Annotated in this window: 97 protein-coding genes, 1 tRNA gene and 1 pseudogene; 48 read left to right on the forward strand and 51 right to left on the reverse strand. The window is 59.1% G+C overall.

What is annotated here, in order from left to right; translation table 11 throughout:
- Window positions 1–112 precede the first annotated feature (112 nt).
- The 4 genes from ABRP95_RS05315 to ABRP95_RS05330 form a co-directional block, all read right to left on the reverse strand.
- On the reverse strand, window positions 113–436 hold the full coding sequence (locus ABRP95_RS05315; RefSeq protein WP_005279956.1) for a putative quinol monooxygenase: 324 nt from the start codon (window positions 434–436) through the stop codon (window positions 113–115).
- Between the two features lie 99 nt (window positions 437–535).
- Window positions 536–1114 carry a hypothetical protein gene (locus ABRP95_RS05320; protein WP_284770636.1) on the reverse strand — a complete coding sequence of 193 codons (579 nt, stop codon included), beginning with the start codon at window positions 1112–1114 and terminating at the stop codon, window positions 536–538.
- Between the two features lie 136 nt (window positions 1115–1250).
- Window positions 1251–2984, reverse strand: coding sequence for an alpha/beta-hydrolase family protein (locus ABRP95_RS05325; protein WP_349839065.1), 1734 nt, complete (start codon window positions 2982–2984; stop codon window positions 1251–1253).
- The gene (locus ABRP95_RS05330; protein ID WP_349839066.1) at window positions 2951–4759 is read right to left on the reverse strand and encodes an ABC-F family ATP-binding cassette domain-containing protein; all 1809 of its coding nucleotides are present in this window, start codon (window positions 4757–4759) and stop codon (window positions 2951–2953) included. Before ABRP95_RS05330 ends, ABRP95_RS05325 begins: the two co-directional genes overlap by 34 nt.
- 91 nt (window positions 4760–4850) lie before the next feature.
- On the opposite strand from ABRP95_RS05330, the gene ABRP95_RS05335 reads away from it, so the two are divergent.
- Window positions 4851–6158: a hypothetical protein gene (locus ABRP95_RS05335; protein ID WP_349839067.1), complete on the forward strand. Its 1308-nt coding sequence runs from the start codon at window positions 4851–4853 to the stop codon at window positions 6156–6158.
- A gap of 54 nt (window positions 6159–6212) precedes the next feature.
- Here the strand turns inward: ABRP95_RS05335 and ABRP95_RS05340 are convergent, their stop codons facing one another.
- The 4 genes from ABRP95_RS05340 to ABRP95_RS05355 all read right to left on the reverse strand — a co-directional run bounded on the left by ABRP95_RS05340 (window position 6213) and on the right by ABRP95_RS05355 (window position 10431).
- Window positions 6213–7193, reverse strand: coding sequence for a 4-(cytidine 5'-diphospho)-2-C-methyl-D-erythritol kinase (locus tag ABRP95_RS05340; protein WP_284819445.1), 981 nt, complete (start codon window positions 7191–7193; stop codon window positions 6213–6215).
- A complete protein-coding gene (gene rsmA, locus ABRP95_RS05345; RefSeq protein WP_284783727.1) occupies window positions 7190–8053 on the reverse strand; it encodes a 16S rRNA (adenine(1518)-N(6)/adenine(1519)-N(6))-dimethyltransferase RsmA in 864 nt (287 codons plus the stop codon). Before rsmA ends, ABRP95_RS05340 begins: the two co-directional genes overlap by 4 nt.
- A 93-nt stretch (window positions 8054–8146) precedes the next feature.
- Window positions 8147–9322, reverse strand: coding sequence for a resuscitation-promoting factor (locus tag ABRP95_RS05350; RefSeq protein WP_349839068.1), 1176 nt, complete (start codon window positions 9320–9322; stop codon window positions 8147–8149).
- A 269-nt stretch (window positions 9323–9591) separates the two neighbouring features.
- The gene (locus ABRP95_RS05355; protein ID WP_349839069.1) at window positions 9592–10431 is read right to left on the reverse strand and encodes a TatD family hydrolase; all 840 of its coding nucleotides are present in this window, start codon (window positions 10429–10431) and stop codon (window positions 9592–9594) included.
- Window positions 10432–10456: 25 nt separating this feature from the next.
- Between ABRP95_RS05355 and ABRP95_RS05360 the strand changes: the two genes are divergently transcribed.
- Both ABRP95_RS05360 and ABRP95_RS05365 read left to right on the forward strand, forming a co-directional pair.
- The gene (locus ABRP95_RS05360) at window positions 10457–10951 is read left to right on the forward strand and encodes a GNAT family N-acetyltransferase (protein WP_296088367.1); all 495 of its coding nucleotides are present in this window, start codon (window positions 10457–10459) and stop codon (window positions 10949–10951) included.
- A 10-nt stretch (window positions 10952–10961) separates the two neighbouring features.
- Window positions 10962–11462 carry a GNAT family N-acetyltransferase gene (locus ABRP95_RS05365; protein WP_284770627.1) on the forward strand — a complete coding sequence of 167 codons (501 nt, stop codon included), beginning with the start codon at window positions 10962–10964 and terminating at the stop codon, window positions 11460–11462.
- A 93-nt stretch (window positions 11463–11555) separates the two neighbouring features.
- On the opposite strand, the gene metG is transcribed toward ABRP95_RS05365, so the two are convergent.
- The 3 genes from metG to rsmI form a co-directional block, all read right to left on the reverse strand.
- The gene (gene metG, locus ABRP95_RS05370) at window positions 11556–13388 is read right to left on the reverse strand and encodes a methionine--tRNA ligase (RefSeq protein WP_284785416.1); all 1833 of its coding nucleotides are present in this window, start codon (window positions 13386–13388) and stop codon (window positions 11556–11558) included.
- 134 nt (window positions 13389–13522) lie between these two features.
- Window positions 13523–15379, reverse strand: coding sequence for a BCCT family transporter (locus tag ABRP95_RS05375; protein ID WP_284853818.1), 1857 nt, complete (start codon window positions 15377–15379; stop codon window positions 13523–13525).
- A 282-nt stretch (window positions 15380–15661) separates the two neighbouring features.
- Window positions 15662–16510: a 16S rRNA (cytidine(1402)-2'-O)-methyltransferase gene (rsmI, locus tag ABRP95_RS05380; RefSeq protein ID WP_284783467.1), complete on the reverse strand. Its 849-nt coding sequence runs from the start codon at window positions 16508–16510 to the stop codon at window positions 15662–15664.
- 24 nt (window positions 16511–16534) lie between these two features.
- On the opposite strand from rsmI, the gene pmt reads away from it, so the two are divergent.
- Entirely contained in the window at window positions 16535–18160 is a 1626-nt protein-coding gene (gene pmt / locus ABRP95_RS05385) for a protein O-mannosyltransferase (protein WP_502880358.1), read from the forward strand.
- A 20-nt stretch (window positions 18161–18180) separates the two neighbouring features.
- On the opposite strand, the gene ABRP95_RS05390 is transcribed toward pmt, so the two are convergent.
- Window positions 18181–18882 (reverse strand): zf-HC2 domain-containing protein, encoded by a 702-nt coding sequence (locus ABRP95_RS05390; RefSeq protein WP_349839070.1) that lies wholly within the window; start codon window positions 18880–18882, stop codon window positions 18181–18183.
- A complete protein-coding gene (locus ABRP95_RS05395) occupies window positions 18869–19282 on the reverse strand; it encodes a DoxX family protein (RefSeq protein WP_005279936.1) in 414 nt (137 codons plus the stop codon). The genes ABRP95_RS05390 and ABRP95_RS05395 overlap by 14 nt, the downstream gene beginning before the upstream one ends.
- A gap of 171 nt (window positions 19283–19453) precedes the next feature.
- On the opposite strand from ABRP95_RS05395, the gene ABRP95_RS05400 reads away from it, so the two are divergent.
- Window positions 19454–20113, forward strand: a complete 660-nt coding sequence (locus ABRP95_RS05400) for a DNA-3-methyladenine glycosylase I (RefSeq protein WP_349839071.1) — start codon at window positions 19454–19456, stop codon at window positions 20111–20113.
- Here ABRP95_RS05400 and sepX read toward each other — a convergent pair whose 3' ends face one another.
- From sepX to ABRP95_RS05420, 4 genes are all read right to left on the reverse strand, one after another.
- Window positions 20114–21553: a divisome protein SepX/GlpR gene (sepX, locus tag ABRP95_RS05405; protein ID WP_502880359.1), complete on the reverse strand. Its 1440-nt coding sequence runs from the start codon at window positions 21551–21553 to the stop codon at window positions 20114–20116.
- Window positions 21554–21698: 145 nt separating this feature from the next.
- Window positions 21699–22409, reverse strand: a complete 711-nt coding sequence (locus tag ABRP95_RS05410) for a GNAT family N-acetyltransferase (RefSeq protein WP_349839073.1) — start codon at window positions 22407–22409, stop codon at window positions 21699–21701.
- A complete protein-coding gene (gene glp / locus ABRP95_RS05415; protein ID WP_284783457.1) occupies window positions 22409–23743 on the reverse strand; it encodes a molybdotransferase-like divisome protein Glp in 1335 nt (444 codons plus the stop codon). The genes ABRP95_RS05410 and glp overlap by 1 nt, the downstream gene beginning before the upstream one ends.
- Window positions 23744–23818: 75 nt before the next feature.
- Window positions 23819–24745 carry a UTP--glucose-1-phosphate uridylyltransferase gene (locus ABRP95_RS05420; protein ID WP_349839074.1) on the reverse strand — a complete coding sequence of 309 codons (927 nt, stop codon included), beginning with the start codon at window positions 24743–24745 and terminating at the stop codon, window positions 23819–23821.
- A 68-nt stretch (window positions 24746–24813) separates the two neighbouring features.
- Between ABRP95_RS05420 and ABRP95_RS05425 the strand changes: the two genes are divergently transcribed.
- From ABRP95_RS05425 to mscL, 3 genes are all read left to right on the forward strand, one after another.
- Complete coding sequence (locus ABRP95_RS05425) at window positions 24814–25395, forward strand: 5-formyltetrahydrofolate cyclo-ligase (protein WP_284783454.1); 582 nt, start codon at window positions 24814–24816, stop codon at window positions 25393–25395.
- A gap of 41 nt (window positions 25396–25436) precedes the next feature.
- Window positions 25437–26159, forward strand: a complete 723-nt coding sequence (locus ABRP95_RS05430; RefSeq protein WP_296088334.1) for an SAF domain-containing protein — start codon at window positions 25437–25439, stop codon at window positions 26157–26159.
- A gap of 155 nt (window positions 26160–26314) precedes the next feature.
- Window positions 26315–26812, forward strand: coding sequence for a large-conductance mechanosensitive channel protein MscL (gene mscL, locus ABRP95_RS05435; protein ID WP_284783451.1), 498 nt, complete (start codon window positions 26315–26317; stop codon window positions 26810–26812).
- A 111-nt stretch (window positions 26813–26923) separates the two neighbouring features.
- Here mscL and ABRP95_RS05440 read toward each other — a convergent pair whose 3' ends face one another.
- From ABRP95_RS05440 to ABRP95_RS05450, 3 genes are all read right to left on the reverse strand, one after another.
- Entirely contained in the window at window positions 26924–27154 is a 231-nt protein-coding gene (locus ABRP95_RS05440; protein ID WP_284851804.1) for a hypothetical protein, read from the reverse strand.
- Window positions 27155–27182: 28 nt separating this feature from the next.
- Window positions 27183–27791, reverse strand: a complete 609-nt coding sequence (locus ABRP95_RS05445) for a MogA/MoaB family molybdenum cofactor biosynthesis protein (protein ID WP_284770613.1) — start codon at window positions 27789–27791, stop codon at window positions 27183–27185.
- Window positions 27792–27852: 61 nt separating this feature from the next.
- Window positions 27853–29355: a S1C family serine protease gene (locus ABRP95_RS05450; RefSeq protein WP_284770612.1), complete on the reverse strand. Its 1503-nt coding sequence runs from the start codon at window positions 29353–29355 to the stop codon at window positions 27853–27855.
- Between the two features lie 315 nt (window positions 29356–29670).
- On the opposite strand from ABRP95_RS05450, the gene ABRP95_RS05455 reads away from it, so the two are divergent.
- Complete coding sequence (locus ABRP95_RS05455; RefSeq protein ID WP_502880360.1) at window positions 29671–31044, forward strand: MFS transporter; 1374 nt, start codon at window positions 29671–29673, stop codon at window positions 31042–31044.
- A 173-nt stretch (window positions 31045–31217) separates the two neighbouring features.
- On the opposite strand, the gene rpmF is transcribed toward ABRP95_RS05455, so the two are convergent.
- Both rpmF and ABRP95_RS05465 read right to left on the reverse strand, forming a co-directional pair.
- Window positions 31218–31391 (reverse strand): 50S ribosomal protein L32, encoded by a 174-nt coding sequence (rpmF, locus tag ABRP95_RS05460; RefSeq protein ID WP_005279913.1) that lies wholly within the window; start codon window positions 31389–31391, stop codon window positions 31218–31220.
- Window positions 31392–31406: 15 nt separating this feature from the next.
- On the reverse strand, window positions 31407–31676 hold the full coding sequence (locus ABRP95_RS05465; RefSeq protein WP_005279912.1) for a type B 50S ribosomal protein L31: 270 nt from the start codon (window positions 31674–31676) through the stop codon (window positions 31407–31409).
- Between the two features lie 513 nt (window positions 31677–32189).
- On the opposite strand from ABRP95_RS05465, the gene rpmB reads away from it, so the two are divergent.
- From rpmB to ABRP95_RS05495, 6 genes are all read left to right on the forward strand, one after another.
- Window positions 32190–32426 (forward strand): 50S ribosomal protein L28, encoded by a 237-nt coding sequence (rpmB, locus tag ABRP95_RS05470; protein WP_005279911.1) that lies wholly within the window; start codon window positions 32190–32192, stop codon window positions 32424–32426.
- Window positions 32427–32428: 2 nt separating this feature from the next.
- Complete coding sequence (rpmG, locus tag ABRP95_RS05475; protein WP_023025964.1) at window positions 32429–32593, forward strand: 50S ribosomal protein L33; 165 nt, start codon at window positions 32429–32431, stop codon at window positions 32591–32593.
- Window positions 32594–32596: 3 nt separating this feature from the next.
- On the forward strand, window positions 32597–32902 hold the full coding sequence (rpsN, locus tag ABRP95_RS05480; RefSeq protein ID WP_005279906.1) for a 30S ribosomal protein S14: 306 nt from the start codon (window positions 32597–32599) through the stop codon (window positions 32900–32902).
- A gap of 15 nt (window positions 32903–32917) precedes the next feature.
- Entirely contained in the window at window positions 32918–33172 is a 255-nt protein-coding gene (gene rpsR / locus ABRP95_RS05485; protein ID WP_005279904.1) for a 30S ribosomal protein S18, read from the forward strand.
- Window positions 33173–33508: 336 nt separating this feature from the next.
- Window positions 33509–34291 (forward strand): putative nucleotidyltransferase substrate binding domain-containing protein, encoded by a 783-nt coding sequence (locus ABRP95_RS05490; RefSeq protein WP_349839075.1) that lies wholly within the window; start codon window positions 33509–33511, stop codon window positions 34289–34291.
- A 112-nt stretch (window positions 34292–34403) separates the two neighbouring features.
- Window positions 34404–35123: a TetR/AcrR family transcriptional regulator gene (locus tag ABRP95_RS05495; protein WP_284770610.1), complete on the forward strand. Its 720-nt coding sequence runs from the start codon at window positions 34404–34406 to the stop codon at window positions 35121–35123.
- An 80-nt stretch (window positions 35124–35203) separates the two neighbouring features.
- Here the strand turns inward: ABRP95_RS05495 and ABRP95_RS05500 are convergent, their stop codons facing one another.
- Genes ABRP95_RS05500 through ABRP95_RS05520 form a run of 5 tightly spaced genes read right to left on the reverse strand, consistent with a single transcriptional unit; the run spans window position 35204 to window position 40841 of the window.
- On the reverse strand, window positions 35204–35818 hold the full coding sequence (locus tag ABRP95_RS05500) for a hypothetical protein (RefSeq protein WP_284783445.1): 615 nt from the start codon (window positions 35816–35818) through the stop codon (window positions 35204–35206).
- A 32-nt stretch (window positions 35819–35850) separates the two neighbouring features.
- Window positions 35851–36831, reverse strand: a complete 981-nt coding sequence (locus ABRP95_RS05505) for a hypothetical protein (RefSeq protein WP_284783443.1) — start codon at window positions 36829–36831, stop codon at window positions 35851–35853.
- A gap of 31 nt (window positions 36832–36862) precedes the next feature.
- Entirely contained in the window at window positions 36863–38395 is a 1533-nt protein-coding gene (purH, locus tag ABRP95_RS05510) for a bifunctional phosphoribosylaminoimidazolecarboxamide formyltransferase/IMP cyclohydrolase (protein ID WP_284783442.1), read from the reverse strand.
- Between the two features lie 27 nt (window positions 38396–38422).
- Complete coding sequence (gene purN, locus ABRP95_RS05515; RefSeq protein ID WP_284783469.1) at window positions 38423–39031, reverse strand: phosphoribosylglycinamide formyltransferase; 609 nt, start codon at window positions 39029–39031, stop codon at window positions 38423–38425.
- 22 nt (window positions 39032–39053) lie between these two features.
- Window positions 39054–40841 (reverse strand): cell division protein PerM, encoded by a 1788-nt coding sequence (locus ABRP95_RS05520; protein ID WP_349839076.1) that lies wholly within the window; start codon window positions 40839–40841, stop codon window positions 39054–39056.
- 517 nt (window positions 40842–41358) lie between these two features.
- Here ABRP95_RS05520 and ABRP95_RS05525 point away from each other — a divergent pair.
- The 3 genes from ABRP95_RS05525 to ABRP95_RS05535 all read left to right on the forward strand — a co-directional run bounded on the left by ABRP95_RS05525 (window position 41359) and on the right by ABRP95_RS05535 (window position 45185).
- Window positions 41359–42114: a M23 family metallopeptidase gene (locus ABRP95_RS05525; RefSeq protein ID WP_284770605.1), complete on the forward strand. Its 756-nt coding sequence runs from the start codon at window positions 41359–41361 to the stop codon at window positions 42112–42114.
- Between the two features lie 247 nt (window positions 42115–42361).
- Window positions 42362–44002: a histidine-type phosphatase gene (locus ABRP95_RS05530; RefSeq protein WP_349839077.1), complete on the forward strand. Its 1641-nt coding sequence runs from the start codon at window positions 42362–42364 to the stop codon at window positions 44000–44002.
- A 424-nt stretch (window positions 44003–44426) separates the two neighbouring features.
- Entirely contained in the window at window positions 44427–45185 is a 759-nt protein-coding gene (locus ABRP95_RS05535; protein WP_284770603.1) for a M23 family metallopeptidase, read from the forward strand.
- On the opposite strand, the gene pcrA is transcribed toward ABRP95_RS05535, so the two are convergent.
- Entirely contained in the window at window positions 45182–47713 is a 2532-nt protein-coding gene (pcrA, locus tag ABRP95_RS05540) for a DNA helicase PcrA (RefSeq protein ID WP_284770602.1), read from the reverse strand. The two genes, ABRP95_RS05535 and pcrA, sit on opposite strands and share 4 nt — an antisense overlap.
- A 118-nt stretch (window positions 47714–47831) precedes the next feature.
- Here pcrA and ABRP95_RS05545 point away from each other — a divergent pair, with 118 nt between their 5' ends.
- The 3 genes from ABRP95_RS05545 (at window position 47832) to pgi (ending at window position 51303) form a co-directional block, all read left to right on the forward strand.
- On the forward strand, window positions 47832–48155 hold the full coding sequence (locus tag ABRP95_RS05545; protein ID WP_005279891.1) for a chorismate mutase: 324 nt from the start codon (window positions 47832–47834) through the stop codon (window positions 48153–48155).
- Between the two features lie 65 nt (window positions 48156–48220).
- Complete coding sequence (locus tag ABRP95_RS05550) at window positions 48221–49567, forward strand: Na+/H+ antiporter family protein (RefSeq protein ID WP_284770601.1); 1347 nt, start codon at window positions 48221–48223, stop codon at window positions 49565–49567.
- A 98-nt stretch (window positions 49568–49665) separates the two neighbouring features.
- The gene (gene pgi, locus ABRP95_RS05555; protein ID WP_284770600.1) at window positions 49666–51303 is read left to right on the forward strand and encodes a glucose-6-phosphate isomerase; all 1638 of its coding nucleotides are present in this window, start codon (window positions 49666–49668) and stop codon (window positions 51301–51303) included.
- Between the two features lie 204 nt (window positions 51304–51507).
- On the opposite strand, the gene ABRP95_RS05560 is transcribed toward pgi, so the two are convergent.
- From ABRP95_RS05560 to ABRP95_RS05570, 3 genes are all read right to left on the reverse strand, one after another.
- Window positions 51508–51933, reverse strand: coding sequence for a YccF domain-containing protein (locus tag ABRP95_RS05560; RefSeq protein WP_284770599.1), 426 nt, complete (start codon window positions 51931–51933; stop codon window positions 51508–51510).
- Window positions 51934–51968: 35 nt separating this feature from the next.
- Window positions 51969–52775 (reverse strand): DNA-formamidopyrimidine glycosylase family protein, encoded by an 807-nt coding sequence (locus tag ABRP95_RS05565; protein ID WP_284770598.1) that lies wholly within the window; start codon window positions 52773–52775, stop codon window positions 51969–51971.
- Between the two features lie 70 nt (window positions 52776–52845).
- Window positions 52846–57765, reverse strand: coding sequence for an Lhr family ATP-dependent helicase (locus ABRP95_RS05570; RefSeq protein WP_349839078.1), 4920 nt, complete (start codon window positions 57763–57765; stop codon window positions 52846–52848).
- Between the two features lie 35 nt (window positions 57766–57800).
- On the opposite strand from ABRP95_RS05570, the gene ABRP95_RS05575 reads away from it, so the two are divergent.
- Window positions 57801–58559, forward strand: coding sequence for a 3'(2'),5'-bisphosphate nucleotidase CysQ (locus ABRP95_RS05575; protein ID WP_284770596.1), 759 nt, complete (start codon window positions 57801–57803; stop codon window positions 58557–58559).
- Here the strand turns inward: ABRP95_RS05575 and ABRP95_RS05580 are convergent.
- Entirely contained in the window at window positions 58556–59224 is a 669-nt protein-coding gene (locus ABRP95_RS05580) for a TetR/AcrR family transcriptional regulator (protein ID WP_349839079.1), read from the reverse strand. The two genes, ABRP95_RS05575 and ABRP95_RS05580, sit on opposite strands and share 4 nt — an antisense overlap.
- Before the next feature lie 107 nt (window positions 59225–59331).
- On the opposite strand from ABRP95_RS05580, the gene ABRP95_RS05585 reads away from it, so the two are divergent.
- The 11 genes and pseudogenes from ABRP95_RS05585 to ABRP95_RS05635 all read left to right on the forward strand — a co-directional run bounded on the left by ABRP95_RS05585 (window position 59332) and on the right by ABRP95_RS05635 (window position 70382).
- Window positions 59332–60225 carry a Rossmann-fold NAD(P)-binding domain-containing protein gene (locus ABRP95_RS05585; RefSeq protein ID WP_349839080.1) on the forward strand — a complete coding sequence of 298 codons (894 nt, stop codon included), beginning with the start codon at window positions 59332–59334 and terminating at the stop codon, window positions 60223–60225.
- Between the two features lie 48 nt (window positions 60226–60273).
- The gene (locus ABRP95_RS05590) at window positions 60274–61101 is read left to right on the forward strand and encodes a thymidylate synthase (RefSeq protein WP_284770593.1); all 828 of its coding nucleotides are present in this window, start codon (window positions 60274–60276) and stop codon (window positions 61099–61101) included.
- Window positions 61101–61631 (forward strand): dihydrofolate reductase, encoded by a 531-nt coding sequence (locus ABRP95_RS05595; protein WP_284770592.1) that lies wholly within the window; start codon window positions 61101–61103, stop codon window positions 61629–61631. Before ABRP95_RS05590 ends, ABRP95_RS05595 begins: the two co-directional genes overlap by 1 nt.
- Complete coding sequence (locus tag ABRP95_RS05600) at window positions 61631–61912, forward strand: glutaredoxin domain-containing protein (protein ID WP_284770591.1); 282 nt, start codon at window positions 61631–61633, stop codon at window positions 61910–61912. Before ABRP95_RS05595 ends, ABRP95_RS05600 begins: the two co-directional genes overlap by 1 nt.
- 114 nt (window positions 61913–62026) lie before the next feature.
- Window positions 62027–62102, forward strand: a tRNA-Arg gene (locus ABRP95_RS05605).
- Window positions 62103–62411: 309 nt separating this feature from the next.
- Window positions 62412–63515, forward strand: coding sequence for a hypothetical protein (locus ABRP95_RS05610; RefSeq protein WP_284770590.1), 1104 nt, complete (start codon window positions 62412–62414; stop codon window positions 63513–63515).
- A 524-nt stretch (window positions 63516–64039) separates the two neighbouring features.
- A complete protein-coding gene (locus ABRP95_RS05615; RefSeq protein ID WP_284785647.1) occupies window positions 64040–64675 on the forward strand; it encodes an MptD family putative ECF transporter S component in 636 nt (211 codons plus the stop codon).
- Between the two features lie 50 nt (window positions 64676–64725).
- The gene (locus tag ABRP95_RS05620; protein WP_284770638.1) at window positions 64726–65397 is read left to right on the forward strand and encodes an energy-coupling factor transporter transmembrane component T family protein; all 672 of its coding nucleotides are present in this window, start codon (window positions 64726–64728) and stop codon (window positions 65395–65397) included.
- Window positions 65394–66861 (forward strand): annotated as a pseudogene (locus ABRP95_RS05625) (ABC transporter ATP-binding protein). The gene ABRP95_RS05620 and the pseudogene ABRP95_RS05625 overlap by 4 nt, the downstream one beginning before the upstream one ends.
- A gap of 7 nt (window positions 66862–66868) precedes the next feature.
- Window positions 66869–68617 carry an ABC transporter ATP-binding protein gene (locus tag ABRP95_RS05630; RefSeq protein ID WP_284770586.1) on the forward strand — a complete coding sequence of 583 codons (1749 nt, stop codon included), beginning with the start codon at window positions 66869–66871 and terminating at the stop codon, window positions 68615–68617.
- Window positions 68610–70382: an ABC transporter ATP-binding protein gene (locus ABRP95_RS05635; RefSeq protein WP_284770585.1), complete on the forward strand. Its 1773-nt coding sequence runs from the start codon at window positions 68610–68612 to the stop codon at window positions 70380–70382. The genes ABRP95_RS05630 and ABRP95_RS05635 overlap by 8 nt, the downstream gene beginning before the upstream one ends.
- Here the strand turns inward: ABRP95_RS05635 and ABRP95_RS05640 are convergent.
- The 3 genes from ABRP95_RS05640 to ABRP95_RS05650 form a co-directional block, all read right to left on the reverse strand.
- A complete protein-coding gene (locus ABRP95_RS05640; RefSeq protein ID WP_349839081.1) occupies window positions 70363–71307 on the reverse strand; it encodes an MFS transporter in 945 nt (314 codons plus the stop codon). The genes ABRP95_RS05635 and ABRP95_RS05640 overlap by 20 nt on opposite strands.
- Before the next feature lie 62 nt (window positions 71308–71369).
- On the reverse strand, window positions 71370–71816 hold the full coding sequence (locus tag ABRP95_RS05645; RefSeq protein WP_284770583.1) for a DUF2871 domain-containing protein: 447 nt from the start codon (window positions 71814–71816) through the stop codon (window positions 71370–71372).
- Between the two features lie 200 nt (window positions 71817–72016).
- Entirely contained in the window at window positions 72017–72247 is a 231-nt protein-coding gene (locus tag ABRP95_RS05650; RefSeq protein WP_284770582.1) for a hypothetical protein, read from the reverse strand.
- Between the two features lie 724 nt (window positions 72248–72971).
- On the opposite strand from ABRP95_RS05650, the gene ABRP95_RS05655 reads away from it, so the two are divergent.
- Complete coding sequence (locus ABRP95_RS05655; protein WP_284770581.1) at window positions 72972–73274, forward strand: malonyl-CoA-ACP transacylase; 303 nt, start codon at window positions 72972–72974, stop codon at window positions 73272–73274.
- Between the two features lie 701 nt (window positions 73275–73975).
- Here ABRP95_RS05655 and ABRP95_RS05660 read toward each other — a convergent pair.
- Complete coding sequence (locus ABRP95_RS05660; protein WP_023025886.1) at window positions 73976–74314, reverse strand: P-II family nitrogen regulator; 339 nt, start codon at window positions 74312–74314, stop codon at window positions 73976–73978.
- A gap of 27 nt (window positions 74315–74341) precedes the next feature.
- A complete protein-coding gene (locus ABRP95_RS05665) occupies window positions 74342–75664 on the reverse strand; it encodes an ammonium transporter (protein WP_284770580.1) in 1323 nt (440 codons plus the stop codon).
- Between the two features lie 309 nt (window positions 75665–75973).
- Here ABRP95_RS05665 and ABRP95_RS05670 point away from each other — a divergent pair, with 309 nt between their 5' ends.
- The 5 genes from ABRP95_RS05670 (at window position 75974) to ABRP95_RS05690 (ending at window position 81160) form a co-directional block, all read left to right on the forward strand.
- Entirely contained in the window at window positions 75974–77005 is a 1032-nt protein-coding gene (locus ABRP95_RS05670) for an ABC transporter substrate-binding protein (RefSeq protein WP_284770579.1), read from the forward strand.
- A 6-nt stretch (window positions 77006–77011) separates the two neighbouring features.
- Complete coding sequence (locus ABRP95_RS05675; protein WP_284770578.1) at window positions 77012–78631, forward strand: ABC transporter permease; 1620 nt, start codon at window positions 77012–77014, stop codon at window positions 78629–78631.
- Window positions 78631–79659 carry an ABC transporter ATP-binding protein gene (locus tag ABRP95_RS05680; protein WP_284770577.1) on the forward strand — a complete coding sequence of 343 codons (1029 nt, stop codon included), beginning with the start codon at window positions 78631–78633 and terminating at the stop codon, window positions 79657–79659. Before ABRP95_RS05675 ends, ABRP95_RS05680 begins: the two co-directional genes overlap by 1 nt.
- Window positions 79660–79747: 88 nt before the next feature.
- Complete coding sequence (locus ABRP95_RS05685; protein ID WP_284770576.1) at window positions 79748–80176, forward strand: OsmC family protein; 429 nt, start codon at window positions 79748–79750, stop codon at window positions 80174–80176.
- Window positions 80177–80254: 78 nt separating this feature from the next.
- Window positions 80255–81160 carry a DUF1906 domain-containing protein gene (locus ABRP95_RS05690; protein ID WP_284770637.1) on the forward strand — a complete coding sequence of 302 codons (906 nt, stop codon included), beginning with the start codon at window positions 80255–80257 and terminating at the stop codon, window positions 81158–81160.
- Window positions 81161–81162: 2 nt separating this feature from the next.
- Here ABRP95_RS05690 and ABRP95_RS05695 read toward each other — a convergent pair whose 3' ends face one another.
- The 6 genes from ABRP95_RS05695 to ABRP95_RS05720 all read right to left on the reverse strand — a co-directional run bounded on the left by ABRP95_RS05695 (window position 81163) and on the right by ABRP95_RS05720 (window position 87264).
- Window positions 81163–82092, reverse strand: coding sequence for a hypothetical protein (locus ABRP95_RS05695; RefSeq protein WP_349839082.1), 930 nt, complete (start codon window positions 82090–82092; stop codon window positions 81163–81165).
- Between the two features lie 39 nt (window positions 82093–82131).
- On the reverse strand, window positions 82132–83775 hold the full coding sequence (locus ABRP95_RS05700) for a monocarboxylic acid transporter (RefSeq protein ID WP_349839083.1): 1644 nt from the start codon (window positions 83773–83775) through the stop codon (window positions 82132–82134).
- Window positions 83776–84123: a DUF485 domain-containing protein gene (locus tag ABRP95_RS05705; RefSeq protein ID WP_284770573.1), complete on the reverse strand. Its 348-nt coding sequence runs from the start codon at window positions 84121–84123 to the stop codon at window positions 83776–83778.
- Window positions 84124–84517: 394 nt separating this feature from the next.
- On the reverse strand, window positions 84518–85381 hold the full coding sequence (locus ABRP95_RS05710; protein ID WP_284796822.1) for an aldo/keto reductase: 864 nt from the start codon (window positions 85379–85381) through the stop codon (window positions 84518–84520).
- 109 nt (window positions 85382–85490) lie between these two features.
- Window positions 85491–85850, reverse strand: coding sequence for an FKBP-type peptidyl-prolyl cis-trans isomerase (locus tag ABRP95_RS05715; RefSeq protein WP_005279843.1), 360 nt, complete (start codon window positions 85848–85850; stop codon window positions 85491–85493).
- A gap of 121 nt (window positions 85851–85971) precedes the next feature.
- Window positions 85972–87264, reverse strand: a complete 1293-nt coding sequence (locus ABRP95_RS05720; protein ID WP_284796821.1) for a citrate synthase — start codon at window positions 87262–87264, stop codon at window positions 85972–85974.
- 157 nt (window positions 87265–87421) lie between these two features.
- On the opposite strand from ABRP95_RS05720, the gene serC reads away from it, so the two are divergent.
- From serC to ABRP95_RS05735, 3 genes are all read left to right on the forward strand, one after another.
- Window positions 87422–88540 (forward strand): phosphoserine transaminase, encoded by a 1119-nt coding sequence (gene serC, locus ABRP95_RS05725; protein WP_349839084.1) that lies wholly within the window; start codon window positions 87422–87424, stop codon window positions 88538–88540.
- A 106-nt stretch (window positions 88541–88646) separates the two neighbouring features.
- Window positions 88647–89495 (forward strand): septation protein SepH, encoded by an 849-nt coding sequence (gene sepH, locus ABRP95_RS05730; RefSeq protein WP_284770569.1) that lies wholly within the window; start codon window positions 88647–88649, stop codon window positions 89493–89495.
- Window positions 89496–89498: 3 nt separating this feature from the next.
- Window positions 89499–90329, forward strand: a complete 831-nt coding sequence (locus ABRP95_RS05735; protein ID WP_284770568.1) for a DUF6928 family protein — start codon at window positions 89499–89501, stop codon at window positions 90327–90329.
- Here ABRP95_RS05735 and ABRP95_RS05740 read toward each other — a convergent pair.
- Genes ABRP95_RS05740 through ABRP95_RS05750 form a run of 3 tightly spaced genes read right to left on the reverse strand, consistent with a single transcriptional unit; the run spans window position 90290 to window position 93229 of the window.
- Window positions 90290–91096 (reverse strand): TrmH family RNA methyltransferase, encoded by an 807-nt coding sequence (locus tag ABRP95_RS05740; protein WP_284770567.1) that lies wholly within the window; start codon window positions 91094–91096, stop codon window positions 90290–90292. The two genes, ABRP95_RS05735 and ABRP95_RS05740, sit on opposite strands and share 40 nt — an antisense overlap.
- Window positions 91097–91106: 10 nt before the next feature.
- On the reverse strand, window positions 91107–92510 hold the full coding sequence (locus ABRP95_RS05745; RefSeq protein ID WP_349839085.1) for an NCS2 family permease: 1404 nt from the start codon (window positions 92508–92510) through the stop codon (window positions 91107–91109).
- Window positions 92511–92560: 50 nt separating this feature from the next.
- Complete coding sequence (locus tag ABRP95_RS05750; protein WP_284853783.1) at window positions 92561–93229, reverse strand: DUF3027 domain-containing protein; 669 nt, start codon at window positions 93227–93229, stop codon at window positions 92561–92563.
- A gap of 5 nt (window positions 93230–93234) precedes the next feature.
- On the opposite strand from ABRP95_RS05750, the gene ABRP95_RS05755 reads away from it, so the two are divergent.
- On the forward strand, window positions 93235–94041 hold the full coding sequence (locus ABRP95_RS05755) for a glutaminyl-peptide cyclotransferase (RefSeq protein ID WP_485875047.1): 807 nt from the start codon (window positions 93235–93237) through the stop codon (window positions 94039–94041).
- 6 nt (window positions 94042–94047) lie between these two features.
- Window positions 94048–94581 carry a DUF2771 domain-containing protein gene (locus ABRP95_RS05760; RefSeq protein WP_349839087.1) on the forward strand — a complete coding sequence of 178 codons (534 nt, stop codon included), beginning with the start codon at window positions 94048–94050 and terminating at the stop codon, window positions 94579–94581.
- Here the strand turns inward: ABRP95_RS05760 and ABRP95_RS05765 are convergent.
- Window positions 94578–94958 carry a cold-shock protein gene (locus ABRP95_RS05765; protein ID WP_005279828.1) on the reverse strand — a complete coding sequence of 127 codons (381 nt, stop codon included), beginning with the start codon at window positions 94956–94958 and terminating at the stop codon, window positions 94578–94580. The genes ABRP95_RS05760 and ABRP95_RS05765 overlap by 4 nt on opposite strands.
- A gap of 295 nt (window positions 94959–95253) precedes the next feature.
- On the opposite strand from ABRP95_RS05765, the gene ABRP95_RS05770 reads away from it, so the two are divergent.
- Window positions 95254–95874 carry a resuscitation-promoting factor Rpf1 domain-containing protein gene (locus ABRP95_RS05770; protein ID WP_284770562.1) on the forward strand — a complete coding sequence of 207 codons (621 nt, stop codon included), beginning with the start codon at window positions 95254–95256 and terminating at the stop codon, window positions 95872–95874.
- Between the two features lie 47 nt (window positions 95875–95921).
- Here the strand turns inward: ABRP95_RS05770 and ABRP95_RS05775 are convergent, their stop codons facing one another.
- Window positions 95922–96107, reverse strand: coding sequence for a hypothetical protein (locus ABRP95_RS05775; protein ID WP_005279826.1), 186 nt, complete (start codon window positions 96105–96107; stop codon window positions 95922–95924).
- 65 nt (window positions 96108–96172) lie between these two features.
- Between ABRP95_RS05775 and ABRP95_RS05780 the strand changes: the two genes are divergently transcribed.
- Genes ABRP95_RS05780 through ABRP95_RS05790 form a run of 3 tightly spaced genes read left to right on the forward strand, consistent with a single transcriptional unit; the run spans window position 96173 to window position 100451 of the window.
- Window positions 96173–98200 carry a helicase-associated domain-containing protein gene (locus ABRP95_RS05780; protein ID WP_349839088.1) on the forward strand — a complete coding sequence of 676 codons (2028 nt, stop codon included), beginning with the start codon at window positions 96173–96175 and terminating at the stop codon, window positions 98198–98200.
- On the forward strand, window positions 98197–99822 hold the full coding sequence (locus tag ABRP95_RS05785; RefSeq protein ID WP_349839089.1) for a DNA repair helicase XPB: 1626 nt from the start codon (window positions 98197–98199) through the stop codon (window positions 99820–99822). The genes ABRP95_RS05780 and ABRP95_RS05785 overlap by 4 nt, the downstream gene beginning before the upstream one ends.
- On the forward strand, window positions 99819–100451 hold the full coding sequence (locus ABRP95_RS05790) for a DUF3239 domain-containing protein (protein ID WP_284770559.1): 633 nt from the start codon (window positions 99819–99821) through the stop codon (window positions 100449–100451). Before ABRP95_RS05785 ends, ABRP95_RS05790 begins: the two co-directional genes overlap by 4 nt.
- A gap of 59 nt (window positions 100452–100510) precedes the next feature.
- Here the strand turns inward: ABRP95_RS05790 and ABRP95_RS05795 are convergent, their stop codons facing one another.
- From ABRP95_RS05795 to ABRP95_RS05805, 3 genes are all read right to left on the reverse strand, one after another.
- Window positions 100511–100774 carry a type II toxin-antitoxin system RelE family toxin gene (locus tag ABRP95_RS05795; RefSeq protein WP_284783513.1) on the reverse strand — a complete coding sequence of 88 codons (264 nt, stop codon included), beginning with the start codon at window positions 100772–100774 and terminating at the stop codon, window positions 100511–100513.
- Entirely contained in the window at window positions 100758–100994 is a 237-nt protein-coding gene (gene relB, locus ABRP95_RS05800; RefSeq protein WP_284630014.1) for a type II toxin-antitoxin system RelB family antitoxin, read from the reverse strand. Before relB ends, ABRP95_RS05795 begins: the two co-directional genes overlap by 17 nt.
- Before the next feature lie 136 nt (window positions 100995–101130).
- On the reverse strand, window positions 101131–102312 hold the full coding sequence (locus ABRP95_RS05805) for a hypothetical protein (RefSeq protein ID WP_284771367.1): 1182 nt from the start codon (window positions 102310–102312) through the stop codon (window positions 101131–101133).
- Window positions 102313–102493: the final 181 nt, after the last annotated feature.

Consider the following 102493-nt stretch of genomic DNA (forward strand, 5'->3'; position numbering starts at 1 on the left):
GATGCAATATCGGAATCAGACCCTTGAACCCCTCACCGCCTAGAATTAAACCAGTCCAACTTTCGGGGGCCAGTTCAACCATGAGTGCGGGCTTTAGTACTAGGCAGCGAGATTAATCGACGGCGAACTCGCCCATCTTGTCCCAACCGGTGCGGCCATCGATGTGGACGTTGATGATGTCTGGGGTCTCTACGAGGTACTTGGGGAATTCGTCGCAGGCGCGCTTGAAGTGCTCGCCCTGAACGTGCTCTACGTCCTTGCCATCTGCGTAGGACTCGAGCAGCAGGAAGCGCTGAGAATCTTCCGGATCGCGGTACCACTTGAAGTCGATGCAACCCGGCTCGGCGTTGCAAGCCTCGGTGTACCAGTTGATCTCATCAAGGAAAGTATCGGCGTATTCAGGCTTTACGTGGAACTGTACGTTAATCAAAATCATGCCCCCGATTCTATCAATATTGTTCCCACTGCGTCATGGCTGCTCTGCCATGCGCGCGGGCCTCAGGAGAATCGGGGGCAGGTATCGCGGGAATAAGAACTAGTTAAGGAAGTATTCCGCGATGTAGATGAACTCGCCATCAAAGGCAGTAGCGACGCCGTAACCGTACTCGGGTCCGGGGGTTACCTCGAGGCCCCGGTTGAACCAGTTGAGGCGCTCCTGGGCTTGTTCTTCAGACAGACGGTAGACGTTGCCTTGACCCTCATCGGTGTGGGTCACGCCGCTTGCCACGTCGCCGTAGTACGTAAGCTCACCGCCTGCACCCTGGTTTGCCCATTCCTGTGCGATAGCGGTTGCGGTCTCATCTGGGTGGTGACCAGCCTGGGCTAGGTGATCGGCGGTGGCTACCTGCAAGTCAGCGGCAACCTGCGGGGCCTCGAAGGCCTGTGGCTCCGGAGCGGCTTCAGTCGTAGGCGCTTCTTCCGCTGCTACTTCCGGTTCAGCTTCAGGTGCGGCCTTTAGAAAGCTGGGCAAAGTAACGTTGTACTTTTCAGCAAGGGTGGAAACCTGCTGAACCTGCGGGGCCGCGGTAAGCTCCGCAGAAGCCACTGCCGTGGTACCAGACAGGGCGAGTACGGTGGTCAGGACTGCTGCGGTGGCGCTTCGAATCGGCTTCATGTTTTTCAGCTTGTCATAACTTTTCAGAGGGCGAAAGCATATCGCCGGTTCCGCCCCACTTCGATATGGCTTTGTTATACAAGCGGTGCTCTGCGTGCTCTGGGTTACCTCGCGGGGTTAAGAAGCCCTAGGAAGCCTAATAAATACCAACATCGAGTTCATTGAATTGCCGCTGCAGCTCCTCCGAATCAATGGAACGGGCAAGATCGGGCCCGGCGATGGCCGCAAATCCATCGAGGACAGAGTTCCCGTAATTATGGCCCACACCATCGGGAACATCCTTGGCTCCGGGTAGATCCGCAGCAACTTGCAGGTAGGTAATAATAGGCATCCACTGCATCACGCGCTCACGCGAATAGGGGCTGTCTTCTTTCATCCAATCCGGCTCTTTGAAGGCCAATCCGGGCGACCACCAGCTCACAGGATCGGAAGGGTGCTGAATATATAGCATGCGGGTCCTGCCCCACTCCTCTTCCGGAACGCGTCCCCAGCGGCGGACTTGGTCCACCTCGTTGGCAAAACGGACCACGAGCCCGCCGGCGTAGACCGGCGAGATTTCTGTCGACCCGGGATCACGGCGCTCCACAAACTGCGAGCGCAACTGGTTAAAGTGCGGCGGGCCTGTTAATAAGATGCCATCGACGGAGTTGGCGATATCGCGCACGCCAGAAAAGGCAGCCTCGATACCGGTTGTGCCTAAGGACTCGCCGTAGAGGTAGAGCTTGGGCCGGTCATCTTCGGGCAGCGAATTCCACCAGTCCACGACGGGGTTGATGAACTCTTCCCCGGCGCGCTCTACTTGGCCGCCGCCGCCAAGGAAGTGGAAAACGGACGGCATGGCGGAATACTGCGCTGCGGCAATGGCGGTATCCCCTCCATAGAGCAGTTCGAAGGCTTGCGCGGAATAAGACGATACCCAGCCGGTACCGGTGGTCATGGTCAATAGGAGGGCCTTGCGGTCTTGGGCGTGGGTGCGCTCGAGTTCATCGATAAGCAATTGCGCCCGCCCTTCATTGGAATCGCGGTTGCCTAGGCCGGCGTAGGCACGGATGGGCTCCTTGGCGGGTTTACCAGTCACCTGTTCAAGCTCGGCCTTATGCGCACCGGAACTTAGGAACCGGGAGCCTTGCAGGCCTACGCCGTTCCAGTCGACATCAGAAGTTGGCGATCCGGAGCGCTCGCTCAGGGTAGGGCGCTGAGCATCCGGATCAGGGTCGGCATTCTGGGCAGTAAAAACCCTATCGCCCAAGCCCACGATGGCACCGGGAATGATGTTTTCAATGGTGTAGATAGCGATGACCGCAACGATGAGTACTGCCCCGAGGCGGCGGTATGTGGAGCGGAACCGCTGCGGGAAGCGCCGCGCTAACCAGCGCACCAGAAAGATAATGGAGCGCAGGATGAGCAGGAAAGCGGTAAATACCACCAAGGCCAAAGGCACGACCAGCAGGTAGCTGGACATGGACGGCGCGGGCACGGAATATACGCGTGCGAGCTCGTGCTGCCACCGCACGGCAATAATCACGAAACCGACCAGCCAGGCGATGAACGCGCCCGTGGCGATGCGCGCGAGCAGCCGGTAGCGCTTAGGCTCCCACGCGGAGGCGGCAAGCCATGGGTACTTATCCGCCCATTTGCTCACGACGAAGCGATACCACACCAGCTTCACACCGATGCCCACCACGTAACCGAAACCGGCAGCAAGGCCCGAAATCAGGCCTTGATAGGGCCAATCGCGGGGCAAAATGGACGGAGTAAGGCCCAGCGTAGACAAAATGGCGGCGCCGATAACGCCCCACGGATCGAGGTGGCGGGCAATATCAGCGATGCGAGCTTCTACTGTTCGAGCTTCTCCCCTAACTCCAGCCATTCCATCTCCAAATCCTCATAGGCGCTGCGATTGTCCTTTAATTCCGTATCGAGTCGAGTCATCGCTTCGGTATCGACTTCTTCTGCCGCCGCAGCCAATTTCTCATTGATCTGCGCGGCGGATTTTTCCAGCTTCTGCATCTTCCGCTCGAGTGCGTTCATCTTCTTGGTGATTTCGCGCTCTTGCTGGGAAGAAAGCTTCTTCTCCTGCTTCGGTGTCGCCGCCTCCGACTTCTTTTCTCCCAGGTTTATAACCCCAGTGTTTTTGCCGGCCTCGATTTCTTCACGCTTGCGCAGATACTCGTCGATGCCGCCGGGAAGGTTCGTCAGGTTGCCATCGCCAAAGAGCGCGTACGTATTATCCGCAATGCGCTCGATGAGATAGCGATCGTGCGAAATGACTACCAAGGTACCCGGCCAGGAATCGAGTAGAGATTCCAATTCCTGAAGCGTATCGATGTCCAGGTCATTGGTGGGCTCGTCTAGCAGCAAAACATTGGGTTCTGCCATGAGCACGCGGGTGAGCTGGAGGCGGCGGCGCTCGCCACCGGAGAGGTCACCGACCGGGGTGCGCTGGCGCTTGGCTGAAAAGCCAAGGCGCTCGGCCAGCTGGGAGGCGCTGAGCTCTTTTTTGCCTAGCTGCACGTAGGTGGCAACGTCCTCGACGGCATCGAGAAGCCGGCGTTGCGGATCCAAGTCATCGAGTTCCTGGCGCAACCATCCCAAGCGCACCGTTTGGCCCTCGATGCGCTTTCCGGCTGCGAGCTCGTATTCGCCCGCCAGCGTGCGCAGCAACGTGGTCTTTCCAGACCCATTCACGCCGACGAGACCGATGCGCTCGCCCGGAGCCAAGCGCCAGGTGAGGTGGTCAACCAAGGTGCGGCCATCCGGGGACTTAATCGTGGCATCTTCTAGCTCGATGACCACGCGGCCCTGGCGCTGCTTGGAAAAGGACATGAGCTCGACCTTGTTGCGCGGCTCGGGGACATCAGAAATTAGCGCTTCCGCAGCCTCAATCCGGTAGCGCGGTTTCGAGGTACGCGCCGGTGCCCCGCGGCGCAGCCACGCCAATTCCTTGCGGGCCAGGTTTTTGCGGCGTTGCTCCATCGCATCGGCCTGGCGGGCGCGCTCGGCGCGGGCAAACGTCCAGTCGTTGTATCCGCCCTCGTACGCATCGACCGTGCCGTCGTGGACCTCCCATGTCCAGGTGGCAATGGTATCGAGGAACCAGCGGTCGTGGGTGACCACGATCACGGCGAGGTTGCGCTTGAGCAGGTGGTCAGCCAGCCACTGCACGCCTTCCACGTCCAGGTGGTTCGTGGGCTCATCGAGCACCACGAGGTCTAAATCCTGCACCAGCGCGGCGGCAAGGTTCACGCGGCGGCGCTCACCGCCGGACAGGGAGCTCACGGGAGTATCTAGCCCCAGGTCCACGATGCCAAGGCCGCCGAGCACGTCGCGCACCTTGGCGTTGGAGGCCCATTCGTAGGTCTCGAGCTCGAAGGGTTCAATGATCGCCTGCGCGATGGTGAGCTCTTCGGGCAGATCAAAGCGCTGCGTCACCACGGCCATGCGCAGATCCGAGGTGTGGGATACACGGCCGGAATCCGGCGGCTCAATACCGGTGAGCACTTCCAGCAAGGTGGTCTTGCCGCCGCCGTTAACGCCCACGATGCCGATGCGATCCCCGGTTTGTACGCCGAGTGATACCCCATCAAGGAGAGTTTTTAAGCCATAGGATTTCGTGACTTGCTCGAGGTTAATCAGGTTTGCCATAACAGGAACTCATCTTAATACCTCCCTACCGTCACCCCCGCATCCCCAAACATGTTGCTACCGAATTTCACTTGCAATACTCTGCGTGTGTATGAAGAAGCACACACTTACCCTCTGCACTATCCTCTCTGCCTCAGCTCTCACCATCGCTTCCTGCTCGGCGCCGGAAGAAGACACCGACGCCCAAAACACCAACGAAGCCACCACCGCGGAAAGCCACGAACACGATCATGATCACGAGGGCCACTCCCACGACGGTATGGAGGCCGAAGAAGGACAGACCGAGGTAGCCCAGCTTCCCACGCGCATCGTCTTCTCCCACGCTGATGGTCTGACCACCTACGATGCCAAATCCGGCGATATTCTCGATGAAGAGGAGATGAATTCGTTCCTCCGCCTCAATGACGCCGGCAATGACCGCCACGTCATGGTGACCAAGGGCGATAACTTCCTCACCTACGACACCGGCCGCATCACCAAGGCTCACGGCGACCACAACCACTACTACACCGCGGATCCAGAGCTGGGCGATGACAAGATTAAGGCGCCCCACGCTGGCCACGTGGTCCACCACGATGGTTTTACCGCCCTATTTTCTGATGGCGATGGCGTAGCCAAGATTTATAAGACCGAGGACATCGGTTCCAAGGACGCCAAGCCCGTCAACACCGTCAAAACCGGCGAGGGGCACCACGGCGTGGCCGTCCCGCTTGAGGATGGCTCCGTGGTCATCACCAAGGGCACCGAAGACGAGCGCCACACCATCCAGCACCTGGACAAGGACGGCAAGGTCTTGGATGAAACCACCGAGTGCCCCGGCGTCCACGGCGAAGCAGCCGCTGGAAATGGCAAGCTCTTCTTCGGCTGCGAAGACGGCCCCGTAGTCTTTGACGGCTCCAAGTTCCACAAGGTAGACGTCTCCGACTATGCCGGTGCCGATGGCTACCAGCGCTCCGGAAACTCCGCGGGATCCGAAGAATCCAATGTCATCTTGGCGGATAACAAGACCGAGAAGGACGCCGATTTCGAGCGCCCCACCTCGGTAACCTTGATCAATACTGAGGACTACTCCGCCAAAAAGGTGGACTTGGACGGCTCCTACTGGTTCCGCTCCCTGGCACGCGGCCCTATGGGCGAGGCCCTGGTGCTCACCACCGACGGCAAGCTCAATGTCATTGACCCAGACTCCGGGGAAATCACCAAGCAGATCGACGCAATTTCCAAGTGGAAGGAAAACGAGGAGTGGCAGCAGCCAGGCCCAATCCTGAAGGCCGCCAATGGCTATGCCTACATCACGGATGCACAGAAGAAGGAGCTCGTCGTCATCGACCTCCTGCGCGGTAAGGAAACCGACCGCTACGAGCTGGACTTCGAGCCCACCGAAATGGCCGTGCTCTAAGTCTCCAGCGCTCTAATGCTCGTGCTTGGCGATGCCCATCCCCATCGCCCCAAGCTAGAGCACTTCCGCACCCGCAGCCGGGCCCTGGGCTACAACGCCCTTGGTGCCCGGTATTTCTATGCTGACCTGTGCTGCAACTTCTTCCGCTTCTTCGCGGGTGGCGCATAAGAACGCGCAGGTGGGCCCGCTGCCGGAGACGATGCCGTTGAGCGCGCCCGCATCCATGCCCGCCTCCAAGGTCTTGCGGAGATCTGGGCGCAGGGATAGCGCGGCGGGCTGCAGGTCATTGTGCAGGTGCGCTGCCACGCGCTGGGCATCGCCGGAAATGAGCGCTTGGGAAATCTCCGTCGTATCAAGCGCCGGCGCAGTTACCCGCCCCGCATCGCGCAATTCATCGAGCTTGCGGAACACACTAGGTGTGGATAGGCCGCGATCGGAGGCAATCAGCGCCCAGTGATAGGTACCCCTAGTCATCATGGAAGTCAACTGCTCCCCGCGCCCGGTACCAAGCGCCGTGCCGCCCAGCAGGGTAAACGGCACGTCGGAGCCAAGAGCGGCGCCCAAGGCATCCAGAATGTGCTCTCCTACCGAATCGATTCCGTAATAACGACCGTAGCAGCGCTCCGCAAGGCGCAGCGCCGCCGCTGCATCCGCGGAACCGCCTGCCATGCCGCCGGCGGTGGGAATTGCCTTGTGAATCTCAAGGCCCACCTCCGGAATCTTGATGCCGCCGCGGGTGACATACAGGTGTTGCATGATGCGGTCCACCGCAGTCCACGCCAAGTTCGTGTCATCCTCTGGCACGCCCGCCACGTGCGGACCGGATACCTTGAGGTACTGCACGCGGGGTTTATCTACTTCGGCGTTGCCTAAATCAGTCAGCGTTACCGTATCGTGCAGGCTCAGGGACTGAAAGACCGTGACCAGCTCGTGAAAGCCATCCTCCCGCGGTTCCGCCACGCCAAGGTACACATTGACCTTGGCGTGCGCATGCGCTGTATAGGTTATCGGCTCGTTTCCGTGTGGTGCGCTCACTGTAGTCCTGCCAATCGTACAAAGTCTGCAATAGCGAGCTTCTCCCCGCGCTGCTTCGGATCGATTCCGGCCGCGCGCAGCGCCTCTTCGGCGGCCGCACCGGAACCATAGTGGCCCGATAGTGCGGCGCGGAGGGTCTTGCGGCGTTGGGCAAAGGCGGCATCGACAAGCGGCCAAACCGCAGCGCGCGCGGCATCGTCGACCGGCCAGGACGGGGTATCGAAGACATCGATGCGCACCAAGCCGGAGGCGATATTGGGCGCGGGCCAAAAGACATTCTTGCCAATGGTCCCAGCCTGGCTCACCGTGCCATAAAACCCGGCCTTCACGGAAGGCACGCCGTAGATCTTGCTGCCGGGCTCCGCGGCGAGGCGCTGCGCCACCTCCAGCTGCACCATGACGAGCACGCGGCGGATGGAAGGAAACGTCTCCAAAAAGTGCAAAAGCACCGGCACCGCCACGTTATAGGGCAGGTTGGCCACCAACGCCGTAGGAGCCGCGACATCCTCACTGGTCACGCGCAGCGCGTCTTTTTCCACCACACGCAGGCGCTCAGCGTAGTCGGCGGCGCGCTCTCCCACCGTTTCCGGCAGCTGCGCCGCCAAGCGCGGATCGATTTCCACCGCGGTGAGATCCTCAACGGTCTCCACCAGCCCTAGGGTCAGTGACCCCAACCCGGGGCCGACCTCCACGACGCGGTCTGTGGGATCCAGACCCGCTGCCGCGATGATGCGACGAATGGTATTGGGATCGTGGAGGAAATTCTGTCCCAGTTTCTTTGTGGGCGTGATATCCAGTTTCTCCGCTAAAGCTCGGATTTCTACTGGGCCTAAAAGCGCGGCGCCCGGGGATTCAGTCATGTTCTCTAACCTAGTAGAAGAATGCAGAAAGTCGCACCCCGCGCCGTAGTGACGCGGGGTGCGGTGCAAAATGCGCGGTGCTGCGCGTGCTTTTTAGCGCAGGCCCAACTTGGCGGTACATGCAGGCCATGCGCCCCAGCCCTGGGAGGCTTGTACCTTTTGTGCCACGGCAATCTGCTGCTCGCGGGTGGCCTGCCAAGCCTCAGGTGCGTATTCGGTGCCGCCGAAGCCAGCCCAAGTGGACGGTGCGAATTGCAGGCCGCCGGAGAAACCATTGCCGGTATTGATGGACCAGTTACCGGTGGATTCGCACTGCGCGATGGAATCCCACACGGAGCCATCAGCCACGGCGGGGGCAGCCGCGCCCGAGTTACCGCCTTGCGGCTCCGGCTCCGCCTGCTTGGTGCCGCGGGCAATGGTCGCAGGCTTTGGCCCTACAACGACCTCATCCTTGATGACTTCTTCGGATTCCTTCTTGCCGTTCTTCAGGACCACCTTGCGGGTGATTTCGCGCTTGCCCTTTTCGCCTTGCTCGCGCACCTCTTCAGCGCCAACTTCCAGCTCAGGGTCATCCACGAAATGCGGCTCGGCCTCGAATTCCTCAGTGACATCCTCGGTCTGAATGTCTATCCGCTCAACCTTGATAGACATGCCCTCGGTGACCTTTTCTTCCTTGGCTGGGAAAACGCGGTCATCCTCATCGAGCTTGATACCGCGCTCCTTGAGCACATCGTCCACGGTCTTGGCGGCAATCTTGGTGTAGGTATTCTTGCCCCCATCGTTGATCTTGATGATCTTGGGGGAAACGACCTCTAGATCCATGCCATCTTTTAGCTGGGTATCTTTATCCACGTCATCCTCGCCAGACTTCACGGCAGCTCCCGGGTTTACGCCCTGCAGGTTATTGAGCAGATCAGACACGGTGAGATCAGTAGTAGAAAGCTGCTGCTGTTCACCATCGATGGATACGGCAACCGGCTTGGCGGTGCGCACGGAGATCTCATCGCCATCGGCCACGGACTCAGATGGTGCGGGCGAGACGATGTCTTCTTCGCCCACCTGGACGCCGGCCGCCTGCAGGGCGCCGTCCACGTCCTTGGCAAAGGTGGCCAGCTCTACCTTGTCACCGTTGACTTCTACGACTAGGTCTTTCTGCGCAGCAACCGCCACGACACCGCCTACGACGAGGGTGCTCAAGACGCCACCCGTTGCCAGGCGCAGCGGCAGGGAACGTGAATTATTGATGCGCTTAATGTGGTGAGGTGCCATGTGTAGTTAATCTCCGGTGGTGCTGTCTATCCAGTATCACAATTATTGCCGCGGGCTAGGGAAACCAGCGGCGGTGCCGCGACTACTCCACTGTGAACCAGCGCGGCGGGAAGGTAGAGGCGTTAAGCCTCAACGAACAATCAATAACAATACGATAACGAGTAAGGAAAGTCGAGAAGCGCTGCGCCACAGCTATAACTGGCGAAAACAGTTGTCACATCCAGCACCCATGCCACCAGCGACCAGCGTATTTAATTTTGTGACAATCCTCACTCGCCTGTCGTCTTAATTCCATACACCCGGTCAAAAGTCTCATTGACCTCCGCCGCCAATGCCTGAGTGGTCTGGTGACGCGCCCGAGCAATGCAGTCATAGGTGTGCCCAATCAGGGAAGGCTCATTGCGCTGCCCGCGGAACGGCTCCGGGGTCATAAACGGCGCATCAGTCTCCACCAGCAACTGCCCCGCCGGAGCCAGAGCTGCCGCCTGGCGCAACTGCGCATTGCGCTTAAAGGTGACATTGCCAGCAAAGGACAACACGTAACCGCGCTCTAATGCTTCTTCTGCCACCCGCAGCGGTGAGGAGAAGCAGTGAAGCATGACGGTTTCAGGCGTGGGGGCATCAGCAAGAATGCGCAGCAAATCCTTATCCGCCTCGCGGTTATGGATCATAAGGGTCTTGCCGGTGCGCACCGCCAGATCGATATGCCAGCGCAGAGATTCTTCTTGTTGGACCAAGCTCGCGGTGGTCTCCGGTTCGTGGTGGACCCAATAGGCGTCCATGCCGGTCTCGCCCACCGCCACGCACCGCGGATCCGCCACCATGTCCTCCAAAGCGGCTTTGGTGGGCGCGTCTAGCTCATTCGCCCGCACCGGGTGGATGGCACAGGCGGCATACACATTGGGAAACGCGTGCGCGGTCGCAAGCGCCGCTTCGGACTCGCGGCGGTCATCGCCTACCGTCACCAGGCGGGATACCCCGGCGGCGCGGGCGCGGTTGACCAGCACCCCATCGGTATCTTTATGCGAGAAAAGGTGCGTATGCGCATCACTGAGCCCGCTGAGCCCTGGGGCTGGAATGGGAGTAGGACGTCGCTTCTTTTTAGACATACCCGCAATTGTAATATTGGCAGCTATGTTGATCAGACCAGCGGACCTGAGCGATGTCCCCGCCATGACCGATACCCTCAACTGGGCCATCGAGCACACCGATGTCATCTTTAACTCCACCCCAGTCACCGTGGCTGAACGCGAAGAACACCTGCGCCACATCCAGGACATGGAGTGTCCTTTCCTCATTGCCGAAACCGATGCGGGCGAATACTTGGGCTGGGCGCTCTATCACCCCTACCGCAATCCCCGCATCTGGCAGGGCTGCTATGAAACCACGATCTACCTTTCCCCCAATGCCCAGGGCCAAGGCGTGGGCACCGCCCTTATGGGCGAGCTGGTAGAACGCGCCCGGGCGGATGAGAAGGTGCATTCGCTGCTCGCCTTGATCGTGTCTACTAATACGGCATCATTAAAGTTGCATGAAAAGTTCGGGTTTGAAAACGTGGGAACTCTCAAAGAGGTAACCTACAAATTCGATCACTGGCTTAGCCTCACCCACTTAGAACTTCTGGTGTAAAGGACTTTTGATGCATATTCGCCCCGCTGAGCTTGCCGATGCCCCCTCGATTTCCGCCATCTACAACGCCGCCTCCGCCGCTAAACCAGCCAATAACCTCATCACCTGGCAAGAAGAGGTTTCTGACCGCGAGGATTGGCTAAAAGACATGGCCAAGGCGGGCTCGCCTGTGCTCGTTGCCGTAGACGATGATGAAATCATCGGCTGGGCCGCCTACTTTCAATTCGTCACGCCCGCCATCTACTACGGCACCGTCGAAGATTCCGTATACATCTCCCCCGCAGCCCAGGGCAAGGGCGTAGGCTCCGAGCTTCTCGATGCCCTCATGGACATCGCTGCCGACGATCCCTATATCGAAACCATGATTACCTACATCGTGGATAGCAATGCCGGTTCCATCGCACTGCACAAGAAGTTTGGGTTTAAAGAAACCGGCCGTATGCCCAATATCCACACCAAGGACGGCGTGCGCCTAGGTTTGGTTCATCTGCAGCGCGATTTCCAGCACTAGGCAGAACCTTAAAGGCATAACAAAAGCGCGGTGGCCTTCCCTTTCATTGGGACTGGCCACCGCGCTTTGTATATCTAGCGGGGTGCTACCGCGCTAGTTCACCACCGGCGCCCATTCCGGGCCGGTTTCGCCGAGCTCTGGATCCAGCTTGGAAATAAGCGGCTTCGGCTTTGCCAAGGTAGTACCCGGTGCCACCTGGATGCGCTCCCACTTGGCCTGCTGCTGGGTGTAGTCACCCATAATGACAGGATATTCGTGGTTTTCTGGGGGAAGCCCCGCACCTACGAGCTCAACCGGGATATCATCCTTGACCTCGCGCACCTCAGGCTGCGCGGCCCATTCGCCCGTGCGGCCCAGAGTCTCGTGCACCTTTTGCGCGGTAAATGGCAGGAATGGGGTGAGCATGACATTGCAGTCAGACACAACCTGCAGGGCGGTCCACAAGACGGTGGCTAGGCGCTCACGCTGGGTTTCATCCTTGGCCAGCTTCCATGGCTCTTGGGAGGCGATATAGGCATTCGCCTCGCCCACCACGTGCATGATGGAGACAATGGCCTGCTTGAACTTGGATTGCTCCAGCAGGTTACCGGCGGTGTTAAAGGTCTCCTCCGCCAGCTGCAAAATGGCCTCGTCGCGCTCCTCCAGGGCCGCTGGAACCGGAACCTCGCCAAAGTTCTTGTGCGCCATGGATACGGTGCGGTTAACCAAGTTGCCCCAGCCATTGGCAAGTTCGTTATTGACGCGGCGCACGAATTCATCCCACGTAAAGTCCGCGTCGTTGTTTTCCGGGCCAGCCACGGCAATGAAGTAACGCAGCGGATCCGGACCGAACTCCGCCAGGAAGTCCTTAACGTAGATCACCACGCCCTTGGACGAGGAGAACTTGGAGCCGGACATAGTCAAGTATTCCGAGGACACGATTTCCGTTGGCAGGTCCAACTCACCGTACTGGTGCAGCTCGCCGCCCTTGGAGCCCTTGCCGGCATAGCCCAGCAATTCCGCCGGCCAGATCTGCGAGTGGAAGGTGATATTGTCCTTGCCCTGGAAGTAATAGTGGCGGGTTTCTGGGTCCTGCCAGAATTCCTTCCACGCCTCCGGCTGGCCGGTGCGGTGTGCCCACTCGATGGAGGCGGACAGATAGCCCACGACGGCGTCGAACCACACATACAGCTTCTTCGCGTTATTGTCCTGCCAGCCGTCCACCGGAATGGGAATGCCCCAGTCAATATCGCGAGTCATGGTGCGCGGGCGCATATCCTCCAGCAGGTTCAGGGAGAACTTCAACACGTTCGGGCGCCAATCCTCGCGGGTGGAAAGCCACTTTTGCAGCTCATCCTTAAGAGATGGCAAATCCAGCAGGAAGTGCTCGGTCTCCACGAACTGCGGCGTTTCGCCGTTAATCTTGGATACCGGGTCTATGAGGTCTACCGGGTCCAGCTGGTTACCGCAGTTATCGCACTGGTCACCGCGGGCGCCATCCGCGCCGCAAATGGGGCACGTGCCCTCGATATAGCGGTCCGGCAGCGTGCGGCCGGTGGACGGAGAGATTGCCCCCTTGGTGGTCTCCTTCAGCATGTAGCCGTTCTCATTGAGACCCTTGAACAGCTCCTGCACCACCGAGTAGTGATTACGGGTGGTGGTACGGGTAAAAAGGTCATACGACAAGCCGAGGTTAGCCAGATCGTTGACGATCTGACGGTTATAGCGATCCGCGAGTTCGCGAACGGATACGCCTTCCTTATCGGCCTGGACCAGCAACGGGGTGCCGTGCTCATCCGTACCGGAGACCATGAGTACGTTGCGGCCACGCATTCGCTGGAAGCGAGCGAATACGTCAGAGGGAACGCCAAAGCCAGCCACGTGACCGATGTGGCGCGGGCCATTGGCATATGGCCAGGCAACATTTACTACTAAAGACTCAGTCATGGAGTCCAGTTTATCGAAGCACCTGCATGAACACACGTTGAGGGCACATTACCTCTCCGACCGAAAAACGCCCGCCTCCCTCCCAACTCTGGGAAAGCGGCGGGCGCTGCTACCGAAGGCGGTAGATGGTCTATCTACTTGCGCTTCATCGGGTTCTTCAAACGCTCGTTGCGGCGCTTCTTGAGCACCTGCGTGCGCTGGTAGTCGCGGTGCAAGCGCCGCTCGCGGGCCATCTTGCGCTGGAACTGCTGCGCCTCACGGTACTCGAGGTAGATGATGTCCTGGCTCAAGTCCTTGTAGATGGCGAACATCAAGCCAATGACGATAAACAAGAACGGCAGCGCCGCCACGATGGTGACGTTCTGCAGGTTGGACAGCGCGTCCTCATTGACCAAAAGCAGGGTGAGGCCAACGGCTGCGGTCAGGGCACCCCACATGGCGGAGAGCCACGGCTTCGCGGTTGCGGCACCGTTTTGGGTCATCGAACCCATCACGGTGGAAGCGGAGTCCGCGGAGGTGATGAAGAAGGTGGACAGCAAGATGACGGCGACGACGCCGGCAATGAAGCCACCAGGCAGGTTGTGCAGGAGATTAAACAGCTCTACCTCGGCGGATTCGCCGGTGATGGATTCGCCGTTTTGCTCCATGTGGATTGCGGTGCCGCCGAAGATGGCGAACCACAGTGTGGAAACGCCGGCTGGGATGAGCAGGACGCCTAGGCAGAACTCGCGGACGGAACGACCGCGGGAAATGCGCGCCAAGAACATGCCCACGAACGGGGACCAGGAGACCCACCATGCCCAGTAGAAGATGGTGTAGCCAGACAGCCACTCGCCGGCGGTGCCGTTTTCGGATTCTGCGGTACGGCCGATCATCTCGGTGAAGTAGTTGAAGTAGTTACCGATGGATCCTGGAACCTGGTTCAGGATGGTCACCGTTGGGCCCAAGATGAAGACGAAGATGGCCAGCACCGCAGCCAAGACCATGTTGGCATTGGACACGTACTGAATGCCCTTGCCCACACCGGACAGTGCGGACAGTAAGAAGGCCAGGGTCAGGACCAAGACAATACCGATAACCACGGACTGGGTTGGGTTATCGATGATGCCGGATGCCTCCAGGCCAGCCTGGATCTGCAGCGCGCCAAGGCCCAGGGAGCAGGCGGTGCCGAAGACGGTGGCGAAGATGGACAGGATGTCAATGAATTTGCCCAATCCGCCGTTGGCCCGGCGCTCGCCGATGAGCGGGACGAAGGCCTGGCTCAGCAGCTGCTTGCGGCCGATGCGGTAGGTGGAGTACGCGATGGCCAAACCAACGATGGCGTACACAGCCCAGGGGTGCAGCGTCCAGTGGAACATGGCATAGGCCATGGACGATCCCACGTTTTCCGTTCCCCGGCCGGGAGTGCCGTCGCGGTAGTTCGCGAGCGGCTCGGAAGCGCCGTAGAACATCAGGCCGATGCCCATACCGGCAGCGAACATCATGGCAATCCACGAAGGCGTGGAAAATTCCGGTTCCTCATTAATATGGCCCAACCTGATGGAGCCAAACTTGGAGGAAGCGATGAAGATAACGAAGGCCACGAAGACGGTGCCAAAGAGCACGTAGGCCCAACCGAACTTATCGACGACCCACGTCAGGGCCGCGGAAGAAAAGTCCGCGAAGTTATCCGGTGCGGCAAGGCCCCAGATAACGATGGCGGCAACGAGCACACCCGCAATCCCCATGATGGTCCAGTCAATCGGGATATTATCGCGGTCTGCGGCGATTTCGATTTCCGGATCGTCATACTCTTCGGGGTGGAACCCCTCAGAGTTGATCATGTCCTGGATCTGGCTCGTCGCCGTCTGCTCGTCCAGTGCCTCTTCTACCGTTTGATAATCCTCAATCGGCTGATCACTCGAAGCAGTAGAGGTGGTCCCAGCAGGCGCTTCACCGGACCCCTTTCCTTCTTCGGGCACACCAGTGCCGTTATTTTCAGTATTAGTCATGCTCTCTACAGTGGCGGCGCGACCCCAATTTTTCAAACCGTTTTGTTAACAAAACCCCAGCTTACGCACATTTTTGGGCATTTCCTTAAGGCTTCCTGCACGCCCATAGGCTGCATATCCCCACGTAGACAGCTTTTGGGCGTCACACGCCCGAGAAATATAACGATTCGATAACATATATAAAAGCATGAAACCACCTGTTAGCACGACTAATTGTGACGTTTTATACGCTGCATAGAAATAACCTGCGGACAGCTCAACAAGTGTTCAATTAGCGGACCGTCAGCGGGCATCCAACGCGGCATCGTATAACTCCCGATTCGACACCCCAGTCCCCTTGGCGGCCTGCTTGCACGCGTCCTTCAAGCGCATGCCGGCCGCGGCCAACTCCAAGGCCTGCGGGACAAGGTCAGCGGCGGTCACGGCAGCGCCGGTTCCGCCTTCGATGACCACGGTAATTTCGCCCTTGACTCCCTCGCTCGCCCATTCGGCCAGCTCAGCTAACGAGCCGCGGCGCACTTCCTCGTACGTCTTGGTCAGCTCGCGGCAGACCGCGGCGAGTCGATCGCCGCCGAGAACCTGGGCGGCATCGGCAAGCGTCTCGGCGATGCGGTGGGGCGATTCAAAAAACACGATGGCGCGTTTTTCATTGCGCAGCGATTCCAGCCATGCCTTTCGCGGACCGGGCTTGCGCGGAGGGAATGCATCGAAGAGGAAGTGGCCCACGCCCAGGCCAGACAAGGCAAGCGCCGTGGGCACCGCTGAGGGGCCCGGGAAACACGTCACGGGAATATCTCTTTCGGCGGCCGCGGCCACCAGTGACAGGCCCGGATCGGAGATGATCGGCATGCCGGCGTCGGTGACCACGAGGACGGTGCCGTGCTGGGCGGCATCGATAAGCTGCTGCGCACGCGCCTGTTCATTGTGGTCGAAGTTGGATACCACGGATCCGGACATCTCGATACCCAGGGCCTGCGCCAGGTTGCGCACGCGGCGGGTATCTTCGGCAGCGATGACATCCGCATGCGCCAATGCCTGCATCAGGCGCGCCGAAGCATCACCGACATTTCCCAAGGGCGTGGCGGCAAGGATAACGCCGCGCGGAAGTGGTTCCAGACCTAAAGCTGACATGCCTCTAGCATTCCACATTCCCCTATGCGCCCGCGCGCAGGCTCGTCGCCTAAACTCTTCTTCGTGACTATTGCTACCGCTGCCCCCGCTAGCTCACCGCGCACCCCACATAACCGCGTGATGCCACCGGCACCGCGTACCTACACGTGGGGCAAGGCCGATTGGATAAGCACAGGCATCATCGCCGTTCTCGCGCTGATTACCCGGTTCGTGGGGCTTACCGCACCGGTGTCCCAGGGCACACCCGTCTTCGATGAAAAGCACTATGTGCCCCAAGCCTGGGACATGGTCAAAAGCTGGGATAACTTAGTCATCGGCGGCATCGAGACCAACCCAGGCTTTGGGCTCGTGGTTCACCCGCCGCTGGGCAAGCAGATTATCGCCCTTTCGGAATGGGTCTTTGGTTATACCCCGCTGGGCTGGCGCTTGATGACGGCCCTCTTCGGCGTCGGCACCGTCCTGATGACCATGGCGCTGGCTCGCCGGTTGTCCTTTTCCTGGCAGGTGGCTACCTTTGCCGGCATTTTAGCCGTGTGTGATGGCGTCCTCTTGGTCTCCGCGAAATTCGGCATGCTGGATATCTTCCAGGTCTTTTTTATCGTCGCCGCTGCGTGGGCGCTTGCCCGCGATCATCAACAAATGCGCGAGCGCCTCCACCAAGCCCTGTTGAACGACGGGATGGGCACCTCCCCATTCGGACCGCGCTTTGGCTTCCGGTGGTGGCGCTTTACCGCCGGCGTCTTCCTAGGACTATCGCTCGCCGTGAAGTGGTCTGGGCTGTACTACATCATGTTTTTCGGGCTGCTCTGCGTCTTTAGTGATCTCGCACTGCGCCGCAAGTATGGCATTCGCCGCTATATCGTGGGCACGCTCATCCGCGATACTCCCGCGGCCCTCGCTTCTCTGGTGGCCGTGCCCGTGCTCATTTATGTGTGGAGCTGGCGCGCGTGGTTTGCCTCAGAGACCGCGGTCTACCGGCACGCCAAGGTGGATGGAACCATCGGGGAAGACTCGTGGCTCATGCACTTACCGGAGCCGGTGGCCGGCTGGTTTTATTACCACTTATCCGTATTGGATTTTCACGCCAGCTTGACCTCTTCTGGTGGCCACCACCACCCTTGGGATTCAAAGCCGTGGGCATGGCTGGCTGGGGCTCGGCCCATTTTGTACTACTCCAGTACGGACCTGGAGTGCAGCGGCGGTGGCGAATGCCGCAAGATGCTCTACCTCTTTGGCACCCCGGCTATCTGGTGGCTGGTGGTCCCCGCAGTCCTTTGGGGACCGTGGTCGCTTATCATCCGCCGCAACCGCGCCTTCCTCATTCCCCTCGTGGGCTTCGCGGCCGGGTTCCTCCCGTGGCTAGCTGCCTTTGACCGGCAGATGTACTTCTTTTATGCCACCGCATTTATCCCGTTTGTCATTGTGCTTCTTGCCCTCACTCTGGGCCAAATGGTCGGGCGCGGTAAGCCCATAAGGTGGCGCTGGATAACGCGAATCGTTGGTGGGACGATGCGGCGGGGAACGCTTGCCGCCGCCTGCTACCTGGCGCTGGTGGTCGCGATGTTCTTCTACTTCGCGCCCATCTTATACGGCTTCATCATCCCGGAATCTTGGTACCAGTCCATGATGTGGCTGCCCAGCTGGAAATAGGTGGCAGGAACCCGTGCGCCTTAGTGTGGCTGCGCGTTCAGGGATTTCCACCACGCGCGCACCAGGTAGCCCTTCTCGGCCGCCCACGCCCAGGCCAGGCTCATGGTCGAGAGCGCGGTGGCAATAAGCAAATAGACCTGTTCCATAGTGACGGTACCGAGAGCAATATCGCGCACGCCAAAGCCAAAAAGAAACGCAAACATCGTGGCGGATACCGGGAAAAGCCCGGTCACAGACGCTGGGCGCCACGCGCTCCACAGCAGGCCACACGCCATGCCAAAGCGCACGGCCGCACCTTCCATCAGCAAATTGGCACGGTCTGGATCTGCCGTGGGGTCCAGCACCGAAGTCTCGGTGCCCAGCGGCACTAGGCCGGAGGCGCGTACCACCTGCACGATGGCCCACACCGCAAAGACAAGCCCCATGACCACCAAGGCAATGCGTGCCACCGTGAGGTTTGCCTGCCTGGCGCTCGAGGCCCGCTTCCACTCCGGTTCCACCCCTGCGAGGATTACCTCTGATAGGTCGGTCGGCGGCGCCATGCCGGAATCCGCCGGTTCCACGAAGCTTAAGGAACGCGATAGCGCCGCTGCCTTATCGCGAAAGGCCCGGCACTCCGCGCAGTGTTCTAGGTGGGCGTCGATGACGTCAGCGGAAAGCTCCGCGTCTTCCCCATCCAGCTGGGCAGAAATCGCCGCTTGCACTTGGCTATGCGTCAACATTGCTTAACGCCCTATCCAAGCTCGCCCGGCCAGAACCAAAAATAACGATCATTATGAGGGACATGCACAGCACCAGGGGGTACTCGATGCCACCGTCGCCAGCAAAGAGGCCATTGCCCCAGTGCACGAAGTACAGCGCGCCCACCATGTCCACGGCCAGCGCCGCAGCGGCAAAAGTGGTCAACAGACCAATGACGAGGAAGGCGCCGCCTACCATTTCCCCGATTGCGGCGGCATAACCGGCAATCTGTGGCTGCGGGATGCCGAGGGCAGAGAACTGCCCCACAGTCTCATCCATTCCGTCCATGAACATCTTGTCCACGCCGTGCGCGATAAAAATGAGTCCGAGGACCAACCGAAAAAGCAACAACGCGGCATCGCGAACGGCAGGTCTATTCATGGTCAATAGACTACATCGAATGCCCACCCCAACGCGAAGACGCCACTGCCCCACCCGCTGAGCTCGCAATTTCACCAACTAGCTAGGTACACACTGCGCCCCACCCGCCATCGCTGCTTCAATGGAAAAGACAAGGAAAATAGGCACTACACAGCAACAGGAGAACCTCCCATGGATACTGAAACCACTACCGAAGAACGAACCCCGCTAGCGTACGACGAAAACGGTATAGCCCGCACGCCGTGGGCCGTGACATCGTCGCTGTTGACGGATTATTACGACACCGAATGGGGCCTTCCCATTAGGGATGAGGCCGGACTGTTTGAGCGCCTGAGCTTGGAGTCCTTCCAGTCTGGGTTGTCCTGGGCCGTGGTATTAAAAAAGCGCCCCGCCTTCCGCGAGGCCTTTTGCCACTTTGATCCAGAAAAGGTCGCGGAATTCGGCGAGGCCGAGGTGGAGCACTTGCTTGCCGATGCCACCATTATTCGCAACGAGCCCAAGATCCGCGCCACCATTAATAATGCAAAGGCCACCATTAAACTGCGCGAAGACGGTGGCTTAACGGATTTCATTTGGAGCTTTCAGCCCACAGAAAATATCTATCCCGAAGTCATGGAGGATATCCCGAAGAAGAGCCCGGAGTCGCAGGCCATGTCGCGGGAATTGAAGAAGGCCGGTTTTAAGTTCGTGGGGCCAGTGACCTGCTTTGCGCTCATGGAGGCTATCGGGATGGTCGATACCCATCTCTTGGGCTCTCACCGCCGGGCTACCTCCGGCGTATGGCCGGAGGAAACCGAAAAGCTCCACGGAAGCGAGAATGCAGCCGGCTAATTAACCCGCGCGTCGAGCGGCCAGGTCATCGCGGCGACCTACCCCGCGAGGACCGGCGTGCGGGCCATCAAAGTCACCGTCCTCATCATCGCTGTAGCTTAAGGGAAGGTGCTCAAAGTCGGGACTTTCATCGTCGATTTCGACGACGACCGCACCCGGACGGCGCAGGTTGCGGGGGATCTTTAGCGCCTCATCGTCGGTATTGTGAACGCCCAACCGCGCCCGGCGCAGGTGCTTTACCCGGCGGCGCAAAAGTGCTTGTTCTTGGCGGACTTGCGCACGTAGCGCCACCAGATAGGTACCGGTCAGGACGCCCACGATTGCTGCGAGCCACCAGGTCCATCCGCCGGCTACAATCCCCAAGGCCACGGTGAGGACCACGGCGATGGCTAGGCCAATGAGCGTGCGCTGTCGGCGTTGATAGCGAGTGGCGGACTTTTCCTTATCCGCCACTGGGTCCCAGCCGCCGCGGCCAAGGCGGCGCTGAGCAAATGCCACCTCGTCCTCAGAAAGATCAGTATTCAGCGCCGCGTCCTCAGCGCCATGTGCACCGTACTCATCTACTTCGGCCGATTCCTCTAGTACACCATCGTGCTCTGTCTCTGCGGTATCCGGTTCTTCTGCATCAATGACTGGGGCGGGATCTACCGCACCCGGATACATCAGGTCTACCGGGGAGGTATAGGTCTCGTCGTAGTCGTACGCGTCCTCAGCAATGTCCGCTGCCACCGGCGCAGTGAAAGACTCGGTGGAATTGGCAACCACACCGCCGCGGCGGCGCTTGCGCTTTGCACCACCTTCTTCCCCGTCGGCGCGCTCATCAGCAAGCAAAACATCATCGGCATCATCTGTATCCGCATCTGGATCGTCAGAAGCGCTTGACGTGCGCGCGCTATCGGCGGCGGTGGTGGTATCAGCAGTGTCAGCAGACGCGACCGGAGTCGCCGATTCCTCAATGACTTCACCCTCGATGGTCTCTGCAGCGTCTTCAACTGGGGCGGAGTGTTCATCGTGCGCGTCCGCCCTGTCCTCGTCGGTGGCAGAGCGGAATGCGCGGCCACCTACGCCAAAGGGTTGTGCCCGGGCACGGCGGGCCGCCCCGGCGATGGTCCGCGACTGTGCGCGGGAAGCGCGGTCCTCTGCTTCATCCTCGATCAGCACGTCATCGACGTCTACCTCGCGGTCCGGGTCCTCGGCAGCAGCGGATACAACCTCGTAGTCTTGGTCTTCATCCGCAGCACTGCGGTGGACATCATCAGCCCGCAAGCGCGGACGGCGGCGGCCGGCGACATTGCCGGAATCGCCGGAAAAGAGCACGCGGGTATCCTCAAAGGCCTCTCCGGTGTGGCTCATCGGGCGATTGCTCCTGCCCAAGAGCCACGGCGCGAGCACGAAGAGCCACACCACGATGATTGCAATAACTGGCACAGCTGTGGACACGACTTAAGGACCTTCCCTTGGAGTGCAAATGATTACTCCACTCTAATCGCCACAACCGCACTTTAGGGGCCACAGAAGCCGCAAATTACAATGTTGTTACTTATGTGAAAATTGAGAAAGCGTTACCCCGAATTACGCATGCTTTTCACACCAAACGTCCAGCTTGGCGCAGCCGCTCAACCGACGTGGATGAATAGTCTTCCTTAACCAGGGCCACGAAATGGTGATCCCGCCAAGCACCATCGATATGCAGGTTGCGGCGCAAATACCCCTCGGAGCGAAATCCATTGGCCCCTAGCACACGCCCGGAAGCGGGATTTTGCTCCAAGTAGGTGGCAGTCACGCGGTGCAGGCCCACTCGTCCAAAGGCATGATCCACTCCCAAGGCGGTAGCCGCGGTGGCAACGCCGGCACCCTGCACGGCGGAATACACCCAATAGCCAATCCAACAGTCCCGGATGCTGCCGTGCTGGATATTGCCAAGAGTTACCTGGCCGGCGAACTTTCCCTCGAGCTCAATGGCCAAGGGGATCACCTGCGCATCGCGCGCGGAGTTGCGCAGGAAAATGAGGTAATTCCACCAGGCCTGCGAGCTGTGGGCTTCTGCCCAGGTGGTCGCTTGGGTGGGCTCGACCGGCCGGAGAAAGGGTTCGTCCTCAATGCGCTGGCGCCGCCACTCGGGACCATCCGAGCGCAGCAAGGGTCTCAGCCGCATTCGCCCGCCAGACGGCAGTGTCCCCGAGGAAGGAAGCTGCACCGTCGGCGTCGCTTCCGGCCAACCGGGATGCAGATCATCAGTGGGCCCGGTGACTGGATGGCGCAGCTTGGCTGAGGCGGTACCGAAAGGGTCAAGCATTAGCTGCGCTGGGTCAGAAATAAGACGTCAACAACATCGCCCGGGCGGATCTCGGTGACTTCCTCCGGCACGCGGATCATGGCATTAGCCTCTGACAGTCCGGCCAGAAGGTGCGCCGGCGCGCCGGTCGCACCGCCAAGGCCCTCGACCAAGTAATCGGCGGTCTCGGCATCGCGCATCAAGCGGGCACGGATGAAACCACGGCGTCCGGGGCGGGAATCAATGTGGTTGAGCGCGCGGGCACGCACCACCCGGCGGTGGGCGTTGCGCTTGCCCAAGGCCAGGCGAATCAAGGGTCGAATATAGATTTCGAAAATAACCAGCGACGATACTGGGTTCGAGGGAAGGAGGAAGGTGGGGATGCGTTCATCTCCTACCAGCCCAAAACCTTGCACGGATCCTGGGTGCATAGCCACGCGGGAGGTATCGATATCGCCGATTTCCGCCAAAATCTCGCGGATTTGCTCGGCACCGGCGCCACCAACGGCACCGGTAATAACGAGGGCCTCGCTGCGCGTGATGTGGGTTTCTAGCACTTCCCGGATACGGCGCGGTTCTCCTTCGGCAATGCCCACGCGGACCACGTCCGCCCCCGCTTCTTTTGCAGCGGCAGCCAAGGAATACGAGTTCACATCAAAGACTTGGCCTAGGCCCGGTTCCTTGTCCACATCAACGAGCTCGCGGCCAAAGGACACGATGGTCACGCGCGGGCGCGGATAAACCAACACCTTGGAGCGGCCCACGGCGGCCAGCAGGCCAATCTGTGCTGGGCCAAGGACGGTGCCAGAGGATACGGCGACATCGCCGGGCTGAATATCATCGCCCACGCGGCGGACGAAGTCGCCCGAGCGCACCGTCCGGTGCGCCGTGATGCGCTTGCGGCCACGGTCGGTCCACTCGAGGGGAAGGACGGCATCGGCAAGCGTGGGCAAGGGAGCACCCGTATAGACCCGCACGGCTTGCTTGGGCTGCAGGCGCAGCGGCTGCTTCGAACCGGCCGGAACCTCGCCCACGACGGGCAGGGAACGCTCGACCTCTGGCGGGGCGGGCTGCGTGGCGGCGTCATCGGCCTGCTCAGCCGACTCCTCCCCCTCGCTGCCGTCTTGATCCTGATTCTTCGGGCGCCGGACCTTCAGCCCGCGCTCGCCGCCGATATCAACGGCGCGTACCGCATAACCATCGATGGCCGCCTGGGGAAAGCCCGGTAAGGGCTGATTGGCCTGCACCTGCTCGGCGCACATTAACCCCAGCGCATTAGAAATGCTCATCCGCACCGGCTCCGGGGTCGTCGCCGCATCAGTAACCAGCGCCAACTGGTCATCAACTGAACGCATACGGTCTCTGCCCGCCCTTTCTTCTTGCCCTCTTACCTTGCTTCCCTCAACGCACGTGCGCGCGGTGCAAGGTAATTAGTTAAGGCCTTGTTCCGCCTCGAAATCGGACATGATTTGTTTAATAGCTTTATACAGCGCCGGGCCGTATTTTTCATCGCGCAGGCCAAAGTCCACGTTAGCCGGGATATAACCAACGGGGTTGCCTAAATCGTGGCGCTTGCCCTCGTGGACCACCACGTGGACGGGCTCGCCTTCTTCAATGAGCAGCTCGATGGCATCGGTAAGCTGCAATTCCCCGCCCTTGCCCGGTTCGATCCGGCGCAGCGCATCAAAGATCTTGCGGTCCAAAAGGTAGCGCCCCGTAGCAACCAGGTTGGACGGTGCGTCCTCTGGGTCCGGCTTTTCTACCATGCCGACGACCTTTTTCACACCCGGCGCGTCAGTATCTTCTACGTCAAAAACGCCGTAGTTAAACGTCTGCTCTTGTGGTACTGCAAACGCGCACAGCACGCTGCCGCCAAGCTCAGCACGAACGCGCGCCATATCTGCCATGACGGTAGCCGGCAGCACGATGTCATCCGGCAGCATGACGGCAAAAGAGTCCTCGTCCTCTGCCAGGACTTCTTCCGCCAGCCCCACGGCATGGCCCAAGCCCAAGGGCTTTTCTTGCTCTACCGCGATGGGCTCAATGAGCTGGTGGGCGCGGTTGACCTTGGCCACCTGCTCATCCTTGCCGCGGGAATCTAAGGTTTCTACCAGATCCGGAAATTCCGCAAAATGGCGCATTACTTCTTGCTTTTCGGGTGCGGTAATGACCGCAAGGCGGCGCGCGCCCACAGAGGCTGCCTCCTCAGCAATCAATTCGATGCCGGGAGTATCCACAACGGGCAGCAATTCTTTGGGGACGGTTTTCGTGGCGGGCAGAAAGCGGGTGCCCATGCCAGCCGCAGGAACTACAACCGTGGTGATTCCGGTGGCGGAATCTTCGAGTTCATTAGCCATGGATCTTAGGGTACAACGGCGCACTATTTTCCTGTGTAGCGCTACGCCACGGACGCTATTATTTATTTATGCCTTCTTCCAGCGATATCAAAGCTCAACTGCGCACCCGCCTGCTTCGCGCGCGCCGCGGCCTCACCGCCGATAAGCGCGCGGAATGGACCACTGCCTTGCGCGAGCAGTTAGAACCCGAGCTTGCCGGTGTATCGAGCGTCGCTGCCTATTGGCCACTGGGCTCAGAGCCGGGCGGGGCGGATTTCATCCCGTGGCTTTCCCGCCGCGTCGACCGCGTATTATTGCCCATCACCTGCGGTAACGGCGTCTTGAACTGGGCAGAATACAAGGGCCCGCACAGCATGCAGCCCGGCCAATTGGGTATTTCTGAGCCGGCCGGCCCGCGTTTTGATAGCCGCGTGCTGTGCGGTTGCGATCTGATTTTGGCCCCTGCCATGGCCATCGATGCCGCCGGAAACCGCCTGGGCAAAGGCGGCGGGTACTACGACCGCGCGCTTTCCATGGTGCCGCGCAACCACCCCGCGGTACTCGCCATGGTCTACCCCACCGAGTTCCTTGACTCTATCCCAGCCGGGTCGCACGATCGCCGCGTCGAGGCCGTGGTTACCGCCGCAGGAATCCACCGCTTTTCTTCCTAAACCGAGGGAACCGCGCAGGCGGTAGCGCAGTCCAATTATGCATGGCTCATTCTCCGTCCCCGCGAATCTCTCAATTCCTTCGCACCCTGCGCACCCCTGGCCACCGCCGCGGCGTGCTCGTGCGGCGCGTCATCGCGCTGGTCCTGCTCATTGCCGCACTGGTTTCCGCGATTTCCAGGGCGAAGGAACTGCCGCAGGTGCTGGTCTTTAGCCACGATCTGCCCGCCGGTGCGGAGCTTTCCGCCTCCGATGTCTCCCTCGAGCGCCTGCCTTCTTCTTCCATTCCTAGCAGCGCGCTTGCCGATGCCCCCTCCGATCTCGCCGGCCGCATCATCACCGCCGCCGCGGGCAGGGGTGAGGTGGTCACCAGCCAGAGACTCCTAGGCCAAGAGTTGGTGTCTAGCCTCGTCACGGAATCGGGGTCTGCCGGTTCTAAGGAAGGAAGTTCCGGCCGCATGATCCCTGTAAAACTTGCCGATCCTGACATCATTCCCCACCTGCAGCACGGCGATACCGTCGATATCGTCACGGCAAGCGATGCCACCGATTCCCAGCCCGCGACCGCCCGCGTCATCGCCTCCGGCGCCCGGGTGGTCTCCACCACCACTGCGGAGGGCGAGGTTTCTTCTGCCACCGTCTTGCTCGCACTTCCTAATGAGCATGCCAATGACGTAGCCGCTGCCTCATTGAACCAACCGCTGACCGTAGTCATCGTGGGCGATCGCGCTCAGCCTCAAGCCGTTGATGCAGATGCCTCACCATAAATGCCTGCACAAAGGTTGACCACTACATCCGTCAAGTGAGTTGTGGCATTCACGTGTCCGTCAAGTTGTGAGTACTTTTAGCTTGAACTAAACTTCCCGCTTGCTCATGGTTCACACCCATCGTTATCTATTCCCAGAAAGGTTCTCCGTCTCCCATGCTCAAGGGCTTTAAAGACTTCATTATGCGCGGCAACGTGGTCGAGCTTGCCACCGCAGTCATCATCGGTTCCGCATTCACGGCGATTGTTACCTCCGTAACGGATTCCATTATTCAGCCGATCATTAACTCCTTTGGCTCCGCCGAAGTCGATGGTTTGGGCTTCCAAATCACCGATAATAAGTCCACCCTCGTAGACTTTGGCGCCGTCATTACCGCAGCGATTAACTTCCTGATCATCGCCGCAGTGGTCTACTTCCTCATCGTGATGCCGCTAAACAAGCTCACTGAAGCATCCAAGCGCCGCCAGGGTGTCGACCCAGAGGCACCGGCACCAACCTCGGAAGAACTCTTGGCAGAAATCCGCGATCTCTTGCAGGCCCAGAACGCGGGAGCTGTCTCCGCCGCAGATAAGGCACTTGGGGATGCCACTGCGGTCGAGGACACCGATGGCTCCACTGCTTCTGAGGGCAAGCACAGCCGCCACGACGACTAATTCTTGCTAAGAAGCAGTTAAGCCCGTGTCCACCTTCGCAATGAAGGAGGCCACGGGCTTTTGTAATGACTGCTTGAGCATTTTTGGCTCGCGACAAGGATAAGCAGACTATTAGCCGTGGTGCGGCGGCTGGTTTTCGCGGTAAAATTCTTCGCCGCGCTCGGCTGGCTGAGCGCCATCGCCTTCCGCTGCGGCATCCTCGAGAGTGACGATGCGCTGGGCATCGGTGCCTTCCCCACTAGCTAAGTCCTGCCCTACCGGGCGATCCGCGCTGCGGTCATATTCCGGCGCATCTGATCGCCGGAATACGCGCCTGCGCTGGCGGCGTGGTTGAGAGGTCATGGCAGTATCTCCACCCCTTTCCTTCGCGTTATTGCACGCTGGATTCTTGCAATTGATCCACAAGGTGGTGGACCAGCGGGGTCAACGTGGCCATGCCATCACGCACGGCAGCGCGCGACGGCGCAAGGTTGACCACGACGGTGGAACCAGAAACGCCCGAAATGCCGCGGGATGCGCACGCATCGACCGCGCCGCAAGCCTGACCGGAAGAGCGCAAGGCTTGGGCCACGCCTGGCACCATCTTGTCGATGACCCCAGTGGTAGCCTCTGGGGTCTTATCGCGCGGGCTCACTCCGGTGCCGCCGACGGTGAGAACGAGGTCTACACCGCCGACGACGCCAGTTTCAATGGCCTGCCGGATCTTGGATTTCTTCGAGCGCACGACCACCGAACCATCGATGCGGAAATCCGCCTCTGCCAAAAGCTCAGTAACCAGTTTGGAGGTACTATCTGAATTTTCGCCGGGGTGATCCGTGACGATCACAACGAGCGCGCGACGCGGCGCCGCCACCCGGTCTTCTTTCTCGCTGGCCAAAAGGTAGGCATCATCCGGCTCCGCCACATCCCGCAAAGCGTCTGTGGAAGCCGAATCCTCCAATCGGGTGGAGTCGGTCAAGTCTTGCTGGGAGTCTGCCATTTTTCTCCTTCAAAGAAACGTCGGGGGCGCAATGCGGACACGGCGCGGGCTGCATTTTAATCTACTCGCCTGTCAGGGTTACCTCTACCTGACGAGTGTCATCCGAATGTCCATCGGATACTTCCAAGGTGACGGTCGCACCGAAGTCCTGGGAACGCGCGGCAGCGATAAGCGCATCGGCGTTTTCAATCAGCCGGTCATTGACGCGGGTGACGATATCGCCCTGCTTCAAACCTGCTTGATCCGCTGGTCCCCCTGGCTCGACCTCTGCAATGCGCGCGCCATTTCCGTCATCGCGCGCCAGGACCTTAACCCCCAAGGTGGGGTGGGTTACGTGGCCTTTATTGATGAGCTCATCAGCCATGCGCTTGGCAAAGTTGGAAGGAATGGCAAACCCGAGGCCGATAGATCCGCCCTCACCCGAGGTTTTATCGGACAACGACGCAATCATCGAGTTCATACCAACGATATTGCCCTCCATGTCCACCAAGGGACCACCGGAATTGCCGGGGTTGACGGCGGCGTCGGTCTGGATGGCATCGATAAGCGAGGACTCGCCACCCTGCTGAGACGCGCGCACCGGGCGGTTCTTCGCGGATACGATGCCGGAGGTCACCGTGGCATTAAGCCCGAGGGGCGAGCCGACGGCGACTACCTCTTGGCCTACCGCTACCGCATCAGAGTCACCGAATTGGAGGTGTGGCAAGTCGTGCACGTCCTTAATCTTGATAATAGCAACATCCGTATTGGCATCGGAAGCCACGAGATCGGCTTCGTGCTTGCTGCCATCGTTCAAGGTCACCTGCATAATGCCGCCCTGCTCTGCACCGGCGATGACGTGGTGGTTGGTCAACACATAACCATCAGGAGAAATGATGGAACCGGAACCTTCAGCAGCCGAGGTCCGAGTAGCGGTCTGAATGGATACCACGGCCGGCAAAACCTTGGCAGAAACCGCTTCCACCGAGCCTTCCTCCGGCTCCTTGCCCATGCTGTTGGCGGCCGGTTTACTATTGAGCGCCTCATTGACCACGGACGTGCCGCTGCTGGATTGATTCTTTCCCATGACCACGCCGGTAATGGAGCCTGCAGCGATTGCCGCTACCGCAGCGATTGCCATCGCGGCACCCAGCCCGATCTTCTTTTCCTGCTTTGGCTGCGGCGGCAATGGCGTTACCCCAGGCACGGGCAGCTGGCCGGGTTGATTATTCGCAGGCCCCTGCTGGGAATACTCGCCTTGCTGGGTAGCGAAGCTAGAAGTTTCATGCTGCCCGTGGGTAGCACCCGGCTGAGCGCCGCCAAAGAGGCGATTGCTGGGCGGGGTGTGCTGCGCGTGCTGCGGCGCCTCGTTACCGTGTGGGGAGGCTTGTGCCTCCTGCTCGTTGATGCGCGGCTGGTTCCAGCCTTGGGAATAGGTTCCGTTGGAATACGCGGATCCAGTATCCTGTTGCCCTCCGCGCGGCTGGTTATACGGCGCCTGCCCATTGTTCGCGCCGTTGGGTTCCTGCGGGACACCGTGCGACTGACCATTATTGCCGCGGTTGTCATCATTCCTCATGTTCATAGGAACACTATGCCTCGCTTCACTTGGTCACAACTTAAACTACTCTGCCAACCTACTAGAAGTTCCTGTGAAGTTACTGTAGGCAATAAGCTGGTCAAACTCACCACACCTGTCGCCTCCCCTGCGTTCGCACTCGACTCCACCATCACCCCGTTAGACATCCTCCCACCCCGCGGCGCACCGCTGTGAACAGAATCACCGAAGAATAAAATCGATCCATAGTTATGTTAGCTTACTTTTATATTTAACTTAAGGTTAGCCTTACTTTACCCTTAAGTTCAATCTTTTTTATCTTTCCAACCCAAGGAGTATGCAGTGCTGACATGGCTCAAATCTCCCCGCCCACGCCCTCAATTACCTAAAGAGGACGTTGATAAGAAATTCCCCCGCCTTCGTTTCCAAGTCTTCATGGGAATCTTCCTGGGTTACGCGGGCTTTTACCTCATCCGCAACAACATCTCCACGATCGCGCCGCTGCTGCTGGAAGATAACGGGAGCATCGACAAGCCTGCAATCGGCATCATTAGTAACGCCGTGTTGATTTCTTATGGCTTATCCAAATTCTTTTCCGCCATGCTCGCGGACCAGTCCAATGCGCGCTACTTCCTGCCCATCGGACTGAGTCTATCCGCACTGATGAACCTGATAGTCGGCTTCGTCCCGTGGGTCTCAGCATCCGTCGGCGTCTTTGCCACCGTCATGTTCCTCAATGGTTGGTTCCAAGGCATGGGGCACCCACCATGCGGCCGCGTCATCGTGCAATGGTTCTCCACATCCGAGCGCGGTTGGAAAGGATCGCTGTGGAATACCTCGCACAATGTGGGCGCAGGCGTACTACCGCTGCTGGTAGGCGTCGGCTTGGCAATGACCGGCAATCAATGGCAGGTAGCCTTTTGGCTCCCCGCCGTCGCGGCGCTGATCATCGCAGCCTTAGCCTTCCTGCTCATCCGCGATAATCCGCCTTCAGAAGGACTGCCGACGGTCGATGAATGGCGCGATGATCCTGCCAAGGTTGCAGACATCAAGCGGCAAGAAGGCGATGGAATTTCTACCAAGGACCTGATTTTCAAATACGTCCTGCGCAACCACATCATTGTGCTCCTGGCCATTGCCAATGTATTTGTTTACGCACTGCGCTACGGCGTGCTCAACTGGATTACGACGTACCTCGCCGAAGTCCACCACATGAACATCAATTCCGGTTTGATCGCCTTCGGCGCCTTCGAGCTCGCAGGCCTCCTGGGCACCATTCTCTGCGGTTGGATGTCCGATAAGCTCTTCCACGGCAACCGCTCTAAGGTCATCTTGATCTTTATCTTGGCTACGGGCTTGTCCATCGCCGGCTACTGGCTGGCACCAGTGGGCACCCCGTTCGCGGTTATGGTTACCTTCATCGCACTCATCGGTGCCTTCATCTACGGTCCGGTTGGCCTCATCGGTTTGCAGGCCCTCGACCTCTCCCCGCGCAATGTGGCAAGTACCGCTTCCGGTTTTACGGGGCTTTTCGGCTACCTGCTCGGTGCCACGCTCGCCTCGACCGGTGTGGGCTACCTGGTCAAGTACGCCGGTTGGAATGTCACCTTCATGGTCTTCCTGCTCTTTACCATCCTCGTTTTGGCCATCTTCCTCTTTATTAATAAGGAAGAAGTCCGCCTCACCGAGGAGCGCAAGGCCGCCCTCGAGGCATAGGCCTTCGGCTTAGGAGAACGCACTGTGGCTGCGCGTTCCCCGCACCACCTGCCGCCCACCCCGGGCCTGCAGGTGCTTTTTGATGCCCCCTAGAATCTAAGCGGGTCTAAAACATCGCAACCCCCTCGCAGTCACTAATAAGCAACCGGGAGGGGGCGAGGATGAAAGCAGGCTTAGAACTGCTCTACGTCAACCAGGCCGAGCTTAGCGGCCTTGACCAGACGGCGCGGGATGCGCACGGTCTGACCGTCAATGGTGACTTCCTGGAGGGCGACGTTGTCAGCCTTCCACTGGGAACGACGTGCGTGGGTATTCGCACGGGACTTCTTAAACTTAGGAGTTGCCATTTTCTCTTCTTCTCCTTACGCGTTCTTCTTCTTGCGGCGAGCCATGGCACCGAAGCGCTGGTTGAAGCGCTCGACACGGCCAGCGGTATCCATAACGCGCTGTGCACCAGTCCAGAACGGGTGGGACTCAGCAGTAACGTCAACGACGATGAGCGGGTACTCGTTGCCGTCTTCCCACTCAACGGTGCGAGAAGAGGTAGCGGTGGACTTGGTCAAAAAGGAGTGACCGGTACCAGCATCACGGAAGACCACTGGGTGGTAATCTGGGTGGATGTCTTTCTTCATATATATTCCCTCAGGGTTGGACTACGGGTCGGTTCCGCACACTGAATAATGACGGTACGGATCGTGCCCGAGTTGGGATGTACAGTTACAGCTCGCCCGGCGCCACAAAGCGCGCCGACCGATAACCTGAATTATCCTACATTCCACGGCCATATATACGAAATTGCTCGCCTGTGGCAACCACAGTCGCCACAGGCACACATATGCGCCCCATTCGTTATAGTAAGGCCTCGAACCTCCCCAATGCTTTGGGCGCTGTCGCTTGATCATCGGCAGAAAGCCGACACCTTTATACGTAGGGGCATCGCAGCAGCGATTAGGTATATCGCGAGTAAGGCTGTAAGATTTGCTCTTGCTGTTGTCAAAATATACGTATTACGCCCCGTCTACTGGTTTTTGACGACGATGCCGCACCTGCTCACACCTCACTTTTTGAGCACTGCCACCCTCACACGGCAGTCGGCACGTAGTCGTTTATAGCCACGATGTGGGCGGCTAGGAGAAAGAAGACCCATGTCGGCTATTTGCCAGGTAACGGGCCGCAAGCCGGAATTCGGCAAGCAGGTCTCGCACTCGCACCGCCGCACTTCGCGCCGTTGGAACCCCAACGTGCAGCGTCGTCGCTACTACCTGCCCTCTGAGGGCCGTACCATTACTCTGAATGTTTCCACCAAGGGTATGAAGATCATTGACCGCGACGGCATCGAGTCCGTTGTTGCCAAGATCCGCGCACGTGGGGAGAAGATTTAAGTATGGCACGTAACGATATTCGCCCAATCATCAAGCTGAAGTCCACTGCGGGCACCGGTTACACCTACGTGACCCGTAAGAACAAGCGCAATAACCCGGATCGCATCTCCCTGAAGAAGTTCGATCCGATCGCCCGCAAGCACGTCGAATTCCGCGAGGAGCGATAATTCATGGCTAAGAAGTCCAAGATCGCTAAGAACGAGCAGCGCAAGGAAATCGTCGCCCGCTACGCGGAGCGTCGCGCTGAGCTCAAGAAGATCATCAAGAACCCGAACACCCCGGATGAGGAGCGTTTGGAGGCTCAGTTCGAGCTGAACCGCCAGCCTCGTGACGCTTCCCCAGCCCGCGTTCGTAACCGCGACGCAGCCGATGGCCGCCCACGCGGTTACCTCCGCAAGTTCGGCCTGTCCCGTGTCCGTATGCGCGGCATGGCTCACCGTGGTGAGCTGCCGGGCGTTCGCAAGTCCAGCTGGTAAAGGGGTAATTGCACAATGGCTAATAAGCGCAATAACCAAAAGAAGTTCCGTATGGAGCAGAGCCGTCGCCCGAAGAAGAACCCTTTGAAGGCTGAGGGCATTGAGAAGGTGGACTACAAGGACACCAAGACTCTGCGTCTATTCATCTCGGATCGCCACAAGATCCGTTCCCGTCGCGTCACCGGCTTGACCCCGCAGCAGCAGCGTCAGGTTGCTACCGCAGTCAAGAACGCACGCGAAATGGCTCTCCTGCCGTTCACCACCCGCTAAACAGTAGCTGGGTATCAACAGCGCACTTTTGCCGCTGGCAAGTGTGACACGGTAAAAGATCCATAAACTTTCGCCGCCCCGCCTTTCGAGGTGAGGCGGCGAAAGTCGTTTTAGTAGCCTAAATTCGCGCTACACCGCACACACGCCATACCTCCGCGAGAGCACCAGCAGCAAAGCTCCGCGACGGACTCCCACAGCACCCTTACTCGGCGGCACCCGCCGCACGCTCCCCCGAGCGCTACTGCGATATCGCATAAGTGTTACATTTATAGCAATCCTGCGCCGCACAATTTTTAGATGCGCACCGCTTTGCAATGAGTGAAAGGCAGTGACTGTATGGGCCTGCATCAATCCCTTCTCGATCTTTCGGAGCTTGCTCCCCATTGCCAATCCCGGGCAACCGCTCGCGGCTTATTGGCGGAAGCACAAGATGTCTTGCGCAATGCGGTAGCGCACCAGGACGATGAGATTGAATTAGCCAACTGGTTTTCGCGACTACTGACAGATATCGTGCGCGCGCCAGGCGTGGATGCGGATATCCGGTTAACCGGTGCGGCGGCGCGCGGGGATCAGCTACCCAGCATGCCCATCGAGTGGATGGGAGAAGACAGCGACTTGGAGTCCGTCTTTCGCGATGTCGGGCTAGAGGTACATCAAGCGGCCGATTCCATGGCAGCGCGCGTCGATGCCGGCCTGCCTTTAGGCCGCGGCGGCGAGCAAGCTTTGCTGGAGGAGGCGTTGTCCCAGCGTCCGCCGTTGCTTCAGCGCGTCGGCGGTTTGCCCGATCGCAGCGCGGCCGTGGACATTAAGTCCATGTTGTTGTCCCCCATCGCCGCCATTGCACGGTGGGCGGCACCGGGCCCGCGCCCCACGGTCGATCGCCTTGCCATTGGCCAAGAGCGCGGGATGCTCACCGCGGAGGACGCAGAGACCTTGGATCTTGCGTGGCGCACAGGGTATTCGGTAGAAATGCGGCGCTGGTTCGACAACGTGCACGGCCGCGAATCCACGCTGCAGGATCTCCCGCCGCTGGAGCGCACGGCTTATGGCACGGCCTGCCGCATGGTATCTGCGACCTTCGAGTCCATCTCCCAACGCACCGCGGATGGCGCACATTAGAATCGCCACAAAGTTTTTGTGGCTACGCATGCGGTCCGCGCCGGCGGGCTGCAGGGCTGTAGAGTTGTTGAGTAAAAGCATTTTCTGCTGAGAGAAAGGAGGCGTCCGCCGCATGTCAGGAAACGTAGGTAGGCCGCGTAAACATAGCCCCCGCCGCAGAGGCAATAGCGCCCGGGAAGAGATTTTGGACGCCTCCTCAGAGTTATTTACCACCCAGGGCTTTGCCACGACGTCGACCCACCAGATCGCGGACGCGGTGGGCATCCGGCAGGCATCGCTGTACTACCACTTTCCCTCCAAGACGGAGATTTTCCTCGCGCTGCTAAATTCCACCATTGAGCCCTCGCTGGAGTTAGCCGATGAGCTGGTGGATTCTGATGCCGAGCCCGAGCAGCGCCTGTGGTCGTTGGTCGCCGCGGAATCGCGCCTGTTGCTCACCAGCGGTTGGAACGTCGGCCGGTTGTACCAGTTGCCGGTGGCCAATTCGCCGGAGTTTTCGGAGTATCACAGCTCCCGCGAGCGGCTGCAGAACCACTTCCGCACCACCGCCGCTGCCATTGTGGGCGATGCGGATCCGCGCATCGAGTTGCCCTTCCACATCGCGCTGTCGGTCATCGAGATGCGCCCCAATGATGGCACGCCTCCCTATGCCGCGGCCCAGTCGGTTCCGGAGACTGCCGCCATGCTTGCTGATGCCGCCCTTGCCGTCCTCGGCGCCACCGTTCCTGAGGACGCCGAAGCGATGACACTTGAGCTGCTGAAGAACCGCAATGACTCGATTTCTGCGGCTGCGGCGGCAGCAGCGGACCGCAATAAGAAAAAGTCCCGTTAACCTCGTTATGGCGCGTTAACCTCTCCCCTGAGGTTAACGCTAACCATTTCCTTGTGGCGTCGTTAACCACTTACCAGTGATTAACGTTGCCAGGATTGAGTAAAGTCCGCGGTGGCGGCCAGTCCGCCGCCTTCGCGCACGCTAATCCCGCTGGGGGTTACAACGATGGTCGATGGTGTGGCATCCACGTAGTAATTGCCGCCGTCTTGGCCAATGATTGACCCAGTAAATTCGCCACCAAAGATGGTCGAGCGGTACGTCAGGACGTTTCCCTGATTTTCACAGATAATGGCCCTGCCGTCTGGGCCTTTGCCGGCAAAGACGACGCGTTCATAACGGTGGCAATTGGCATAAGTATTGGCATCGGTCCAGCCGTATTCACCCAAGCCGTCGATGAGTTCATTTCCGCCGCCGTTATTGTTTTTTGGTGGCTGTGCCTGCTCCTGTTCGGTTTCGGTCACCGTCACCACGGGTGGTTCTTTCTCTTGAGTTTCCGGAGACTTTGTCGCCGACGAGGATTCTTCTGCTGCAGTATCCGTCGTGCTTTCGACGGTGGTCATGCCGCCATCGCCGGAAAAGTCGGGTTGATCCTCATCCGTGCCATTGCTGCATGCACTCAAAACGATGCCCGCGGTCGCTACCGCGCCGAGGTGCAGTCCCCAACGCAAACGTGGTGTTAGATGAAAGTGCGGCATGATAAGTCCTTTCTCACAAGCCAGGGATGGAGCTAACAAGCTGGGGTGGGCCAAGCAACGTCGGCCTTGGAGAGATCAAGCGCCATGCCCGAAAGTAATGGTTGGGCGGAGGCGTACTGACCATCCGGGGCCGAGGCGATGAGTGCTACCGCCACCTCGCGGCCGCCGATGGTGGCAAGACCCATCTGCCGCACATCATAGCCGCCGGCGGTATCTGGGCCCCAGCCGCCTTTGAGGGCGGCCCCCTCTAGGTTGCGCAGGCCATAGCTTTGGGCGGGGTCGGGCGTAGACATCGCGGTGAGGATGGGCTCGGCACCGTTGACGCAGCGCAGCTTTGCCATGAACGCAGCCTGGTCGCCCACGCTCCACTGCGTTTGTCCAAAGGCGCTAAATTCCGGGCGGGTGACCTGGCTTTGTACCTGGGTGGTGGCATCGCCGGCATCGGCAAGCACTTGTTGCGCGGCCTGGGCGGCTTGTGCGCTGCCGCCCAGCGCGTCCCAGGCGGATTGAGCCGCCTCATTATTGGAATAGGTAATCGCAGACGTCACCACGTCGGGGCCGATGAGCCCTGCGCGATGGGCCGCGATGAGCACCGGCACCTTGGAGGTGGACCAGGCGGTTTCGGGCGCGGTGCGCCCGGCGGCAACGGTGGTGGTGCCATCCGATACCGCGATGCCTACATTGCCGTAGTTGGCGGCGATGCGGTCGAGCTCGCGCTGCAGGTCACCAGCCACAGCCGCCCCGTCGGCACCGGCTGAGTTCGCGGCATCTGACTGGGCATCGGCTGGCGCACCCTCGGCCTTCTCTGCGGCATCGCGAGGGCTATCCGCCGTATCCGCCGCGCTCTCCGTAGAGCGCGACGTTGTCTGCTTGGCGATGCCCGGCTCTGACTCCGTCTCCTGCTCGCCCTGCCCGCACGCGCTAAGACACAGCGCCCCGGCCAAAAGTAGGCCACCAAACGCCATGCGCCTCGGTGCAGTACGCCTCGGTGCGGTGCGGGTTGGTGCGAGCATGGCCAGGATCCTTAGGGTTCAGGCGCTAACGCTAGTGAGCGAAGTGGCGCGTTCCAGTGAGATACATCGTAACACCAGCGGCCTTAGCTGCCTCGATAACTTCTTCATCGCGGATGGAGCCGCCGGGCTGAACAACGGCTTTCACGCCGGCATCGAGAAGCACCTGCAAACCATCGGCAAAGGGGAAGAAGGCGTCGGAGGCGGCGAAGGAGCCTTGGGTGCGGTTGGTGGCATCGGCAAGCGTATTGGCGCGCTCGACCGCAAGCTTGGCGGAATCCACGCGGTTGACCTGGCCCATGCCCACGCCCACGGTCGCATTGTCTTTGGCCAGCAGAATCGCATTGGACTTGACCGCGCGCACCGTGCGCCAGGCGAATTCGAGCTGAGCCAAGTCCTCGTCGCTCAGGGCCTCGCCCGCTGCTAGGGTCCAGTTTTCGGGCTTATCGCCCTCGGCCTGGTAGGTATCCGGCTCTTGGCGCAGCACGCCGCCGGAGATGTACTTGCGCTCCTCGCCCTGTGCTTCTGGCTCGGCCAAAAGCACGCGCAGGTTTTTCTTGGACTGCAGAATCTCCAGCGCCTTTTCCTCATAGGCGGGTGCGACGATGACCTCGGTAAAAATACCCTTGACCTGCTCGGCCATCTCCTCGCTAACCTCGCGGTTGACGGCGATGACGCCGCCGAATGCGGACATCGGGTCGCAGGCATGCGCCGCTCGGTGGGCCGTAGCGATGGACTCGTCCGATACGGCGATGCCGCACGGGTTGGTGTGCTTGATAATAGCCACGCAGGGGCGCTCATGATCCCAGGCCGCGCGCCAGGCAGCATCGGCGTCCTGGTAGTTGTTGTAGCTCATCTCTTTGCCGTTGAGCTGCTTGGCATTGGCCAAGCCCTTGGTGCCAATCCGGGTGACGGTGGCGGCCTGGTGGGAGTTCTCGCCGTAGCGCAGCGAGGTGGTCTCCTCGCCGTCGCTGAGCTGGTCCACGAACCACGCGGAGACCACCGCATCATAATTAGCGGTGTGAAGGAAGGCATCGCGGGCGAGACCACGGCGCTGGTCAAGGCTAAAGCCCCCCTCTTCAACGGCCTGGGTTACCTCGCCATAGCGCGCCGGATCCACGACCACGGCAACGGACGGGTGATTCTTGGCCGCCGCGCGCACCATGGAAGGTCCACCGATGTCGATCTGCTCCACGCAGCCATCGAAGTCCGCGCCGGAGGCTACGGTTTCCTGGAAGGGGTACAGGTTGACCACGACGAGCTGGAAGGGCTCTACCTCAAGCTCGTTGAGCTGCGCCAGGTGGTCTTCCTTGCGAGTATCGGCCAGGATCCCGGCGTGCACGCGCGGGTGGAGCGTCTTGACGCGGCCTTCCAAGCACTCGGGGAAGCGGGTGAGCTTTTCAACCGGGGTGACCTCGATTCCCAGGTCTGCAATCTTCTTGGCGGTGGAGCCGGTAGAGACAATCTCTACGCCTGCCTTATCAAGTGCGCGGGCCAGATCCTCCAGCCCTGTCTTGTCGTACACGCTAATGAGTGCGCGCTTTACCTGCTTGCGGTCTTCGCTCATGAGGAGGATTAAGCCTTTCGAAAAGTCTTAGTCTGCGAGTTGAATAAAAAGTTCCTCGCCGCGGGGCTGCGCCGCGCGCAGCACATCGACGATGAGTTCGCGCTCTACCTTTTTAATGCGTTCGTGGAGGCTGGCCTCATCATCGTCTGCCCGCACGGCCACCGGCCGCTGCGCAATGATGGAACCGGTATCCACGCCCGCGTCCACGAAATGGACGGTAGAGCCTGTGACCTTCACGCCATACTCCAACGCATCGCGCACCCCGTGCGCGCCCTTAAACGCAGGCAATAACGCCGGGTGGGTATTGATGGTGCGGCCTTCGAAGCGGCGGAGGAAGCCCTCCCCCAAAATCTTCATAAAACCTGCAGAAACAACAATGTCTGGCTGCGCAGCACCTACTGCATCAGCCAGACATGTATTCCATTCGGCACGGTCGGCGCCCATTTCCACGATCTCAGTATCGATATCGCGTTCTCGGGCGCGGTCAATACCTCGACACGGCTTATCCGCTACCACCTTCACCACACGGTAGTGCTCATCTTGGGCATCCAAGATGGCTTGCAAAAGCGAGCCCGTCCCAGAAACAAGCACGACAACTCGTAGGCGGTCAGTAGCATCAGTAGCGCGTGGTGGCATCGGTGAAGTCACGCGCTATAGCCTAGTCCCTCTTCCCGCTTTCAGTAGAATCTGCCGCTTCCGATTGGGGTGCTTCGCCGCCTTCTACCGCACCAGCGCCGTGCTCGTCTGCGTCCTCTTCCACGATCTCACCTTCCAGGATCTCGGGGTCTTCAGCTGCTTCGTGCTCGCTGCTTTCCGATGCCCCCTCTTTCCCACCATCGCCCGCGGCGTCCTCCGCATCAGCGCCGTCGTCGCCGTCTTCGACGACCTCCCCTTCGATGACCTCGTCCTCGGCGGTGTCTGCGGTGTCCGTGGATTCTGCGGCAGCGTCATCGTAGTCGGCTGCGTCGTCCGCGTCATTCGCCGCTGACTCGGAGTCCTCACCGTCACTCGATTCCGATTCGTCCTCGTCCTTGTCCGTGTCGCTCTCGCCCACATCGGCATCAGCATCGTCGCCATCAGCCTCATCGGCCTCGGCCTTGTCTGCATCAGGCTGCTCTGCATCAGCGGTGTTCTCGGAAGCGGTATCTTCTGCAGACTCTGCAGCGTCTTCTGAATCCTCTTCGGCGGACTCCGCCGCCGAAGACTCCACCTCGGCTGCGCGGGCGTCGCGCCAGTTCATGAGCGCAAAGGCCGCCGCGACGGCCAAGCCCACCAGGGCGATCCACAGTGCGGCGAGGCCGGCAGCGGTCCACAGGTGCGGGCCAGCGTGGCCGTAGTAGCCCAGCGTGCCGCTGACGAGGTAGCACGCGAAGAACATGATGACCGCGGTAGCCACTGTGGCTGCGAGCGCCTTCTGGAAGGATGGGCGCTTCTTGTACAACGACATTGTCGCAGCGATGAGGGGAACCACCATAAACACAACCGCCCACCCCGGCGAGGAGGCCGGGATGCCACCAGTAATCGGTAGCGGCGGCAACGGAACTAGGTGTGTACTAAAGAGGCTGACCTGTGCCTCCCCTGCCGAAAACTCCGAGCCCACCAGCACTGCCCCGGTACTGACGATGGCATTGGGGATATACAGCAGGCTCAACAAAATAAGGGTGAAAATGCCCAGCCCAGAGATGGACGGATATTCATCCATCATTTCCCCTTGGCGCGAGAAGTTGACGATGAAAACGAGCACAAAGACTACCGCCGCACCAATGGCGAGGTAGGCAAGGTAGCGCAGTGCGATAAGGGCGGCATCGACAAGCAGCGGCGGGGCGCCATAACGCTTGGCCAAGGCACGCCACAGGCGGGCGCCCATGCCAGCCGCCATCGCGGCCAAGTGCACGACGATAACCCGGGCCAGCGCGGCAGCAAGGTTGGGCGGGGACACATCGAAGACCTTGCCGGCATCCCACAACATCACCCAAGCAATGCAGGTCAACACCACGGGAACGCCCACCACGCAAGCGACAAGTATCGCCAGGTCCTTCACGCTGACTTTGTGTTTCACCGCGGCGCGCACGCGCACCGCCACCACCGTGGCGAGGATGAGGGCGGGCAAGGCTGGGAGGAACGACAGGTCCACCCCGGCCGCGGATACCGGCGCGAGGTTAAAGACCATCCAGGCTTCCGCCACAATGGTGGGCAACCACGCGAGCGGTGAGCCGAAAAGCAAGAGCGCACCGAAAGCGAGCGCCACAATAATAAGGACGACAATAATATTCGGCAGCGCCGCCGACATGAATAATTGGCGAATGCGCCCGGCCTTCGTCAGCGGAGCCGGCGTGCGACGGGCCTTCGCCTTCGACCCGGCTTTGCGGGCGACGCGTTCTGCAGAATTATGTGGCTTCTGCGTCGCGGTGGCGTGGGGTGCACGAGGGGCGCGCTCTGTCTGCACTGTCCGGCCCCGCGCCTGGCTACGCGGGCGGGGCGTTGACCGAGATTGGGGGCTGGTGTTTTTGTTCATCGGCGTCCACTTTGCCACCTTTTCCGCGCGGTAGCGGGGTGGCGCGACGAGGCACCTCCAAAATCACCGTGGACTTCTTCAGTAACTACTGTAGACATATATATAAGGAATGAAGTTTTCCCCCTTATCCCCCACTGGTCACAGTAATTTCATGCGGGGGCGCTTCCACAACCGGCACCTAAGGTGCACTATTACAGACTCGGGGCTACCGCGGGGGCTTGGCTTTAAGAGATCTATATCGCACCATGCGTAAAATTCTCCAGAAGTTGCCTGCATGTAGGCTTATTCCAGATCGGCCCGAGAAAAAATCAACTTTTGGCTTGCTGTTATCTTTTTGAGACGCTACTGTTACATCTCGTTGGTAACAAGAAGGTCACAATCTCGTAACTACCCCAGAGACGATGTAACGCTCTTTTTGAAGATTGTGAAAGATACGAAAGAAGATTTAATGCGAAGCAAAGTTCAGCGTGGCGCCGGCCGCCATCGCAAGATTGTCACCTCGCAGACCACCAAGGGTCGTATCGCTGTCATGACCGTTGCAGCCGGTGCCGTATCCACCGCCGGCGTAGGCGGCGCAGCTGCCGCTAACGTTGAGTCCGACAACACTGCAACTACCACCACCAAGACGCAGTCTGTTGACTACAAGCTTGCCGCTGATACTTCCGAGGTTAACAACGCCCCAGCAGGCTCCTCCGATGCTGCACCGCAGATCCTCAACGTTGCTGAGGCAAAGCCGGTCACCAACTTGGTGGACCAGCTGAGCAAGTCCATCCAGGCTTCCGCTGACCGCGCCGCCGAGGACCTTGCCGCTCGCGCCCCCTCCATTGCCCGCCCCGCTGAAGGCGCCTTCACCTCCGGCTTCGGGCCGCGCTGGGGTTCGTTCCACGCCGGCGTTGACATCGCCAACGCCATTGGAACCCCCATCTTCTCCATCATGGACGGCACCGTTATCGATTCCGGCCCTGCCTCCGGCTACGGCCAGTGGATCCGCATCCTCCACGATGACGGCACCATGACCGTCTATGGCCACATGCAGACCCTCGACGTTGCCGTGGGCGAGCACGTGCGTGCCGGCCAGAAGATCGCCGGCATGGGCTCCATGGGCTTCTCCACCGGTTCTCACCTCCACTTCGAGGTTCACCCGAACTCCGGTGACGCCGTTGACCCACAGGCATGGCTGGCCGAGCGAGGCATCCAGCTCTAAGAGCCTTCTTCCCTTCTTGTTAAAGCGCCGCAGATATCCTCTGCGGCGCTTTTGCTATACCTACTGTCTCATCCACCTCCGCTGGCTCGCAGCAGCAAAATTCAATCCCGATTCGCCGACGCGTCGCACACTCCGCCGAGAGCCGAAAAGTATTCCCGCAATTTACCTACATGCCATGTGATTGCAAGATGCGGCCCTTAAGCTGTCAGCTGTCTTTTTATCCAGCTCTCCAGCAAGGAATACTCATATGCGTACACGCACTCTCTCCCTCATCACTGCCCTTAGCTGTACCCTCGCGCCCGCACCAGCTCTAGCTTCCGAAGGCGCCACCTACTACTCCACCAAGCAGCATTACCAGCCACAGGGATCAAGCTACGCCGAAGCCCCCAGTGGGTTTCACCAGATTTACACCTCAACGGTAGATCGCCACGGATCCCGCGGGCTATCAAGCTTTAAATACGATGACCTCGCGCAGCAGATGCTGGAGTATGCCCAACAACGCGATCAGCTCACCGAGCTCGGTACAAAGCTCATCCCGCAAGTAGAGGCCATGATAGCGGTAAACCGAGAGCTATCCGGTGGCCCTGGCCAAGAAGCCGGTTATGGAAACCTGACGGAAGTGGGACGAGAAGAGCTCAGGGGCATCGGCAAGCGCAATGCACAGCGCAATGCAGAGCTACTGGGAGCGATTGCCGCCGAGGACCTCAAGGTGAGCTTCACTTCCTCAGGAGAGGACCGCGCCAATGACTCTGGGTGGAACTTCGGGGAAGGTCTACTGGAACAGTCCCCTTCACTGGCCGCACACTTGGACGATGACACGAAAGATGGCCACGTTAATATCGCCGCACGCCCTGACCTGATGTACGCACACAAGGATAAAAACGCTGCATCCTATCAGCGCTATACAGAGTGGAAGGACTCTCAGGCTTTACAGGAAAAAGTACAACAGGCCTACGCCAAGCCAGAGTCGCAGCAGGCTGCACGCAGCTTGCTGGCTAAGATTTTTACGCCAGAATTTATCAACGGTTTAGCAGATGGCTCCGTTCGCTTTTCCGCCCGAGAAAAGGACGATAAATCCGTTGAGGGCATCGTTGACGCCGCCTTGCAGTTCTACAACCTCTACATCATCGCTCCAGCTTTGGAGCACGAGGAAAAGGCCCCGGCGGAGGGGTGGATCTTTGATGAGTACATGGACGATACCAGCGGACCAACCTTTGCGTACCTGCTTGACGTAGAAGACTTCTATGAGAAAGGCCCGGCTATCCAGGGCCAGACGATTGCCTACGACAACTATGAACCACTGCTTGAGGAGATGATTAGAAACGTTCAGGACCGCGCTGCTGGCGGCGACGTGGCGGCCAATTATCGCTTCGGCCACGCCGAGACCATCATCCCACTGGCTGCCCTACTGAAGCTGCCTGGTTCCGAACAAGGTGTCCCAGAGGATGATTTATACAGCTGGGATAACTCCGCATGGCGTGGTGATACCGTCTCCCCGATGGGCGCGAATATTCAATGGGACGCATTCCAAAATGATCGCGGAGAGACCCTTGTGCGGATGCTCTACAACGAAAAGGAAATCCCGTTCCACGATGGCTGTGAGCCTATTGCCGCTGACTCAACGTTTTATACTATCGAGGAGCTGGCCGATTGCTTACCCTTAGGTTCCACCTCAGATCACTCTCAAGCCCACCTCATGGATGCTGAAGACGCTGCAGATCACCAACTACCGGTTGCTGATTCCCTCTCTTCCAAGCCGCAGTTCTGGGGGATCATCGGTGCCCTTGCGGGCGCACTGGCCATCGGTATAGGAATCGGTGCGGTCAACGCTTTCGGCCCACAAATTCAACAACAACTGCACAAATTTGGTAGCCAGCTCCCCTTCTAACGCCCTTAGGAATGACCCTGCCCGACAGGGACCCCAAGACACTTTCAGCCGAGTCCAGTACAGGGCCTTGTCGCAGGTAAATGGCAGTTTTCCGGCTCGACACCGACAAGCCCATCCCGTCACCCCCGATAGCTACCCCCAGAGCTTAAACCAGTACTTCAAACCCGCAACTTTGGCCACTTTCGTAACACGCGCAACAAGCTGGCATGTTCGAAACTTTTCGAATGATCGTGGTTTCTACCAGCATTTTTCCAGATTGCGCGGTACCCATGGGCAGGCTAACTTTTAACTCGTTGCCACAAGCGAACGCCAAATGGGGTATTTCCATTCCCCCGGCGTGTCGCACAGGGCAGTTGAAAGACGCGAAACCTTCAAGGTTTGCGCGCCTCGAGACCATGCACAGCCATGAAAAGGACTTAAACTTATGAAGCGCATGAACCGCGCACGCAGGAATGTAGCGCTAAGCATCATCACGCTTGGCACCGTTTTTGCTACCGGCACCTCCGCTTTTGCTGCTGATCCAGTGGCTAGCGTGGACGTTTCGAATGGCTCCTCTGAGCCGGAAGCCACCAACGTTGATAACGCAGGCGTGATCGACGCCGCCGTCGGCCTCGCAAATACCGCCGTTGGTGTACTCAACGGCGATGCGGTCCCGGAATTTAGCCAGAATGAATCCGGCGGAGTCAACATCGTCTTGGACCCCTCCTCCGTTCCGGGCCTGCGGGAAGCCTTCGCTCCCGAGGGAGACCGCTCCGGGCTGACCCCCGAGCGTGGCAAGGACGCCGCTGGCAATACGGTGGTCTTTCCCACCTCCGGCACCTTGACCTCGGGATTCGGTATGCGCTGGGGCGCGATGCACAACGGCATCGACGTCGCCAACCCAGTCGGAACCCCGATCTACTCCGTCATGGACGGCACAGTCATTAACTCCGGTCCAGCACAAGGCTTTGGCAACTGGATTCGCATCCAGCACGTCGATGGCAGCATCTCTGTCTACGGCCACATGCCCGCCAACTCGCTGCGCGTCAATGTGGGAGACCACGTTTCTGCCGGCGACCACATCGCGGACATCGGCAATGAGGGCCGCTCCACCGGCCCGCACCTGCACTTCGAAATCCACCCAGGCGGCGGCGCAGCCGTTGACCCAGTGGGCTGGTTCGACGAGCGCGGGATTTCGGTCTAGAGCTTTTCCATCGGCACACCGCCGATGAGCATGAGCCGCACCTTGCCGGAGGAACCGAAGTCCACGATCACCGTGGCGCGGGCGCCGGAACCGGCCGTTTCAATCACGGTTCCAAGCCCGTACTTCGCGTGATTGACGCGGTCTCCTACCGCAAGGTTGAGGTTCTTATTCTTCGGCATGGAATTAGCTGCAGGCTGGCGAGTGCGTTGCGAAGGGGAAGACGTAGCGCGCTGGCCAAACCCAGCACCCCCACCGCCGGAATAGCCGCCGCTAGAACCGCGGCGATAGCTCCGGCCATATTGATAGTCATCGGCTCCCCAGGAACCGGTGAGGTCACTATCGGAATCCTCTCGCCGCCAGTCGATGAGATCCTCTGGGATCTCGGCGAGGAAGCGACTGGCGGGATTGGTTACCGGATTGCCCCACGCAGAGCGCAAGATGGCGCGCGTGAGGTACAACTTTTCGCGGGCGCGAGTAATGCCCACGTAGGCCAGGCGGCGCTCTTCGCTTAATTCCTTCGGGTTACCCAGCGAGCGCATGTGCGGGAATTGGCCGTCCTCCCAACCAGCGACAAAGACGACGGGAAACTCCAAGCCCTTCGCCGTGTGCAGGGTCATCATCGTTACTACCCCTGTCTCAGAATCCGGAATCTGATCCGCATCCGCGACCAGCGAGACCTTCTCCAAAAAGGCTTGCAACGAGCCCGGCGCGGCTTCGCCTTCTTCTATTAGCTCATTGGGATCGACGGCATCCGCACCAGCAGCGGCCAACTGGTTGGCAGCCTCCGAGGTAAATTCGCGGGCTACGGACACCAGCTCATTGAGGTTATCAAGGCGCGCACCGTCCTGCGGATCATTGGAGTTTTCTAACTCCGCCTTGTATCCGGTGGCATCCAGGATGGCGGTGAGCAACTCTCCCAAATCGGGCTGGCCGGTCACCTCATCGCGCATGCCTGGGATTTGTGCGCGGATGCCATCCATCATGTCGTTGAATTTGGTAACCGCATTAACGGCGCGGGTGCCGAGGCCGGGGACGTCGCCCCGGGGGACATCGGCAAGCGCCTTGCCAAAGCTTATCCCCTGGTTCTCCGCGTGCAGGGCAATCTGGCCCTGGGCTTTATCACCAATAGCGCGCTTGGGAACGTTGATGATGCGGCGCAGGCTCACCGTATCGTCCGGGTTATCCATAATGCGCAGGTAGGCCACCATATCGCGGATTTCGCGGCGCTCATAAAAGCGTGTTCCGCCAACGACCTTATAGGGGATGCCGGAGCGAATGAAGATATCCTCCAGCGCGCGGGAGGCATTATTAGTCCGGTACATCACGGCGATATCGGAGTAGCTGTGGCCCTTATCCGCCAGCGCATCAATCTCCGCGGCGATAAAGCGGGCTTCATCGTGCTCATTATCCGCCACATACCCCACGATGGATTCGCCATCACCATGCGCGGTCCACAGGTTTTTCTCCCTGCGGTTCTCATTTTTCGCAATCACGGCATTGGCCGCGTTCAAAATGGTCTGCGTGGAGCGATAGTTCTGCTCCAATAGGATGGTGTGTGCCTGCGGGTAATCGCGCTCGAATTCCTCGATATTGCGGATAGTAGCGCCGCGGAAGGCATAAATGGACTGATCGGAATCACCCACCACGCACAGCTCTGGGGCATCGGGGCCTAGCTCGCCCTTGCCCACCAACGCTGCTACCAGCGCGTACTGGGCGTGGTTGGTGTCCTGGTACTCATCAATCAGCACGTGCTTAAACCGCCGACGATAAAACTCCACCACCTGGCGGTGCTCGGTGAAAATGCGCACTACTTCCCCGATAAGGTCGTCGAAGTCCACCGCATTGGCCGCGCGCAGGCGGCGCTGGTACTCGGCGTAGACATCCGCCACGGTTGTTTCAAACGGGTTCTTTGTCTGCTGCGCCTTTTCTGCCGCTTCAGCCGGGCCCACGAGCTCATTTTTGTGGTTGGAAATCTGGTTCGCCAGCACGCGCGGGGTGTACTTCTTCAGATCCAGCTGCATATCCTTGGCAATCATGGATAGAAGCCGGCGGGCATCATCGCCATCATAAATGGTGAAGTTGGTATTAAGCCCCGGTACGAGTTGCGCGTTCTGGCGCAAAATGCGCACGCAGATGGAGTGGAAGGTAGATACCCACATGCGCTCGGCCACCGGTCCCACCAGAGAGCCCACGCGCTCTTTCATTTCAGCGGCGGCCTTATTGGTAAAGGTAATGGCGAGGATTTCCCACGGGTTTACCCCGCGATGGCGCATGAGGTACGCGATGCGGCGGGTAAGCACCGCCGTCTTACCGGAACCGGCACCGGCGACGATCAGCAGGGGCCTGCCGGTGTGGGTAACCGCCTCTAATTGCTGCGGGTTCAAACCTTGGGTTAAAGGATCGGATTCCGCGGGCCTGGGCGTGCTACCAAAGGGATTCTGGCTAGGGGCAAAACCGCCACGGGAGGTAGTGCCAGATGCGGGTTCGCGCGGGGTGGAAGAAGGGCTAAATGGAGAGTTATTCGTCATAATGCCTACCAACCTACTAGCACCACCGGACATGGCCGGTAATTGCGGCATACACTGCGCTTTCCAAAACCCTGACCAAGTAGCACCTTGGCACGACAAAGTGGCAGAATAAGGGACCATGACCGCTGAAGATAATGAATCCATCGTTGACAATGGCTTGGATATCCGCACGCCCACCGGCACGGACGATCCCCTATCTGATGCGGAAATCCAGCAGTATCGCGAGGAAATCAACCGCCTTGACCAGATCATCTTGGATGCGGTCAAGCGCCGCACCGAGGTCTCTCGCGCGGTGGGCCGCACCCGCATGAGCTCCGGTGGCACGCGCTTGGTGCACACCCGCGAGATCGCCATCCTCAACGAGTTCCGCGCGGAGCTTGGTGAGGAAGGCCCCACCATCGCCTCTGCCCTGCTGCGCATGGGGCGCGGCCGCCTGGGGTAAGGCCACCTCTCAACCCCTCGGATTAATTACGGGCTAGCCCATACTATGCAGTACGCTTTCGGGGCATGAACGCAGTACTCATCGCCGTCATCGTCATGCTCGCGCTCGCCCTCTTGCGCGTGCACGTGGTGGTGGCGCTTTTCATCGGCGCGATCGTCGGCGGCCTAATATCCGGCATGGGCCTGGATGCCACCATGCTCGCCTTCCAGGACGGGCTCGGCGGCGGCGCCAAGATTGCCTTAAGCTATGCCCTCTTGGGCGCCTTCGCGATGGGTGTTGCCTCCGCCGGGCTGCCGCAGATCCTGGCCAATTTTCTCATCGCCAAGCTCGGCGGCACCGGCGAATTAGATCCCAAGGCCGCGGCCACCACCAAGTGGATGCTCGTTATTGGCCTTATCGCCATGGCCGTGATGAGCCAGAACCTCATCCCCGTTCACATTGCCTTCATCCCGCTGCTCGTCCCACCGCTATTGGCGGTGATTAATAAGCTCAAGCTGGATCGACGCCTTATCACCACGTGCCTGACCTTCGGCCTTATCACCACCTACATGTTCATTCCGGTGGGCTTCGGGTCCATCTATTTAAACGATATCCTGCTCTTCAATATCGAAGAGGCTGGCCTGGATACCTCCGATATCAATATTATGCAGGTCATGGCCATTCCCGCCCTGGGCATGCTCACCGGCCTGCTCATCGCCATCTTTATCAGCTACCGCGCCCCGCGCGAGTACGAGGACCGGCCTATTGCCGCCGAAGAGCACCAGGAAACACCCTCGACGTATAAAATCTGGGTCTCCATCCTGGCGATTATTGCCACCTTCGCCGTCCAAATCATCATGCAGACGCTCGATTTCGAATCCGATGGCCTGCTCGTCGGCGCCCTGACCGGCCTGGGTATCTTGCTCATTTCCGGCGCGGTGGATTGGAAGCACGCCGATGACGTTTTTACCAACGGCATGAAAATGATGGCGCTTATCGGCTTTATCATGATCACCGCGCAGGGCTTTGCCTCTGTCATGACGGCGACGGAGGAAGTCGGCCCGCTTGTCGATGCCACCGCCAACCTCTTTGGCACCAATAAGTTTCTCTCCGCAGGCGCCATGCTTTTAGTCGGCCTGGTGGTCACCATGGGCATTGGCTCGTCCTTTTCCACCTTGCCCATCATCTCCGTTATCTACGTTCCCCTGTGTGCCTCGCTCGGCTTTAGCCCCGCGGCCACGGTAGCGCTCATCGGTACTGCAGGTGCGCTTGGCGATGCCGGCTCCCCCGCCTCCGATTCCACCCTCGGCCCCACCGCCGGCCTCGGCGCCGATGGCCAACACGATCACATCCGTGACTCCGTCATCCCCACCTTTATCCACTTCAATATCCCACTTCTCATCGCCGGCTGGGCGGGCGCCCTCATCCTCTAAAACGCCACACTTCTCACGGTGCCGTTGGCACTCATTCTCGACTACGGTGGGAGGGGTACACATTGCCAATGCGCTCGTCGCCAGAAAGGCCAATTGCCATGGATATCACCGCATCGCCCCAGTGGAAAGACCTGGTCAAGGTATATGAAGAAAAGCAGGACATGCGCCTGCGCGATCTCTTCGCCACAGACGCGAACCGCGCCGAGAACTACACCTTCGACGCCGCCGGCCTGCACGTGGATCTATCCAAAAACCTCATCGATGAAGAGATCCTCCAGCACCTAGTCGAGGTAGCCCGCGCCGCCGATGTGGAAGGCCGCCGCGATGCCATGTTTGCAGGCGAGCATCTCAATAACACCGAGGATCGCGCCGTGCTGCACACCGCCCTGCGCCTGCCGGTAGAAGATGACTTGCACGTCGATGGCCAAGATGTCGCCGCTGATGTCCACGAAGTCCTAGGACGCATGCGTGATTTCGCCACCGCCCTGCGCTCCGGATCTTGGTTGGGGCATACCGGCCACACCATCAAAAAGGTGGTCAATATCGGCATCGGCGGTTCTGACCTCGGCCCGGCCATGGCCGCAGAAGCCCTGCGCTCCTATGAGGTGGCCGGCATTTCCGCGGAGTTCGTCTCCAACGTGGACCCTGCCAATATGGCCGCCACCTTGGACGGGCTCGATGCCGGCTCCACCCTCTTTATCGTTTCCTCCAAGTCCTTTACTACGCAAGAAACCCTGACTAATGCGCACGCGGCCCGCCGCTGGCTCATCGATCAATTCGATGGCGATGAATCCGCCGTAGCCAAGCACTTCGTGGCCGTATCCACCAATGCGGAGCAGGTGGAGAAATTCGGCATCGATACGGACAACATGTTCCCGTTCTGGGATTGGGTGGGCGGTCGCTACTCCCTCGATTCCGCCATCGGCCTGTCCTTGATGTGCACCATTGGCCCGATGGACTTCATGCGCTTGTTGGAAGGTTTCCACGCCATGGATGAGCACTTCCGCACCACCCCGCTAGAGCGCAATGTGCCCGTTCTTATGGGCCTGCTGGGCATCTGGTACACCAATTTCTTTGGCGCCCAAACCCACGCCGTCCTGCCGTACGCGCAGGACCTCGGCCGCTTCCCGGCCTACCTGCAACAGCTGACCATGGAATCTAACGGCAAGTCCGTGCGCCGCGATGGCACCGCGGTCACCACTGGAAACACCGGCGAAATTTACTGGGGCGAGCCGGGTACCAACGGCCAGCACGCCTTTTACCAACTCATGCACCAGGGCACCCGCCTCATCCCGGCGGACTTCATCGGCTTTGCCCGCCCCAAGGAGGATTTCCCCACCGCGGACGGCACCGGCTCGATGCATGACTTGCTCATGGGCAATTTCTTCGCCCAAACCAAGGTGCTGGCCTTTGGCAAGACGGCTGAAGAAATCGCCGCCGAGGGAGTTGACGAAGACCTCGTACCGCACAAGGTGATGCCGGGCAACCGGCCCACCACCACGATTATGGCCGAGGAGCTTACCCCCTCCACCCTGGGCGCGCTCATTGCGCTCTACGAGCACATCGTCTTTACCCAGGGCATCATCTGGGATATCAACTCCTTCGACCAATGGGGCGTGGAGCTGGGCAAGCAGCAGGCCAATGACCTGGCCCCTGCCGTCTCCGGCAGCCAAGAGGTAGATTCCGGCGACCAGTCCACCGATAAGCTCATCGGCTGGTACCGCGCCAACCGTTAGTTCCGGCCCGCGCCGTGCCCGTGCCCAGGCGCCCCGGGCACGTAAAAGTGTCCAAAACAACCGCGTTCTTGAAAAATCTGCCCTCAAATTCAGACAAACGCGGTTGTTGTGGACATTTTCGTGCCTAAGCACCACAGATCACTAAAGCGCCCAGCCGCGAAGCAACATTTCGCTTCGGGCCGGGCGCTTTCAGGCGAGGTGAATTTACAGCTTCACCATGGGCTGCCAGCCGGCCGGGATGTTCTTCGAGCTAACAACCTTGCGGCCGAAGGGGAAGCAGGTCACTGGAATCATCTTGAGGTTGGCCCAGGCAACGGGGATACCGATGATGGTAATCGCCTGGATGACGGCGGTCACGACGTGGCCGATGGATAGCCACAGACCAGCGATGACGAACCAGATGACATTGGAGATGGAAGACATTCCGCCGGTGCCCTTGCGGGGCTCAACCACGGAGCGGCCGAACGGCCACAGGGCGAACTGACCCATGCGGAACGAGGCCACGCCCGCCGGAATCGTCACGATGAAGATGCAGGCGATGATGCCGAAGAGGAAGTAACCCAGCGCAAGAACGATGCCGCCGGAGAGTAACCAGATGATATTAAATACAAGATTTAGTAGTGATCGCATGCCCGCCAGCTTAGCGCGAAAAGCGTAAAGGAACCTTAGAGCGGCTGGCAGTGCGGGCAGAACCAGATGATGCGCTCTAATTCACCCTCGTCCCCACCGCGGTCAACGCCGCCCAGGGAATCCTTCTGGATGATGGTGCCGCAGCGCCGACAACGCTTGCGGTTGCGCCCAAAGACATAGGTGGTCTCCCCGGCCCGGCGCACGCCGGTGGTCACGCGGATGGGCGAGTTCCGGTTGGCCCACATGATGCGCTTGCCGATGTCCAATACCTGTTCCACATCCACTTCTGCCACCGGGGCGGCCGGGTGAACGCCGGCGAGGAAGCAGATTTCGGCGCGGTATTCATTACCAATGCCTGCCACGACCTTCTGGTCCAATAACGCCGTGCCGATGCTGCGCTCGGGTCGCGCGCGCAGACGGCGCACCGCCTCCTCGCGGTCCCAGTCGGGGTCCAAGATATCCGGGCCAAGGTGCGCGATGCGGCTAAAGTATTGATCCGCGTCGAAGATATCGACAAAGCCCAACCAGTGGCCTACGAGTTCAATATCGCGCGGTGAATGGGCCAGTTGCAGTACGATGCGCGCGCTATGTCCGGGCTTGCGCCAGCGGTCGCCAGCGTAGTGGATGGCCCAGGCGCCCTCCATCTTTAGGTGGGTGTGCACGATGGTCTGGTCGAATTGCATGAAGAGGTGTTTGCCATACGGCCACACGCGCTCACAGATGGTGCCGGTGAGGTTAACGGTGGCGTGCTGCGGTACGCGCACGGAACAGCCGGTGACCTCGCGCCCGGCCATAAACTGCAGCCGGCGCGAAAGTTGTAGGACGGAATCGCCTTCGGGCATGGGGGCTGGCCTCCTTCCGTGGGCCTCAGACACTGTGGCCCCACCAAAATACACCTGCAGGCAGGTGGCGCTAGCGACGGTATCCGCCGCGCGGGCGGAAGCCACCAGAATTGCGAGGCGGCGGAGGTGGATCGTCGAAGCTTAGCTCCTCGATGGCCTCGGAGGCGCGCCTGCCACCGCGCAGGCCACCGCTCGAGCCATCGCGCGGTCCACCCCGCGAGTCGTCCGGTGAGCCGTCCCGCGCCCCGCGGCGCGGAACGCGCGGCGGCGCAGCCTGCCCGGCAATGCGCACGCCCTTCGGCGTGATTCCGGCCCCCAGCGAGCGCAGGATGCTAGCCGCCGGGGTGTGATGGATGGGGTTGCCATTGCACTTCTCGATCACCAGCGGCGACATGTGCCCGGCGGCGATGAGTTCTGTGAGCGCGGATAGGAGGCGGGCGTAGACGTCGGTGGTCTCTATCCCGTCGGGAAGGGCGTCGATGAACGTGGTCAAGGTCTTTCCGCCGCGGGTGAGGTGGGCAATGGGGAGGCCATCACACAACACGACCAGTGCCCCGGCGGAGCGGGCCGGCCCGCCGGTAGCCTTGCCATCGGCTCCATCGCGCTGCGGCCAAGGCAACGCCGCGCCGTAGGGGTTGGCGGGGTCCACGGCGGCGAGCACGAAAGTCTCTGGATCGGTGGTGCCGGACGGCCAGCCGGTGACGTCGGGGGAATCCGCCAGGCCGCGGAGGCGATCGATAATGGCCGGGGTGGAAAATTGCGCCGCGCCGAGATCTTCGATGACATAGCCGCGCATGGCCTTGCCGGATTCCTCGAAGCCGGACAGGACCTTATAGGCCAGCGCGAAGCCGCCGAGGACGTCCTCGGCCACCACGGAGCCGCGGGTGACCACGCCGTAGCGATCCAGCCAGGCCTCGCCGTGCGCCACGGACCGCGAGGTGGCATCTTGGGCGGCGGGCACCGCCAGCGACCAGCGGCCGAACATATCGGGTGGGGTCTGGCCAGCGCTTCCGTTGGCATTTTGGGTCTGGGCAAACGAGGTGCGACCCATGCGCAGCCGCGAGCGCGTGGGGCGCCGCTTGGAGCGGTGGGCGGTAGAACCGCGGCCGGCGCGGGAGGCCCCTCGCCCGCCTGCCGATAAGCGCGTGCGGATGGGTGCGAAGGAATCCGGGCTGGCCAGGCCCATTTCCACCAGCCCCCAGAGGGCCTCACGAGTCTCCTCGGCGGTACCGGGGACCTCGGTGGCGATATCGGAAAAGAGGAAGCCGCCGCCGCGCTCGAGCACGCCTAAAATGGCGCGCTGCAGCATGCTTACGCCCTCCGGATCGGTTTCGGGGGCGAGCTGGGCGGCGTAATCGGTAGGCAGCAGCATCACCCACGGGTCGGCTGCCCCGGCCTTTCCGGCGCCGACGATCATCACCTCGCCATTGGCGGTTAGCTCATCTAGCATGCGGGGCGAATAATCCCCCACGCGGGCGGGCAAAATGATGGATTCCCAGGCAGAAGCCGGCAGGCGCACCCCGGCGAGCTGCTCGATAGCTGAAAATACGCCATCGGCGCCGCGGAGTGCCGGCTGCTTCCCGGCAGGCGCGATGCCGTGCCATTCCGGAAGAAAGCGGGCGAAGGCGGCACCGGAGACCGGCTCGGTATCCGCGCGCGCGGCAGCAAGCGAGCGCGAGCGAATGGTCTTTAGCACCTCGGCGGCGCAGTACTCCTGCTCCTCTATTCCCTGCCGGTAATGGCCCTCCACGATCGAATCCAGGCCTGTCAGGGTGGTGTGTGCAGCGGAGACGGAAATTCCGAAGGCAGCGGTTAAGTCCGCGAGCACGAACGGGCCGCGGGTGCGCGCCCAGCGGCTGATGAGCTGTGGGAGGGCATCGGCAAGCGTGGCGACCTGGGCGGGGATGCCGGGAGGGATGGGAACACCGAGGGCATCGCGAAGCAGCGCCGCATCCTGGGACTGGGCAAGGTGCTCGCGCCCGCCGATGCGAACCCGCATAATCCGCGTGCCCAGGCTATCCAGGGCGGCTAAGGGAACATCCGTATGCTCGCCCAACTCCTCGACCGGGATGGGGCCAAGCACGCGGAGTAGATCCGCGACCTCTTCGGTGGTGCGCGCCCGGCGCGAGGGTGCGGTGCGCTGCAGCTGGGCATGGACCTCATCGATGATCGCGGGATCCAAGAGCTCGCGCAGCTCCACCGTGCCGAGCAGCTTGGCCAAAAGCGCCGGGTCAAGTGCGAGTGCCGCCGCCCGCTTTTCCGCCAGCGGGGAATCGCCCTCGTACATGAAGGCGCCGGTGTAATTAAAGAGCAGCGACGAGGCAAAGGGCGATGGTTGATCCGTGGTGACCTCCGCGATGCGCACGCGTCGGTGCCCCAAATCGCGCATGACCTCCTGCAGCGCCGGGACATCATAGACATCCTGCACGCACTCGCGCACCGTTTCCAAAATGATGGGAAAGGACGGGTACTTGCGGGCAACATCCAAAAGCTGCTCGGCGCGCTGGCGCTGCTGCCACAGCGGAGCGCGCTTGCCGGGATTGCGCCGGGGCAAAAGCAGCGCGCGGGCCGCGCACTCGCGGAAGCGGGAGGCAAAAAGCGCGGAATTGCCCACCTGCTCGGCCACGACATCGGCAATATCGTCGGCGTCGAAGGCAAAAATCGTGCCATCGGGATCGGCCTCGCCCTCTGGCAGGCGCAGCACGATGCCATCATCGCCGGCCACCGCCTGCGGGTCCATGCCGGTGCGCTCCCCCACCCGCGCGCCTACCGCCAAGGCCCAGGCGGAGTTAACCGGCCGGCCAAAGGGGGTGTGCAGTACCACGCGCCAGTCCCCCAACTCATCCTTGAAGCGCTCGAGCACGAGCGTCTTTTCATCCGGAATAATGCCGGTGGCCTCCTGCTGTTCGCGCAGGTAGGACAAGATATTGCTGCGGGCATTCTCATCAGCATCCGCGATAATGCTCGGGTCCGTATTCACCTCGCGGCGGTACTCGCCTAAAGCTTGGCCGAGCTCATAGGGGCGCCCGGCGCCATCGCCATTCCAAAACGGCAGGCGGCCCGTATGCCCCGGCGCGGGCGTGACTAGGACCTGATCGCGGGTGATCTCCTCGATGCGCCAGCTGGTCGCGCCCAAGGTAAAGACATCGCCCACGCGAGATTCGTAGACCATCTCCTCATCAAGCTCGCCCACCCGGCGCGGGGCCTTCCCGGACTCCCCACCGCTATAGAGGAACACGCCAAACATTCCCCTATCCGGGATGGTGCCGCCGCTGGTCACGGCCACGCGCTGCGCCCCTGGGCGCGGGGTCATCACGCCGGATACGCGGTCATACACCACGCAGGGTTTTAGCTCCGCAAAATCCGTGGATGGGTACACGCCGCTGACCAGGTCGATCACGGAATCATAGACCTCGCGGGCCAGCTCGCGGTAGGGATGGCTGCGCTTGACGATGTCATACCAGTCATCCGCGCTTAAGCCTTCCTCGCCCGCTGCGGCCACCGCCGCCACGGTCTGCTGCGCGAGCACATCCAGCGGGTTGCGCGGGGTGTGCATCTTCTCGATCATCCCGCCGCGCATGCGCGCAACCGTCAGCGTGGATTGCACCAGGTCCGCGCGGTGCTTGGGATAAAACGCGCCGTGCGAGACCGCGCCCACATGGTGCCCGGCGCGGCCCACGCGCTGCAGGCCTGAGGCCACCGAGGGCGGCGATTCCACCTGCACCACCAAATCCACCGCGCCCATATCGATGCCCAACTCCAGCGAGCTCGTGGCCACCACGGCCTTAAGCGTGCCTTCCTTCAGCATCGTTTCCGTCATGGCGCGCTCGTCCTTGGACACCGAGCCGTGGTGCGCCCGCGCGATGACCGCCGGCGCCTTGCCCGCAACGTGCGAGTGCGCCATCAACTGGGCGGGATCGCGCCGGGTTTCCGGCGAGAGCGAATCCGGGTCATATTCCTGCGCGTAAAGCTCGTTGAGCCGGCTGGTCAGGCGCTCGGCGCTGCGCCGCGAGTTCACAAAGACTAGCGTGGAGCGATGCGCCATGATGTCCGCATAGAGGTCCTGGGTAATAAACGGCCAAATGGAGTTCGCGGTGGGCAACGCGGTGTCTTCTTCCCCACCGAATTCCTCCATGCCGTCGCCGCTGCCTTCCGGCCCGCCGGTAATGCCAATGGCATCATCAACGGTGAGCTCCCCAATGGTCGAGCCCGCCTCCGGCGTGGGAAGATCCGACATATCCTCTACCGGCACGCGCACGTCCAGGTCCCACTTCTTGTGGGCTTCAGGCGCCACGATTTCCACCGGGCGATTGCCACCTAAGAAATCCGAGACGGCCGAAAGCGGGCGCACCGTGGCGGAAAGCCCAATGCGCTGAACATCGCCCGCAATCTCTTGCAGGCGCTCCAGCGTCAGGGCGAGGTGGGCACCGCGCTTGGTGCCGGCCAGCGCGTGGATTTCATCGATGATGACGGTATCGACGGTTTTCAAGATCCCCGCCGCCTTCGAGGTCAGCATCAAATACGCCGATTCCGGGGTGGTAATGAGGATATCCGGCGGCTTGCGCACCTGCCGGGAGCGCTCTGCCGAGGGCGTATCGCCCGAGCGCACGCCCACGGAAATATTCGGCACCGCCAGTCCCAGCTTTTCCGCGGTTCGCGCAATGCCGGTTAGCGGCGCCCGCAGGTTATTTTCCACATCCACGCCCAGCGCTTTGAGCGGCGAGATATACAACACCCGCACGCCCGTAGCGGAGCCTGCGGCGTTTCCTACCGGCAGGGCCAATTGGCCTTCGCGTTCTACCAGGTTATTTAGCGCCCATAAAAACGCCGCGAGCGTCTTACCAGAACCGGTGGGGGCAACCATCAGGGCGTGATCCCCACGGGAAATCTTGTCCCAGGCCTGGGCTTGTACCGCGGTGGGAGCGGCAAAAACGTCCTGGAACCACTGCGCCACTTGGGGGCGAAAACGCTCGAGGATGTTTTCTGGCATGACCACACTCTAGTCCCCGTTGTAATGTGGGCACCATGACCGTCGAGATTTCTGATTCCCGCCTGACCAATTCGCTCGCCCAAGGCTGCGGCGAGATTTTAAAGGGCGTGCGCAATGGTGGCCTGCTGCGGGGCCTTTCGCTTGGCGATGCCGGCGATGACGCCGCCCAAGAATGGATCGCCCGCGTATTAGAACAGCACCGGCCCGGCGATGGCGTGCTTTCTGAAGAGGCCTCCGATGACCTTGCCCGGCTAAAAAAGAAGCGCGTCTGGATCGTGGACCCGCTTGACGGCACCAAGGAATTTGCCACCGGCCGCCAGGACTGGGCGGTACACATCGCCCTCGTTGAGGACGGCACCCCGGTCCACGCCGCGGTGGGCCTGCCGGATTACGGCGTGACCTTCAAGTCCTCCGATGTGCGCGCCGTCGCCGGCCCGCTATCCAAGAAGTTCGTCATCTCCCGCAACCGCCCGCCCACGGTGGCCGGCTACATCGCGGAAAAGATGGGCTATGAAACCGAGGGCGTCGGCTCCGCCGGTGCTAAGGCCATGCACGTGCTGCTGGGCGATTATGACGGTTATATTCACGCCGGCGGCCAATACGAATGGGATCAGGCCGCCCCAGTAGGCGTTGCCCTGGCAGCCGGCCTGCACTGCTCCCGTCTCGATGGCAGCCCCATCACCTTCAATAACGAGGACACCTTCATCCCCGATCTGCTCATCTGCCGCCCCGAGCTGAAAGACGAGATTCTGGAGCACGCCGCGGCCTTTGCCGAGGAGAATGGCGGCTTTTAGAGCCCCAACCCATCGGCGAGCCGCGCCACCGATCGGGCATGGAACCCGGCGAACTCGCTCAGCGTATCGCGCCCTAGGTAGCCGAAAACCTCGGCGTTAATCAGCCCGATGATCCTCACCCAGGCCTCCAGCGCCATTTCCATGGCGTCCGCGCTGAGATCGGAGCCCATATCTTTCGCGGCTGCCTCCATATCGGCATCCAGGTGGGGCGAGCGCTGCCTCAGCGGCACTACCGTGGACTGCTCAAGCAAGGAGGCGAGGCGGCGGCTCACTTTGGTGCCCGCTGCTATCGTCTCTGTGGTTGGCGCTTGATAGCCCACAATCGGAGTGCCATAAATCAGGCCCCACCGTTGCGGAAATTCAAGGGCCCACTGCCTCATCGCACCTACGAGGCCAATGAATCGCTCACGCGGTTGCACACTCAGATCATCGTGGCGCGCCACAGCCCCATCTAGGGAGTCAAAAGCATCAACGATGAGGAGGGTTATGAGGCTTGCCCTATCCGGTACGTAGCGGTAAATACCAGAAGGAACGATTCCTAGCTCACGGGCTATGGCCCGTAGGTTCAGCGCCTCTACACCACCACTAGCTAGTTGCTGCCGCCCCAGCTCGATGATGCGGGTCATCGTCTGTTCTCGGGCGCGCTCGCGTGGGGTTTGTGCCATGAGCAAACTATAGCAACTCACAAAAGAGAGCACTGCTCTTGCTTTCGGTGGCCCCGCCCTATATTTTTAGAGAGCACCAGTCACTAATATGAATAGGACTCCGCATAATGAAATTTCTCATCACTGGCGCCGGACCCGTTGGCCGGGCGGTTGCCCGCGAACTCACCGCCCGAGGCCATGAATGCATCATCATGAGCCGCCATGGCTCAGTGCTCGACCTAGGCCCATACGTACAGCACATCACCGGCGATGCCACCCAAAAAGAGTTCTACCCCGCAGACGTCGACGGCATTGTCCACTGCATCCACGCCGCTTATAACGCCGAGGCATGGCGCACGCTCCTCATCCCCGCTGAGGACACAGCCCTCCGCATCGCCGCCGAACGCGCCATCCCCATCGTCTTTCCAGAATCCATCTACGGATTCGATCCGAGCTACGAAACGTTTTCACCCGGTACCCCTTTAACCACATCCAGACAAGGAAAACCCGGTGTGCGCGCTGCGCTCATCAATACCCGCCTCGCTTCACCTGCCCGCGCCGTATCGGTGGTGGCCGCAGATCTATTTGGCCCGGATTCTGGCCCGGGGTGCGTGTATCACCAACTGATCATCGGCAAGCGCGTTCCCCTCACACTCTTCAACGCGCATACCAAGCATTCGGTTACTTACCTTCCGGACTTTGGCCGCGCGCTTGCCGATGCCCTCCTTGACCCCACCAGCCCACCTATCATTTCCGTACCCTGCGCCCCTGCAATTACCCAGGCGGAGTTCGCGCATCTCGCTGGCTGCCGGCACTCGCCCATAACGCTGCGTCCGTGGATGCTCAAGCTTGGCGGGCTCTTTAACTCCGATCTTCATGGACTGTTGGAGATGAGCTACCTGTGGGAACACCCCTCCATTTTGAGCGGTGCCACCGCCCAGTGGGAAGCCACCCCGATCGAGCAGGCCCTGCGAGAAACACTTCGCGCAAGCAGTCCCTCTACCAGCGCCGACAGGAAATAAAAATTCTGACTATCCCCATGGCTTTCTAACGTTCTACACTGGGGCACCATGAGTGATACGTCCACCGCCTCTAGTGCCACTATCAAAACCCCGTATGAGGATCTCCTCCGCCGCGTCCTCGAAGAAGGCACGGCCAAAGGCGATCGCACCGGCACCGGCACGCGCTCCATTTTCGGCGCACAGCTGCGCTATAACCTGGCGGAATCCTTCCCTCTGCTGACCACGAAGAAGGTCTACTTTCGCGGAATCATCGGCGAGCTGCTGTGGTTCCTGCGCGGCGATTCCAATGTGAAATTCCTGCAGGATAATAACGTGCGCATTTGGAACGAGTGGGCCGATGAGAATGGCGATTTGGGCCCGGTCTACGGCGTGCAGTGGCGCTCCTGGCCCACCCCGGATGGGAGCCACATCGACCAAATCCAGCAGGCACTCGACACCTTGAAGAACAACCCAGACTCGCGCCGCAACCTGGTCTCCGCGTGGAATGTATCTGAGCTCAACCAGATGGCGCTTATGCCTTGCCACCTGCTCTTCCAGCTCTACGTGGCCAATGACACGCTGTCGCTGCAGGTCTACCAACGTTCGGCGGATATGTTCCTGGGCGTGCCCTTCAATATCGCCTCTTATGCGGCGCTGACCCACATGTTTGCCCAGCAGGCTGGTCTCAAGGTGGGCGATCTCATCTGGACCGGCGGCGATTGCCATATCTACAACAACCACGTGGAGCAGGTACAGCAGCAACTTTCCCGCGAGCCGCGAGAGTACCCGCAGCTGAAACTCAACAAGGCGAAGGACCTCTTCTCCTATGACTTCGCCGATTTTGCGGTGCAGGGCTACGACCCGCACCCGGCCATCAAGGCGCAGGTGTCGGTCTAATGCTCGGCGCGATCTGGGCGCAGTCCCTGGACGGCATCATCGGCGATGGTGCACAGATGCCCTGGCACGTGCCGGAGGATCTCAAGCACTTCAAGGACGTCACCATGGGCGCGCCGGTCATCATGGGCCGCAAGACCTGGGAGTCCCTCAACCCCAAGTTCCGTCCCCTGCCCGGCCGGAACAATTACGTGCTCTCCTCGCGCGCGCCCGGCACGTGGTCAACTGGTGCTACGGTGGGCAGAACGATGCCCGCGCTTGCCGATGCCTGGGTCATCGGCGGCGGCCAAATCTACACCGCCGCCTTGGACCAGGTGGACCGCATCGAGGTCACTCTCATGGGCGTAAACATCGGCGATATCTATGGCGAAGACGCCGTCTTTGCCCCGGATATCCCCGATACGTTCGGCTTGGCCTACAGCACGGACTGGCTCACCTCAGACAAAGGGCATCTAGAGCTTCCCGAGCAACCGGCCAGCGAGCTCCCCATGAAGTACCGCTTTTTAACTTACGACAGAAAGGACGCAGCCTAATGACTGTACAAGCACCCGAAACCAACGCCGATGTCACCATCTTCTACGCCGACTGGTGCCCATTTTGCGCCAAGCTCATCAAGAACTTGGACCGCACCGAAACCCCATACGAGCTCGTGGACGTAGAAGGCGAGAACGCCGACGACATCAACGAGTGGATCAAGTCCGTCAACGACGGCAACCGCATCATCCCCACCGTCTTGTACTCCGACGGCACTCACGAGACCAACCCGCCCGCATCCTCCGTGCGCAATAAGCAGGAGGAGCTGGCAGGCGCCTAAACCTCATAGCTAAGGCTGCTGGGCCGACCCACACAAACGGCCGCGCACGCAGCCTTTTGGGGCGCACTCGCGCCCCACTGCTATGATGATCCGAGTTGCATGAGCAACATCCCCGCCCCAGTAGCTCAGGGGATAGAGCACGGCTCTCCTAAAGCCGGTGTCGGAAGTTCGAATCTTCTCTGGGGCACCATTGGAGATTGTTCGAACAATTAGATTTGATTGTTCGAACAATCTCCTCAAAACGGCAAAACGCCTCTACCTGTGCAAATAGGAGAGGCGTTTTTGTTGTGCCGGAGCTGTTTCCGGGGTCAGGCCCACACTCCCAAACCCACGACACAAGACACAATCAATGCTAGGTCGTTTCACAGACCAGTACAACTACCCGACCCCCACAAGCCAGCGGCCATAGAGCACGTGTTTGACAATGCGAATTGGGAAATGACACCCATGTGAGACAATCAACCCAATACGGCCCACTCCACCTCAGAAAGGTGACACGATGCCCCACGATGGCAGCAACCCGAAGCAGAATCGCAATCTGGATTGGTTCGGGAAAATACAAAGTGACATCGCAAACAGTGCTGCAGGCTCCAAAGCCCTCGCGCAACAAGTAGCAAACCTGAACACATCCATGAAACTGGGAACGAGCCCCTACATTGACTTCAAAAACAGCGGAGTAATGCAAGCCCTCAGCCAAGCGCAAACAACCACAAACGCTGCATCCGCTTTTCTGAAAATGTACGATGACCAAACTTTCAAAGCTGTCGAAGCAATACGAAGCGGTATGGATATTGGAATCGGCTCTTCAGCATTGGAACAGATGACTGGGGTGCAAACATCAATGGCCGCCTTAGCGAAACTCGGCAATCCCCTACCAGACATTTCTACTCTCGGTGGAATTGGTCAAGTTATCCCACCAAAGAGCATGCCCGCAGGGCTTAACTTCTCAGCCTTGACCCAAGCCGTCAGTGCTGCACAGGCATTAAATGTACAAGCAATCGTTCCACGAGGACTCACCGAGGCTATCAATCAAGCGACCAAGAACCTGACTGCCCCTGAACAGTTGTTGAAACAGATGCAGGGACTGGGATTCTCGCCAGGCGCGCAGGTTGCTCTGAAAGGCTATCCGGCAGCTTTCCCTGATTTTGAGAAGTGCTCCGCAGCATCAACGATTGTTGGTGAACACTACCGTCCGCCGAACATTGACAGCGTTCTACGCCGCTTTGAACGGCTCGAAAAAGAACTCAACCTCGATATCCCAGTGGAAACCGCTGATGATATTGATGACTTGGTTGAGGACGCACAGGCCGTTGAATTCGTTGAGAATCAAATCACTGAAAACGGGACTCTTAAGCCGTCGATTTCACAAGTCCTGTTCGGTTTCAATCTCAATGAACTTACCCTTACTCAATCCGGCAGTCTGGTCACTTTCGGCGGATCAGTTATCGCTTATATGCATCAAGTTCTGGGGACATTGCTTGAAGAAGATGTCACCGCCGCGCGTTTCTTCACGGTTGCAATTATCTATTTCATCCCCGTGTATGGTGCAGCGATGCTCGCAGATGGAGCGTTAGGCAATGGCAAGGATTCGCCTGCTGCGTAGTTGCCATTAGTAGCCGAGTACCCGCCCACCAAAGTTAGGGAACACCTGCGGCGAGAGTGTCAGGAAGTTTGTGCGTGAAGCTCTAATCTAGAAGGAGTTTCACAGATAAACTTCCTGACACTCTCGGAAGCGCTGGCCAACCCACGATACTGCGCGTCAGGCTGTGGCTTACTGGATTGAAGTGGTCTACAACTGTCGGCGCCGGCACTGAAGCCCTCGGGATGGTAAGCCCTGTCGATTTCGAAAATCACATCACCCAAACCAGAAACGAAGAGAAAATCGCTGCCTAACCACTAGGTAGCTCTACTACGTGTCCACGATTTGCGGGCAACCCCATGCAGAGGCGGTACACCTTAGTTCCCTCATATCAATAAATAGTTATTTTATGATCCCTAAAAACCGCTTATCTGCATTCGCCCCCATTAAGGGTAAATCTTCAGATCAAGCTAGAAATACCTTATAAACAGTATTATACGTTTTAGGTAAGCCTTACTTTCCCTACTGTTCATGAATCGAGGTTTACCATGACCCAACAGTCCTCTACGCCCGCACGGAATACAAGCTCATCCAGTGGGTCGACGGCACGTTTAAACACCAGAGATCTCATCAACGCTGGTATCTTTGCTGCACTTTACTTTGTAATCACCTTTGTAACCGGGATGGTCGGATTCGCAGGACCACAATTCATGTTCATTGGCTGGTTCATCGCGGCAATCGCAAATGGAATCGTGCTAGCGCTTTATGCCGCCCGCACGCCCAAAATGGGCGCTTTCACCCTTGTCGGCGGTATTAACGGATTAGCATTCATGCTCACCGGGCACTACTTCTGGACCTTGCTGGGAAGCATAATTCTTGGGTTTATCGCGGATTTGATTATCACAAAAAGCCACCTCGGGATTGCCAAGTCCTTCCCTATTGCCTATGGCGTCTTCTGTGCCTGGGTTTCTTTGCCTTTTATCCCGCTAATCCTGGATACGGACTCATACTACGTCGATATCGCAGACCAAATGGGCCAAGAATACGCCGATGCTATGTCGGATATCTTCCAGCCATGGACCATTGGAGTACTGGCCATTTGTGCGCTCATCGTCGGCTTTATCGGAGGAAAGGTCGGAGTTCGCGTCAGCCGCAAACACTTTGAAAGCGCTGGCCTCCTGTGAGCCTGCGAAAACAGGGCGTGCTTCGTCGACCTTCGATCGATCCACGGACCGTGCTGCTTTCTGTTCTAGTAATCAATGCGGTAGCTCTCAGCCACGGCCACCTACCGACGCTGCTGATTTCTATCGCCTTCAGCTCCATCGCACTAGCTACAGTAAAGCCACACTATGGTCTTATTTGCCTGTGCTCTTTTGCATTATCCTATCTAGGGTATTGGGGCCTTTTACAGCTTCCTGGCTCCACATTTTTCGCTTTTTCGGCGGCAGTTTTTTCGTGGCTAAGCCGTTTTGTCATCAGCATGTCCATCGGCGCATTCGGCTTGCTCACTCTCACACCATCCACGTTGACCTCAGCACTGCGGGACCTGCGTTTACCAGGCTGGGCCACCATTCCACCGGCGGTATTCCTGCGCGTTTTGCCGATCATCGTGGCAGAAGCCAAAGCCATCCGCGATGCCATGGTCCTTCGTGGCCTCCAACCCGGAGTAAAAAGCTGGTTCACACAGCCCACACAATCGTCCGCGATGCTGATCATCCCCTTGTTAGGCGCCGTTGTCCGCGCTGGTGATGAGCTCGCTGCCTCTGCTCTTGTCCGCGGATTGGGAGGACCCACACGTCCAACCACCACCGCCGATCTTTCCTTCAAGCTTGTCGATGCAACTGCAATAGCTGGGTTGGGCCTCGTTGTTGCCTCTGTCTGGCTTCCCACGGAGGTCCACTTATGAACGAACGCAGTATCGCAACCAGTGTAAACGCCCATAACGTTTCTTTTACATATCCATTGGGCGCTCGGCCAGGCATTCAAGGTGTATCTGATGTGTCTTTTTCTGTCTCTCCAGGACAGTGCCTACTGATTACCGGTGATTCCGGATCGGGAAAGTCCACGGTACTCAAGTTGATCAACGGACTCATCCCCCATTTCAATCCAGGAGAGCTACTAGGCACCATCACTATTACAAAGGATGACCAGGCTTTTAACCCTGCGCAGGAACCGCTGTCCCGCGCCATCGAGTTCAGCGCCTCAGTATTCCAGAATCCACGGACGCAGTTTTTCACTGAAAGTGTCAATGCAGAATTAGCCTTCGGGCTAGAAAACCTTGGTATGGATCCCGCAGAAATTGAGTCGAGGATTCAATCAGCGGTCGAGTTGCTAGGCATTAACGATCTTCGGGGCCGGCGATTCAAAGAATTATCCGGTGGACAGTTACAAACCGTGGCATGCGCATGCGCGCTTGTCTCCCCGGGCAGTCTCGTGCTTCTCGATGAACCCACTTCCAATCTCTCCATGGAAAGCATCGATATTCTTGCACGCGTGCTACACCGCTTGAAGGAATTAGGTACAACGATCATTATCGCGGATCACCGCCTCTTTTTCTTAAAAGATATCGCTGACCAAGTTATTTACTTGACTCAGGGAAAAATAGCGCGGAGTTTCCACGCTGAGGAGTTTTATGCCTTAGACGAACCCAAACGCAAACAATTGGGGTTGCGCAGTCTGCACCACGTTCCCCTGCCCGCGAGCGTGCCGGGACCACTCACGCCCGAAAACGCCGATCCCCACTGGAGCGGACTCGAGTTAAGCGATATCCGTTTTTTATGGCACGCATGAGGTGCTAAACATTGACCACGCATTTTTCCCCAGCGGCGAAGTCACCGCCTTAATCGGGCCCAACGGTGTAGGCAAAACCACCCTCGCCAGGATCATTTGTGGTCTTGCTTCTCCCAAACGCGGCGGTAGTCTCCGTTTGAACAGCAAACGAGTAGGAGCAGCAGCTCGGAGGCGCAGCGCGTACATGGTGATGCAGGATGTTGGCCGCCAGCTATTCGCTGCCACCACCGAAGAAGAGGTCACGCTCGGACTGGCAAAGAAGAAGCGGGACCACATCGATGTCAACGAGATTCTCCATCGCCTCGATCTGGAAGAGATGGCCCAACGGCATCCGCAGTCTCTGTCCGGTGGGCAACGGCAACGCTTAGCCATAGCTTCAGCCCAAGCCGAGCAAGCAGAGGTCTACATCTTCGATGAACCTACCTCTGGGGTGGGCTGGCGCCAACTGCAATCCATCTCTGCGCTGCTTCGCTCTCTTGCAGCAAGCGGCGCAGTGGTCATCGTTATCACCCATGACCACGAATTCATCCAAGAATCAGTCACCAGAATCATCGATATGACTGACATCAACAAGAATTGAGAAAGAAATGTCTGAGGTAAAACAAAGTTCCACAGAATCAAGCGGAACCCACGCGCCAGAATCACACGGTGCGTCACCGGAAGAAGAGGCTCGCGCAAAACAAAAAGCCGGCCAGGTCGCTCTAAAAAAGCTACTGGCCCCAGTGCAAACAACCATCTACTTCGCACAGTTTCTCGCGCTTATATCCTCGGTACTCGCCGTAGCACCCTACGTCGCGTTGGTGGCACTGGGAAATGCTCTAATCGACGGCAATACTGATGACGTCGCGTCCATTGTGAAATGGCTCCTTGCAGCATTTTTGGGCCAGCTATTCTTCTATTTCCTTGCCCTTACGATCACCCACTTCGCTGACGCAAAGCTGGTGGGGATCAACCGGCGCCGAATTATTACCGCTATTGCGAAAGCACCGCTGTCTTGGTTTAGCCAGACTAATTCCGGCAAAGTCCGCAAAGCAGTCGAGGACGATACGCTAACTCTGCACACCCTGACAGCCCATGCTCCTGTAGAGCAAGTTGCCGCAATCTTCACGCCTCTTGCGCTTCTAGTTTATGCCTTTATCTTGGATTGGCGCCTTGGCCTACTTTCTATTGTCACTGTGCCCATTTTCCTAGCAATCCAGGCGTATTCAATGAAAGATATGGGCACAAAAACTGCGGAAATGGACGATTATCTTGGAGAGGTTTCTGCCACTGCAGTGGAGTTCTCCGAAGGTATTTCCGTCGTCAAGGCTTTCGGCACCGTTGGCAAAGCCCACGCTCGGTACCGCGAAGCTGCTAAACAATTCGCTATCTTCTATTACGAGTGGGTACGTCCGCTTCTTCGTGTTAGCGCAATTTCAGAATCCGTGGTGGCGGTTCCCGTGCTCATCCTTATCAATATAGGAGTCGGTTCTCTGCTAATAGCCGGGGACTATGTCACGGTTGCTGAAGTCATCGCCACAACGTTGATTGCACTGGTGATCCCAGGCACGATTCAAACCGTCGGCCGCATGATGTGGTCTTACCAGCTCGCTGGCAATGCGGCGTTGCGCCTCGATGAAGTCATGACAATTTCCCACGTGAATGAAGGCTCAAAGAGCCTCGATGCCAGTAGTCAAGACATGGAGGTGGAATTCCACAAGGTCAGCTTTAGCTACGCCCCAGACACACCAGTCCTCCAAGACTTTTCTGCGCAATTAAACGCAGGCACTGTCACGGCATTGATTGGCCCCTCCGGGTCTGGCAAATCCACAGCAGCAACGATGCTGGCGCGTTTCCAGGATCCAGATTCGGGCACAATCACTATCAACAACGTGGATATCCGTGATCTCACTTTCGACAGTTTGTACCGCACTGTGGCTTTTGTCTTACAAGATCCTCACTTACTGCGCATGAGTATTCGGGAAAACATTCGCCTTGCACGCCCAGAAGCTCGCGATGAAGAGATCTGGCAAGCAGCAGAGGCCGCGCACATAGCTGCTGATATTCGCGCTTTACCAGCTGGGCTCGACACCGTTGTTGGTGAGAACATCTCTTTATCCGGTGGACAACAGCAACGCATTTCTATTGCCCGGGCAATTATTACCAATGCCCCAATCTTGATCCTGGATGAAGCTACTGCGGCAACCGATCCTGACTGCGAAGCAGAAATTCAAGCGGCTCTGGCCACACTCGTAAGAGACAAGACCGTCTTGGTCATAGCCCACAAACCGGAGTCAATCCAAGGCGCAGACCAAATAATCCGCCTCAAGCCTGTGAAGGATAATTCTCATGTCTAATGCCACCACGCCTGCTAGTTCGCGGCTTCGTGATCCGTTACTTACTCGCAGTGTCAAAAAGCTGCAAAGTCCTGTAGGTCATAAGCTCAATAAAAGGCATGCTTGTCTATCGCTTATCGTTGGCGTGCTTGACGGCCTCGCCGTTCTCACGCTCGTGCCACTTACAAAGGCACTCGATGGGGATACGACGATCGCACCATGGATGTGGACGCTTTTGGCAATTGCGCTCGTAGCTTTTGCGCTACGATTTTTCGCAACCATGGCCTCTTACCACACGGCCTTGGATTTCATCCGAACCGCGCACACGACTGTGGGCGATAAATTGGCAACGCTACCGCTCGGCTGGTTCATACCGGCTAATACCGGCGGGCTATCTCGTCTCGTCTCAGATCGTTTTATGGTGGCGGCCGAGACTCTTGCACATACTCAAGGCATGGTGTACCGCGATGGTGCAGCACTTATGACCCTGTTGGTTGGAGCGTGTTTCTGGAATCCGCGGTTGGGATTGGTCTTTCTAATCATCGCACCATTGGCGCTCGTGGTGATGCAGTTGGCTGCATGGATTCGTGAGAAAGCATCGAACCGCGCACTCGGGCCGAGTAAAGAGCTCTCCCAGCGCATCGTAGAATTTGCTAACCGCCAGCCGGCCTTGCGCGCGGCGGGAAAATCACAAGGGTTTGCGCCGCTTGAGCAAGCACTAGAAATCGATCATAAAGCACGGATACGCGAGCTATGGGTATCCACATTAGCTTTGCTACTCAACGGCATAGTAGTGCAGATCTTCATCGTGGCTCTCATTATGGTCTCCGCGGATCTTGCCGTTGAAGGCGCCCTATCGCCACTAGAAACAATTGCGATCATCGGAATCAGCTTGAGGTTTACCCGCACGCTTGAGCAGCTGGGCTCTTGTTTCGTCGGTTTAGACGCAGGCCGTATCGCGCTCGCAGAAACCGAGCTCATCACCGATGCCCCTTCCCTGCCAGAACCCACTACTCCGCGTACAGGAGACGGTTCGGGCAGTGTTGAGCTGCGCAATGTCACGTTTGGGTACGGAGATAAGCCGGTATTGGTCGATGTCGCCTTCCACGCCCAACCGGGCACCGTTACCGCCATTGTCGGTCCTTCTGGCTCCGGAAAGACCACAATTGCGCGCCTTATTTCGCGATTCTGGGATGTAGATTCCGGGACGGTGATGGTTGACGGCGTAGATATCCGCGAGCTTGGAACCGAACAGCTAATGTCCAGACTATCCATGGTCTTTCAGGACGTCTATCTCTTCGATGATTCGCTGATTGCTAATATCCGCGTTGGTCGTCCCGATGCCTCCGATGAGGAAGTCTTCCGCGCAGCTAATCTTTCAGGCGTGACGTCTATTGCCAACCGCCTAGGGTGGCACACTCCGGTTGGTGAAGGAGGACGGCTTCTGTCCGGCGGTGAGCGCCAGCGCGTATCTGTTGCTCGCGCGCTGCTCAAACAAGCGCCGATTGTCCTCTTTGATGAGGCTACCTCCGCACTCGATGCAGAAAATGAGGCAAATATCCTTGCCGCAATGGACGAGCTACGGGAGAAGTCTACTTTTATCGTCATCGCCCATAAGCTGGATACAATTAAATCTGCTGATCAAATCGTAGTCTTGGATGAACACGGGCACGTCAGCCAACTTGGTACCCACGCTGAGCTTTCCGATGTCCCCGGTATCTACCGTCACTTCTGGCAGCAACGCAAAGCAGCACGCGGGTGGAAAATCAGTTCGGGACGCGATTAAAGCGGGCACCGAGATCGGCATTGCTTGCGGGGGCACCCTTCTCCCCCGCAGCACGGCGCACCCGAAGTGCACCAACAAAGCCCAGAGCGAGGAATGCGTTAGCGGCTACGAGCGACCACTGCGCGGCGATGGTCAAGCCCTCGCTTAAGGCCTGCACCACTGCCCCAGACGCACGGTGCTCTGCGTTGCGGAGGCGAACCCAAGGCCCAATCCATACAGGGTCAGCGGCGCGGCGATAATCCAACCATTCGTATCCGGCCCCATAAGCAGGACGAGGATAAGGACGCCGACGGCTTCCAAGCCGAGCCCGATGAGCACGGTGCCGGGTGCCCCGAAACGCGCCGCGACGTGGGGGCTGCTGCACCGGAGAGAATGCACCGATTGCCATGGCTGACAGCGCGAAGCCCACGGCCGAAACCGCGAGCGCCACCGGCACCGGTGAGATGGGCGCGTTTTCTGACCACGTCCAGCCAAAGAAACTGAACGAGGATTGGGGTTCCCACCAGCCTAGGTCGGGCCTCGATAATCGCGAATACCAGGACACCCATTCCGTCAGTGCACCACCGGCGAGCAGTCCGAGCGCTGCAGCCCCAGAAATCACCGCGCCCCACACACCAAAGGCTGCGGCGCCGATAGCTTGCACGGCTCGCGCGGAGGTCAAAGGCGGCGGTGGTAGAAAACCCGCCAATACGCTGCCTTCCACAAATATTGTCAGGCCGGTGAGGAAGGCGCGCTTGCGTCCCCAGGTACCCGCAAATCTTGCCCGTCGCAGCAGCAGCGCAGCTAATAGCACCGCATAGAGGCTGTTGACCCACTGCGCCTGCGTCGGGTTAAGCTGCTGGTCAGTGATGACCGAGGGCAATGCCACGCCGACGATAGTGCCATCTAGAACAATGATGCCCAACCCGACGGAAAGAACCGCCAAGCTTATCCAATCGCGGCGAGTAGGCGCCGTGACGTTTTATTGTGCGCTGTGCTCGCTCATAGTTAGGCGTTCACCGAAGCTTTGGTGCTACCCTCATCTGGTTCCTTGATGGCCCGGCCCAAATTCACGAGAAAGACCGTCAGCCCCACAGTGATGAAGATGTGGCCCAGACCAGCGATGCCCGAAATCATCTCATTGGATTCCTTGCCCAGCACCGTCAGTATGCCGTGCGAAATTTGCATGCCGACGGTGAGCACAACGCCCACGTTGTACAGCCAGAAAAATGAGTTGAATAGCTGGCGGTGCCGCGACAGCGCGAAGACCTTTTCCAGCGCCAAGAAGATGAGGAATAGCATGAAGCCCAATGCCAGCAAGTGGGTGTGGGCCACGCTTAGCTGCGTATATTCGCCTTCCGGGAAATCTTGTAGCTTCGTAAACTCCCGATAAAACAAGCCGGCGACCAAGCCCAAGACGAGGTAGAAAATCGCTGCCCTGTACAAAGCCTTCATGTCATTACTCCTTCCCAGTCATCACCATGACTGGATAGCCGAGGGGATCAAGTTCTCTAAATACATATCTTGCCCCGACTTCTCTGGCTTTGAATCGCAGAGGCGGTTGAACCTTCAATCAACCAGTAGGTTGATTGAAGGCGCTTAACGTCGTGTCCTCTGCATTCCCGCAAGGAATATGGCCCCCAAAACTAGCGCTTCTAGCGCTCGGCGTTTAAATTTTTCTTTTCAAATACAGGACCGGAACGGGCCAGCGCAAGGATCACTAGTACGGTTCCGATGCCCACTAAAAGCAATGGAACCACAGCATTACCTGACTGCTGCCCAGCATCGGCAGCATCAATTCCGGTGCTAATTAAAATAGGCGCTGCGATGACCAAAACCACGCCGACGAATCCGGTAGCCAACGACAACTGCAATTTCTGATTCAACGCTCATCCTCATTCTTTCGACGCCGCCCGGAAGCATAATCCGCCAAGGATAGAACGACTCCTATGAGCAAAATTGCGACCACTAGAATCAGTGCCCAGTGATGGTCATTAAACAGAACCCCGAGCACGATGACTACCAAGGCGGAGACGCCGAATGGCCGGAAATACCTCCACAAGCTTCTCATGGTTCTCAAGCTACCATCGCCGCCATTCAAAATGCATGTGCAGGCTCAGGCTAAGGGGCTGGTATCTCCTCTCAAAAGTTCGCTATTCACTTCACCCAAGGCATTACTTATATCTCCTTGAATGGACCTGACCCCCATTTGGTGGACACCTGATATCCAACGGGCCTGACCCCTGTTTGGCGGACACCCGATATCCAGCCCAACCGGGTTGGAAAAATAGTAATCTACCGCCCTGTCCGGGTATTCCGAACAGGGGTCCAGTCCTACATCCACCCACTGGAGTACTTCCCAAAGGAAGAGCCGTTTCAGGAGCCTGAAAACAAAGACTAGTTTTGGTATAATAACCAATTTGGGCTCTTGTGCTGGAAGGAACCAGGAAAACTGGTCCTTGGTCAGCACAGTTTTTGAGCTAATCCGAAGTTAAGTTACGGTTGTAACCGTTAATTTTGCAGGTGAGCGAGTGTTCTATACCACACTCACCCATACCATACGCCCAACAGAAAGGTATTCAGATTATTACCACTATTCTTGCTGGACTATTGACTGCAAGCACTGGCTTAATCGGCCACAGCACTCCAATCGAAAAAGCTTCCCCTATAGCCCAGCATCAAGACCATGCGGCGGCGGCCACCCCCGACCGCGATACCTCCGACGTGCAAACGCTAATCGATGATGCCGAAGAACAAGCTGGCTACAAATTCATGACTATCCGCTATGATGGAAAATTCGCGCATATCGCTTTAGATCCCGAAAAATACAACCCCGACAGCGATAACGCGACATTTAAAGCAGCGACCCGGCTGCTCACCAAGAAGGGTTATAAGGTCACTGCAGTTCTCTAAACTGTTCACCTCCACTGCCCTGGCCCCCAGTTTGCTCGCCAAACGGGCCGTTACGACCCTGTTCACGCAGCTGCGCGATGGTCGAACCTAAAGATTGACGGGTTGCTTTGACAATGCCGTTGGGGGTTAAGTAGCAAAAAGGGGATGAGGACATTTTTAGGAGTATTCACAGTAGCAGCTTGCGTCAGCGTTGATTGATGCTTAATCCGCCGTTGATGCCAGGACCGGTGATTACGACGTCCTTAAGCGCGTAAGGCAGCGTGAGAACTAGCGCAACCGACAACACCAAACCAGACACCGCTGTATCCTGCGAGGAACTAACCTGGCGCACGATGCTCTACATTACGGAGGCTTGCCCGGAGTCATCGACGGGAATAACCCCAAAGCACCGTGCCGATCAGCTGCACCGAGGCAAAACCAAGGCCTGGAACGCCAAGGAACAGCGGTGCGCCAATGGGCCAACGGGACCTACCCCGGGTAGTGGAACTGTTGGGGTTAGGCCCATCCTCTCGTACCGCCACACGATCCGCACAGATCGGATGTACACTAAACGAGGGTAACCTCACACAAGGCCTGGCCCCGGAAAGTTGACACATCGGGGTCGGGCTCTCGGATTTTTCCTCACGTTGAACTTAAAATAAACTGGTTTGCCACGACTCTTCTACTTCTATAAGCAAGCAGATCCACCGCGCATTTGAGGTCTAAATAGCCTTCTCCCCACGCTCACCGGTGCGGACGCGGATGACGTCTTCGACGGGCGCTATCCAAATCTTGCCGTCGCCGATTTCGCCGGTGCAGGCGGCGTCCACGATGGCATCGACAATCGCTTCGGCGTCATCGTCTGCCACGATGAGCTCGATTTTGGCTTTGGGGACAAAGGAGGTGGCGAATTGGGCGCCGCGGTAGATTTCCTTGTTACCGCGTTGCTGGCCAAAGCCTTCGATTTCGGTCACCGTCATGCCCGGCGAGCCGAGTTTTTGTAGTGCTTGCTGGATATCATCAAGCGTAAAGGGCTTGACCACGGCTGTTACGAGTTTCATTATTGCTCCTAGGTATCGCTGGGCGTTTTAGTTGCGGCTGGTGGTACCGCGCATGGCACGGCCGCCAATGTCGTAGCCGGTCTCACGGTGACCACCAAAGTCAATGCCGTCGGTTTCGATCTGGTCGGTCACGCGCCAGCCGATGGTCGCCTTCAAAATCACCGCAATGATGGCGGTAATGACTGCGGCGAAGACCACGGCGATAGCGGCGATGAGAATCTGTACGATGAGCAGCTTCCAACCTTCGGCGCCGCCGCCGGTGAAGATGCCGCGGTCATTGGCAAAGAAGGCAACTGCCACGGTGCCCCACAGGCCGGCGACCAAGTGGACGCCCACGACGTCGAGGGAGTCATCGAAGCCGAAGCGGAACTTCAGGCCCACGCCGAGGCAACCTAGCATGCCGCCGAGGGCACCCATGATGAGCGAGGTGACCGGGTTCAGGTCGCCCGCGGCCGGGGTAATGGTGACAAGTCCTGCGACCACACCGGAGGCTGCACCCAGGGAGGTGCAGTAGTTATCGCGCAGCTTTTCCACGAGCAACCAGCCCAGGATTGCGGCGGCCGTTGCGGCGGTGGTGTTGACCCAGGCTAGGCCGGCGAGGCCATCGGCTGCGAAGGCGGAACCGCCATTGAAGCCAAACCAACCAAACCACAGCAGGCCGGCACCGAGCATGACCATGGGCAGGTTGTGGGGACGCTGCACGCTCTTCGGGAAGCCCTGGCGCTTGCCCACGACAATCGCTAGGACTAGTGCGGCCGTACCTGCGGAAATGTGGACGACGGTACCACCGGCAAAGTCAATGGGGGCCACAAGCGCTTCCCCGCCTTCGCTGCCAAAGATCCAGCTGGTGACGCTGCTTTCGCCCTCACCCAGGATGCCGCCGCCCCAGACCATGTGGGCCAGCGGGAAGTAGACAAAGGTTGCCCACAGGCCGCTGAAAAGCATCCAGGTACCGAACTTCACACGGCCGGCGAGTGCACCGGAGATAATCGCGGTGGAAATAACGGCGAAGGTGAGCTGGAAGCCGATATCGATGATATTGGCGTAGCCTTCCGCACCTTCGAGGTATTCACCATTGGCATCAAAGATGGAGTCCTTCAGCCCGAAGAACTCGAAGGGGCTGGCAACGATGCCGCCCCAGGACTCCGTGCCGTAGCTCATTGACCAGCCCCAGAGGATATAAATGATGCTGACTACCGCTAGTGAGCCGAAGGACATCAACATCATGTTGAGCACGCCGCGGCGCTCTGTCATGCCTCCGTAAAAAAGTGCCAGGGCTGGGGTCATGAGCAGCACGAGAGCCGCGCTCATGAGCATCCAGCTCGCATTGCCTGCGATCACCGAATCCATTATTTCTCCTTGTAGGGTTCCTTCATTGCTTTTCATAACGGTAGTACTACAGGTATATAAATATCTATTGACCTATAGATCAATCCCCCATGTGGGGTTACCTTAAGCTTGTCACCTCCTGGTTTCCCGCTTTTCACCACTAAAAGGCTGCCCATTCGAGCGAGGTTCCTTGGCGAGCCCTCCCTCCACAACATCCGCCCAGGAGCTCAAAGAATTTACTGTACGTTCACATCGATCCTAAGTTGCCTTAACTTCAGTGCAGTTAGATAGACGTTCCTGTTAACTACTCTCTCTGGAGGAACTTCCCCAATGAAGCCGAAGCACTCATCTCTCGCTGCCCTAGCCCTTGCTTCAACCGTTCTTCTTAGCTCGTGCGGTGAGCCTGCGACCGACGATGAAGATACGCAGGCCGCAAGCGATTCAACCACCATTACCGTCTATACCTCAGAGCCGGAAGAGAAGGTCGATGAAATCAATGCCGCCTTCAATGAAGACAACCCCGATATCGAGGTCAAGGTGTACCGGGCCGGTACCGGCGATTTGAACGCGCGCATTTCTTCGGAGAAGAAATCTGGCGATATCGAAGCAGACGTTTTCTGGGCGGCTGATGCTCCTACCTTTGAAAATTACGCCGAGGATGGCGATCTCATCGAGCTTGCCGATGTCGATTCCGATGACGTCATCGACGAGGCCAAGGACGACGAGAATTTTTATGTCGGCACGCGCATTATCCCCACGGTCATTGCTTATAACACCGACGAAATCGCAGAAGGCGATGCCCCGACCTCGTGGGCGGATCTCACCGATCCGAAGTACAAGGACAAACTCGTCATGCCTAACCCGGCGGTCTCTGGTGCGGCAGCCTTCAATGCCTCAGCATGGAAGAACAATCCAGACCTCGGTGAAGCGTGGATCGAAGACCTGGGCAAGAATTCTCCGATGATCGCAGAGTCCAATGGCCCTACCTCCCAGGAAATCGCTTCCGGTTCTAGGCCCGTGGGCGTGGTCGTCGACTACTTAGTCCGCGACCTAGCGGATAAGGGATCCCCAGTTGCCCTTGCCTACCCCACCGAGGGATCACCGTATATTTCTGAGCCTGCGGGCGTATTCAAAGACTCCAAGGAGCAAGAAGCGGCACAGAAGTACATCAACTTCCTGCTTTCGAAGAAGGCTCAAGAAATCGCCGTCGATCAGTCTTACCTCCCGGTGCGTGAGGATGTGGGAACTCCAGCGGGCACCCCTGAACTCGCAGACATTGAGCTCATGGACCAAGACCTGAAGAAAATCACCAAGGATAAAGACGCCGCCGTCGAGGTATTCCAAAAGGCAGTGGCTTCCTAGTTCTTGATGGCTCGCTTGTTGAAAAATCCCTCCGTGTCCGCGCTGCGCGTTGGCGTGTGGCTCATTGCCCTTGGCCTGTTCATCGCGCCTTTGGCCCTTGTTGTCTCCCTTGCACTGGGTGGAAACCAAATTCCCGTCCTGCTAGAGCAAGGGCTCGGTATTGCTACATGGAATTCGCTGTTCACCACGGCGCTTTCGGCTCTCGCCGCCGTCATCATCGGCACCGTTATTGCCATCGCGCTAGACCGCACGGATGTCTACGGCTCTTCGGTACTGCGCCTATTCCTGCTCTCGCCGCTCTTGGTTCCGCCATTTATCGGAGCGATCGCCTGGATTCAACTATTCGGCCCGAATCAGGGCTTGAATAAACTCTTTGGGTTCGAAATATGGAATATCTACGGCGCAGACGGGGTCATAGCGCTGATGACCATCCACTCTTTTCCCACGGCATACGTCATCATTTCTTCGAGCCTGCGCTCCATCTCTCCCGATTTCGAGCTAGCCGCCCGAGTATCTGGTGCTTCCGTGATGACTGTTCTGCGCACGGTCACCCTTCCGCTCCTGCGCCCCGCCCTGTTATCCGCGTTTACCCTCACGGCAATTGCTAATCTGGCGGATTTCGGAATTCCTGCCATTATCGGCTCGCCGGCTCGATTCGAAACGCTCGCAACGATGATTTACCGGTTCATTGATTCCGGCACCGTATCGAACCCCTTACAGGTGGTCTCGACCATCGGCGTCGTCCTCTTATTTTTGGGAATCGGCGCAGTCATCATGGACTACCTCACCTCCCTGAAAAACTCGTCTTCTACCCATGACTCCGGAAGCCCGGCGCGCTTTGCGCTGCATTCAGCGCGTTGGCCGGTCACGATCATCATGTGGGTGTGCGGACTCGCCATTTCCATTGGCCCAATCCTTGGTTTGGCTTACCGCGCGTTGCTGCCAGCCCCTGGAGTTCCGTTTACATTAGAAACCATCTCGTTGGCGAACTTTAGCAGTGCTTTATCCAACCCGCGCGTTCTCGACGGCCTTACCAATTCCGCATTTCTGTCAATAACCGCCGCGATTATCTGCGGGATTCTTGGCTGGGTCATCGGAATTCTAGTGACTCGGACCCAGGCGCGGGGAAATACCCTTTTAACACTTTCTGCGCTCCTGCCGAGCGCGCTGCCGGGGCTCATCATCGGCGTCGCCTGGCTGATTGCCGGGCGCTATACCGGGTTATATAACACCATTTGGATAATCCTTATCGCCTACGTCTGTGCTTTTACCGCACTCGTTGTCCAGTCCGTGCGTGCCCCGCTAATAAGCACCCCGGTCACCGTGGAAGAAGCAGCGCGCATTTCTGGCGCCACGCCTCTTAAAGCGCTTTTTACTACCACCGGCGCAATGACCATTCCGGCGGCAATCTCCGGTGCGGTGCTCGTCGCGGTGACCGCGATTCGAGAACTTACTATTTCCGTACTCCTCGTCGCCCCTGGAACTACAACGCTGGGTGTGCAAGTCTTCAACCTGCAACAGGCAGGAAATTACAACCAGGCATCGGCACTCGCTTTGCTCTTTGCACTGCTAGGCATCATTGCCCTCGCACTGACTATCCGCGCTCCTAAGGTAAGGACTTCATAATGGCGAAAATTGCAGCTTCCCACCTCACGGTCACTTTTCCGGATGGAACCACCGGCCTGCGCGATATCAACCTCTCCATCGAGCCTGGGGGACTCATTGCACTCGTTGGCCCGTCAGGCTCCGGTAAAACCACGCTCCTGCGCACCATCGCTGGTTTTATTTCTCCATCGTCAGGTGAGCTTTACATAGATGGCCGGCAGATGACTGATATTCCGCCGGAGAAACGCGGCATCGGCATGGTCTTCCAACAGCACGCGATCTGGCCGCACATGTCTGTAAAGGACAATGTTGGCTACCCGCTGCGCCAGGCGAAAGTAGCAAAGGCCGAGCGCGAAGAGCGCATATCTGAGACTTTAGCTCTCGTGGGCCTGCCAGGATTCGAAGACCGTACACCAGACAGCCTTTCTGGCGGGCAGCGCCAGCGCGTTGCCCTGGCCCGGGCGATCGTCGCTAAACCCAAAGTTTTATTACTGGATGAGGCGCTTTCCGCCCTCGATGAACCATTGCGCGATAATTTGCGCCGCGAGCTGGTAGCCCTGACACAAAAGCAACGCCTAACCACGGTGCACGTCACCCACGATCGCGCCGAGGCACTGGCAATCGCAGATAGAGTCGTGGTTCTAGACGGCGGCGAAATCCAGCAGATTGCTACTCCGCAACAGCTGCTGGAAAATCCCGCTAGCCCGGTGGTCGCGGGATTTATTGCGGATGCCACGATTGTCCAGACCACTATTTCAGGAAGCCGCGTCGAGTGCCCAACTCTTGGTATCTCTTGGCCGTTGAGTGACGTAACCGTGCGAGGAGAAGGCACTAAGGCCGCCATCTTGCCGCACCACGCGACGATCGTGGAGGAAAACCATCCAGGTGCCACGGTTGCTGCGGTGGTTGACTCCGCCATTTTCGAAGCCGGACACTACTCCGTTACCGCCTCCCATGAGTCTGGGGTCACGTTCCGGACTACCGCAGATAATAAACCAGAGCTTGGACAATCGGTGCGTATCCGCTTCTCGCCGCCGTTGATTTATTAAGTGCGCACTGCCTCCGATTTCCTATCGCTGCATTTAATCCTTTACTGCAGCGTGGCCTATATCCCGAGCCTGGCTTAAGCTTTAAGCCATGAGTGAAATCACGAAGCAGTATTCCGTTGACCTTACCCGCGTAGAAAATTCGGTGTACCGCGCCACCAATGCGGACGGCGCCAGCATCGAGTTCGGGCGCGGCGAGGGCCTGTTATCTCCGGTAGAACTCCTGCTGGCTGCCGTCGCCGGATGCACCGCGGTGGATGTGGATGTCGTGACCTCCCGGCGCACCGAGCCGGAGTCTTTCCGGGTGCGCGCAGAGGGCGACCGCGTGGATGAGGATGGCGCCTCGCGGCTTTCCGATGTCCGCGTCTCCTTCACCCTCGCCTTCCCTTCCACCCCGGACGGCGATAAGGCCCGCACGCTCGTGGATAACCTCATCCGCATCTCCCACGAGAAGGACTGCACGGTATCGCGCACCGTGGAACACGCCACGAACGTGGAATTTAGCAACGAGTCAAAATAAACACGATTCCCCCACCATCTCCTGCTATGGTGCATTTGTTAACTATTGTGACTAATGCGATCACTGCAGGAGCTTTTTATGTCACCGTCTCTGTCTCGTCGCGGCCTCTTGAAGGCAAGCGCCCTTGCCCTTACCGCCGGCGCCATTGGTGCGGCAGCCCCCTCTGCCGCCGCCCTCGGCCCGGTGCGCGGCACCATTATCGATTTTTCCTCCGGCGTCCCCTCCCCCGCCGCCATCAAGCGCGCGGGCCATATCGGTGCCATTCGCTACGTTTCCAATAAGCGCCCCGGCGCGGCCTGGATGACCGGCAAGCCGGTCACGCTCCAAGAGGCTGCCGCCAATGCCGCGGCCGGCCTGCCCACGGCCTCGGTCTATCAATTCGGCCGCGCCGAAACCGCCGATTGGAAGCAGGGCGCGGCCGGCGCCGCCATCCACGCTCCGCAGGCCATTTCGCTGCACAAGGCCGCCGGTGGACCCACGCACCGCCCCATTTATATCGCCATCGACGATAACCCCACCCGCGAGCACTACACCCAGTTCATCCGGCCATACCTGCAGGCGTTTTCCAAGGCGCTGTCTATAGCCGGTTACCAGACCGGCGTTTACGGCAACTACAACACCATCGAGTGGGCCAGCCGCGATGGGATTGGCACGTTCTACTGGATGCACGATTGGGGTTCCAACGGGAAAATCCACCCCAAGACCACCATTCACCAGCTTCCGCAGTCGCGACAGCAGACCATCGAGAACGTCATCGTCGATGTCAACGAGGTCTACGCCAGCGACTGGGGCCAATGGACACCCGGCTCCAAGCAGCCAGGTATCCAGGATCTTAGCTCCACCCTGGACAAGGCTATCCCCAATATGCCGGATTTGCCGCAGGTCACCGCGGATGGGGTGAGCTTTAAGGGGTCATCGTTAAGCAACGAGCAAATCCGCGGGCTTGCCGATGCCGCCCAGGACATCGCCAAGGCCATTAAGTAGGCCTATTTCTCCTTAGGCTCGGAGGACTTCTTTTCGTCCTTCTTGCCCTCATCCTTCTTCTCGCCAGAGGTCGGTTTTTCTGAGGTCGTCTCGATGGGCGGAACATCCTCGCCGTTCTTGTACTTCAGGAACCGCTCGGTGGCCTTGCCCAGATTCTCGCCGTTGATTTCGCTCTTCACGTAGTCCGTGAGGTCATCGGCGGAACCATTAATGGATGCCGCGGCGACGAAGTTCTTGCCAAAGGACACCGAGGAATTGATCGACTTATCGTTGGACCATCCCCACTTGCTGCCCACCACATTAGAGAGCTTCGCGGTGCCATAGTCCTGGTCATAGCCATCTTCTGAGACCGGATCCGCGTGCGACATCGCCACCAGCACGGGGTGGGTTTCATCGCGCTTGATGAGCTGGGAAATGAAGCTGGCCACGTCATAGGTGGAGGTTTCCGAATAGCCCCATTTCTCACCCGCCTTGGTGGATTCCAGGTGATATTCCTTGGCAATCCTATCGATGGAATCCGGGTACTTCTTGAACAGCTCCTCGGCGCTCTTATCAGAAGAGCTGGCAATCATGCCGAGCGCCTCAAATTTATCTTCGTACTCGCCCTGCTCAATGACGTAGGTGGCGATATAAAGCTTGATGAGGCTGAGCGCCGGGCGAGGATCGTGTTCTGCCGCAGAGCCCATATACATGCCATCGTGCAGGCGAATATAGCTAATGGAATGGTCCTCATCCCCCTTGAGGAACTCATTGATCCGCGGGGGCACCTTTGCTGCCCTATGCGCGGTAATGGTGGTGTCTTCGGCTTTGGCGGTGCTATCTCGCTCGCTATTGCTGCACCCAGCAACCGTAGAGCAGGCAAGCATGCACACGGCAAGGGCGGCACCAGCCTTTACTGATGCCGCCGCGTTGAGAGAAGACGGATTAAACACGTCGAACCATATTACCGGTAATTGCTACTTTGCGGGCAATTAGTGCTGGACTGGGGCCTCGACACCCACACCGGTCAGGGAACGAACTTCCATCTCTGCCGCCAGCTCGTCCAAGTTGTCCGGCTTGGTTACGATGGAGACAAACCAACCGACGAAGAAGGACAGCGGGATGCTGACCAGACCCGGCGAGGTCAGCGGGAAGATAGCCCAGTCCGCGTTCGGGAACATGGCGCTTTCGGCGCCGGATACCGCTGGGGAGAAGAAGATGAGAACCAAGCAGGAGACGACACCGGTGTACATGGAGGCCACGGCACCCGCGGTGTTGAAGCGGCGCCAGTACAGCGAGTACAGGATGGTCGGCAGGTTAGCCGATGCCGCCACTGCGAAGGCCAGGGAGACCAGGAAGGCCACGTTCTGGGTCATCGCCAAGATACCCAAGATGATGGAGACAATACCCAGGACCACCACGGTGGCCTGCGAGACGCGCACCTGCTCTGCCTCGGTGGACTCACCGTTGCGGATAACCGCGTGGTAGATATCGTGCGCAATGGAAGCGGAGGCGGTAATCGCCAGGCCCGCCACCACGGCGAGCACGGTAGCAAAGGCCACGGCGGAAATAATGGCCATGAAGATGGAGCCACCGATTTCCAGTGCCAGCAGCGGTGCCGCGGCGTTCGCGCCACCCGGTGCGTTCAGGATGCGGTCCGGTCCAACCAGTGCGGCTGCACCGTAGCCCAGAATCAGGGTCATCAGGTAGAAGGCACCGATGATAACGATGGCCCAAGTCACGGAGCGACGAGCCTCAACGGCGGTCGGTACGGTGTAGAAGCGCATCAGCACGTGTGGCAAGCCGCCCACGCCCAGCACGAGGGACATACCCAAGGAGATGAAGTCCAACTTAGCGGCGGTAGAGCCACCGTACTTCAGGCCCGGCTCCATGATTTCCTTGGCCTCATAGCCCTTTTCATGGAGGTAATCGGACGACGCGTGCATATCAATCGCGGTGCTGAACATGTTGCTGAAACCACCGCGCAGGGAGACAAACACCATGATGCACATGACGACCACACCGGTCACCAGCAGGACGGCCTTAATCATCTGCACGTAGGTCGTGCCCTTCATGCCGCCGACCAAGACGTAGAGGATCATCAGCACGCCGACGATGCCGACGACGACTGCCTGCCACTTGAAGTCATGGATGTTCAGCAGCACGGCCACCAGCGAACCGGCGCCGGCCATCTGGGCAATGAGGTAGAACAGCGTCACGAAGAGCGTGGCGATGGACGCAGCCACGCGCACCGGCTTTTGCTTCAGGCGGAAGGACAAAACGTCCGCCATGGTAAAGCGGCCCACGTTACGCATCGGCTCGGCCACGAGCATCAGGGCCACGAGCCAGGCGACGAAGAAGCCAACGGAGTACAAGAATCCGTCATAGCCGTTGAGCGCCACTGCACCGACGATGCCGAGGAAGGACGCCGCAGAAAGGTAGTCACCGGAAATGGCCAAGCCATTCTGGCGGCCGGAGAACGCGCCACCACCGGTATAGAAGTCCGAAGCCTTCTTCGTGGACTTGCCAGCGCTCAGCACGACGGTCATCGTCACCACGAGGAAGATACCGAAGATGGAGATATTCAGAATCGGGTTACCGGCAGAAGTTTCTTGTGCAAGGTAAGTGGTAGTCATTTACTTGGCCTCCAACTTCTCGCGAATAGCAACCGATTTAGGCTGAATATTCTTATTGGCATATTTCACGTAAATCCAGGTAATGATGAACGTGGTGAGGAACTGGGCCAGGCCGAAGACGAGGCCGACGTTCCAGCCGCCATCGCCAAGCTCAATGGCCATAAAATCAGGCGCAAACACGGCGGTGAGCACGTAGACGATGTACCACACGAAAAACGCGACGGTCATGGGAAAAGTGAAACTACGATAAGCGCTGCGCAGTTCGCCAAACTCTTCGCTATCGCGCATTTCTATGTAGTCGGCTGCCGTAAGGTCACGGCGCTCGACGGGAGCAGTTGTATCACTCATAGAACGGTTGTCTCCTTGGGTGAGAGAGGTTCTGTACAAACGAGGAGCAATGTGTTGTTCATCACTACCCGCGTTGCTATGTAAGATACAGAACATTGTTTGCAAAGCAGTAAACATTGCCAATACACCTCACATAAACTCCCCCTTTTAGCCCGATAGGCTCCGGTGAACTGGGCTAATATTCTTTGCAAATCACCCCCTCCACCCAGGATTTAAGTGGTTCGCAAATTTTGTTAACTAGACATTAGCTAATGAGTAAAGGTTGCACGAAAGGAACCACCTATTAACGCGGTTAGTGCCTTGACCAGCACGCACTCCCCCACCCAACGGGCACGCACAGCAAAAGCCACCGACGACGTCGTCGTCGGTGGCTCCTTTGCCCGAGAGTGCCTTCTTAGCCCTCTTCGCCCGGGAATTCGCGGGGGTCATTAAACATGCGGCCGAAGCCTTCTTGGCCTTCCAAGGAGTCAATAGCCGCGATTTCATCCTTGCCCAGCTCTAGCTCCGCGGCGGCCAGGTTCTCCTTGAGACGCTCGCTGCGGGCGGACTTCGGAATAACGGAAATGCCCTTGGCCATCAGGTACGCCAGTACCACCTGGCCTTCGGTAGCCTCGTGCGCAGCGGCAATCTTTTCAATCTCCGGGTTATTAAGCACCACGCCGCGCGCCAGCGGAGACCACGCCTCGGTCACGATGCCGTGCTTGTGGTGAAATTCGCGCAGCTCCGGCTGGGTAAAGCCAGGGTGCAGCTCTACTTGGTTGAGAACCGGGGTAATGCCGGTCTTCTCAATGAGGTCCTCGAGGACCTCCTCGTAGAAGTTAGCGACACCGATGGAAGCGATCTGGCCCATCCCCTGTAGGCGGGCAATGGATTCAAAGGTCTCCACGTACAGCCCACCCTGTGGCCATGGCCAGTGGATCAGGTACAGGTCCAAGTAATCCAGCTTCAGCCTCTCCATGGACTCTTGGAAGGCCTGTTCCGCCTTCTGCGCGCCGTGGTGGGAGTGCCAGACCTTGGAGGTAATAAACAGGTCCTCGCGGGTGACGTCGCCCGCGTCAATGGCTTGGTTCAGCGCGGTACCCAATGCCTCTTCGTTCTTATACAGCGTTGCCGTATCAAAGTGGCGGTAGCCCAGGTCAATGGCTTCGCGGACTACGCGAATGCATTCATCTTCATTGAGCTTGTAGGTGCCCAAACCCAGCTGGGGCATCTCACGGTCATCATTGAAAGAAATATGTGGCACAGTCATAGTTCCCATTGTGCCCCAGTTTGCCGTCTCATGCGGCCCCTTGCGGGAACTGACTGCCCAGCACAGCGAAAAACCGGCTCCCCTTAAGGGAAGCCGGTTCAACGATTTTTAGCGCAGTTTAGTCAGCGCGGATGAGGTCAATGATAAAGACCAAGGTGCGGCCGGACAGCGGGTGCGCACCGCCGGCTGGGCCATAGGCCTTTTCCGGCGGGATGATGAGTTGACGGCGACCGCCCACCTTCATTCCCGGGATGCCCTCTTGCCAGCCGGCAATGAGACCGGTCAGTGGGAACTCGATGGACTGACCACGGTCCCACGAGGAATCGAATTCTTGGTTGGTCTCATATTCGGCACCAACGTAGTGGACCTCCACTACGCCACCAGGCTGAGCTTCAGCGCCATCGCCTACGACGATGTCCTCAATGACGAGGTCGGTCGGCGCTGGGCCAGACTGGGCTTCAATAACAGGTTTATCCATGGGGATTAGTCTCCTTGGGAAATCTAGTTTGTTCGTGCGGTCGCAATGAAACCGAACCGAGCTGCACCAATTATAGTGCTCAAGCCCGATTCGGTTGAATTGGGGCGACCAAAAGCGCTAATTAGCGCTCGCTGCGAGGGGTAACCTTGCGCAGGGTTTCACCGGTGTAAATCTGGCGAGGACGGTTGATCTTGGAGTTCATCTCCAGCTGCTCGCGGTACTGAGCAATCCAGCCCGGCAGGCGGCCGATGGCGAAGAGGACGGTGAAGAAGTCCGTCGGGAAGCCCATGGCGCGGTAGATGAGGCCGGTGTAGAAGTCCACGTTCGGGTAGAGCTTGCGGGAGACGAAGTAGTCATCATTCAACGCAATCTCTTCCAGCTTCATGGCCAAGTCCAGCATCGGGTCGCCGCCCAAGTGATCGATGATCTCGTGTGCGGTTTCCTTGACGATGGCCGCGCGTGGGTCGTAGTTCTTGTACACGCGGTGGCCGAAGCCCATCAGGCGAACGCCCTTTTCCTTGTTCTTCACGCGGTTCATGAAGTCGGTAGCGTCGCCGCCGTTGTTCTTCTCGATGTCCTCGAGCATCTCCAGCACGGCCTGATTTGCGCCGCCGTGCAGCGGGCCGGACAGGGCATTGATGCCGCCGGCGATGGAGACGAACATGTTGGCCTGTGCGGAACCAATCATGCGGACGGTGGAGGTGGAGCAGTTCTGCTCGTGGTCAGCGTGCAGGATGAGCAGCTTATCCAGTGCCTTGGAGACAACCGGGTCAACCTCGTACTCCTCGGTGGGGTAACCGAACATCATGCGCAGGAAGTTCTCGCGCGCATTGAGATTGTTATCCGGGTACATATAAGGCTTGCCCTGGGATGCGCGGTAAGCGTAAGCGGCCAGCATCGGCACCTTAGCCAGCAGGCGAACGGTAGCCTTGTCCAGCTGCTCCTCATCCAGTGGATCCAGCTGGTCTTGGTAGTAGCTGGAGAGAATGTTCACGGAGGAAGCAAGCACGGCCATCGGGTGGGCATCGCGCGGGAAGATGTTGAACTGCGCCTTAAAGTCCTCATCCAAGAGGGTGTGGTGGCGGATGGCGCTATTGAACTGCGCCAGTTCCTGCTCATCCGGCAGGTGGCCCTTGATCAGCAGGTAGGAAACCTCATTGAAGGTGGCGTTATTTGCCAATTCAGCAATATCGTAGCCACGGTAACGAAGGATGCCTTCCTCACCGTTAATAAAGGTAATCTTGGACTCGGTGGAGCCGGTGGAGGTGTAGCCGGGGTCGAAGGTAACAAGCCCGGTTTCCTTGCGAAGCTTGGAGATATCGAAGCCGGAATCGCCCTCAGTGGACTGCTTGATATCCATCTCGTACTCGTTGCCAGCGTGCTTGAGTACTACCTTGTTTTCTTCAGTAGACACGGAATTTCCTTTCCCTGTTAAAGAGTTCTTTAAAGGCGCCAACTTACGCCGTGAGCCTTTGACCTATTCACACTCTAGCAAACTTTGTGATACTGCCAACAAGTTTATGGACATCAAAATACCTGCCATCCAACCGGAACTGTTCTACACTAGCGGCATGAGTACTCCAGAAATCACACTGCCAGCAGATCTCTTGCCTTCCGATGGCCGCTTTGGCTGCGGACCCTCCAAGGTACGCCCCGCCCAGATCGAGGCTATTGACCCCGCTATCGTGGGCACCTCGCACCGCCAGCCGGCGGTGAAAAACCTCGTCGGTTCCGTGCGCGAGGGCTTAAGCGATCTCTTCTCGCTTCCGCAGGGATACGAAATTGTTCTGTCCTTGGGCGGCGCCACCGCTTTTTGGGATGCGGCTACCTTCGGCCTCATCGAGCGTCAGTCGGCCCACCTTACCTTTGGTGAGTTCTCCACCAAGTTTGCCAAGGCCTCTTCCAAGGCTCCATGGCTCGATGCCCCGGCCCTGACAGAATCCCCTGTCGGCACCGCCCCGGATCCGCGCGAGCTTGCTGCCGATGCCGATGTCGCCGCCTGGGCCCACAATGAGACCTCAACCGGTGCGATGACGGAGGTTGTCCGCCCCCACCCCCACAACCACCAGCAGCTCGTGCTTGTCGATGCCACCTCTGGCGCCGGCGGCCTTCCCGTTAATATCGCAGAGACCGACGTGTACTACTTCTCGCCGCAGAAGTGCTTCGCTTCCGACGGCGGCCTTTGGCTCGCCGCCATGTCCCCGGCCGCGCTGGAGCGCATCGAAAAGATCAATAACTCCGACCGCTTCATTCCGGAGTTTTTGAACCTGCAGACCGCGGTGAATAACTCCCGCAAGAACCAGACCTATAACACCCCGGCGATTGCCACCCTGCTCATGCTGGATAACCAGATTCAGTGGATGAATGACAATGGCGGCCTCGACGGCATGGTCAAGCGCACCACCGAATCCTCCTCCACGCTGTACAACTGGGCCGAATCCCGCCCAGAGGCCACCCCATTCGTCAGCGAGCCAGCAGCGCGCTCGCTGGTCGTGGGCACCATTGATTTCGACGAATCCGTGGATGCCGCACAACTTGCCGCTACCCTGCGCGCCAACGGCATCCTCGATGTCGAGCCGTACCGCAAGCTGGGCCGCAACCAGCTGCGCGTGGGCATGTTCCCGGCGATTGAAACCGAGGACATCGCCAAGCTCACGCAGTGCATCGACTACGTGCTGGATGCCAACTAAGTCATCAACATGCCCCGCCGCCTCGCATGGCGCGGGGCGTTTTCGCGTTATAGTTGACTGCATCACAGATCCGTCCTTCCGTCGATAGGCAAAGGAGCGCCACACTATGCGCGAGCTGTTTCTCGTTGACAGCGAATCTAGCGAAGACTCATTGGTGCTACGCACCGAAGAAGGCGAAGAGTTTTCCCTTCCCATCACCGATGAGCTGCGTTCCGCCCTCACGCCCACCGCTAGCAAGCCAGAACCGCCGAAGCTAGCGCCGATGCCCAAGCCCTCCCACGAAGAGGAAGAAAAGCAGATCCGGCCGGCGGAGATCCAAAACCGCATCCGTGCCGGTGCTTCCACGGCAGAGCTCGCGGAAGAGATACACGTCGATGAATCGCGCATCGAGCCCTTTGCTTACCCAGTCATGTTGGAGCGCAATCGCATTTCTGAGGTGGCCAAGCAGGCCCACCCAGTGCGCGACGACGGCCCCGCCAAGCTCACCCTGTGGGAAGTACTGGCGAGCTCCTTTGCCGCCCGCGGCCACTCCCTTTCGGAGTCCACGTGGGACGCCTACCGCCACCAGGGCGAGCCGTGGGTTGTGCGCGTGACCTGGAAGGCGGGACTTTCTGAAAACGAGGCGGAATGGACCTTCAAGCAGTCCATGTCCTCCCCCGCTACGGTCGAGGCCCGCAACTCGGTCGCGGCAGACCTTACGGACCCGGACTTCGTGCAACCGGTGCGCTCGCTGACCTCCCTGGGCAGCGGCCGCTACGACGAAGCCATTGACGGCGATCAGCCCGCCAATGTCACCGATATTTCCGGTTCCAGCGAGGAGACGGAAGAAGAGGAATTCCTGCAGAATCCGTCCTCCGAGTCCAAGCCCTCGAAGCGCCGCCGCAAGGCCGTCACCCCACACTGGGAGGACGTGCTCTTGGGCGTTCGTTCCAACACCAAGCGCCCGAGGGACTAAACAGTGGACATCTCTCATGCCGTTCTCACGCTGTGGTACATCTCCAAGCCCGGCGCCGAAGAAGTTCTCAAGACCGAGCCCAAGGCGGACCGCGGGTTCGGCCGCAAGTTCCTAGCCCAGCTCAACCCCAAGTTCCCGGTCACCCCGATTGGGCAATTCCCCCTGAACCGCTCCGCGCAGACGGATCCGAATGAGTACTACATCGGCGGCTACCCGGGCATTACCGTGGTGCAAACGGTCTGCGAGGGCGATTCAGTCCTGCTTTCCCAGCTGCCGAAGGACCTCTTAAACGCGGTTCCTTCCCAGCGGGTTATCGCGCTGGTTAGCAACGCGGACGAAGACTATGCAGGCTTCGCGCTGTGGGAAGGCGGCGAGCTCAAGCGCTGCCTGTGCGCCACCCGTGACCGCCTCTACGAGGACACCGGCCTACCCGAGCCCTTTGAGGCGCCGTTCTGGGCCGGTGAAAAGGACGAATCCCTCGGCGGCATTTCCCTGCCGTTTCGGCCCCACAGCATAATGGAGGCCGCCCAAGAACACTGGTTGGGCATCACCGTGGGACAGGAAGGCCCGGACCTGGACGTCGTGGGCTATGCCGTCGACGGGCGCCCAGAGCCCAAGATCGATCCGCCGAAGCCAAAGCAGCCGGTCAGCGAGTTCGCCGCCCAATCCGCAAACAGGCTGGGCCTCAACGACTATGACGACTACGAGGACCACGATGCCGAGCCGGATTCCACTGGCGATGAGATCCTTTCCACCGCGAAGCAGCTCGGTTCGCTGATTGGCAACTGGCTGCGTCAGACGTTTAAGTCACTTAAGGATCGCTGGCGCTCATAAAAGGAAATGGCGGCCGCGGTCGCAACGTTTAGGGAATCAGTTCCTGGGGCCATTGGTATCCGCGCGCGGATATCGGTGGCCTTCATTGCGTGCTCGGTAAGCCCAGGGCCCTCCGCGCCAACGAGCATGGCCACCTTGTCCTGCCCGTGCATGGCCTCTGCCAGGTGCACCGCCTGGGGGTTGGGGGTTAAGGAAATGAGGGTAAAGGAGGCATCGGCAAGCGCCTGCAAGGAGCGCTGCCACGTGGTGAAACCTCCCTCCAAATGGGCAAAGGGCACGCGCAGCGCGTGGCCCATGGATACGCGCACCGAGCGTCGATAGAGCGGATCCGCCGCACCTGAGCCCAGCAGCACCGCATCCACGTTCATGCCGGCCGCGTGGCGGAAAATGGCGCCGATATTTTCATGATCCCCCACGCCCTCCAGCACGGCGATGGTGCGGGAACGCTCCAGAATCTCGCCCACCTCCGGCTCTGGGGCGCGGCCCGCAGCGGCAACCAACCCGCGGTGCATATCAAAGCCTGCGACCTCCGCGAGGGTTTCGCGCGAGACCTCGTAGACGGGGCACTCCGGCTCGCCGTACTCGGCAAAGAAGGCCTCCAGCTTGTGGGGAAAGCCCACCAGGCAGCGCATGGGGAACCGCGATTCCATCAGGCGGGCGGCCACCAAGGGGCCTTCTGCAATGACCAAACCCTCGCCGGATTTATCGGATTTGTTGAGGTTCCGAATATCGTCCAGGCGAGGGTCACGGGGATCAGAAATATGCATGCCTTCCAGGCTAGCCGATGGCCTCCGAAATCGGATCGATGCCAAAGTAAATGACGAACAAGCCCGCCAGTAGCCACATGATCCAGTGCACTTGCTTGGCCTTACCAGCGAAGGTGGACATGAGCGCGAAGGTAATAAAGCCCACACCAATGCCGTTGGCAATGGAATAGGTAAACGGCATTACCACGATGGTAAGGAAGGCTGGGATGGCTACTTCCATGCGCGTCCACGGGATATCCGTAAGCTGCGCGGCCATCATCACGCCGACGATGACCAGGACGGGCGCCGCCACCTCGATGGGCACGATCTCATAGAGCGGGGTGAAAAACATCGCTGCGATAAACAACAGGCCGGTCATGATATTGGCCAGGCCGGTGCGCGCGCCATCGGCAATGCCGGCAGAGGAATCCGCGAAGACGGTATTCGAGGATGCCGAGCCCAAACCACCGGCGACCGCGCCGGCGCCTTCCACAACCAGCGCCTTCTTCATGCCCGGCAGGTTGCCGTTGTCATCCACGAGCTTGGCCTGCTTACCCAGCCCGGTCATGGTACCCATGGCATCAAAGAAGTTGGTCAGCAGCAGGGTAAAGATGAGCAGAACCGTGGAGATCACGCCAATATTGGCAAAGGCGCCAACCAGGTTCACATCGCCCACGATGGAAAGATCCGGCAGGCCTCCCAGCGCATCCGGGGCTTCTGGTGCGGCCATGCCCCAGTCCTCCGAGTCCGTGAGCGCCTGGACAATAAAGGCAATCACGGTATTCAGGATGATGGCAATAAATAGCCCACCGGGCACATTGCGGATGACCATGAAGGCGCAAATGATAAGGCCAATGACAAAGACCACCGCCGGCCAGGTGGCAATCGAACCATTAATGCCTAGGCCCACCGGCACGGTGGTCTGCGCGGCATCGGGCACGCGGGTAACAAACCCGCCGTCCACGAAACCGATCATGGCGATGAACATGCCAATGCCCACGCCCATAGCGGCCTTCATGGGCTGCGGGATGGCGTCAAATACCGCGGTGCGGAATCCGGACACGGCGAGCAGGACGATGATAAGGCCCTCGATTACCACGAGGCCCATGGCTTCTTGCCAGGTCAGCCCGCTGGTGGCGACCATGCTGACGGCGACGAAGGTATTCATGCCCAGGCCCGCGGCCATGGCGAAAGGGTACTTCGCAATCGCACCGAAGGCAATAGACATCACTCCGGCGACCAGCGCGGTGGCGGCCGCAACCTGCGGCACGCCTAAGGTATAGCCTTCCGCATCCGGGCTCGTGCCCAGAATGAGCGGGTTGAGCAAAATAATATATGCCATGGCGAAGAACGAGACCGTTCCCGCGCGTAGCTCGGTTCCGATGGTGGAACCGCGTTCAGAAATGTGGAAATAGCGATCGAGAGTGGCTTTCACGCCGTGCCCTTTCACGTAGAGCGGTATTTTTACGCCCTAAGTGTGCTGCTTTAATCCCCAAATTCAAAATCTTGGTAAATAGGCTTTTCGTCATCGAAGGCCGCGGCCGGCGCCTTCTCCTCACTCACCCGCGTCTGCGAATGCGCACCACACCCGTAGCGCGCATGCACCACGCGGCCATCAGCGGAATACTCATTGGCACATACCCCAAAGTTATCCATGAGCCGCATATAAAACGCGCACGTGCGACACTGCAGGTGCGCCTTGGCTGCCATCTCCGAGGTCGGGCCATATTCTTCTTGCCAGCGCTGCTTGGCATCCGCCAGACCTTTGGCAGAAAGCTCATTTCCGTTCAGGCGCTCATCATCAATGGCCGGCGGCATGAGATCCCCCGGACCCAAATCCCCCGGCAGCACGCGGTCCTCATACGGCACCCATTCTGGTGCCTGCAGCGCCTCCCCGCCCGGTACCAGCGCCACCTCATTGACGGTGACGTAGCGCGAGCCTTCCGCGCATGCGAGTACGGCCTGCCATTCCCAGCCTGGGTAGCCGGGCATATCCGCCGCAAAGCGATGGGTGACAACGTTGCGGCCCATTCCGGCTACGCCCCTATGCTTGCCGATGCCCCCTTCCCCCACCTCTTCCAATGCCTCACGCGCGATGCGTACGGCGCGGGAATCGATCAACGGATTTGCTTTTCGCTTACTCACGCCCCTCATTATTCATGATGGCCCGCCGACAGTGGTACATATGGTGCATGCCGTTTCTCCGCCGCGCCGCGCTCATTGCCGTGCCCTGCTGCGCCTTGACCGCTTGTTCCTCAGACTCTCCCGATGCTTCCTCCCCCGATCACCTTTCAGTGGAAGTCCTCGATAGGGCACCGCTACCGGAGAACTCCTTTACACAAGGCCTCGAAGAAGACGGCGAGGGCAACCTCCTGCTCGGCACCGGGCAATGGGGCGAATCCAAACTCATCCGTTTCTCCCCTGAGACCGGCGAGGTCCTCCAAGACCACGCCCTGGATGACTCACTTTTTGGAGAGGGCATTACCCAATATGGCGATTCCATCTGGCAGTTGACCTGGAAGCGCGGGCAGGCCCTGCGCTATGACGGCGACTTCCAGCGCACGGACACCGCCACCTATGCCGGCGAGGGCTGGGGGCTATGCGCCAACCAGGACGAGCTCATAATGTCCGATGGCACCTCTACCCTGCGGCACATGGATCCAGAGACCTTTGCGGAGCTCTCGACCACCGAGGTCACCCTCGAGGGCTCGCCCGTGGAAGATCTCAATGAGCTGGAATGCGTGGACGGTGATGTCTACGCCAATGTGTGGGGCAGTGAAGATATCTACCGCATCGATCTCTCTTCTGGCGAGGTAACCGCGGTGATTTCTACCGATGCCATCGATAAATCGAAATATACCGATCCCGATGATGTCTTAAACGGCATCGCACATATCGAGGGCACCGATGAATTCTGGCTTACCGGCAAGCGGTGGGATGAGCTCTACCGCGTTCGAGTAAAATAATGGGCCATGGCAACCCGTAAGGAAGCAAGGAAAAAGTCGCTGCTGCAAATCCTCGCGCTCATCGTGGTCGTGGCGGTCATCGTCGCCTCCGTGGTGATCTTTCAGAGCTGGCGCAATTCGCGCCCGGGCCCGGAGCCGAGCGAGATTGCTATTACCGCCTCCGTGGGGGATAACACCAAGGAGGTTACGCCCTACCTCGTATGCGAGCCGGGAACAGATTGCCCCGAAGGAGATGTCCCCCAACTAACGGTGGGCGAGGATGACACCTTGCATCTGGACATCCCCGGGGAGATTTCTAATCATGAATGGAAGGTGCTGTCTATCTATGATGACCCCGCCGCCAATGACGAAACCTCTCATGGTGCGAATGAAACGACCGAGGTAGATATCCCCGGTTCGGTAGATCCCATCGAGGCATCGACTGGCGAGCGCCCCCGGCTCATGGTGGTGGAAGTCTCCTCCCTCATGATTGGCACCGACGAAGATGGCGAAGAAACCCCCCTCGCCACCGTGTGGTCCCTATCCACCATGGATGATTAACTATCTAAATCCTTCGCAATTGCGCGGAGGATTTCTGCTACTTGGCGCCCAGTCTTGCGCTCGGGGTAGCGACCCGAGTTCAGTACCGGCTGCACCTGCGATTCCAGCAGGGTCATAACATCTGAGACCATGCTGCCGAGCTCTTCCGGCTTGCGCGACGGCGTGCGACGGCGCGGCTTGTCCAGCACACGCACCCGCAGTGCCTGCGGCCCGCGGCGCCCCGCCGCGAAATCGAATTCGATGCGCTGACCCGGAAAGATTTCTTCTACTCCCTTAGGCAGGACATTCCGGCCGACGTAGACGTCTTCATCGCCCGGGTTGCTAACGAAACCGAAACCTTTCTCGGCGTCATACCACTTCACTTTGCCAATGGGCATAGGTATCCACCTCTTCTCTTGGGTAAATTCTTAAGTTTAGCTGGAAGTTATACAGAACAGAAGTTCCACGTGTCGTGTGGCATAGTTCACAACACTGTCACTACCTGCGGAAATATTGCGGACGGAACCACAATAGTCTCAATTCTTTCCCATTTAGTGCCCAGAACGTGACTATTTCGTTATAAACCACTACGCTGGCCCTCAGTGTCGCCGCAAAGAAGGTTTCCCTGCCCATCCTTTCTTCTAGGCGCAAAACATTTACACGAAAACGGGCACTACGGAAAGGACTACTTTTATGGGACGCCACTCCGCTAAGACTAACCACTTTGCCGCCAAGTTCACCGCAGGCACCGTTGCCTTGGGCGCAGCCGCTGCCATCATGGCACCGAACGCCGCCGCTGCCCCTGACTCCGACTGGGACCGCCTCGCGCAGTGCGAGTCCGGCGGTGACTGGCACATCAACACCGGCAATGGCTACCACGGCGGCCTGCAGTTCAACCCCCAGACCTGGCAGGCATACGGTGGCGGTGAGTTCGCCCCTACCGCTAACCAGGCAACCCGCGAGCAGCAGATTGTCATCGCTGAGCGCACCCTGGCTAACCAGGGATGGGGCGCATGGCCTGCATGCTCGGCTTCCCTTGGCCTGAACTCCGCGCCGACCGAGCGCACCGCCCCTTCCGCACCTGCTGAAGCACCGCAGCCAGTACAGCAGGCAGCAGAAAACAAGTCCGATGAGCTCGCCGTAGACGCCGTCTACAACCTCGTTAAGGACACCGCTAACGCTTACGGCCTGCAGCTACCGGCACAGATTTCGGACGCCTACCACGCCAACCGCCACGACTTTAACGCGTTCTACTCCGCTAACCGCGACGTCATCGACCCGATTGCACAGCTGGTTGAGACCTTCAGCCGCTAAATAAGCGCATAAAAATTCCCCTAGCCTTCTGCGGCAAGGGGAATTTTTTAGCGGTTGATGCGGGTATAAGGGTGAACGTAGTTCAACTTCTCTGCCGGCATCGGCAACACCAAATCATCGCCATAAGGGCTGGAAGCACCAGCAAAAGGCGCAGAAATTTCCGTAATTGCATGCTCGCGGTGTTCATTGTCCGGCCACGCCGGGGAAACAAAGCCATTCTTTTCATTCGACATAGCTTTATTATTTCAAACCTCGGGCAAAAACGTAACTCAATCGGGCGCTAAAATTGTGATTTATCATGACTCAGTCCTCCCACCTCCCGCATTTTCGCACCTGGCTTAATTCCCTTTCAGAAGAGGAACTGGCCACCATCCTTCGCCACCGCCCCGATGTTTTAACCCCGTTGCCGCCCTCCATCGCGGCGCTGGCCACGCGGCTCCTCTTGCGCACCTCTATCGCCCGAGCGCTAGCAGAGTGTAACGCACAGCAGTTGGCGGTGCTGGAGGACATCGCCAAGCGCGGCGGCGAGCTTGCAGAGGTAGAAGACCACAACCCCGCCATCACCCGCGAGCTCAAGGAACGCGGCCTCGCCTTTGGCGCGGTGCAGATTCCGCCAGAGGTCATGCCTGCGCTGCCCACCGGCTGGTCGCTGCTTAATCAGCTCGAGGTATCGCCCGCAACAATCGATACCCTTGCTGAAGACGAACGCCACGTCCTTGCCACCCTGGCGCGCTCCAATGGCATCGGTACCACCCGCGAGACCAATCCGTCCCACCCCGTGCCGCGGCTGATTGCCAAGCATCTCTTGCAGCGCGTCGACTCCCAGACCGTTCGCCTCCCGCGCGAGGTGCACCGCGCCATGAAGGGGCAGACCGTCCCCTACATTCCCACCGAGCCCTCCGCGCGGCGCGGCGAGCCCACCGTTGACCGCAAGGCCGATGACGCCGGTACCGCCGCGGGCCTGTCCGTGGTGCGCGGCATGCAACAGCTGATTTCTTCCCTCGGTGCCCGGCCGATCGAGCTGCTCAAGGATAAAACCGTCGGCGTGCGCCCCCTTGCCCAGCTCAGCAAGCAGCTGGACATCGCGGAACCAGAACTGCGCCGCCTGATTACGCTTGGCCTGTCCGCGCGGCTTATCAACCGCGGCGAACCGTCCGGGTACGAGGGAAACTTCCTTGCACCCACCGATTCCGCCCAAGAGTGGCTCGATGCAGGATTAGCCGCGCAGTGGCGCGTGCTCCTCGTGGCCTGGGAACACTCCCCCTGGACCCCGTGGGAATCTGGCCGGGTACTCGCCGCCAGCACCGACCGCCTGCCCAAGTTTCGCCGGCATATCCTCGATGTTTACCTCAACTCCGCACAGCCGCTGTCCGCAGCTGAATTTCAAGCGGATCTGCATTTTTCCTTTCCCCTTTTTGCCACGCACACCTCCCCAGAGACCATCGAGGAGCTGCACCGCGAGGCGGAATGGATCGGCGCCATCGCGCTCGGGCGAGCCACCAGCGTGCTTATCGATGGCTTCGATGCCGCCGATACCCTCACCCCCGACACCATCGACTATTTCCTGGTCCAGGCGGATATGACCGTGCTAGTGCCAGGGCCCCTCGAGCCCGCGGCCCACCACACCCTGGAGTCCCTCGCGGACTTGGAATCACCAGGACTCGCCAGCGTTTACCGCATTAGCGATGCCTCCCTTCGCCGCGGCCTCGACCGCGGGATGGCGGGCACGGAGATCCGCGATTTCTTCGCCGCGCATGGCGATGTCCCGCATACGTTGGAGTTCCACATCGAGGACATCACCAAGCGCCACGGCACCTTGCGCTCCGGTCCTGCCCTGTCCTACCTGCGCAGCGAGGACCCAGCCCTCTTGCAGATCGCCGCGAAGGCCGCTCCGCTGCGCCTGCTGGCCCCCACGGTCGCGATTTCCCAGCTGCGCGTCAGCGAGCTGTTGGAGCGCCTGCGCGAAAACGGCCTCTCCCCCGCTGCCGAGGACGAAAACGGCGCTAGCTTGTCCATCGCGCCCGAGCCCGCAACGCTTCCCACACCCAGCCCTCGCGCCCAGGCCGCGCCGCCGGATATCGCGCGTGCGCTGCGCAACCTCACCACCGGCGAGGCCCCGAGCCTGCCCAACCTGGATCTGGTCCACGCCGCCGCGCGCACCGCACGCCCCATCACCATTGGCTACGCCGATAAAAATGGCAATACCAAGACCCGCACCGTCACCCCACTGACCGTCGCCGGTGGCCAAATCGATGCCCGCGCCGCCGATGGCTCCACCATCCGGTTTCCCTTGCACCGCATCACCTCCGTTACCCTAGACGCATGAACGGACCACTGATTGTGCAGTCGGACAAGACCGTCTTGCTGGAAGTCGATCATCCAGATTCCGCAGCTGCGCGCACCGCCCTCGCGCCGTTCGCGGAGCTGGAGCGCGCCCCAGAGCACGTGCATACCTACCGCATTACTTCCCTGGCACTCTGGAATGCCCGCGCCGCCGGGCACGACGCCGAGCAGGTCGTCGATGTCCTAGAAACCTACTCCCGGTTCCCGGTCCCGCAATCGCTGCTTGTCGATGTCGCCGAGACCATGTCCCGCTACGGCCGCGTCCGCCTCCAGGCGCACCCCGCCCACGGGCTCATCCTCGAATCCGAAGAGCCCGCTATCCTCACCGAGCTCTCCCGCGGCAAGGTAGGAAAACTGCTGGGTTCGCGCATCGATGACAACACCATCGCCGTGGCTCCTTCAGAACGCGGCCGCCTCAAGCAAGAACTCCTCAAGGCCGGCTGGCCCGCCGAAGACCTTGCCGGCTATATCGACGGCGAATCTCACCCCATCGCGCTCAACGAGGACGGCTGGCACCTGCGCGATTACCAGGAATACGCCACCGATGCCTTCTGGTCCGGCGGCTCCGGCGTCGTCGTGCTGCCCTGCGGTGCCGGCAAAACCATCGTCGGTGCCGCCGCCATGGCAAAGGCGCAATCCACCACCCTCATCTTGGTCACCAATACCGTCGCCGGCCGCCAGTGGCGCGACGAGCTGCTGCGCCGCACCACGCTTTCTCCAAACGATATCGGCGAATACTCCGGCGAGAAGAAGGAAATCAAGCCGATTACCATCGCCACCTATCAAGTGGTCACGCGGAAAACCAAGGGTGAATACCGCGCCCTCGAGCTCTTCGATTCCCGCGACTGGGGCCTTATTATCTACGACGAGGTCCACCTGCTTCCCGCACCCGTATTCCGCATGACCTCGGACCTGCAATCGCGGCGCCGGCTAGGGCTTACCGCCACCCTCGTGCGCGAGGATGGCCGTGAAGGCGATGTGTTCTCCCTCATCGGACCGAAGCGTTACGATGCGCCGTGGAAAGAGCTGGAAATGGCCGGCTACATCGCCACCGCGGAGTGCATCGAGGTCCGCGTGGATATGGATCCGGAAGAACGCATGTTCTATGCCACCGCGCAGCCGCGCGACCGCTACCGCATCGCCGCACAAGCCTCGGCTAAGCTCCGCGCCGTCGATAAGATCCTTGCTTCCCACGACCAGCAAGCGCTCATCATCGGCGGATACGTGGACCAACTGCGCGAATTAGGTGAACACCTCGATGCCCCCGTCATCGATGGCACCACCTCTACCGCCAAGCGCGAAAAGCTCTTCCAGCAATTTCGTAAGGGCGTGCTATCCATCCTCGTCGTATCCAAAGTGGCCAACTTCTCCATTGACCTGCCCGAAGCTGCACTAGCCATCCAGGTCTCCGGCACCTTTGGCTCCCGCCAAGAGGAAGCACAACGCCTCGGCCGCCTGCTGCGTCCGAAGGAAACCGCGGCGCTCTTTTATACGCTAGTCACCCGCGACAGCCTAGATGCGGACTACGCCATGCACCGCCAACGCTTCCTCGCCGAGCAAGGATATGCCTACCGGCTCATGGACGCAGTAGACTTAGGCCAATGAAGATCTTTAAGTTCGACGTTGACGAGTCCTTTGCTAAGGCCAATAACGAGTTATTGCGCGATTCCAACCGCCTTCGCGTATCCGGGCTTATCTTCGGCCTCATCCTGATCATCGCCGGCGCCGCCGTGTGGTGGAGCTTTTCCTGGGGGATAACCGTGGGATTAGGGCTCATCCTCTTTGGCATCGTCGTTGCCGTCGTCGGCGTCGCCGCCGCAAGCAAGGTGGGAACGGCCCAATCGCTGTATGATTCTTATCCGCTCGCTCCCGCCGTCATCGCACAGGTCAACGAACGAGACATGATCCTTCTTGCCTTGGTGAATACCAATGTGGATCCGTCCCTTCCCCCACGCTGGGGCGCGTGCCTGCGCACGGTAACCTCCATTCCCGGCGTCCAACGCACCGTGGGCACCAAGGTGCCTGTCGCCGCTGTGTCCGGCCAGCGTTCTACTTCCGATAAGGAGCATTGGCAGCAAATCTCCCCCATGCCCATTGCTTGGGGAACCCCCGATGCTGAAACCGTCACCATCGCCCGCAAATCCATCCCCCAGGAACAATGGCAGCGCCTAGAGCGCGCCCGAAAGCGGCTTTCCGATGTCAAATCCACCCGCTATGACCTGCTCGTCCTCTAGTCAGGACTCTCAAGCACCAGATTGTTTCTGGTGCTTTTTCTTTTACCTTTGCCAAATGGTTAAAGGTAAATATTGCGTCGATGTCCTACATCGATGACGTTGACGACCACCGTTTCATCGAGGATGGAAACAATCACTCGATAATCCTCTACTCTCCACCGCCACAATCCAGACTTGTCCGCGACGAGCCCCTTACCGCGCACACGAGGATCGTCTAACTCTGCTACCTCACGAAGGAACTTACTGATTTGTTTCTGTACCGGTTTGTCGAGCTTCCGGAACGCCTTCGCCGCACGCGGGGTGAACTCAATCGACCAAACCACACTCGTCCTCTAAATCCTGCAAAGAGATCGTGTCCAATTCTCCGCGTCGGGCTGCTTCGGATTCGGCTTCGAGCGCATACACATACTCAAGTTCATCGAGGTAGGAATCTAGGGCCTTGCGAAGATAGAAGGCTCCAGTCCGCCCAGTCCGCGAAGCAAGCGCATCTAGGCGCTCTTTCTGCTTCGCGTTAACGCGCAAACTAATTACTGACTCGCTCATGTAAACATGTTTACAACAAGTAAAGCGATTTGTACACCACCCCATGAGCATTGCCCGCGGTTTGCTGTAGTCACGTTGTAATGCTGACTTCCTGCACACTCATAGTCACGAATTTTGCGTTTTCTCAGTAACCAAATCAAGCGATAAGGGAAACCTCGTCCAGTCGCCTTAAAATGACATGCCGTTCGGCGTAGCGACGGCGCAGGCCTGTCAAAAACACGTTGAAGTCCACATCCCAGGGATCCCCAAGTTCCGCCGACTTTTCTCTCATGGTCTGCAGCAGCTCGATGCCCATGTCGCGACCAACCTTAGTCGAATCTAGGTAAGTTGCGACATCGTCGCGAACGAAGGGAAGAGCCTGAGCCGGGAGGTCATCGAGGAATCGTTGCGCCATTGACTGCTCCATTCCCGCCTTTATGACGGTTCTCCAGGCAAGTCCAGGGTCTTCAAGGCACAAGTGCTGGAACATCGCTAAGTCCCACGGCTTCGCCGCCAACGTGTCTTGTATATGCGCCGCAGATTTCGCCTTGTCGGTGCCCGCAGCATAGAGTTGTTGAGCGAACGACAGTTCTGGATATGTGTCGAATACACTGCGAGCCACGCGCTCCGAGTGTTCGGGAAAATGCTCCTTAGCAAGTACGGCCCAACCCGAGGCGATATTTCGGATTTCCGCTGGGGCGCACTCACCAACTGCCTTCTCGGACCAATCGAAGGCAAGATCGTAGCGGCCTATATCACAAAGGCCGGCAATAATCTCCTCATAGCGCGACGCCGCACTTCCCTTGAGACCATGGGTACGAAGGACGGCCTCACTAGTTCCTTCTAGTACCGCTAACCGACGCCCCACGTATCCACTACCTTGCTCCGCCGTATTCCACGAACGGATGCGAGCCACCCCCTCTTCACCAAAGGCAGGTGCCAAATAGACTGGGTCGAGGTCGATTTCTTCCGCTGGGAGAATCTGATTCATTCGTATAAACCAGTCGGCCAAAGCGCAACCAGAATAACTAGCTTGCTGTGCCGCGGAGGAAACTACCCGCGCCAAGACTTCGCCGGCATCCCTTACGGCATGGGCGTAGTCATTGACCCGAGGAATAGTCTTGAGGACCTCTTCTACCGCATCTAGACCAACAAGCACGATATCGGATGGACTTGGCGGCACGATCCCAGAAAGTTGTGCAGGATCCTCTTCTGCCTGTTCTAAAAGCTCAGCGGCTTCATATATACGGTCACTGTAATACACGCCCCGGGCACCTTTGTTCAGATCGGGATCATTAGACCGGACAAGACCGGTTACCGCCTGTGCAAGAGTTCTCATGGGATTCAGTATAGAAAATTCTGGGATCACGAAGAAGAGGGGCAAGCACACCGTTGGAATCGGTGTCCTTGCCCCTCTCGGTACAAACTTTATTTTGTTGTTTGTTTGTTGTTTGGTGTCGGCGGTGACTTACTCTCCCACAACCTCCCGGTTGCAGTACCATCAGCGTGTACAGGCTTAG

The sequence above is a fragment of the Corynebacterium sp. KPL2895 genome (genome assembly GCF_040225815.1).
Lineage (GTDB): Bacteria > Actinomycetota > Actinomycetes > Mycobacteriales > Mycobacteriaceae > Corynebacterium > Corynebacterium rhinophilum.

What these genes read in the sequence shown, in the direction of transcription:
- ABRP95_RS05315 (WP_005279956.1), bottom strand. Translation starts at nt 436, where the DNA reads ATGATTTTGATTAACGTACAGTTCCACGTAAAGCCTGAATACGCCGAT.
- ABRP95_RS05320 (WP_284770636.1), bottom strand. Translation starts at nt 1,114, where the DNA reads ATGAAGCCGATTCGAAGCGCCACCGCAGCAGTCCTGACCACCGTACTC.
- ABRP95_RS05325 (WP_349839065.1), bottom strand. Translation starts at nt 2,984, where the DNA reads ATGGCTGGAGTTAGGGGAGAAGCTCGAACAGTAGAAGCTCGCATCGCT.
- ABRP95_RS05330 (WP_349839066.1), bottom strand. Translation starts at nt 4,759, where the DNA reads ATGGCAAACCTGATTAACCTCGAGCAAGTCACGAAATCCTATGGCTTA.
- ABRP95_RS05335 (WP_349839067.1), top strand. Translation starts at nt 4,851, where the DNA reads ATGAAGAAGCACACACTTACCCTCTGCACTATCCTCTCTGCCTCAGCT.
- rsmA (WP_284783727.1), bottom strand. Translation starts at nt 8,053, where the DNA reads ATGACTGAATCCCCGGGCGCCGCGCTTTTAGGCCCAGTAGAAATCCGA.
- ABRP95_RS05350 (WP_349839068.1), bottom strand. Translation starts at nt 9,322, where the DNA reads ATGGCACCTCACCACATTAAGCGCATCAATAATTCACGTTCCCTGCCG.
- ABRP95_RS05355 (WP_349839069.1), bottom strand. Translation starts at nt 10,431, where the DNA reads ATGTCTAAAAAGAAGCGACGTCCTACTCCCATTCCAGCCCCAGGGCTC.
- ABRP95_RS05360 (WP_296088367.1), top strand. Translation starts at nt 10,457, where the DNA reads ATGTTGATCAGACCAGCGGACCTGAGCGATGTCCCCGCCATGACCGAT.
- ABRP95_RS05365 (WP_284770627.1), top strand. Translation starts at nt 10,962, where the DNA reads ATGCATATTCGCCCCGCTGAGCTTGCCGATGCCCCCTCGATTTCCGCC.
- metG (WP_284785416.1), bottom strand. Translation starts at nt 13,388, where the DNA reads ATGACTGAGTCTTTAGTAGTAAATGTTGCCTGGCCATATGCCAATGGC.
- ABRP95_RS05375 (WP_284853818.1), bottom strand. Translation starts at nt 15,379, where the DNA reads ATGACTAATACTGAAAATAACGGCACTGGTGTGCCCGAAGAAGGAAAG.
- rsmI (WP_284783467.1), bottom strand. Translation starts at nt 16,510, where the DNA reads ATGTCAGCTTTAGGTCTGGAACCACTTCCGCGCGGCGTTATCCTTGCC.
- pmt (WP_502880358.1), top strand. Translation starts at nt 16,535, where the DNA reads ATGCGCCCGCGCGCAGGCTCGTCGCCTAAACTCTTCTTCGTGACTATT.
- ABRP95_RS05390 (WP_349839070.1), bottom strand. Translation starts at nt 18,882, where the DNA reads ATGTTGACGCATAGCCAAGTGCAAGCGGCGATTTCTGCCCAGCTGGAT.
- ABRP95_RS05395 (WP_005279936.1), bottom strand. Translation starts at nt 19,282, where the DNA reads ATGAATAGACCTGCCGTTCGCGATGCCGCGTTGTTGCTTTTTCGGTTG.
- ABRP95_RS05400 (WP_349839071.1), top strand. Translation starts at nt 19,454, where the DNA reads ATGGATACTGAAACCACTACCGAAGAACGAACCCCGCTAGCGTACGAC.
- ABRP95_RS05410 (WP_349839073.1), bottom strand. Translation starts at nt 22,409, where the DNA reads ATGCTTGACCCTTTCGGTACCGCCTCAGCCAAGCTGCGCCATCCAGTC.
- glp (WP_284783457.1), bottom strand. Translation starts at nt 23,743, where the DNA reads ATGCGTTCAGTTGATGACCAGTTGGCGCTGGTTACTGATGCGGCGACG.
- ABRP95_RS05420 (WP_349839074.1), bottom strand. Translation starts at nt 24,745, where the DNA reads ATGGCTAATGAACTCGAAGATTCCGCCACCGGAATCACCACGGTTGTA.
- ABRP95_RS05425 (WP_284783454.1), top strand. Translation starts at nt 24,814, where the DNA reads ATGCCTTCTTCCAGCGATATCAAAGCTCAACTGCGCACCCGCCTGCTT.
- ABRP95_RS05430 (WP_296088334.1), top strand. Translation starts at nt 25,437, where the DNA reads ATGGCTCATTCTCCGTCCCCGCGAATCTCTCAATTCCTTCGCACCCTG.
- mscL (WP_284783451.1), top strand. Translation starts at nt 26,315, where the DNA reads ATGCTCAAGGGCTTTAAAGACTTCATTATGCGCGGCAACGTGGTCGAG.
- ABRP95_RS05440 (WP_284851804.1), bottom strand. Translation starts at nt 27,154, where the DNA reads ATGACCTCTCAACCACGCCGCCAGCGCAGGCGCGTATTCCGGCGATCA.
- ABRP95_RS05445 (WP_284770613.1), bottom strand. Translation starts at nt 27,791, where the DNA reads ATGGCAGACTCCCAGCAAGACTTGACCGACTCCACCCGATTGGAGGAT.
- ABRP95_RS05450 (WP_284770612.1), bottom strand. Translation starts at nt 29,355, where the DNA reads ATGAACATGAGGAATGATGACAACCGCGGCAATAATGGTCAGTCGCAC.
- rpmF (WP_005279913.1), bottom strand. Translation starts at nt 31,391, where the DNA reads ATGGCAACTCCTAAGTTTAAGAAGTCCCGTGCGAATACCCACGCACGT.
- ABRP95_RS05465 (WP_005279912.1), bottom strand. Translation starts at nt 31,676, where the DNA reads ATGAAGAAAGACATCCACCCAGATTACCACCCAGTGGTCTTCCGTGAT.
- rpmB (WP_005279911.1), top strand. Translation starts at nt 32,190, where the DNA reads ATGTCGGCTATTTGCCAGGTAACGGGCCGCAAGCCGGAATTCGGCAAG.
- rpmG (WP_023025964.1), top strand. Translation starts at nt 32,429, where the DNA reads ATGGCACGTAACGATATTCGCCCAATCATCAAGCTGAAGTCCACTGCG.
- rpsN (WP_005279906.1), top strand. Translation starts at nt 32,597, where the DNA reads ATGGCTAAGAAGTCCAAGATCGCTAAGAACGAGCAGCGCAAGGAAATC.
- rpsR (WP_005279904.1), top strand. Translation starts at nt 32,918, where the DNA reads ATGGCTAATAAGCGCAATAACCAAAAGAAGTTCCGTATGGAGCAGAGC.
- ABRP95_RS05490 (WP_349839075.1), top strand. Translation starts at nt 33,509, where the DNA reads ATGGGCCTGCATCAATCCCTTCTCGATCTTTCGGAGCTTGCTCCCCAT.
- ABRP95_RS05495 (WP_284770610.1), top strand. Translation starts at nt 34,404, where the DNA reads ATGTCAGGAAACGTAGGTAGGCCGCGTAAACATAGCCCCCGCCGCAGA.
- ABRP95_RS05500 (WP_284783445.1), bottom strand. Translation starts at nt 35,818, where the DNA reads ATGCCGCACTTTCATCTAACACCACGTTTGCGTTGGGGACTGCACCTC.
- ABRP95_RS05505 (WP_284783443.1), bottom strand. Translation starts at nt 36,831, where the DNA reads ATGCTCGCACCAACCCGCACCGCACCGAGGCGTACTGCACCGAGGCGC.
- purH (WP_284783442.1), bottom strand. Translation starts at nt 38,395, where the DNA reads ATGAGCGAAGACCGCAAGCAGGTAAAGCGCGCACTCATTAGCGTGTAC.
- purN (WP_284783469.1), bottom strand. Translation starts at nt 39,031, where the DNA reads ATGCCACCACGCGCTACTGATGCTACTGACCGCCTACGAGTTGTCGTG.
- ABRP95_RS05525 (WP_284770605.1), top strand. Translation starts at nt 41,359, where the DNA reads ATGCGAAGCAAAGTTCAGCGTGGCGCCGGCCGCCATCGCAAGATTGTC.
- ABRP95_RS05530 (WP_349839077.1), top strand. Translation starts at nt 42,362, where the DNA reads ATGCGTACACGCACTCTCTCCCTCATCACTGCCCTTAGCTGTACCCTC.
- ABRP95_RS05535 (WP_284770603.1), top strand. Translation starts at nt 44,427, where the DNA reads ATGAAGCGCATGAACCGCGCACGCAGGAATGTAGCGCTAAGCATCATC.
- pcrA (WP_284770602.1), bottom strand. Translation starts at nt 47,713, where the DNA reads ATGACGAATAACTCTCCATTTAGCCCTTCTTCCACCCCGCGCGAACCC.
- ABRP95_RS05545 (WP_005279891.1), top strand. Translation starts at nt 47,832, where the DNA reads ATGACCGCTGAAGATAATGAATCCATCGTTGACAATGGCTTGGATATC.
- ABRP95_RS05550 (WP_284770601.1), top strand. Translation starts at nt 48,221, where the DNA reads ATGAACGCAGTACTCATCGCCGTCATCGTCATGCTCGCGCTCGCCCTC.
- pgi (WP_284770600.1), top strand. Translation starts at nt 49,666, where the DNA reads ATGGATATCACCGCATCGCCCCAGTGGAAAGACCTGGTCAAGGTATAT.
- ABRP95_RS05560 (WP_284770599.1), bottom strand. Translation starts at nt 51,933, where the DNA reads ATGCGATCACTACTAAATCTTGTATTTAATATCATCTGGTTACTCTCC.
- ABRP95_RS05565 (WP_284770598.1), bottom strand. Translation starts at nt 52,775, where the DNA reads ATGCCCGAAGGCGATTCCGTCCTACAACTTTCGCGCCGGCTGCAGTTT.
- ABRP95_RS05570 (WP_349839078.1), bottom strand. Translation starts at nt 57,765, where the DNA reads ATGCCAGAAAACATCCTCGAGCGTTTTCGCCCCCAAGTGGCGCAGTGG.
- ABRP95_RS05575 (WP_284770596.1), top strand. Translation starts at nt 57,801, where the DNA reads ATGACCGTCGAGATTTCTGATTCCCGCCTGACCAATTCGCTCGCCCAA.
- ABRP95_RS05580 (WP_349839079.1), bottom strand. Translation starts at nt 59,224, where the DNA reads ATGGCACAAACCCCACGCGAGCGCGCCCGAGAACAGACGATGACCCGC.
- ABRP95_RS05585 (WP_349839080.1), top strand. Translation starts at nt 59,332, where the DNA reads ATGAAATTTCTCATCACTGGCGCCGGACCCGTTGGCCGGGCGGTTGCC.
- ABRP95_RS05590 (WP_284770593.1), top strand. Translation starts at nt 60,274, where the DNA reads ATGAGTGATACGTCCACCGCCTCTAGTGCCACTATCAAAACCCCGTAT.
- ABRP95_RS05595 (WP_284770592.1), top strand. Translation starts at nt 61,101, where the DNA reads ATGCTCGGCGCGATCTGGGCGCAGTCCCTGGACGGCATCATCGGCGAT.
- ABRP95_RS05600 (WP_284770591.1), top strand. Translation starts at nt 61,631, where the DNA reads ATGACTGTACAAGCACCCGAAACCAACGCCGATGTCACCATCTTCTAC.
- ABRP95_RS05610 (WP_284770590.1), top strand. Translation starts at nt 62,412, where the DNA reads ATGCCCCACGATGGCAGCAACCCGAAGCAGAATCGCAATCTGGATTGG.
- ABRP95_RS05615 (WP_284785647.1), top strand. Translation starts at nt 64,040, where the DNA reads ATGACCCAACAGTCCTCTACGCCCGCACGGAATACAAGCTCATCCAGT.
- ABRP95_RS05630 (WP_284770586.1), top strand. Translation starts at nt 66,869, where the DNA reads ATGTCTGAGGTAAAACAAAGTTCCACAGAATCAAGCGGAACCCACGCG.
- ABRP95_RS05635 (WP_284770585.1), top strand. Translation starts at nt 68,610, where the DNA reads ATGTCTAATGCCACCACGCCTGCTAGTTCGCGGCTTCGTGATCCGTTA.
- ABRP95_RS05645 (WP_284770583.1), bottom strand. Translation starts at nt 71,816, where the DNA reads ATGAAGGCTTTGTACAGGGCAGCGATTTTCTACCTCGTCTTGGGCTTG.
- ABRP95_RS05660 (WP_023025886.1), bottom strand. Translation starts at nt 74,314, where the DNA reads ATGAAACTCGTAACAGCCGTGGTCAAGCCCTTTACGCTTGATGATATC.
- ABRP95_RS05665 (WP_284770580.1), bottom strand. Translation starts at nt 75,664, where the DNA reads ATGGATTCGGTGATCGCAGGCAATGCGAGCTGGATGCTCATGAGCGCG.
- ABRP95_RS05670 (WP_284770579.1), top strand. Translation starts at nt 75,974, where the DNA reads ATGAAGCCGAAGCACTCATCTCTCGCTGCCCTAGCCCTTGCTTCAACC.
- ABRP95_RS05675 (WP_284770578.1), top strand. Translation starts at nt 77,012, where the DNA reads ATGGCTCGCTTGTTGAAAAATCCCTCCGTGTCCGCGCTGCGCGTTGGC.
- ABRP95_RS05680 (WP_284770577.1), top strand. Translation starts at nt 78,631, where the DNA reads ATGGCGAAAATTGCAGCTTCCCACCTCACGGTCACTTTTCCGGATGGA.
- ABRP95_RS05685 (WP_284770576.1), top strand. Translation starts at nt 79,748, where the DNA reads ATGAGTGAAATCACGAAGCAGTATTCCGTTGACCTTACCCGCGTAGAA.
- ABRP95_RS05690 (WP_284770637.1), top strand. Translation starts at nt 80,255, where the DNA reads ATGTCACCGTCTCTGTCTCGTCGCGGCCTCTTGAAGGCAAGCGCCCTT.
- ABRP95_RS05700 (WP_349839083.1), bottom strand. Translation starts at nt 83,775, where the DNA reads ATGACTACCACTTACCTTGCACAAGAAACTTCTGCCGGTAACCCGATT.
- ABRP95_RS05705 (WP_284770573.1), bottom strand. Translation starts at nt 84,123, where the DNA reads ATGAGTGATACAACTGCTCCCGTCGAGCGCCGTGACCTTACGGCAGCC.
- ABRP95_RS05710 (WP_284796822.1), bottom strand. Translation starts at nt 85,381, where the DNA reads ATGGGAACTATGACTGTGCCACATATTTCTTTCAATGATGACCGTGAG.
- ABRP95_RS05715 (WP_005279843.1), bottom strand. Translation starts at nt 85,850, where the DNA reads ATGGATAAACCTGTTATTGAAGCCCAGTCTGGCCCAGCGCCGACCGAC.
- serC (WP_349839084.1), top strand. Translation starts at nt 87,422, where the DNA reads ATGAGTACTCCAGAAATCACACTGCCAGCAGATCTCTTGCCTTCCGAT.
- sepH (WP_284770569.1), top strand. Translation starts at nt 88,647, where the DNA reads ATGCGCGAGCTGTTTCTCGTTGACAGCGAATCTAGCGAAGACTCATTG.
- ABRP95_RS05740 (WP_284770567.1), bottom strand. Translation starts at nt 91,096, where the DNA reads ATGCATATTTCTGATCCCCGTGACCCTCGCCTGGACGATATTCGGAAC.
- ABRP95_RS05750 (WP_284853783.1), bottom strand. Translation starts at nt 93,229, where the DNA reads ATGAGGGGCGTGAGTAAGCGAAAAGCAAATCCGTTGATCGATTCCCGC.
- ABRP95_RS05755 (WP_485875047.1), top strand. Translation starts at nt 93,235, where the DNA reads ATGATGGCCCGCCGACAGTGGTACATATGGTGCATGCCGTTTCTCCGC.
- ABRP95_RS05760 (WP_349839087.1), top strand. Translation starts at nt 94,048, where the DNA reads ATGGCAACCCGTAAGGAAGCAAGGAAAAAGTCGCTGCTGCAAATCCTC.
- ABRP95_RS05765 (WP_005279828.1), bottom strand. Translation starts at nt 94,958, where the DNA reads ATGCCCATTGGCAAAGTGAAGTGGTATGACGCCGAGAAAGGTTTCGGT.
- ABRP95_RS05770 (WP_284770562.1), top strand. Translation starts at nt 95,254, where the DNA reads ATGGGACGCCACTCCGCTAAGACTAACCACTTTGCCGCCAAGTTCACC.
- ABRP95_RS05775 (WP_005279826.1), bottom strand. Translation starts at nt 96,107, where the DNA reads ATGTCGAATGAAAAGAATGGCTTTGTTTCCCCGGCGTGGCCGGACAAT.
- ABRP95_RS05780 (WP_349839088.1), top strand. Translation starts at nt 96,173, where the DNA reads ATGACTCAGTCCTCCCACCTCCCGCATTTTCGCACCTGGCTTAATTCC.
- ABRP95_RS05785 (WP_349839089.1), top strand. Translation starts at nt 98,197, where the DNA reads ATGAACGGACCACTGATTGTGCAGTCGGACAAGACCGTCTTGCTGGAA.
- ABRP95_RS05790 (WP_284770559.1), top strand. Translation starts at nt 99,819, where the DNA reads ATGAAGATCTTTAAGTTCGACGTTGACGAGTCCTTTGCTAAGGCCAAT.
- relB (WP_284630014.1), bottom strand. Translation starts at nt 100,994, where the DNA reads ATGAGCGAGTCAGTAATTAGTTTGCGCGTTAACGCGAAGCAGAAAGAG.
- ABRP95_RS05805 (WP_284771367.1), bottom strand. Translation starts at nt 102,312, where the DNA reads ATGAGAACTCTTGCACAGGCGGTAACCGGTCTTGTCCGGTCTAATGAT.